The sequence below is a fragment of the Lewinella sp. IMCC34183 genome (assembly GCF_003390915.1).
Lineage (GTDB): Bacteria > Bacteroidota > Bacteroidia > Chitinophagales > Saprospiraceae > Neolewinella.
Genome location: NZ_QMEM01000010.1, coordinates 57,672 through 149,809 on the forward strand (window position 1 = coordinate 57,672; position 92,138 = coordinate 149,809).

Consider the following 92,138-nt stretch of genomic DNA (forward strand, 5'->3'; position numbering starts at 1 on the left):
TGGTAGTTGGTAAAGGGTTCCACCACCGTTTTGTCGCGGTCACCCGCAAGGTCCAGGATGGCCATTTCACGTTCGGTGACGCTTTCCAGCAGGCCCACCGAAAGGCCCGACTGGGTCTTGCCGCTAAACTTAGCCGCGCCGAGAATAGTGGTATTCACCGGCTGGTCGACGTAATAGTTGCGGCCGGCCTCCGAAGACAGTACCCGGTGGGGGCTGCCCCCGATCCGTCGCGAGTAGAACAGCTGGTCGGACGTATGCTGCCCGCCGGCCTCCGCCTGCGACAGGTTGAAGTCGAAGATATTTTGCCCCTCCACGAAGAACGGCCGCCGCTCTTGGAAGAAGATCTGGTAGCCGTCCAGGTTCAGGGCGCCGGGATCGGCCTCCACCTGCCCGAAATCTGGGTTGATGGTCAGGTCGAGCGTCATGTCGTTGGTGATGCCCACCCGGGCGTCCAGCCCCGCCGACAGCCGGTTATCGGTCCCATCGGCGAAGGGGTTGCCCTCTTCGGCCGGGTAGGTCGTGCGCTGGGCCACCACGTAGGGCTGTAGCTCCAGGGTGCGGCGGGGCTGCAGGTCCCGGAGGCCACGGAGTTCCCCGAAGCGGCTCACCCACCCGGAGGCGTTACGGTCCTGCGGCTGCCAGATGCTGCGCTCGTCCATGCGGAAGTCGCGGCGGGTAGACTGGATCCCCCACACCTGGTCGCTGCCGGAGGAAAAACGGATCTGCGAGAGGGGGATGCGCATCTCGGCCGTCCAGCCGACCGAGTCAAGCTGCGTCCGGGCCTCCCAGATGGGGTTCCAGGAATCGTCCCAGTTGTTGCCGTCGTTGGAGACAAACTCGTCGCCCTTCACCCCGGATGCCGATACGGTGAAGGAAAAGGCCGTCCGCTTATCGTGGTAGCTGTCGATGTTGATTTCCACCCAGTCGCCGGGGAATTCGTCGCGGCGGCCCATTCGCTGCTCGATCTTGCCGGGCTCCCTGTCCAGGCAGCGGAAGGCTACGTACAGGTTGCGGTCGTCGTAGAGGATCTTTATAAAGGTTTGCTGGGTCGGGGCCTCTCCCGCGTTGGGCTCAAACTGTATGTAGTCGCCGCTCCATTCGACCAGATTCCAGACCGCCTCCGTCGGACTGCCGTCGACGGCAGGGGCCTCGGCCGTCCGCTGGGTCTGGTAGCTCCGCTGGGCGTACTCCCGCACGTCAGTCTGGGCGTGGAGGCCCGCCGTAAGTCCGAGCAGAAATGCGATGAGCAGCGTAATAACAAGTTTCATATGCAAGGAGTGGGTAGCCGGATATTCGGTAGTAAGGACGAACGCCCGGTACACGGGTTGCACCCCCCCGATGTTACTTGCTCGTGCGGAGGTAGACGTGATCGTAGGGAGCGCGGCACCGCACCTGCGCTCCGCCGCCGTTGATGCGGCCAACCACGCGCTCGAGAAACTGCCCGGTTTTGCTGCGGTCGGTATCGATGTCGATCGCGAAGTCGGTAAGCAGCTCACCGTACTCTGTTTCGAGCTCCAGGTCGGCGTCGGCGCCCGCGGGCAGGGCCAGGTCCACGTCGCCGTAGTTGCTGAATAAGCGCATGTCCCGCTCCCGGTCGAAGGTGCTGTAACGGATGATGAGGTCGCCGTAGGTGGAGGAGATGTCGTCCAGCCCCGGAACGTCGGTGGCCCGCACGTCGCCGTAGCGGTTGTCTACCGACACGCGGAGTCCGGGCGGTACTTCGACCGCGATTTTGATCTTGACGTGCTGGTTATCGTTGCTGGTCACCCGCATCCCGTTTACGGTACGGCTCGACTTCGACCATACCTCCGCCATATCGCCGTCCTGCGGGGATGCCTCGGTGATGGTCAGGGCCGCGCCCTGCCGGTCCACCGTCAGCTTTCCCAGTTCGGGACGGGGGGCATCGTCAACGGTGATCAGGTGGTGGATACGGATGCTGCTCGTGTTGCCCTCCGTAATCTCAACGTTACCGTAGTAACCGATCAGCGTCAGGGAGGTGGCTCCGTCCAGGGGCACTACGAGCGGATCGGACTGGGCATGCAGAAGGCCGGCAGCCAGCAGGAGGCTGCTAAGAATAAGACGTAGCATAGGAGGGGAGTTACTTTTTGCGGAGGTAGAGGTTGTCGTAGGTAGCCGTCAGGGCCAGCAGGGGCCCGCCCCCGCCAATGGTGCCGGCGAGCGTCTGGCCGTTACTTCCCCGGCTCTCCCGTAGCTCGGCCCGGGCGGCCCGCCACTCACTCCGCCGGTCCGACGTTTCAGCGGGGGTAGCCTCCACCATATTCGGTTTCATCTGGATGTCGAAATCCGTGTACATCTCACCGTAGGCCGTGGAGAGGCGCAGGTCCGCCTTCGCGGAAGCGGGCAGCGTTACATCGACGTCGGAGTAGGTAGAATGGAGGCGTACCTCCTGGGTGGGGGCGCTGTCCCAGATAGCAATGATGTCGTCGTAGACGGTACTTACGGCTACGGCACCGGTCACGTTGTTCAGGGTGGCCTTGTGGTACATCATGCTCACGTCCAGCGAGCCGCCGAAGTCGGTCACGGTAAGGTCGCCGCCGCGGTGCGTGCTCTGCTCGACCTTGACGGTAGCGCTATTGGGTACGTTCACGGTCACTTCCCGGTCGCCGGATCCGACCTGCTCCACGAGGATACGCCCCCCGGATTCGGTGACGCTGAGGCCGAAGCCGGTATTATCCTTCAGGCCGCTGGCGCTGATCTTGCGGAGGCCGTTGGCGCGGTCGTCGCTATCGCCGCCGACACGGTCGCCTTCGACGGTCATTTGGTTGCCGGTGGCGCCCACGATCTTCAGGTTGTCGATCTCCCTGAATTCAATGGTCTTGCCGCCCGCGGCGAGGGTATAGGTCTGCTGGGCCCAGGCCGGAGCAGAGAGGCAGCACAGCAGGGTGATGAGTACGGTTTTCATATTCAGATTAGTTTAAAGGTTCCGAGCTCCGCGGCGTCGCGGAGGGGCCGGGGGATGCTGTCGTTTTGGATAAGATCTTCGAGGTAGGGCAGTACGCGGCGTTCGCCGAGGTGCACCAGGGTCTCCATCAGTTGGGCCTGCACGCCGGGCGGCGGACTACCGGCCATGGCATCGAGCATTTCCTGCCGGGCGGCGGGGTCGTCGGCGAAGCGCTGCAGGGCATCGAGGGCGGCCAGTCGCACGTTCGTATTGTCGTCGGTGCGCAGCATGCGACCGAGATTGGCGATGACCGCCGGGTCGGCCACGGCCACCTCCAGACTTATGGTAGCGGCCTGCATGCGGGTGGTGCTGTTTTCGTCCTGCATCAGTTCCAGCATCAGGGTGCGGGTCGCGGCGAGCTGCGATTCGAGCTGCGTGGTATCCGACCGCCCGGAGTACCAGCCCAGGCCGAAGACCAGCAGCAGGGATGCGGCCACGCCGATGAGGGCGGCGGCGCGCGGGTGCAGGGTCCGCCGGACGGCCGAAGGCTCCGGTTGGGTAGCCAGCAGCTCGGCGAAGCGGCGATCAGCCGCCGGGCTCGGTGCCACATCCTCCGGTTGGCAGAGGTCTTCGCGCAGCAGGCGCAGGATCTCGAGCTCTTCTTCCAGGCGCGAGTCGGTAAGCAAGGCGCTTTTCACCTGCCGGTAGCGCTCCGGAGGGAGCTCCCCGGCCAGGTAGTCGATCAGGTCGGCTTCGGTGATGGTTTTCATACGCGTTTGGTCTTGTGGTAATTGGCCCGCAGTTTCTTGCAGGCCCGGTGCATGCGCACCTTTACGTTGGCTTCGGTGGTGCCGAGCACCGTGGCGATGTCGGCGTACTTCATGTTGCGCTGCCAGGCCAGTTCCACTACCTCCCGGTAAGCGTCCGGCAGGGCGGCCAGGGCCCGGCGGCAGTCGATGGGCGACTCTTCCTCCGGTTCCGTGCTCAGCTCCGGCACCTCGACCTGGTTGCTCAGGGGCAGGCGGCCCGTGATGCGTCCGTGGTCGTGCCACACGTTGCGGGCGATCGTAAACAGCCACGTGCGGAACGACTGTCCCGGCCGCCAGCTCGCCCGGTAGCGGAGGACCCGCTCGAAGGTGCTTTGCAGCAGGTCTTCGGCCGTGGCGCGGTCGCCGCGGGTCCGGTTCATCAGGAATCCCAGTACCGGCGACTTGTACCGGGCGTACAGCTCGGCCAGCGCGGCGGTGTGCCCGCGGGCCACTTGTTCCATCAGTACTTCGTCGGTAGCAGTCAAGGACGTTTGCTGTGTCGGTTACGTGGGGGGATACTGGGAGGTACCCACGATGGTTACAACCCAAGGAAGGATTTTTTTGCCGGGGGTTGCTCGGGCTGGGTGGATGAGGTTCTTTCACCGCCAGCGGGCACTTGCGCGGTCGGAGACCGCATCCTACTGCGCTGCCGGAGGCAGCATCGTACTGCCAGAAATCCACGTGAATCTGTGATGAAGCGAAGCGTCTCCGTGACGCCACAGGCGATCTGCGTTGAACTTCCCCTGCTGTGACCTCATGCGAGTCATCAGCGCGGTCGGAGACCGCCCTGTACTGCCGCGGTCGGAGACCGCATCCTACTGCGCTGCCGCACTGCACTTCACAGCCGTTAACCGCGTTGTACGGACAGCCAGAATACCCCTCAGCCATGCCCAAAAACCCCGCACCCGCGCCCGCGCCCCCGCCCCCGAAGAAGACTTCCACCCTGAAGAAGGTGGTCTATGGAGTAATCCTGTTGATCGTGATCTCGCTGATCCTGCAGGCCCTCGGCGTCGGGGTGATGGACCGCCGGGAAGAGAACAGCTTCATTGAGCAGCCGCATAACGAATAGGCCCGCACACGACAGCGTGGCGCGACAGAAAATTCGGTAACCTTGGTGGATTGTAGGCTAGCCCCAGCCTACGCTGGAAAGCCCCGGGTAGAAGGGCCAGGGGATAACGGCCAGGATGATGAACAGGCCGATGCCGTAGAATACCGCAATGGTCTTCCAGCCCACGTTGAGCTCCGCCTGCCGCTTGGCCTTGCTGTAGCCCACCGTAATGAGGATCGTAGCCAGGATCATGAGCCACCAGTGGAAGTAGTTGTAGTAGCGGGCCACCGAAGTGCCTTCCGCATCGGGCACGTCCGCCGCCACGCCGTAGGGGCTCAGCCACAGGTATAGTACCAGGCCCAGCAGCAACTGAACGTGAACGGAGATCAGGCCGAACAGCGCGAGCTTGTCCTTGCCCGGGTATACGGTGCCACCGCCGCGCCGCGACAGGGCCCGGCCGATGGCCGCGATAAGCAGGATCAGGACCACCCAGCGAAGGCCGGAGTGCGCATGTTGGACGGCGGTGTAAAGAACTCCCATAGGTGTACGTTGCTTGAAAGGGCGCAAGATAGGCCCGCAGCGACTATTCCTGCCCCAGTAGGTAGGCGTAGTCCTTCATCCCCTCGATATGCTTGAAGAGCACGCGCATCATGGCCACGACCGGAATGGCGACCACCGCCCCCAACGCACCCCACATCACCGTGAACGCGATGACGGCTACTACCGTCGTGAGCGGATTGATGTCGACCTCGTCGCCTACGATGAGGGGGGTAAGGATATAACTCTCCAGCAGCTGGGCGAGCGCCATGGTGCCCAGTACACCGAGGATCATGGTACTGCCACCCCCGCTCGCCACGGCGATGGCTACGGCGATAAAGCCGCCGATGATGTTGCCCAGGTACGGAATGATACTGAGGACCGCCACCAATACGGCGATCACGATGGCGTAGTCCAGCCCCACCAGGGTGAAGCCGATACCGTACAAGATGGAAAGGATGATGATGAGAATGAGGCGCCCCTTCAGGTAGTGTTGTACCACGCTCATGGATTCGTTCAGCGTCTGGTGCGTCTCCCCGCGGTGCTCGTCGGGGGTCCGGCGCAGGATGAACTCGCGCAGTCGTCCCTTCTGGGTGAGGAAGAGCACCACGTACACGAACATCAGGAGAAAATCGCCCAGGATGCCCGCCGTCTGCGACAGCGCCCCCGTGATGCGGCTGACGCCGAAGGGCAGGTTACTGAGCATGCTGCCCTTCCCGCCGGAGGATACTGCGCCCGAGTCGGATCCCCCCCCGCCCCCGGTAGGTTGCTGCTGCTCCCGGGCCAGCGCAGTAGAATCGGAAGCGGTGGACGTAGACGTCTCCTGCTCGTCCTCACCGCCCGGCAGCATGGGAATCTGGTCGCGGGCCTTCTCGATCTGCTCGGTCAGCCGCTCCTCGATCTTCGGCCAGTTGCTGGCGAAGCGGGCGGCTTGCTTACCCACGGCAAAGAAGATCGCCGCGAAGAAGAGCAGCAGCAAAAAAGTAGCACCCGCGACGGCAAAGCCTGGCTTCCAGCCCCAGTCGCGCAGTTTCTCGTCCACCGGATTCAGCAGCACCGCCAGCAAACCCGCCACCGTAAGCAGCGCCAGAACCGATTGTCCAAAGTAAAGGATGACCACAACCCCGATGAGGGCTAGGAGGCGCAGGACAAAGCTGACCAGTTTCGGAGATGCTTGCATAAGGGGGCGAATGTTTCTACTTGGATAAGTCAGTGCGGGGGCCTCTGTTCGCTGTGCCGTACTTTTACCCCCCAGCCAATCCCCCGCCCCGTGGTCTCCCAAATAGCCTTTAGCCTCTCCGCCCGCCCCCGCGGATTCCACGTCGTGACCCGCGAGGTCATGGAGCAGCTGCCCCCCCTGCCCCGCTCCGGCCTGCTGCACCTGTTCATTCAGCACACCTCCGCGGCGATCACCGTCAACGAGGCGGCGGACCCCGACGTGCTTACCGACTTCGAGTCCATCTTCAATCAGCTGGTCCCCGAAAATCTTCCCTTCCTGGTGCATACGCTGGAGGGCCCCGATGATATGCCCGCCCACATCAAAGCGGCCATGATCGGCCACAGCATCACCCTGCCCATCTCCGACGGCCGACTTAATCTCGGTACCTGGCAGGGCATCTACCTCTGTGAGTTCCGCAACCGGGCCTCAGCCCGCGGCCTCGTCGCTACGGTCTACGGCTGATCGCCATTCCCGGTAGCCATATACGGCCAGAATCACGTACAGCACCATCAGCAGGGCAAACAACAAAGCTCCGGAGCGCAGGTAGATGTACACGTATACCGCGTCGATGACCACCCAGTACAACCAGTTCTCCAGCCGGCGGCCGATCAGCAGAAAGGTGGCGGCGACGCTGAAGGTGGTGGTGATCGCGTCCAGGTAGGTCTGGGTAGCCGTGGCCAGGGCACCGACCGCGTACCCCAGCAGCAGGCCCAGGGCCAGGCACCCCCCGATCATGATAGCGTGCTCGGCGGCGGTCATGGACCGGATATCGGTGGTCCCCTCCGACGGAGCCATAGCCAGGCTGTCCAGGGAATCGGTGGCCGCGGCGGCGCGGCGCGAACGGTGCCACTGGAACAGGCCCACGCCGGCCATGATGAGGTAGAAAACCTGTAGCAAAGCGTCGGAGACCAGCTCATACACCACCAGGGACTGATGGGCCCACAGTACCGCGCTCACCGCGGCGAATCCCCAGCACCACTGGCTGTCACGAGCGGCGAGGTAGACGTACGCCAGCGCGGTAAGGGTGGCGACCCACTCCACGCCGTCGGTGGCGCTGATCTGTGCGATAAGGTCCTCCATGGCGGCGGGGCGCGGGTGCGGAGTTGGCTAGAGCGCCACGTGCATCAGGCTGGCGAACCGCTGCACGCGGGCGTCGATCTGGTCCTGATCCAGCGTCTGGAGGCGGCGCGTACCGAAATCCTCCACTACGAAGCTGGCCATGGCCGAGCCGTGGATCACGGCCCGCTTCAGGTTGTCGAAGCTCAGGTCGTCGGAAGCGGCAAGGTAGCCCATGAGGCCGCCGGCGAAGGTGTCACCGGCGCCGGTGGGGTCGATCACCTGCGGCAGCAGGAGGGCGGGCGCGGAGAACAGTTCGTCGTTGTGGAACAGCAGGGCACCGTGCTCTCCCTTCTTGATGATGAGGATCTTGGGTCCCATCTCGACAATGGCGGCAGCGGCCTTCAGCAGGCTGAGCTCACCGCTGAGCTGACGGGCCTCCTCGTCGTTGATGATCAGGATGTCGATGCGCTTCAGTACGGCCTTGAGGTCGTCGAGGGCGCTATCCATCCAGAAGTTCATGGTATCCAGGGCCACCAGCTTGGGGCGGTGGTCCAGCTGGTCGAGTACGCTGGACTGTACCGCCGGGGTGAGGTTGCCGAGCATTACGTAATCGCTCGTCCGGTATTCGGCGGGCACCTTGGGCTGGAAGTCGGCCAGCACGTTCAGCTGGGTATCGAGGGTATCGCGGCCCATCATGTCGTCGTGGTAGCGACCGGCCCAGTAGAAGCTCTTGCCGTCCTCGATCACCTCCACGCCGCCGAGGTCGGCCCCCCGCCGCTTAAGGTCGGCCAGGAAATCATCGTTGTAATCGCCCCCGATCACGGACACGATCTGTACCGGCTGCACGAAGTAGGTCGCGGCCATGGCGATGTAGGTACAGCTGCCCGCTTCGATCATTTTCACCTCTCCGTAGGGGGTGTAGACGTCATCGTAGGCAAGGGTTCCGAGGGCAAGGAGACTCATAATTTTCAATTTGGGGCCACAAAGATTGCAAAATAAACGGGGACGGCGTAAATTTGCGTCCGCTTATGCGTCCCGCCTCAGTAGCTCAGTTGGTTAGAGCGGCGGACTGTTAATCCGTAGGTCAAAGGTTCGAGCCCTTTCTGAGGCGCTACCAGCAAAGATGCCCCGCTTCCGTTTTGGAGGTGGGGTTTTCTTTTTGGGTGGATTGTTGGGTTGGTGCGTTGTTGGATTGTTGCGTTGGCCCGCAGGACACTTGCCCCTCGCTGCGCCCGGGTCCGCATGGGCTGAGGGTCTCTGACCCGATCCCCACCTGTGCGGAGCAACGGGCCGAAAGCGTGGGCGAAAGATCACGGCCTATCCATGGCGGGGTTGGGGATGGTGCGTCGCTGAGTTGGTGCGGTGGAGCGCACGGCATTTACCCCTCGCTACGCTCGGGTTTTGATCGCGCCGGAGGCGCTCAACCCATTAGCCCGCTCCCCCTTCCCGCAGCTTGTCCAGGAACTGCCGCACGCCGTGGTGGCTTACGGTGCGGCCGGAAAAGAAGCTTACCGCCTCGCGGCGTTCCGGGGCGCTGGCGTCGAGACTGGAAAGGATGTTGTGCAGGTGCATCTTCATGTGGCCCCGTTGGATGCCGGTAGTGACCAGGCTGCGCAGGGCCGCGAAGTTCTGCGCCAGGCCGGTGACCGCGGCGACGCACATTAGTTCTTCGGCGTCCGGCCGGCCAAGGAGGTTGAGCGATAAGTCGGCCAGCGGGTGGAGGCGGGTGAGGCCGCCGACGGTACCCAGGGAGAGGGGCAAGGTGAGCTCGAAGCAGAAATTGTCGCCCACGACCCGACAGCGGCTGAGCGACCGGTAGCGGCCGCCCTCCGCGGCGAAGGCGTGGGCGGCGGCTTCCACCGCCCGGAAATCATTGCCGGTGGCGAGTACCACGGCGTCCACGCCGTTCATGATGCCCTTGTTGTGGGTCACGGCCCGGTAGGGATCGGCGCAGGCGATGTCCACCGCCAGGCGGAACCGGCGGACGAAGTCCGCCGCGTCCACGCCGGAGCCCGCCAGGTTCATCTTTTCTATAGGGCAGCTTACCCAGGCCCGTACGACGGCGTTAGGCGTGTGGTTACTGAGGATGGCCATGATGACCTCCAGGTCGCGCTCCGCTTCGTTGAGGGCCGGGCTGTCGGCCGACCACCGTTCGATCTCCGTAGCGTAGGCTTCCAGTACCGTATTGATGAAGTTGGCGCCCATACTGTCGCCGGTACCGAAGCTGACCAGCAGCTGGTAGCACTGGGGGTCAACCGCGGGAAGGTGCTTCCACTGCATCCCGCGTACCCCGCCGCCCCGCTGCTCCATTCGCGCGGTGAGCTCGCGCGTGGCCGCCGACAGGCGCCGCTCCAGTTCGGGAAACAGGGTCGCGCGCCGGTCGGGATGCCCGTTCCAGCGAAAGTGAAGCTGGCCCAGCTTCTCACCGGCGATCACCTCGGCGTGGAATCCACCGCGGGTCGACCAGTATTTGGCCGAGCTGCTGGCCGCGGCGACCACGCTGCTTTCCTCGATTACCATGGGTACGGCGTACGTCTTGCCGTTAATCACGAAATTGGGTGCCACGCCGAAGGGCAGGGGGAAATTGGCGACGGTGTTTTCGCTGAAATTGTCGACCACCTGCTGCAGGTCCGGGTGACCCGCCTCGAAAAAGGTGAAATCGTCTACCGCCTGCCCGGGCAGGAAGTGCTCCAGGAGCCACTGCCGGCGCTGTGCTTTATCGAATTTACTGAATCCGCTGATGCGGTGGGGATCGCGTACTTGTTCGGCCACAGGCGAGGGTGATGAGGTATTAAGGCCGCGGGCGAAGATAGGCCCTGGCTAACTCTAATCCGCGCAACTGTAACGTAACGTACCGCTGCAGGCTGCCGTAATCGGCCTGGGCGTGCCGCAGAAAGGCCGATGCCTGTCCGTAAATGGCCGGCAACCGCGAAAGCTCCGTGAGGTAATATCCGTCGAGAAACCCCTGCACGCCACCGCTCACGATGAGGTGACCGCAGCGGACCTCTTTCCCCTCGGTGTCGACCAGTCCGTTGATCGTCCGTACCATCTCCTCGGCTCCGTGCCCCGCCTGGGCCAGTCCCGCGTAGGCCGCCCGCGAGAGGGCGTCGGAGCGGAATAGCTCCAGTTTGCTGAAGTTGGTCCCGCCGTTGGCCGCCGTATCCAGGGCCAGCAGGGGGAGCCGCAGCAGCGCGCGCAGACTGGCGGGTCCCATGCCCTGCCCTACCTCCTTGACGATGACGGGCAGGTCGGGCAATTCCCTGAGGAGCTCCTGAAGCGTAACCAATGGCGCTACGGTGAACCGGTCGCCCTCCGGCTGCAGCCATTCCTGGAAGGGGTTGATGTGCACGATGAGCCCGTCCAGGGCCAGCGCGTCAATCATTTCGGTGACGAGGTGGGTCTCGCCGCGCTCCAGCAAATGCTGCACCTGGGCGACGCCAAGGTTGGCGAAGATCGGCGCGTCGGGCCCCGCCAGGGGACGGACGTTGAAGTCACCGAAGCGGTGGTCGTCGTAGAGCAGGCTCCGGCAGGAGCCCAGGCCCATGCCGATACCGAATTCCCCGGCGGCGCGTGCCAGGTTGTGATTGATAGTCAGGGCCTGCTCCGTACCTCCGGTCATGCTGCTCACCCAGAGGGGAGCGCGGAGATTCTTGCCGCCCCAGGCTACCGGGGGCAGGCTGCCGGGGGCCGGATGGGCGGCCAGCAGGGGCTCGTAATCAAACCGCTCGTCGAGGGTGCCGCGCTCCGCCTGCGACCGAAACGCCAGCTCGATGTGATCCGCCTTGCGCCCCGGAGCCGTAGGATCACTGGCGGAGGGGCCGGGCGGGGTAACGGGTAAGGTCTCAGACATAGAAGGGGCAACGTTGGGGAAAAAGAATGGTTGAGGCCAAAAAAAGGGAGCGCCGGATGGCGCTCCCTCGAAAAACGGTCTTTCCAAAAAGCAAACACTTGACAAAATTCTTTTCCCGCAGGGGAGTACGGCGTAGGCGTTTGCCTAATTCACCGGTTTTCCGAACCGACGCCGCACGTAATATCTTTAGGGTTCTAGAACGTAGCCATCCTACAGTAAAAGCCAATGAAGAACTCATCAATCGTGGTCCCCGTGATTCTGGTCCTGTGCCTCGTCGCACTGGCCTTTCTAATCTCACAGGCCCTGGAGGCTTCGAAGAATCAATCTGTGCCCGAAGATAACGGCATTTCAGTCGAACCGCCAAAATCATCTTCGATAGATTCTGCCGCGATCCTGGAAAGTCAGGCCGGAAACGCCCCGGACGCCGCTGCCGAAGATCGGCGGTTCAGCGACCTGGTACCCGCCGGAGACCGCGATTCCGCGGTTACGTCCGACGGCGCGTTCCTCATCATCGGCGGCACCTTCCGGCAGGAAAGTAACGCCCACACCCGCATCCGGAACCTGAAACAGGCCGGCTTTGCGAATACGGCACTGGAACTTTTCGACCGCGGCACCTTCGCCGTGGCGCTTGTCGACCGGACAGACACTTACGGAGCGGCTACCGACCTGGCCCGCCAAGTACGTTCCGCGGGCTTCGAAGCGGAGGTCTACCGTAAGCGCTAGCCCTGGTAGGCCAGCATGCCGCCCTCGAGGTTGCGCACGTTCTTGAAGCCGGACTGCCGGAGCAGCTCCTGGGCCATCCCCGAGCGCTTTCCACTGCGACAGTATACGATGATTTCCTGATCGCGGTAGGGCGTCAGTTTGTCCATCGACATACTCAGCTGACCGAGCGGCACGTGGATTCCGCCGACGTTGAATTCCGCCCGCTCGTAATCTTCGCGGACGTCCAGCAGGACGAAGTCGTCCTTGCCTTCCGCTTTTCTCTTCTTCAGTTCCTCTACGGTTGCTTCCATGCGCGATCTGACATTTAGTGAGGCCAAACAGGAAAAAACGGAAATAGATTACTGCCTGACAATTTTATGACGGCTTGTCCGATTGCCGATCCGGCACTCTAAGACGTACATCCCGGGGGGCAGGTCACCGAGATCGAGCCGATCGGTGCCCCGTTCCTGGCGCAGTAGACGGCCGGTGGCCGAGAAGAGACGTACAGCCAGGTCGGGTAAATGTAGCGTGGGAGCCAGCCGGATGTTCACCGCACCCCCCGTCGGATTGGGGAAAACCGCCGTAACCGCCTGTTTTTCGGGTAATTCCGTAGCCGTGGGCCGCACCTCGGCACCGGACAGCAGCGGGCGGATCATGATGGCACCCCCCGTGGCTCCGGCGAGGTCCTCCCAGCCGCTTCCCGCGTCGAAGTACTGCACGCCGGCCGCCACCGCGTTGTTGCGGTCGAACCCTACGGGCAGCGACCGGTCGGTATTCGCCTGCCGCCAGCCTACGTAAAAATCACCCACGGGCAGGTCCAGCGGCTCGGTCAGGGCGTAGCTCGTGAAGGCCTGTAGCGAGTCGTTATAAAAATCCTCGGCGTAAAGCACGGGCTCGCTGGCGGAGTAGAGCAGCTCCCCGGGGCTACCGTCCGCGCCGGGCCCGTACACGACCAAGTTCAGCGTCTGATCGCCGATGCCGGTCAGTCCGCGGGGCAGCCGCAGCCGGATACCCACCAGCTGGTCGGCGACGAAGGCCGTGTACCGCTGCACGATCACGTTACCCGATTGCCCCTCGATGGCCACCTCCGCGGTACCGTCGTCGTAGGCCATGTAGTCGCCCAGCACGGTCTCCTGCGTGGCGGTGTTGTTGGAGGCTATGTACGGAGAGAATCCCGGGTCCTCGGTAGCCACCGTCAGGCTGTAGGTTGTCGCGAGCCGGTAGTCGCCGGCCGGGTCGAGCCCGAAGAGGTAGGAACGAATGGAGTTGTAGGTAGGCAGCTCCTCCAGCGTGGCTCCCCGGATCTCCAGGCCCAGCGGCGCGATGCCGTTCTCCTGTCCGAAGTAGGCAGAGGGCAGCAGGCCGGCCACGGAGACGAAAGGAGGGGTGCCGAGATTCTCCACCCGGTAGCTGGACCCGGTCACGGGCGTCACGTCGGCCCGGTGGTTCCAGAGCTTGAGAAAAATGGAGTCGGCCAGCAGCGCCTGCCCCGCCGCCTGCAGGTGACGCACGGGCAGGCTGGTATACGGTCCCACCAACCGAAAGGGGGCCTCACTGAGGGCAAGGTCCTGGGTGACGAGGGACGTCGACTGATCGCTCAGCTTTACGTAGTCCAGGTTCCAGTTGTCGACGGCCCCGCGCTCGGAACTCAGTCCCACGAAGCGGAACTGAAAGCCGTCGTACAGATACGGCTGCGGTACCGGCACCAACTCGCCCGAGAAGGCGCTCATCTCGGTATTGGACGTCGTGCTCAGCAGGCCGGCCCGGGCAAAGACCGTTTCCCACTCCCCTTCCGGGCTCAGGAACTGGACGAGAAAGCTATCCTGTACCTCCGGACGGTTACCGTAGCCGCGCGGCTGCAGGTAGAAGCTCAGTACGCTGCCGGACCGACCGGCCAGTTGCAGCGGGACGGAGGTGAGGTAATCGCGCGGGATGCTCCGTCGGGCGTTACCGGCGGGGGCGTAGGGCTGACCGTCGTAGTCGATGGCGTCGAAGGTGGCCACCCCCACCGAAGGCGGGTTATAGCCGAAGCTCCTATTGACGAATACGTCCTCGTCCTGCCAGAGATCGATAGCCGGCCGTACCCCATCGTAGGAAAAGTCGTCGAAGAAGGGCAGTGATACCGCCGGACGGTCTATCGTAAAGCTGGCCCGGTAGGTGTCGCAGAGCCCGAATTCGTTGCAGATGGTTACGCACACGGCATCCGTGCCCCCGTAGCGACCGGCCTCGTACACGAAGTTGTCCCCCGCCCCGAATCCGTTCAAAAACCGAAACCGCTGCCCCCGCCCCGTATAGTCGTCCGCGCAGCGGCTGATGGTCCGGCACGCCGCCCCTCCCGGCAGGGCATTGGCCGTAAGATTGACGCGCACCTCCCCGTCCGGCTGTACCAGCTGGTTGCCCAGCTCAATAGTACGCCCGGCTCGCTGGACCAGGAAAACGAGCTGCGTGGTGTCCGAGCACACTCCGCTGGGCGCGCAAACCGTGACGCCGATGGTGTCCAGCCCCTGTTCTACGCCGGGCAGTGCCGTGTAGGTGACCGTGTCGAGCCGTAACTCCACCGAACCGTACACGAGATCGTCGCAGCCGATGCAGCGGTAGTCGATCAGGTCACTGCCCACCCCGGCCGTATCGAGCTCGATGCGGACCGTGCGGTTCTCCCCCGTCACGATGCGCTCGACTCCCGGCAGGTCCGGATTCCCGCAGGTGACCAACGCGGCCGGCAGCGGAGCCCGGTCACCTCGCAGCTCCGCCGTCTCCAGCAGGGGTACGAGACGCTGGGCGGCCACCGGGGCGGCTACGAGAAAGAGGAGGAGGGGCAGTAGGTTCTTCATACGTCGTCGATGGCAGTTACCCAACGCAGCGGCGGGGCAATTTGTACGTCGGCCCGGCGGCACCCGGCCGTTCGGGCGGGATTACTCGCAGTCGGCGGGCCGGGTGGCGCTGAGGTAGACGTCTACCTTCGCGCCCGTTTCCAGGCTGGTACCGGCGGCGGGCACGGTGCGGGTGATCCAGGCCTCGTTGCGGTCGGCCACGTCGCCCACTACCCGGCCGATCAGCAGCTGGCTACCGGTGATGGCGAATTCCGCGGTGCCGAATTGCTGACAGCGATAGTCCCCCAGGGTCACGTTATCGCCGCGGCGCTGGGTGATCACGAAATCCAGGGTACTGCCCATCGGCACCTTGACCCCCTCACGCAGGTCCTCGTCGGTGATCTTACGGCCGTCGTAGTAGAGGTACAGGATCGTCCCGTCTTCCTGCCGCGCGTCAAACTCCCGTTCGCGGACCCGGTAGTTCAGGTTCTTGACCTTCAGCAGGCGCACGTACTGGTTGTAGTCGTAGTTGCCGACCAGGCTGGGCAGCTGTACGTCGGGCGCTTCGTCGCTGAGGATCGTGAGGTAGACCGTCCGGTTGTTCTTGACCCGGCTGCCCACGCGGGGCTGCTGCTGCACGACGAGGCCGGCGGGCTGGTTGGGGTCGAAGGCCCCGACCGTCACGTCGATCTTGAGGTCGTTGGATTCGGCCAGGGAGCGGGCCTCGTCGATCAGCTTACCCTCGAAGGTGGGGATCGCCATGCTCTCGCCGTGGTTGGTGTACCAGCCGAGGCCGGCACGCAGGATCAGGAAAAGCAGGCCCAGGAAGAGGGCGGCGGCGATGATGTTTTTGATCAGGGGACCCAAAAAGGAAGAAGTTTGGGCGGCGGGCGCGGGTGCGGGGTCGTCGGGGGCAGCGGCGGCGCGTACGGTCCGGGGCTCGCTGCGCTCGGGGGTAACGGGCGGCACGGCACCGGCCCGGCGGCGTCGCTGGCGGGCGAAGTCGAGCAGGGCCGCGATGAACTGGTAGGGCTGGTAGCCCGCGATGGCCGCCTGGTGGAAGATGGCCGTGGCCGGCGTGATGCCGGGCAGGCTGTTGACCTCGATAACGACCGTCTCGGCGCGGCCGTCGGCGAATACCCGCACGAAGGCGTCGATGCGGCAGTAGCCGGTCACGTCGAGCAGCCGGGCGGCCTTCTCCAGGTCACGCTTCACCTGGTCGGCCACGTGGGCGTAGGAATAGTCAGGGGTAGCGAGACGGGCGGGGGTCAGGTTCTGTCCTTCGCCGGCCAGGAATTTCTCTTCCAGGCTCAGGATCTCGCCCCCGGCCAGGGCTTCGCTCGGCTCGAAGACCTCGTAGCGAAGCTCCCCGTCCGGGCCGTAGTGGGTGAGCATACCGCCCGTGATCTCGAGGAACTTGACCGCGCCGTCCGCCGTGATGGCCGCCTCGAAGAGGATCGTCGACTTGCCGAGGGGCCACTCGTCCTGCTCACCGACCCGCAGGGTGCGGCGGGCGGCGGTGGCCGACGATCCGTCGGGCCGGAAGGTGAGCTCACAGTAGGCCGCCAGCTGCTCGCGGTTGCGGATCAGCAGGACCGCCGAACTGCAGCCATCGTCGACCGGCTTGGCAATGAGGGGATAGGCGAAGCGCTCCTCCACGCGGCCGTAAAAGGCCTGGGGATTGAGGAGAAAGTCTTCCCGCGGGGCCAGCCACTGCTCCGTGACGGGCAGCCCGCCCTCCCGCAGGCGCTGGAGGGTGGCATACTTGTCGATGGTGACGGCACTGCTGTCGGGCCCCGACCCATTGTAGGGAAGTCCGAGACGGTCGAGCTTGCGCTGCACTTGGCCGTCCTCGCCCGGGCGGCCGTGGAGGGCGATGAAGACCAGGTCCGCCACCTTCCGCAGATCCCGCAGCGGGACGTGGCGGGGGGTGAAGACGACGTCAGGGTCGGCGTAACGGTCGGTGATGGCGCGGCAGTCGCGGCGGATCTCACCGATGACGGGGTGCTCCTTCGTTTTGGCGAGTTTGTCGCGGATATCGTCGGCGTTGTCCTTCAGCAGGAGATTGACGGGCAGCTGGTACAGCACGAAGTCTTCCCCCGCCTGCCGCTTTTCCAGTGGGGCCGTCAGGAACATGGGCAGGGGCCGGAAGCGCTCGCTGGAGCTTAGCTTTTCGTATACGTTGCGGCCGCTTTCGACGCTGATGTGGCGCTCGAAGCTGGTACCCCCCAGGAGTACCGCCACGCGATCCTTTGCACCCGCGCTGGCCGCCAGCGCATCGAGGTCGCGGTCCAGCTGTGCCATCAGTTCGTCGTGCCCGCGCTCCTGCAGGCTGGTACGCAGGATGTAGGTGAGGAACTGGGAGGGGCTCAGGCCGATCTCGGCCGCCTGGTGGAAGAAGAACGACGAGGGCATCATGCCGCTGGTCGTATTGGGATCGTTGAGGAAGATGGTGCCGTCCGGCGTGTAGAAGCCATCGATGCGGGCGTATACCGCGAAGCCCAGCTCGAGGAAGAGGCGCTCCGTCTCCTGCCGGATGCGGAGGATGGCCTCGGCGGGCAGGTCGATCGGGGTCACCTTGCGGCTGCGGCCGGGCAGGTACTTGCTGCGGTAGTCGAAGAGCTCGCCCTGAAACTTGACGATCTCGGTCGGCGGAAGCGCGGCCACGCCGCCGTCGGGCAGGCGAAGAACGATGGTGGAAAATTCCTTGCCGCGGATGAAGCCCTCGATGATGACGCGCTCTTCGCTCTGGTGCCCCTCCAGGACGATGAGCGGGTGGCCGTCGTCGGTCGTGGCCGATTCCAGGTAGTCGAACAGGTCGTCGGGGGTGTAGAGCGTGAGGCGGTGGTCGGCGCGCACGGCGTCCAGCGGGAACGCGATGCCGTCGCGGAGATCACTGAGCTGGCGGACGTACTCGATGCGGGCGTCGGCATCGCGGTCGGCGTAATCCTGTACGAGTATGGCCTCGCGGAAGAAAGCGGCGTTGACGGCCCGCTCAAATCCGGCCAACCCCTCTTCCTCATCGAGGATAGCCACGCCGATACTGCTGCCCTGCCGCGCGGGGCGCACGACCATGGGCCAGCCGATCTTTTCCTCGGCGGCGGCAAAGTGGCGCTCGATGTCTCCGTTCAGGTCCTCCTTTTCGATGACCAGCATGGGCGGCGAGGGGTAGCCCGCCTTGCTCATCATTTCTTTCTGTACGGCCTTGTCCATCCCGATCTCGCTGGCCTCGATCCCGCTGCCGGTGTAGGGTACGCCGGCGTACTCCAGCTCGCGCTGCAGCTGGCCGTCTTCTCCGTATTCACCGTGCAGGGCCAGGAAGGCGATATCGATCAAGTCGGGCAGCTCTTCGCGGCGGATGCGGCGGCCGACGTGGCGGCCCATGTCTTCCAGGGCCAGCTCATCGAGGGGCCCGAGGCTCTCCTGGTACACCTGGAAGGCGTGGCGGCTCTCGGGGGCCAGGGCTACGGGTGGGAAGAAGTCGCGGATGCTGCCGCGGTAGAGGTACTGCCAGTCGAGCAGGTACCAGCGGCGGAAGCTGTCGACGAAGATCGGCACCGGCTCGAAGAGGGCCTTGTCGAGGTTATCGTAAACCGTGCGTCCCCCGGCAAAGGAGATTTCGCGCTCCCGGGAGGGGCCACCGAAAAAGATGCCTACTTTAATACTCATACGCTGGTTTGAACGACCGCCACGGCCCGGTTCTTATCGGCCGCGAAGTTAATCCAAGCCAACGACTTATCTACCGGAGCCTCAGCGGCGGAAGACCGCGCTGCGGATCGAAGACAAAGCTCATTTCCCGGAAGCGCGGCATGCGGAACCAGCTCTTGAGTGGGCGGCTCAGCGCGTAGGGTTCCGCGGGCAGACCAAGGAAGTTGGTGTCCAGCTCCCCGTTGTCGTTCGTGTCCTGAAAGACGGCAATCGCGTAGCGGTGCCCGACCAGCAGGCCGTCGATCGGCACGCGCATGGTACCGCTGCCGCCAACGGGCAGGTGGACCAGCCGGGCCTTCTCACGGTCGAGGAAATCGTCCGCGGAGCGGTAAATCCCGACCCAGAGGGTGCCGGTGGACGGCTGCAGGTTTTCCACCCGCAGTACCAGGGTCGCGACCTCCGGGTCCGCCGGGGGCGCGGCGGCGGGCAGAAACAGGTAAAGCAGGAGCAGCAGGCCTTTCACGGTACCTAAACGAAGCGGGCGGCCCCTTTGTCAACCAGGGACCGCCCGCTCGCGGAAGAATGTCAGTCGTACGCCAGGCTTACTTCACGATTCCGTACTTGACGGTTTCGTTCGGCTTGTCGGGGTAGATGCCCTCCAGGGAGATGGTCTCGCTGCTGTTATCGAGCAGGCGCTTCAGGTCCTGAGCGTTGGAGACGCGGCGGCCATCGACGCGGGTGACGACGTAGCCGGGCTGTACGCGGCTCTGCTGGGAGAGCTCGCCGGAACCAAGCCGGGTCACGGTGGCGCCGCCCTCGATGCCGAGGCTGCGGGCCTGGTCGGCCGAAAGGTCCTGAAAGGTAGCCCCGAGGCTGACGACCTCCGCTCCGGCCTCCTCGGGCCGGACTACGCCGGTAGTGCCTTCGGAGTTCTTGAGGGTGACGTTGAAGTCGCGGTTGTCGCCGTCGCGCTCGACGGTGATGGTCACCTGGTCGCCGGGGCGGTGGCGGCCGAGTTGCTCGAGCAGGACGCTGCTGCGCAGGGTACGGATGCCGTCGACGGCCACGATCACGTCGCCGCTCTCGATACCGGCTTCCTGGGCCGCGCTGCCGTCCATTACTTCGGCTACGTACACGCCGTTATTGCGGTCGAGGTCGTACTCACTGGCGCTGGCGGTGTTCAGCTGCTGGATGCGGGCACCGAGCAAGCCACGCTGTACCACGCCGTACTCGCGCAGGTCTTCGGCTACCTTCTTGACAATCGCCGAGGGTACGGCGAAGCTGTAGCCGGCAAAAACGCCGGTGGGGCTGCTGATGGCGGTGTTGATGCCGATCAGGTCACCGTTCTGGTTGACGAGGGCGCCGCCGCTGTTGCCGGGGTTGACCACGGCGTCGGTTTGAATGAAGGACTCGATGGCCAGATCGCCGCCGCTGCGGCGTACGATGTCGATGCTGCGGCCCTTTGCCGAGACGATGCCCGCGGTAACGGTGCTGGTGAGGCTGAAAGGGTTACCTACGGCCACGACCCACTCGCCGACCTTCACGTCGTCGCTGTTGGCGAAACTTATGGGCGTAAGGTTGGTCTCGTCGATCTTGATGAGGGCGATGTCGGTGGTGGGGTCGGTACCGATCACTTCGGCGGTGTAGGTACGCTCGTCGTTCAGGACGACCTCCAGGGTTTCGGCCCCTTCGACCACGTGGTTGTTGGATACAATGTATCCGTCGGCACTGATGATCACGCCGGAGCCGCTGCCCTGCTGGAGGGGGGCTTCGCCGTCTTCCCCACGGCCACGGCCGGGATTACCGAACAGGTCACGGAAGGCGTCGGGGATGCGGTCGGGGTCGATATTGCCGAAGGGCGACTGGCCACCGCGGCGCTCCATATGCTTACCGGCCTTGATGTGTACCACGGCGGGCAGGGCGCGGTCGGCGGCGATAACGAAGCCGTCGGTCGGCGCCGGTACCACCCGGGTGCCGGGTGCCACGTTAGCGAAGTTGGTCAGGCTGGAAGGGGTATTGGCTACCTCAACATATTTGGTGTTGCCCCAGCCGAGAAAATTGGCGCCACCGAGGGCGATCAGCCCCCCGAGCACCGCCACGAAGACGATTAACAGAAATCTTTTCATTTGATAGTTATTTTGTTCGTTGCACGTAGAAAGGCGTGGGATAATCCACGGTAATAAGACGGTTCAGCGCTACTTACGGTTGCAGGCGCACGCCGTTCTTAACAGCTTTTAACGCCGGTTACCGGACCACCGTAACCCCACCGGAAAACAGCTTGGCGGTTCCGTTGGTAAACTGGATATTGATCAGGTAGACAAATACCCCCAGCTGTACCGTAGTGCCATCCCATTCCGGCCCCTGATAGACGAGGCTTCCCCACCGGTCGTAGATGCGCATGTCCACGGCTTCGACGGTACCGACCGGCGCAAAGGGGCGGAATACATCGTTGGTATTATCTCCGTTCGGACTGAAAGCCGTAGGAAAGAATACGTCAAAGCTGGACAGCTGCAGCAACACCAGGCTGTCGCAGCCCAGCGAAGAAGTGAATACCAGCGGGTAGTCGCCCCCCGCCCGGAACCCGTAGTCCCCGATTTCGAACAGTTCTCCCCTCAGGACGGACGCCGCCACGGTATCGTAAGTTGCCCCCACCACCTCCAGCTCGAGGGTGACGATGCTGTCGCAACCGTTGCGGTTGCTGAAGGTATCCACATATATCCCCGGTTCACGCAACTGCGCCGCGCCGAAGGGGTAGACATCATCCTCGCAGATGGCTACCCGGGCGGGCGTACGGTAAGTGGGGATCACGTAGTCGTAGGTTTCCGTGATCCGGCAGGTGGTACTGTCGATGATCCTGACCTGGTACGCCCCCACTCCGTAATTCCTGCTCAGCTCGGCGGTGACTTCCCCCACCAGGGCCACACCCCCCAGGTACCACTGGTAATCGAAAGCTACGTTGTTCGGGACGGAGAGGGTGAAGTCCGGGTCACAGGGGTGGGTGGTTTCGGAAATCTTCAGGTCGAATAACTCCTGATCCGCCAACAGCAGGTTGTCGAAGAAGTAATAGGTACTGACGGAGCTCGGCACCGGTGCGCAGCCCGGCCCGATCGCGATCGCGTGGATATTTTCCGTAGGGGTGATCTGGATGAAGGTATTTACCCAGGAGCTCCCCCAGCCTCCGGATACCCGGACTTCCCCCAGCTTCTTCCAGTCCGGACTGTTCGTCGGGCAGCCAAACGCCTCGTTGAATTCACCGAACGGCAGGTATTCGCAGCTCGACGTACCGTAGAAGGTGATGTTGATCGGTGGCGATTGTGAGGGGTCGACGAACCCTACGTCAAACTGGAAGCGGTAGGTCGAATTGGCCAGCAGCGGGCTGGTCAGGCAGGCCCCCGCGTACTCCTTCCAGTAGGGTTCGGGTTGCCCTTCGCGGATGACCCGGCCGTCCCGGAAGCCCATGATCCCCTCCCCATCCGGAAACGGTTGGGGCGGCGGAAACTCGTCCCACCCCATCCAGTTGCACTGGTGGAGGAAGTCCGTGGTCGGGGCCGAGGCCTGGATCCAGTTCGATGCGCAGTTCAGCTGGCTCCGGTCGTTCGGGCAGCAGTTCATCTCCTCGAACGAGGGATTGGGGATGAGTGATACGGGTTCGATGATCTCGCAGGCGCAGTCTTCGTCGTTCAGGTCGGTACGCCCGTCGCCGTCGTCGTCGATTGCGTTATCGCATATCTCTACCTGGGCCGCCAGACCCGGCGGCATCAGGAGTGACAGACAGAAGAGTAATATTGCTGCCGGATGCATCATCCTCTGTAAGGTAATGGAACGGGGGCTGGTCTTGCAATAGGCCTTGCGTTAACGGGATGAGGGCCTCCGGCCCGATGTGTTGGGTTGAGGGCCTCCGGTCCGATCATACCCCCCGTTAGCGGCGATCGGACCGGAGGTCCTCATCCCATAAAGAAGGTGAGGGCCTCCAGCCTGATGATGCCACCGGCTCGCGTTGACGGGATGAGGGCCTCCGGCCCGATGTGTTGAACTGAGGGCTTCCGGTCCGATCATACCCCCCGTTAGCGGCGATCGGACCGGAGGTCCTCATCCCACAAAAAAACCCTGCCCCGGTAACACCAGGGCAGGGTCAACTCATTGGTCGGCGGAAAAGGCGCGGCACTAGGCCACCTCGGCGGTTTCCTTCACGCGCTCGTTCTCGCGGGCCTGGCGGAAAACGACCACGTCGCCGAAGACGTCCAGTACGACCTGGCTGCCGGGCTTGATCTCGTTCTGCAGCATCTGCTTGGAGAGCTGGCGGAGGACCCGCTTCTTGATCACGCGCTTCAGGGGCCGGGCACCGAACTCAGGGTTGTAGCCCTCGGCGGCGAGCCAGTCCATGGCCTCGGGGGCGACGGTGAGGGTGATGTCCTGCTCGGCGAGCAGTTGCTTGACCTCGTTGAGTTGCAGCTCCACGATCTGGCGGATGTCGCCGCGACCCAGAGGCCGGAACATGACGATGTCGTCGATGCGGTTCAGGAACTCGGGGCGCAGGGTCTGCTTCAGTACGTTGAAGAGGGTGTCCTTCGTGTCCTCGATGATCGCCTCCTCGTTGCCGTCCTCGATCTGGGAGAACTTCTCCCGGATGATCTCGGAGCCGATGTTAGAGGTCATGATGATCAGCGTATTCTTGAAGTTGGCCACGCGACCTTTGTTATCGGTCAGGCGACCGTCGTCGAGCACCTGCAGCAGGATGTTGAAGACGTCCGGGTGGGCCTTCTCGATCTCGTCGAGCAGCACCACGCTGTAGGGCTTGCGGCGCACGGCCTCGGTGAGCTGTCCGCCCTCGTCGTAGCCGACGTAACCGGGAGGCGCACCCACCAGCCGGCTGACGGCGTGGCGTTCCTGGTACTCGCTCATGTCGATCCGCGTCATCATGTCGGAATCGTTGAAGAGGTAGTCGGCCAGGGCCTTGGCCAGCTCCGTCTTACCCACCCCGGTGGTACCGAGGAAGAGGAAAGAGCCGATCGGACGGTCCTGGTTGCTCAGGCCGGTGCGGTTCAGGCGGATGGAGTCGGCGACGGCCTCGACGGCCTCGTCCTGTCCGATCACCCGCTGGTGCAGTTCCTCCTCCAGGTGGAGCAGCTTCTCGCGCTCGCTCTGGAGCATGCGGGTGACGGGGATGCCGGTCCAGCGGGCGACGATCTCGGCGATGTCCTCGCTATCGACCTCCTCCTTCACGAGCATCTTGGCTTTGGTCTGCATGTCGGCCAGGCGCTCGGTGTACTCGTTCAGTTCGGCCTCGACGGCGGGGATCTGTCCGTAGCGGATCTCGGCTACCTTGGAATACTCGCCGGCGCGCTCGAGGCGCATGGCTTCGTTCTTCAGCTCCTCGATGCGCTGCTTGGCCTGCTGGAGGCCGAGCACCACTTCGCGCTCGCTCTCCCACTGGGCGCGCAGCTCGTTGCGGCGCTCCTCGAGGTTGGCGAGGTCCTGCTTGATGCGGTCGATCTTGGCCTGGTCGTTTTCGCGCTTGACGGCCTCCCGCTCGATCTCGAGCTGGCGGATGCGGCGCTCGAGCTCGTCGAGTTCCTCGGGCATGGAGTTCATTTCCAGGCGCAGGCGGGCGGCAGCTTCGTCGATCAGGTCGATGGCCTTGTCGGGCAGGAAGCGGTCGGTGATGTAGCGCTCGGAGAGCTGCACGGCGGCGACCACGGCCTCGTCGAGGATGTTTATCTTGTGGTGCGTCTCGTAGCGCTCCTTGAGTCCGCGCAGGATGGAGATGGCATCCTCCTCGCTCGGCTCGTCGACCGTCACCTGTTGGAAGCGGCGCTCGAGGGCCTTGTCTGTCTCGAAGTACTTCTGGTACTCGGCCAGGGTGGTGGCACCGATGGCGCGGAGCTCGCCGCGCGCGAGGGCGGGCTTCAGGATGTTGGCGGCGTCCATGGCCCCCTGTCCCTTACCGGCACCCACCAGGGTGTGGATCTCGTCGATGAAGAGGAAGATCGATCCCTCGGCCTGGGTGACCTCGTTGATCACGGCCTTGAGGCGCTCCTCGAACTCGCCCTGGTACTTGGCCCCGGCGATGAGGGCGCCCATGTCCAGGCTGAAGATCTCCTTGTCGCGCAGGTCCTCGGGTACATCGCCGTCAACGATGCGGTGGGCCAGGCCCTCTACGATGGCGGTCTTACCCACGCCGGGCTCGCCGATCAGGATCGGGTTGTTCTTGCTGCGGCGGGCCAGGATGTGCAGCACGCGGCGGATCTCCTCGTCGCGGCCGATCACGGGGTCGAGCTTACCGTTGCGGGCGCGCTCGTTGAGGTTGACGGCGTACTTCTCGAGGGAGTTATAGGCGTTCTCCGCGCTGTTGGACGTGACCCGCTTACCTCCACGAAGTTCTTCGATGGCGAGTTTAAGTTCCTTTTCGCGAATGCCGGCGTCCTTCAGGACCTGGCTGGCCGGGTCCTTGATCTTCAGGGCGGCGAGCAGCAGGTGCTCGATGGAGACGTACTCGTCCTTCATGTCCCGGGCCACGACGTTGGCCTGCTGGGCAAGCTCCACGCCGTTGCGGCTCAGGACCTGCTGGGCACCCGTCACCTTGGGTACGCCGGCTACGATGCTGTCGATGGCGGACTTGATCGCGCTGGTATTTACGCCCAGCTTCTTGAACAGGAAGGGCGTCACGCTCTCGTCCACCTCGAAGATCGCCTTCAGGATGTGCGCCGGGTCGATCGACTGCTGCTGGTTGCCCACCGCGATCTCACTGGCCCGCTGGAGCACCTCCTGGCTTTTGATGGTGAAATTGTTGAAGTTCATAAATTTTATAGGTTGCGGCCACCGTCGTTTTCAGGAGAAAGCTCCGGCCGGCCGGTCGTTATCGAATCAGCGCTCCAGCTGTAGAACCGGACCCGTCGCCGGGCGGGTTCACTGGCGCGCACCCATATAAAGCAAAGCACGGGCCACACGGCGCATCGGAAAATATGTCATGCGTTTTCCGGAATGAACTGACTTTTTTTCATGCGCCGGGGCGCGGGTGCGGTGCGTATACTTTCGGGACCGGCCGCTGGCCCCCGAGTCCGCGTGAGTTCCCCACCCGTTCAGCCTGCGCCCCGCCCTATCCTGCCCCGCACCTGCGGCCTCGCCAACCTCGCTAGCTTCCCGTCATGGCAAGGAGCGGATCCTCGACCAGGAAGTAATTGCCCCGGTTTTCCTGGTAGTTTTCGGGAACGACGATGTCCATCGGGATCAGCACTTTCTTGTGCTTGACGGTACCGTAGATGGAGTACTCCTGGCAGGCCTTCATGCCCAGGTAGCCCATGAGCTTGGGGTTCTGGCTGATGAGGTAGTGAATGCTCTCGTTGCGCAGGTGACCGACGTTCTCGGGCAGCACGTCGTAGCCGATGAGGATGGGTCGCGGCTCGACGCGCTCCAGGGCCCGTGCGATGACGTAGGTGCGCGAGGCGCTCACGTAGATACCTACGAGGCCGGGGTGCTCGGCGAGTACTTGCGCTACGTACCGGTCGACGGCCGCGTCGCTTTCGAAATCGGCGAAGTCGGAGACGATGACCTCGACCGACGGATTGTGCTGCTGGAAAAAGTCGTGAAACCCGTTGCGCTTCTCCACCATGTGGCGGGCATTGACGTAGGCTTTCTCGAGGGGCAACACGAGTACCTTATCGCCCGGAGAACAGTGATAGCTCATCAGTCGCGCGGCCAGTTTGCCACTCTGGTAGGAATCGGGACCGATGTAGGAAAGGTAGTTGGCGTCGATCTGCTCGGGAAAGGTGTTGATCAGCACGTACGGCATGTCGAGCTCGGCCAGCTGTTGCATCAGCTCCGGCCACTCCCGGCCGAAGAGGGGCGCGGTCAGGAGTACTTCGGCCTTCAGGCGTTTCAGCTTCTGCACCCCGCGCAGGAAATCGCGGGGATCGTGGAGGTCGAAGTAGACCGGCTCCAGCACGAACGTCTCGATGGGCCGGTCGTCGATCGCCTTCTGTATGCCCTCGAGGACGAGATCCCAGTAGCCGTCGACGCCGGCGGCGGGTAGCAGGTAGGCCAGCCGCTTCACCTTATTGTTGGAGGCAAGCAGGGAAGCGTAGATATTCTTCTTGTAGCCGAGCTCCTCGGCGATGGAAAGGATGAGTTCCTTGACGTCCGGAGCGATACGCCCGCGGTCGTGCATGGCGCGGTCGACGGTGCCGATGGAAACGTTGGCGCGGCGGGCAATGTCGGAAAGGGTAGGTTTCTTCTTGGGCATGAACTAAACTTACGGGATAAGCCGGCGATCGCCGGCGGCAGGATCGCGCGGGTGGGCACAAATAATTGGGCGGCACATTGTGCGGAAGGTAAATATGAACTATGTTTAATGTAGCATTCCCTCGTCGATCAACGCTTTTGCCTCCGGGCACCCCAAATATAACCGATATAGGTCGCCTTGCGTGTACCTTAACGCGGCTGATCCTGCTCACTTTACACTTGCGTTAACCTTCACGCATCCTTATAATCCATTAATTGCTAGTAGTATGAGACACATTTTGACCCTTTTACTGGTGCTTTGCGCCGCCGGGCTGTGTCGGGCCCAAACCATATACGGCACCGTATCCGACGAGGCGGGCAACCCCCTCATCGGCGCGAACATCCTGGAGATCGGTACCGGCAACGGTACGGTGACCGACGTCGACGGTACGTACACCCTCACCCTAGAGGGCGAGGATCCCCTCCTTCGCTTTTCCTACATCGGCTACGGCTCGCAGGAAGTCGCCGTCAACGGGCAGACGGTCATCGACCTGACCCTGGAGGAAGGCAACAACATCGACGAGGTGGTGGTAACGGCGCTGGGCATCTCCCGCGACCGCAAGGCCCTGGGCTACGCGACCGTCGAACTGGGGACCGAGGACATCACCACGACGCAGGTGACCAACTTCGCCTCGGCCCTCTACGGTAAAGCGCCCGGCGTGTCGATCCGCTCCACCCCCGGCGGGGCCACCAGCGGCATCAACATCAACATCCGCGGCCAGTCGTCCATCACCGGCAACACTCAGCCGCTGATCGTGCTGGACGGCGTACCGATCCGTAACGGGGAGTTCAACAACGCCGACTTCTGGGGCGACCAGCGCATCCGCGGCAACGGCCTGCTGGACATCAACCCCGAGGACATCGCCAACATCTCCGTGCTGAAGGGCGCCTCCGCCGCTGCCCTCTACGGATCCGACGCGGTGAACGGAGTTATCCTTATCACCACCAAAAAGGGCAAGTTCAACCAGGGGCTGGGCGTGGAATTCAACGCGGCCCTCAGTACCGACGTCATTGCCTACCTGCCCCGCTACCAGAACGTACGGGGCCCCGGCTATCCGGTGTCGCTGACCGATGCCGGACAGGGCGCCGACCGCTTCATCGAATACGATACCGACGGCGACGGCAACCCTGACGCCCGCGGCCTGATCAACACCAGCCTGAATTTCGGTCCGGAGTTCGACGGGCAGCCGGTACTGTCCTGGGACGGCGTGACGCGCCCCTATGTCGCCTCCAATAACAGCTACGCCGACCTCTTCCAGAACGCCGTGAGCTCCAACGTCAACCTGGCGGTGTCGAAGGGAACGGAGGACTTCAGCTTCCGCGTATCGCTGACCCGGCAGGACAACCAAATGATCTCCCTGGGCTCCAAGAACGAGCGCAACATCCTGACCTTTACCTCCAACTACAACATCAACAAGCGGCTCACCTCGACGCTGAACGTTCGCTACATCAACCAGTCGACCAAGAACCGCCCCTACAAGGTGGACCGCATGGTCAACAACTTCAGCGGCATGATGGACCGCTTTGAGTCGGCCGACTGGTACTTCGACAACTACAAGACCAGCGACGGCTATTACTTCCGCACCGGCACGCAGGCGAGCAGCACCCCGGACGAAAATATCGTCTACAACGGCTTCAAGAGTGCCATTGCCGACTACGTCTGGAACGTGCTGGAGAGCCAGTCGCGGGAATCCAACAACCGCATCATCGCGAACTTCACCCAGCGGTGGAACATCGTGGACGGCCTGAACCTGCAGGGTCGCCTCTCGACCGACTATACCGCCGAGGAAATCGAAGCGTGGGACCCCACCCGCTTCCCGAGCGCGCTGTACAACAACCCCGGCGGCTCGTTCTCGCTGGCCAACACCACGGAGAACCTGCTGTACGGTGACGTCATCCTCAACTACGACACCGACCTGGCCGAGTGGCTCAGTCTGGGGGCGGTCGCCGGCTACACCGCCCGGAAGTACGACTACGCGCGCACCTACATCGGCACGGTGAACGGTCTGAGCCCCGAGAACAAGTTTGACCTGTCGGCCTCGCGCGACATCCCCCAGGGCAGCGCTTCCCGCGCCACGGAGATCACCGACGGCCTGTTTGGCTCGGTAAACCTCGGCTTCAAGACCTTCTACTTCGTGGAGGGTACGATCCGCCGCGACCGGATTTCTACCATCGCGCCGGGCAACAACTCCTTTACCTACCCCTCGGTAAACACGAGCCTGATCCTCAACGAGGCCTTCGACCTGCCGAGCAGCATCAGCTACGCGAAGGTGCGCGCCTCGTACGGTATCGTAGGCAACTACCCCAACCGCTACGACGCCAACATCAACTACCAGCAGAACACGCTGGGCGTACAGCGGGAGGGCGGCTCGGCCGTGATCTACACCAACCTAGGCTCCGCCTTCGGCAACGAGGTGATCCGCCCCGAGCGCAAGAAGGAGTTTGAGGTGGGCTTCAACGTCAACTTCCTCAATCGCTTCAGCTTCGACGCCACCTACTACGACGGCAAGATCATCGACCAGATCCTGCCCGTGGATGTTCCGACCAGCTCGGGCGCGACTACGGTCCTGACCAACATCGGCGTCCTACGCAACAAGGGCATCGAACTGGGTATCAGTGCCGACCTGATCCGCAGCGAGCGGTTCAACTGGAACTCGACCCTCAACTTCTCGCGCAACATCAACACCGTAGAGCAGCTGGCCAACAACGCCACGGAGCTGGTCCACGCCGACTACGACGGCAACGCCGCGCAGGTACGCTCGGTGGTCGGACGGCCCATGGGCGACATCTACGCCCACCCCGTAGCCACCAATGCGGCCGGCGAGCAAATCGTAGGCGCCAACGGACTCTACCAACTCGACGCGGACAACTGGGAGGTGTACGGCAACGCGCTGCCCGACTTCGAGGGCGGATTCGTGAGCGGCTTGGCCCTGGACAACTTCACCCTCAACTTTGTGGCCGACTTCAGCTACGGCGGGGCCATTATGCCCACCGGCATCTACTGGATGACCAGCCGCGGCCTGACCGAGGAGAGCCTCAACTTCCGCGACGCCGAGAGCGGCGGCCTGCGCTACTACGTTAACGAGGAGGGCAAGGGCGTACAGACTACCGCGGACGCGGGCCCCAACGGGGAACTCGTTTTCAACGACGGCGTACTGCTGGAAGGCGTTCTCTCCACCGGCGAACCCAACACCAACGTGGTGTCCCAGGCGCAGTACTACAACGGCAGCTACAACTGGGGCGGGCCGCAGTATGGCAACTCGCGCTACGACCTGTACGTCAACGAGAACAACTGGGTAAAGGTCCGCGAGCTTGCGCTGGGCTTCAACTTCCCCACATCCTGGATCAGCGGGATCGGCATGCAGAATGCTAACCTCTCGATCTTCGGCCGCAACATCTTCTTCATCTACCGCTCCATCAAGGACCTGGATCCCGAGCAAACCGTGGCCAGCTCCCGCTGGTACCATAACATCAACAACGCCGGCAATAACCCGTCGTTCCGCTCCTTCGGTCTCCAGTTTAAAACCAACTTCTAATGCAAACTTACTACCCCACCCCCCGGAGCTTTGCGTACGTCCTGCTGAGCGCCTACCTGCTGGTGACGCTATCGTGCACCAAGGACGACTTCGCGGATGCCTATCCCAATCCCGCGCGCATCAGCGAAACCACGGTCGATAAGCAATTCACCGGCATACTGGTGGAGGGCCGCGACTACGTGGTCCCCGATTACTGGAACTACTTCGTCGTCCTGACGGGTACCCTCAACCCCTGGACGCAGTCGATCGGCTTCGTCAACAGCCCGGGTCAGTACGTCCCCGGCTCGTCGGGCGTCAACTCCTTCTGGGACAACTACTACGCCGTACTGACCCAGTACCGCGAACTGCAGCGCATCTACAATAACCTGGACGCCGACAGCCAGGCCGACCTGAAGATCTTCCGCATGGCCGCCGACGTGTACATGCACTTCGAGACCCAGCGGGCGGTCGACCTGTTCGGCATGATGCCCTACTTCGAAGCCGGCATGATCAGCACCAACGCCGGTGATTACACGGTCTCCTACGCCCCGTTCAACACGGGCAGCGAGATCTACACCTTCATGCTGGACGACCTGAAGTCGATCGCCGACGACATGCAGTCCGTCGAGCTCTCCGCCAACGCCACCGCTTCCTTCCGCAGCCAGGACCTGATCAACAATGGCGACGTGGAACTCTGGCAGCGGTTCACCAACTCGCTGCGCATGCGGATGCTGATGCGCGTACTGGAGGCCCCGGGTTTTACGGACCGGGCCATGACCGAGCTGGGCGAGATCGTGAACAACCCCGACCGCTACCCCGTCATCGAAAACAACGACCAGAACGCGATGATCAACGTGTTCGATCCCAACTCCGTCATCAGCTCCCGCGGGTTCCAGCAGGGGATTAACTCCGCCGGCTGGGACGGCGACGACGCCAGCCAGATCATGATCGACCTGCTTACGTCCAGCAACGATCCGCGCCTGGAGATCCTTTTCGAGCCCGGCACCGAGGCCGAGGGAGAATTTGTGGGCCTGGACCCCATGCTGGACGGAACGGCCCAGCAGGCCCTGGTCAACGACGGCGAGATCGCCTATTACAACCGCACGACCTTCAGCGAGAACGAGTACTTCCCCGGCGTCCTGTTCAACGCCTCGGAGGTCAGTTTCCTGCGGGCGGAGTACTACGCGCGCACCGACAATGGCGAGGCCGCCGTGGAGGCCTACGAGACGGGCATCCGCCAGTCGATCGACTTCTACCTCTACGTGAATTCGCTGAGCACGGCTACCAACGGCGTGACCGTCACGTCGGTATCGGACGAGGCGTACCAGCAGCTCATCGCCAGCGAACCGGTCGCAATGACGGCCGGGCTCTCCGTGGAGGAGAAAGTAAAGCGGATCGCCCAGCAGAAGTGGCTGCACTTCAACATCGTCCAGCCCTACCAGAACTGGGCCGAAGTACGCCGGCTTGATTACCCCCAGCTCACCTTCTGGAGCGACAACTCTTCGGTGCAACCGCTGCCGCCGTCCCGCTGGGGCATTTCCGGGCGGGAGATCAGCTTCAACTACAACTACGAGGAGGTCAGCAGTATGGATAATCTGTCCACCAAACTCTTCTGGGACGTCGACTAGCCAGTTCCAAGACTTACAGTATTCCTGAGGAGGTGCGCGGTCTTGCTGCGTGCCTCTTTTTTTGTGATAGATGGGTTGTAATTTGACCCGGGTATGCTTCAGCACCCTGCCCTCACCCCCAACCAGTCCCTCAACAAAGCCTACCGGAAGGAGAAATTCGCCCGCGCCGATATCGACCAACTCAAGCACGAACTGCCGCTGCTGCTGAACCGCATCGCCAACGCCGCCGAGAGCGAGGAGAACCACAAGGGGCACTTCATGACCTTCCCGAAGGAGGTGTGGTACCGCGCCGCCGACTGCCTGGTATCGACCAAGGACCGCATCGACGCCGTCATCCACGACGGGCCGAAGGCCAAGGACCCGTAGGCGTGATGATCGAAGCCAAGCGCGCGGCTAATTCCGGGGAAACGTGGCACCCGCGCCCCGCCGCCCGGCCCTCCAAAGCAACCTCATAAGTCGTGCCTTAAAGAGGCATACCCCCCTGCCCCTAGACACCATGAAACCAGAAGAACCAACCAACGAGGATCGCGCCCAAGAATTGCTCTACGACGCCTACGAGGCGGAACCGGAGCACGCCGTCAGTTTGGTAAGGCAAGTCCTGAAATTGGACCCCGACAACGCCGATGCCTACCTGTTGCTGGCCGACCTGGCCTACGCGTCCGACACGACACTAGCGCTCGACTATGCACGGAAGGGCGTGGCTGCGGGAAAACGCCGGATCGGGAAGAAATTCCGTAGCCTCCGGGGCCAATTCTGGGGCTTCCTCGAAACGCGCCCCTATATGCGGGCGAAGCTGGAGTGCGCTACGCTGCTGTACGAGCTCGACCGAATCGACGAGTGTCTTGCCGAGTACGCCGAACTTATCGAACTGAACCCCTTGGATAACCAGGGCAATCGCTATCCCTACGCCTCCGTACTCGTCGAAAGCGGCCGGTGGAAAGAATACGCTGAACTGCAGGAGCGCTACGCGGAGGAGAGCTCGGCAATGTGGCTATTCCCTTACGCACTCTACCGTTTTAAGACAGAAGGTGATACCCCGGTATCCCTCGAAGCCCTGCGGCAAGCCGACTTGGCCAACGCGCACGTGATCCCGCTGCTGCTTAGGGAGGTGGAGCCCGAGGAGGATTTGCTCAAGGATTACTACAGCCCCGGCGACGAGACAGAAGCACTCACCTACCTTCACTGGGGTGTCCACGGCTGGCTGGACGACGCGGCGGCGTTAGAGTGGCTATCCGCTTATCGATTGTCTTCCTGACGGAAGGGCTCCGGGGCAAGCGTTACCTTCCCTGCGTTAACGCACCCGCACCCCCATGCTCCGTAGTTTCTTTGTCTCCTCTGTGTTGCTGCTCGCCGCTTCCCTCTCCGCCCAGCAAGCCGTAACCCTCATCCCCTACCCCACCACCCTCACGCCAGGCCAGGGCACCTTCACCTTCGACGCCACCACCCGCCTCCGCACCGCGTCGGTCGCGCAGCGGCAGGTGGCCGACTTCTTCACCGAGCAGTATGCCCGGGCCACGGGCTGGGACCTCAACGGCCCCGGGCGCGGCGGGAAGACCATCACCGTGAAACAGGATACCAGCCTGGGCGATGAGGCCTATCGGCTGCAGGTCGCGGAAGAGGGGATCACCCTGGACGCCGGCTCCCTCCACGCGCTGGTGTACGGACTGCAAACCCTGCGGCAACTCCTCCCCCCTGAATTCGAGGACAGCACCGCCACATCCGATGTGGACTGGTCGGTGCCGCAACTGACCATCGACGACGAACCCCGCTTCGCATGGCGGGGACTGATGCTCGACGTATCCCGCCACTTCTTCCCGGTAGAATACATCAAGGAAACCATCGACCGCATGGCCTTCCTGAAGCTCAATACGCTGCACTGGCACCTCGTCGACGATCAGGGCTGGCGCATTGAGATCAAGCAGTACCCCCGGCTCACGGAGGTGGGAGCCTGGCGCGTCGACCAGGAGGACGTGGCCTGGAACGCCCGCGCCACCAACGACCCGGAAGAGGAGGCCACCTACGGCGGCTACTATACCCAGGCGGATATCGCCGACGTGGTCGACTACGCCTGGCGGCGGGGCATCACGGTAGTGCCCGAGATCGAGATGCCCGCCCACGTGATGAGTGCCATCGCTGCCTATCCCTGGCTCTCCTGCTTCGAGGACACTATTGCCGTGCCCTCCGGCGGGGTGTGGCCCATTACCCAGATCTACTGCGCGGGCAAGGAGTCGACCTTCACCTTCCTGGAGGACGTACTCACCGAGGTGATGGCCCTCTTCCCCTCCAGGTACATCCACGTGGGTGGCGACGAAGCCACCAAAACCAACTGGGAGCTCTGCCCCCACTGCCAGCGGCGCATCGAAGCCGAGGGACTGGCCGGTACCGCCGAGCTGCAGAGCTACTTTATCCGGCGGATGGAACGCTTCCTGAGCGACCACGGCCGCACGCTGCTGGGCTGGGATGAAATTCTGGAGGGCGGCCTCGCCCCCGGTGCCACGGTGATGAGCTGGCGCGGTATGCAGGGCGGCTGGGAAGCCTCCAAAGCGGGGCACGACGTGGTCATGACACCCACCAGCCACGCCTATTTCGACTACTACCAGGGTAATCCCGACTACGAGCCCACGGCCTTCGGGGCCTTCACCTACCTCGAAACCGTGTACGGCTTCGAGCCGACGCTGGACTCCATGTCACAGGCGCAGCGCGACCACGTACTCGGTGGACAGGCCAACCTCTGGTCGGAGTACGTCCCTACGCCCGAGCACTCTGAGTACATGCTCTATCCCCGCCTCTGGGCGACGGCCGAAGTGCTGTGGTCACCGCAAGCGGCGCGCGACTGGGATGACTTCTCCGCCCGTACCCGGCGTATGATGGGCCGCTTCGACCGCATGGGCGTCAACTACGCCGGCAGCGCCTACCAGGTCCGGCTCGACGCCACATCCGACCTCGCCGCGCCGAGCGTCACGCTGGAGCTGAACAGCGAGTTTCCGGACACCCGCATCCACTATACCCTCGATGGCTCACCGGTGACGGCCGACTCACCGCGCTATACCGATCCGCTGGTCCTGCGGGAAACCACCCCGGTGCAGGCCGCCGTCTTCGAAGCCGGTGAGCGGATGACCCCGCCGAGCGAGGCAACCTTCACCTTCCACGCGGCGGCGAACGCGCAACCGGCCTATACTCCCGGCTACCACGAGGCCTATTCCGGCCAGGGAGACGGCACCCTCGTCAACCTGCTGCGCGGCAGCAAGAACTTCCACGACGGGCAGTGGCTTGGCTGGCTGAATACCGATGTTGATATGGTACTGGACCTCCGCGCAAGCCGGAAGATCGAGTCGGTCGAGGTCGGCTTCCTCGAAAGCCAGGGGGCCGGCATCTACTACCCCACCGATCTGACCGTAGCGGTCTCCAACGACGGGAAGACGTTCCGCGAGGTCGGCACCTTCCACCGCGCCCCGGCGGACAATCCGGACGCGACCATCGCGGACTTCGGAGTCACCTTCCCCGCTCAGGATGCCCGCTACCTCCGCGTGAGGGTGAAGCACGGGAGGTCGTGGCTGTTTGTGGACGAGGTCACCGTGCGGTAAGACGCAGAACAGTACAATGCTGCCTCCGGCAGCGGGAGTACGGTGCGGTCTCCGACCGCGCAGGGTAGGGTTTAACCGCGGAAACGCAGAGGTCTTCGCAAATTGGCAAGTGTGAGGTCCATACATAGGAGACCACGAAGGCAGCCCAACGGCCCGTACTAATCTGTGGTACTTACCGGGCAACACGAGCTGAGCCGACAGGTGGTCCGCGAGCCGAATCCACCAGAATCCATGGTCAAATAATCCCCGGGTGACCATAGACGACGCAAAAATACACCGGCGGTACCCTCCACACGTATGTGGCCCAATATCCGGCCACGGCAGACCGACCGCTCACTTCGTTTAGAGAGATAAGCCCGAAACCACGCGTGTTAGCTGTTTTCCCACGCACACCGCACCAGCGGCCGCGCACTGACTGGGTCACGAGAAAATCGTGAACCATTTTCCCGAAAGGCAATTAGGTGTCCGGCTCCCAACCCACGGGGGCCGAAACCTACTTACCTCGATCAACACCCAGCCATGTCTAATAACCCACCCGCCCACTCCACCGCGCCCCTGGGCATCGCCATTATCGGTCTCGGCGGCGCCGTAGCGACCACCGCCGTCGCCGGATCCCTGCTGCTGCGCAAGGGCCTGCAGCGCCCCGTCGGCCTGCCGCTCGCCGAATTCGACCACCTCGACCTGGTCGACTACGCCAACCTCCGCTTTACCGGCTGGGACCTCTACCAGGACGACCTCTACCAGGCCGCCGCCCATCACAAGGTGCTCGACCGCGAGCAGCTCGAGGCCGTACGGGAGGAGCTCTCCGCCATGTACCCCCTGCCCGCCATCCGCAAGGAATCCTACTGCGAGGGCGTGGTGAACGGCGCCGACAGCACCGAGAGCCACCGCGAGCTCATCGCCACCATCCAGCAGCAGATCGCCGACTTCGGCCGGGAGATCAGCGGCAACGTGGTGGTCATCAACCTGGCCAGCACCGAGTCGGCCCTGGACCTCACGGAAGAGAAGTACCAGAGCATCGCAGCCTTCGAGGAGGCGCTCGACGGCGGCCACGCCTGCATCAGTCCGGCCATGCTCTACGCCTACGCCTGCATTACCTCCGGCACCCCCTACGGCAACTTCACGCCCAGCGTGGCCGCCGACGTACCCGCCCTGCGGATGCTGGCCGCCGAGCGCAACGTACCCATCGCCGGCAAGGACGGCAAGACCGGCCAGACCTTCCTCAAGACCGTCGTGGCCCCCGCCCTGCGCGCCCGCGCCCTGGAGGTCGACGGCTGGTTCAGCACCAACATCCTGGGGAACCGCGACGGCGAGGCCCTGCGCAAGCCCAAGAGCCTGCTCAATAAGATCAACACCAAGGGCGACGTGCTCACGAGCTGCCTCGGCTACGAGGTCGAGAACCACGTCGTGAAGATCAACTACTACAAGCCCCGCGGCGACAATAAGGAGGCCTGGGACAACATCGACGTCACGGGCTTCCTCGGGCACCCGATGCAGATCAAGGTCAACTTCCTCTGCAAGGACAGTATCCTGGCCGCCCCGCTGGCCCTGGAGATCGCCCGCTGCCTCGACCTGGCGCGGCGCAAGGGACGCGGTGGCGTGGCCGAGTCGCTCGGTGTCTTCTTCAAGGCCCCGATGACGCCCGACGGCGGCGCGCCCAACCACAACTTCACCGAGCAGCAGATCGAACTGCTGCGCTGGCTGGAGGAGCTCAACGTACTGGAGCCCGTACAGGAAACGGCGGCGGTATAGTGAAGGCCTCCGCCCATCTGTTTGCCGAGCTGCAGGACCTCAAGCGCCTGCGGCCCGCCGGGGTGCGCCACTCGCTGGCCGACGAGCTGTTCGTCGGGGCCTGGCGGGCGGTGTTGAACGGCGCCGACTGGAACGAGGCGGCCGACCGCACCGCCGCCCGCGCCCTGCTGTACGTGCTTTTTCCCGGCGTGGACGCCGCCTTCTTCCGCGCCGCCCGGCTGGATGCGGCGGCCATCCGCGAGGTCTGCACCAATGCCTTCGACCGCACGGTGGGCGACCGCCTCGATGCCGCTACGGTGGCGCGGCTCCGTGGTCCGCTGGAGCGTACGTTACGGGAACTGGCGGGGACGCAGGTGCAAGGTTTTCCGGAAACGGAGGAACTGCCGGCCTGTCTCACGCGGCTCCGCGAGCAACCCCGGGCCGGTGCCACCCACCCGGAGCACCCCCGGCTGGTGCTGCTGCCGGCCGAGAGCCACGCCGATCACTGCCTGCTGACCGGGGTATACGCTGCCCTGACCGCGGGGCGCTACGGAGCCGATCCCGGGGCGGCCTTCGTCTGCGGACTGGCCCACCACCTCCACAATGCCTACCTGCCCGACTGCGGCTGGGCCGGCGAGCTGGCGCTGGAGCCCTACCTGCAGCAGGTGATCGACAACTGCCGGGCCACGGCGCTGGAGGAGTTTACCCCCGCCCTGCGCGAGCGGCTGACCGACGTGCTGCGCCACCACGAGTCGCTCGCCACGCCGGAGGGCTACGCCATCAGCGCCGGCGACGTCATCGACCGGGTGCTCGACGTGAAATGGCGCGTGCGGGCGGCGGCCGTCACCGAGCGGCAGGTGCTGGGCGACCTGGACCTGGTGCACCCCGGCCCCCTCAAGGATTTTCAAACCGAGTTGCTCAACGAAACCGAACTGTGGAGTACCCTTTGATCAGTCCGCGCACCGGCGAGGTGCTCCGCCCGGAGGGCGATCATTTCCTCACCGACGGTACCGACCGCTGGCCGGTGGTGGACGGTATTCCCTACCTGCGGGACAAGGAAGCCGTACGCGCCGCGGCCGCAGCCGCCCTGGACGCGGGGGACATGGCCGCCGCCCGCCGCCAGCTGCTGGCCGACCAGGACCGCTTCAGTCCCACCCCGCCGCCGGGGGCGGACGCCATCGACCGGGCGGTCGACCGGCCGGAGCTCAGCCTGCGGGAGGCCATGCAACTGCTGAACTACGGAGCGGTCGGCGATTACTTCGCCTACCGCTGGTGCTCGCCAACCTTCACCGGGGGGCTGCACATGCTCGAGCGCACGCCCCACCACCTGCCGGTGATCGAGGTCGCCTGCGGCATCGGACACTTCCTGCACGCGCTGGAGGCGGCCGGCCGGCGCACCGTGGGCGTCGATATCGTCTGGTCGAAGCTGTGGCTGGCACGCCGCTACCTCGGGGTACGGGGGCCGCTGATCTGTGGCGACATCGAGCGGGGACCGGTACTCGCCACCCGCAAGCCGCACACCGTCTTCTGCCACGATGCCCTCTACTTTTTCGAGCACAAGGGACCGGCGCTGGCGCACATGCGTAAGCTGAGCGGCGGCGGCAGCGTAGCGGTGGGGCACGTACACACGCGCAGCAGCGGCCACGCGGCCGGCTTTGCCGGGGAGCGGGCCGACTACACCAAGCTGACGGGAGCCTTCGTACGCGACGATGCCGACTACCGCCTGGGCTGGTACGACCGGGAATCCGACACCGGGCACCCCGCCCCCATCGCCGTCGGCTGGATCGAGAACGAGACCGACCACCGGCCCATCGACTGGACGCGCGACGGCACCAGCCTCCAATCCAACCCCCTGCTGACCGAAAATGGCGTTTCCTGGCCCAGCGACGGCTGGCGAAAGGAGTACACCGAAGACGGAGCCGGACTCGGGGAATACACCCTGGAGAAGCTGGCTGCCACCCCGGCACCCGCCAGTTCCCGGGAAGCCTTCCGCAGCCGTCACCTCCTCAACCTCCCCGCCCGATGGTAGTGGCTCAGGTACGGTTCGGGATCGTCGGGCTGGGCTGGGTGGCCCGCGACTACATGCTGCCGGCGCTCGCCGCGGCGGGCGACCGGGTACGGCTGACGGCGGTGGTGAGCCTGCGCCCGGCCGACTTCGAAGGATTGCCCGATCATGTGTGGTGTTTCGAGGAACTCGACGACCTGTTGGCCGCCGACCGGGTCGACGCCGTCTACATCGCCACGCCCAATCACCTCCACCGGGCGCAGACCATTGCCTGCCTAGACCGCGGCATTCACGTGCTCTGCGAAAAACCCCTGGCGCTGACGGCCGAAGACGCCACCGCGATGGCCGAAGCGGCCCGGCGCAGCGGGCGCCTGCTGGTGACCGCCTACGACCAGCGCCATCACCCCGCCCACCGGGCACTGCGGGCGGCCATCCGGGAAGGGCGGATCGGAACGCCCACCCAGGCGCGGATCGACTACGCCTGCTGGCTGCCGAAGGAGTGGAGCGGCGACAACTGGCGCATCGACTACGGCCGCGCGGGCGGCGGCGCGGTGATCGATCTGGCGCCCCACGGCCTCGACCTGCTGGAGTGGCTGCTGGACGACGCCATCACCGACGTACACTGCTTCCTACAGCGGGCGGTGCAGGACTACGCGGTCGACGACGGCGGCGTGCTCAGCGTCCGCTTCCGCGGCGGCGCGCTGGCGACCCTCACCGTAGCGTACAACCGCCCGGAGACCCTGCCCCGCCGCCGCCTGGAAGTCATGGGGACTGGCGGCACCCTCCTCGCCGAAAACACCATGGGACAGGACCCCGGCGGCACCCTAACCTTCACCGACGCCAGGGATGGTAGCTCACGCGATCTCCCCTTCGCCCGTGAAGAAGGGCCCTTCGCCCACCAGCTCCTCCACTTCCTCGATCGCCTCCTACTTCCACCGGATCACACCGACCTGGATACCACTCACCGCCAGGTCCAGCTCCTCCAGCGAGCCCTGACGGCGAGCGAAGCGAAGCCACCCAGCAACCAGCAACCAGCACCCACCAACCAGCAACCAGCAACTAAAAACCTCATGCCCCTAACCCACTACGCCTGTACCCACTGCGGCGGCTGGATCCTCTGGTTCGACAGCCGGGAGCCCGTCTACTGCCCCAACTGCATGGACGTGCGCAACGCCCTGCCCGACGAGGACTTCACCTACCTCCCGGTCGCGGAGGCGGAGGGCCGGTACCGTACCGAATGGCGGGAGACGTTGCCGGGCCTGTGGGAGTTCTGGACCGTCCCCCAGCTGGGCCTGGGCAGCCACGGCTGGCTCATCATCCGCGAAGCGGGCAACGTAGCCTTCGAGGCGGCGCCGTACTACGACGCGGCCGGCAAACGGAAAATTGAGGAACTGGGCGGCATCCGTACGCTGGCGGCCAGTCACCCCCACGGCTACGGAGCCCTGTGGCAGCTGCAGGAACAGCACGCGCCGGAGGAGCTTATCATCCACCGCGACGACCTGGTACACACCAAGGCCTTCCGCGTCAACCGGCCCATCGACGACCACCACGCCCTCGGCCCTGACCTGGAATTCCAGCGGCTGGGCGGCCACTACGAGGGGCAGACCGCGCTCTACGACGGACAGTACCGACTGCTGTTCCTGGGCGATGCCCTCAAGATCGACTTTGCCGAAGACGGCGAAACGCCGGTGGCCCTCAGCTGCCACAAGGGATACCACTACAGCATCCCCCTGACGCGGGAGGAGCTGCTCCACTACCGGGAGGTCTTCGGGCGGTACGACTTCGACCACGTCTGTACCCCCTTCGAATTCGGGCGGGGCGTCGGGCGGGAGGCGGCCATCGCGCTGGTCGATTACCTACTCGCTACCGGCATCCACACCCGACCCGTATCCCTGCAAACCCTGCTCGATCATGCCTAATACCTACGATTACGCTACCCCCACGGAGATGTACCGCAGCAGCCTGCCTGCCGGCGAATTGCAGGAATTCCGGATCGACCCGGTCGACTACCTTGGCATTCCCATCATCAACGTAGACTTCCACGGGGCCGACGGCATCAATGCCAACGGCATCGGCTACGGCCGCAGCCTGCCCGCCGCCCGCCTGGGGGGCTACGGCGAGCTCTGCGAGGAGTACCATACCCTGGCCGGATTTGAGCAGTTGCTTATGCGCGAGGGCAGCTACCGCGAACTGGTCGCCGCACTGGGCGAAGACCGCGTCGTGGACCCGCTGACGCTGGTGCTCTCGGCCGGCAGCCCTTACCACGCCGACTATCCGCTGCGGTGGTCGCCGGTCGAGCGGCTGACGGACGGGGAGACCTGCTGGGTGCCCGCGGAATTCGTGGCCTGTACCAACGGACAGGTCGATTACCCCAACCGCCTCATCACGGCGATCCGCAACGGCAGCGGGGCCGGCGATACCGAGGTGCGGGCCCTGCTGCACGGGACGCTGGAGCTGCTGCAGCGTGACGGCAACGCCGACTGCTTCCGCGCGCTGGACCGCGGCCTGGTGATCGACCCGGCGACCCTGCCGGAGGACTGCCGCGCCCTCATAAGGGAACTCGCCGACCGGGGCCTGCACGTCACCTGCAAGCTGGCCCGCGTGACCTGCGGCTGCGTCAGCGTGTACGCCGTGGGGGACGACCGCACGGACGACGGCTTCCCCCTCGGCGTGACCGCTACCGGCGAGGGCGCGGACACCGACTACCGCGTCGCCCTGCTAAAGGCCATCACGGAATGCGCCAGCAGCCACACCCGCAAGCGCTTCGACAACGTACCCTGGCCGAAGAAAGAAGCGACCATACCGCCGGGCTTCCGCGAGCGGCAGCTCGGTATGCTCGACCTGGACACCGAAGAGCCCCGGGCACTCCGGGCCATGGTCGATTGGCTGAACGAGGGCCGCGCGGCCCTGCGCGACAAACTTGACGACAACGTATTCCTGCACCGGGAGACCATTGACTGCCGCGACCTGCCCGCCCACTCCTTTGCCGACCAGTCCGCCCAATGGGCCTACGTGATGGACCAGCTGGCGCAGGAAGGACTGACGCCCTACGTATTTCGCTCTCCGACCACTGGCGGCCGCTGCCACGTCACCAAGGTCATCGTACCGGGCATCGAGCAAGAACTGGGCAGCTACCACCGCCTGGGTGAGCGGGGCGTACGCCGGCTGCTGGAGCGCGACGACATTACCCTTATCGCCCGCGAAGACGGCCCGGGCCGTAAACAAGTACGGCTGACAGCAGCGGCCGAGAAACGGCTCGGCGGCCCGGTCTGGCTGGAAACCGACCGCCTCGACGCCCGCATCGAGCCCGTCTACGCCCTTTACCGCGAGCCCAGCGCCCACGCCGCCCGCTACGCCATCGACAGCGGCTACTTCGATTCCTGACCCCCCATCAGTCCATCCGTCCTTTCCTACACGACCACGATCATGCGCATCTGCTTCATTTCCCGCCGTTACTTCCCTGCCGTTTCCGGCATGAGCGTCTACGCCCGCAACCTCACCCACGCCCTGGCCGAGCGGGGCCACGAGGTGGTCATGATCAGCCAGTACCGCGAGGACCCCACCGGGGTGGAGATCTACGGCGGCGGGCCGCCCCCCAAAGAGCCCTGGATGGAGGTGCACGGCCTGCGCAGCACGGGGGAAGAACTCGGGGCGGAAGCTCCCCCGGCCGACTTCGAGTCTGACCTGCGGGCGATGGCCGACCTCGCCGAGCAACTGCACGCGAACAAGCCCTTCGACGTGGTCCACGCCCAGTACGCCTACCCCACCGGGCTGGCGGCACTGGAGGTGAGCCGCCGCCTCGGCATCCCCAATGTAGTGAGCATCCAGGGGGGCGACGGACACTGGGTCGGCAGCTGCTGCACCACCCACCAGCTGGCCATGGACGCCGTGCTGAACCACAGTATGGCCCTGGCGATCGGCTGCAACAGCTTCCGCGACGAGGTGGTGGAAAACCACGGTACCGATCCCGCGCGCTTTACCATCGTACCCGGCGCGACCAACGTCGACCAGTTCACGCCCCGCGGGGCCGCCCATCCGAACCTCATCGACAGCGTCGTGGCCCTGGGTGAACTGCGCGAACCGGCGCGCCTGCTGTACCACGGGCGGGTGGATAAGCGGAAGGGCAGCCTGGACTTCATCCGCTGCGGGGCCCGCCTGGTGGAGGAGGGGTACGACGTGAGTCTCACCGTGAGCGGCATCGGACCCGACTTCGCCGAAACCCGTCAACTTGCGCTGGAGCTGGGGCTGGGTGACCGCTGCTCCTTCCCCGGCGAGGCCGACTACGCCGACGCGCCGGCCCGCTACCACGCCGGCGACATCTTCCTGAGCCCCACCTACGCCGAGGGCTTTTCCAATACCATCCTGGAGGCGATGGCGAGCGGATTGCCCATCGTGAGCACCCGCACCGTGGGCGTGGTCGACTGCCTGCGCGACGGGGAGAACGCCCTGCTCGTCGAAGCCGGTGACCTCGAGGCGCTGACCGCCGCCACCCGTCGCCTGCTCGACGACGAGCAACTGCGCTTCGACCTGGCCCGCGTCGCCTACCGCGAGGTGCGCGACAAGTACAGCTGGCCGGTCGTGGCCGAGCAGATCGAGACGGTGTACCAGACCCTATTAGACCAACCGGTCGACCGCAGCTGGACCGACATCATCACCGCCGGGGCCAGCGTAGCGGACGCCGACCTGAGTTGTCGCTTCCGCACCCAACCCCACCTGCTGTGATCCTGGCCCTGAGCCCCCACCTCGACGACGTGGTCTTTTCCTGCGGCGGCTACCTATACGACAAAGTTCAGGCGGGGACGCGGGTGCAGTGCGTGACCATATTCACGGCAACGGTGCCGGTACTGAGCGAATTTGCTTTGGCGTGCCGCCTTGATAAGGAGCTGGACGGCACGGTGGACTACATGGCGCTGCGGCGAGCCGAGGACCGGAACGCAAGTGCCCTGCTGGGGATCGATCCCCTGCACTGGGAATTTGCCGAGGCGCCCCACCGCGGGTACGTTTCCGCCCCCGACCTCTTCGCCGGCGTGCACGATGACGACCCGCTGGAGCGCGCGCGGCTGGACCAAAAAATTCGGGAGCACCTAGCCGATGCCCCGTACACCGAGGTGTTGTATCCCTACGGGGCGGGCAATCACGCCGATCACCTGCAGCTTATCGCGGCGGTGGAGCGCGTTCGTCCGGCCTTTCCGGCGGTCCGCTTCCGGCGCTACTACGATATGCCCTACGCCGCCCGGTTCCGGGACCGCTACCCGGAACTCGGGGAGACGGTCCCGGCTTACCCGCTGGGCGACGCTACCCTGCGGCAAAAACTGGCGGCGTGTGCGGCCTACGCTAGCCAATTGGGCTTCCAGTTTGGAGACCGTGCGGGGATGGAAGCAACGTTGGGACTGGTGGAGTACCTTATCTACGTCCGCTAGGGACCGGTAACTCACTCCCCCCGCACCCGCGCACCGCCGCCCCGCGAGCTGGTGGACGGCACGGAGAGGGTTTCTCTGTCGCGTTAGTCCTGCGGGTATCCGCGCCCGGGCGGAGCGCCTCCGCGTCGACGTAGTCGCTCTGCGGTGAACCACCAAGTAGCAATTAATCCGGTACTTAGCAGTCTCAACGTGTGCCCATGCCCCGCTTTATTTCCTGTCTCCTTTTCCTGCTACCCCTCGTCCTGTGCACCTGCGCGCGGCCGACGGCCCCCGACACTACCCTGCCCCGCGAAACGGGGGAATGGACCTCCCTCATCGATCCGGAACTTTCGGACTGGGACACCTACCTGAGTTTCAAGCACCAACTGGGCTACGACGGCTCGGCGCCGGTCGACGAAGCCGGGAACCCGATCGCGCCCATCGGGATGAACCCGACGGGCTACGACGTATTCACCACCGTGCAGGAGGACGGGGCCGACGTGATCCGCGTCAGCGGCGAATACTACGGTTGCCTGATCTCGAAGGAAGAATACGCCGACTACCACCTGCAGGTGAAGTTCCGCTGGGGCGATAGGAAGTGGGTACCCCGCCGGGACCTGCTTAAGGACTCCGGCGTGCTGTACCACTCCATCGGCCCTCCCGGCGCGGAGCACTGGCGGACCTGGATGCTCTCCCAGGAATTCCAGATCATGGAGGGCCACACCGGCGACTACTGGAACCAGGCCTCCTCCGCCATGAACATCCGGGCCTATACCCCGGAGTACCTGATGAACCCCATGGCCGACGCTACCCAGGACTACCTCCACATCGGTACCGGCGGACCCTATAAGAACTACTGCCTGCGCAGCAACAACTACGAGAATCCCCACGGCGAGTGGAACACCCTGGACCTGATCTGCTACGAAGACAAGGCCCTGCACATCGTGAACGGAGAGGTGGTCATGATCCTGAAAGACTCCCGCTACGTCAACGATGCCGGGGAGGTAGTGCCCCTCACCAGGGGAAAGCTACAGCTGCAGAGCGAGGCGGCGGAGGTATTTTACAAGGACATCCGGATCACCCCGCTGGAGCGGCTGGATCCTGCCTACGCGGCTTACTTCTGACCTCGCCTGAGGCTCCGGGACTCCCCCCGCACCGCCGCCCTACGGTATATTGGACGCCATGAATAAGCTATTCCCTCTCCTGCTGCTGCTCGCGGCCTGCGGTACGCCCAAACCGGAGCCGGCTACCGCTACCGCCGCACAGGCAGACATGGCCGCTTACCTGATGACCTACTTCAAGGACAACGACCACAGCCTCCACTTCGCGCTGAGTACGGACGGCTACACCTTCACCGACGTCAACGGCGGGGAAGCGGTCATCGGCGGCGACTCGATCGCCAGCCAGCGGGGCATCCGCGACCCGCACATCACGCGGGGACCGGACGGCGCCTTCTACGTGGCCATGACCGACCTGCACCTCTTTGCCCGGCGCCTGGGCTACCGGGAAACCACCTGGGAGCGGCCGGAGGAACAGTACGGCTGGGGGAATAACCGCGGCTTCGTACTGATGAAGTCGCACGACCTGATCGACTGGACCCACCACAACTTCATCTTCGAGGAGGCCTTTCCGGAGCTGGGCCCGATCGGCTCCACCTGGGCGCCGCAGACCATCTACGACCCCGAGGAGGACAAGATGATGCTCTACTTCACCATGCGCCTCGGCAACGGGAAGACCAAGATGTACTACGCCTACACCGACGACGACTTCACGCGGGCGGTGACCCGGCCCGAACTCATTTTCGAATACCCCGACACGAATATCCAGGTGCTGGACGCCGACATTATCCGGATGCCCGACGGGCGCTACTGCATGACCTACGTGGCCCAGGAACAGCCGGGCGGCATCAAGAAAGCCGTCTCCGACCACATCAACCGCGGGTACGTCTACGAATCCGAGATGGTCGACCGCGAACCCGGCGCCTGCGAAGCACCGAATATGTGGCAGCGGATCGGGGAGGAGGAATACGTGCTGATGTACGACGTCTTCAGCGTGGACCCCCACAATTTCGGCTTCGTTGAAACGACCGACTTCGTTACCTGGGAAGGCATCGGCCACTTCAACGAGGGGGTGATGAAGACGACGAATTTTACCTCTCCGAAGCACGGGGCGGTGGTGCAGCTCACGCGGAAGGAGGCCACCACGCTGGCCACGCACTGGGGGATGCCGCTCGAATTCTAACCCCCCTCGTTTGTAACGGCCGGGGTTGGAGGTTGGTTACCGGATCGAGGTGTGGCCGTCCATGGAGTGATCCAGGTCGAGGTCCGTCGCGGGTTGCTGCTTGAAGGATTTCGCGGCCTGGTCCCCGACGGGCCCCTTGCCGATGGTAATTCCTCCGTCGACCATGTATACGGCGCCGGTCACGTAGCTGGCCTCGTCCGAAGCCAGGAAGAGGTAGACGTTGGCTACTTCCTCCGGCGTGCCCCGGCGGCCCATCAGGTTGGCCTGGTTGTTGAGCTTCTCCATCTTCTTGTCCATGGGGCCGGTCTCCTTGTGCGTCCAGGCCGTATCGATGGGTCCGGGTCCGACGATGTTGCAGCGTACCCCGTAGGCGGCCTGCTCGCCCGCGACCCCCTTGGCGAAGGCCATCACGAAGCCTTTGGTGCCGCCGTACGGCGTGTTCTGGGGGATACCTAGCACACCGGCCTCGGAGCCCGCGCATACGATGTTGCCCTTCGTCTTCTGGAGCTCGGGCAGGGCCGCCTTGGTCATCACGAAAACGGAGCGCACGTTGTTGCGGAGCATGTAGTCGAAGCCTTCCTCGGTATAGTCGGTCAGTTCGTTGGTCTCTACGAATACCCCGGCGTTGTTGATCAGGATGTCCAGCTTTCCGTACTCGTTGACGGCGGTCTTCACGCAGTCGGTGGCCGCCTGGAGGGTGGTAAGATCCCCCTTGAACGGCAGCGCGCTGCCCCCGGCGGTACGAATATCGGCGGCTACGTCGTCGACCGGGTCTTCCGGCAGGCCGGCGACGATCACCCGCGCGCCTTCGCGGGCAAATAGTTTGGCGATGGCTTCGCCGATGCCGGCTCCGCCGCCGGTCACGATTGCTACTCTATCTTTCAGTCGGGTTCCCATAATTTTCTGATTTTAGGTTTCTTATCCTACGTATCGGGCCAATATGGAGTTCGGAACCAGCAGCCTTTTGGAAACATCCTGTTACCAAGCCGCCAGCCCCCTTATCGCAGAAGGCGGACATCGAAAATCGATGCCGTAGTACTTCCCGGCGCGGCTTCGAAGCGAACCGTGATCCCGTCGGCAACCGCGCGATCGGTCACCGCGGCGGGCAGCTCGTATTCGCGGGTGTAGAAGACCGGGGCGAGATCGTCCTGCAGGTCTACCGTAGCTACCTTTTTGCCGTTCACGACCAAGTCAAAGGAACGGTCGCGTTCGCCACCGAAGAAGGTGAGCTGTAGCCGCCGGCCCACGCCCTCCGGGTCACTGAGCGTATAGGCAAAGTAATCCCGCGTATTACGGTACAGGCGCCCTTCGCGGATGCCGCTGCGGTCCTTTTCCCCGGTATAGTCGTGTTCTACCTCGGGTTGCTGCTCGCCGGGGATCACCCGGTCCACGGTGCGCTCCTCCAGTTGCTGGCTTTTGGCCGCCTGCTCCTCCTGAAAGGCCTGCCATTCGGCCAGGTCCTCCGGGGTGGTGACGCGCCAGTAGATCATGTAGCGCGCGTCGTGCAGCCGGTAGAAGGGGATCAGGGTGAGGTCGGAGGCGGTTGCCGGATAGAGCACGTCGGGCGCGGTGAGTTGCAGGGGGCCGGTATCGGATACCCGGAATGCGTCGACGACCGTAGCGGGGTCACCGAGCAGCACCGGCGCGTCGGCGAGGGGCCGCGTAGGGCCACTGGCTACGTGGCCCATCCGGGAATCGTCCGCAACCAGCCCTTCGATGTCTTCGGTGCCGGTCTTGGCCGCCATGACCAGGGGGCCGTGTACGACCGCGTAGTAGGCGCTCCCATCGGGCAGCCCCTCCAGCCGGGTGCGCATCGGCAGCGACAACACTACCCGGTCGCCGGGTGACCACGTACGGGTGAGCGACAGGTAGCCCGCGTGAGAGGTATCCGCCTGCACCGCTTCGCCGTTGACCAGCAGGTCTGGCAGCCCGTCGGTCAGCCAGTCCGGCCGCCGCAGAAGCAGCGTGAAGCGGGCGGGCTCCTCTCCGTCGATCCGCAGTTCGGTGCGGGCCTCATCGGGGAAGGTATTGGTTTGCGCCACCTGCACGCCCCGCTCCCGCCAGTCGAGGGTGGAGGGGATATACAGATTGACCAGCAGGGTGTCGGAGCCGTAGTGGGCGTAGATCATCTCCCCGTACTTGGTGTGGTTCTCCAGGCCGGAGCCGACGCAGCACCACATGGAGGTCTGCGGGGCGGAGTACACCCGGTAGTGTTCGGGCCGCATGGGCGTGAAGTACACGAAGCCGCCCCGGTCGGGGTGCTCGGAGGACAGAATGTGATTGTACAGTGCGCGCTCGTAGTAGGTCAGGTACCGTTCTCCGCCCTCGGTCTCGTAGAGTTGCTTGCTGAGCCGCAGCATATTGTAGGTATTGCAGGTTTCGGGCCCCTGCACGTCTTCGATCATCGGCGAAAAGTTGTCGGCGGGGTGGAAGTGCTCCCGGACGCTGTTGCCGCCGATGGCCACGGTACGGTTTTCCACGACTTCCGTCCAGAAGTACCGGGCCGCGGCGTGCCAGGCGGTGTCTCCGCTGAGTTCCGCGATCCGCTCGAAGCCGATCACCTTCGGGATCTGGGTGTTGGCGTGCATGCCGGTGAGCCGGTCCTCGTGCTCCAGCAGCGGATCCAGCAGCTCCCGGTCGGAGAAGCGGCGGGCCAGCTCGAGGTACTTGTCATCGCCGGAGATCTCCGCCAAATCGGCGAAGCTTTCGTTCATCCCCCCCGGCTCGGCGTAGAGTATCTCCTGCAGCTGCTCGTCGCTCAGCGGGGAGAGCAGGTCATGGGCCCACGATCCCAGGGCGAGGAGCATGTCGCGGGCGCGGGCGCTGCCGGCGTAGGTCCAGGCGTCACGCAGGCCGGCGAAGAGCTTGTGCAGGTTGTAGATGGGCACCCAGCGGTCGTTCAGGGAGAAGCGCTGCGCTTCGATCTGTCCGGCCGCCAGCTCCCGCCACACCTCCCGGGCGTCCGGCACCCCGCCGACGTAGCCGTCCCCCCCGGCCTCCTGGGCGCGCTGGATGCCGTCGAGCATGTAGTCGAGCCGCATCCGCACGGAATCCGACCCGGTAGCCGCGTACAGCATCGACAACGCCGAAATGTAGTGGCCGCCGATGTGGCCGCCGAGGCCGCCGGATTCCCAGTTGCCGTACTTCGGTTGGTCGGGGGGAAGCCCCGCCCCCTCCAGGTAGGGGGCCAGGAGCCGGTCGGGGTCCAGCGCCATGAGGTAGTCGTAATCCCGCTCCTCGGCGTTCAGAAAAGGACTCTCCGCCAGGCGTACCGCCGAAAGGGGAAAGAGATCGGGGCCGGTAGACTGGCCGGTGAGCACCGGCAGAAAACTGACCGACAAAAGGAGGCTTGCAATGATCTTCATAATTGTAAATATGACAATTTTCAGCCGCTCCCGGTTGCCACCCTGTAAAGTTTGGTCATGCGGGCGCTCTATTTTGTACCGAGGCGCGCGGTCAGGTGTTCGGCGAAGGTCTCCCCGACCGGCAGCCAGTCCGGGCCGATCCGCAGCCGATATTTCTGTTTGGCATCGATCCGGGCCAGATTGACGAGGTAGCTGCGGTGGATCCGCTGGAAACCCCGCTCCCGCAGCTGTTCGGTAAGGTGCTTCAGCCGTTCCAGGGTAATGACGGGCCGGTCCTGCCCCGCCAGGTGGATCTTTACGTAGTCGCCCATACTCTCCACGAAGCGGATATCGGCCGTGACGATCCGCACTTCCTCGTACTCCGAATAGACGTAAAAATGGTCTGGCGGGGACGCAGGTGCCGGGCCCGGTTCCCGGAGCCGGATCCACTCGGCGGCCTTTCCCAACGCCCGCTGGAAGCGCTCGGGGCGCACGGGTTTCACCAGGTAGTCCACCACGTCGAGCTCGAAACCCTCGTGGGCGTGTTCCCGGTAGGCGGTAAGGAAGATGATCAGGGGCCGCTCCTCGGGCAGCTGCCGGACGAACTCCAGCCCGCTCACGTCGGGCATGTTGATGTCGGACAGCAGCAGGTCGACCGTATTCTCACCCAAAAAAGCGGCGGCGGCCGCCGCGTCCGTAAAGGTGCGCAGCAGCTCCCAGTCCGGCGCGTCGCGCGCCAGGCGCTCCACCAGGAGCAGAGCCAGGGGCTCGTCGTCGAGGGCGATGAAGGTCATTCGGCGAGGGTTAGGGCGAGGGCTACGCGGTGACGGTCGCCGCCGTTGTCCACCTGCAGGTCGTAGCGGCGGGCGTAGGAGTGATCGAGCCGCTGCCGCGTGTTCGCCATCCCGATTCCGGAAGGGTTGCCCTGCCGCTGCTTGCTGTCCGGCAGCAGGAGATTGACCACCTCCAGGCGAAGCCGTTTGTCCTCCAGGCGGATGCGCACCTCGATCGTACACGGCTGCCGCGTGGTGAGGCCGTGCTTGAAGGCGTTTTCCACGAAGGGGACCAGGATCATCGGCTCGATCTCCAGCCCCTCGGGCACCGACGCCGGCAATTCCACCCGCAGGTCGGCGTTGGGGGGGAGCCGCAGGCGCTGGAGGTCCACGTAACTTTGGATGAACTGGAGGTCGCGGACCAGCGGCACGCGCCGGCTCGCGCATTCGTAGAGGATGTAGCTCACCATCTCCGACAGTTTCAGCAGGGCATCGGGGGTACGGTCCGGCGCGGTCAGCGACAGTACGTAAAGGTTGTTGATGGTGTTAAGCAGGAAGTGCGGATTGATCTGCGATTTCAGCAGGGCGATCTCGGCCTCCAGGCGCTGACGGTTGGCCTGTTCCTCCGCTTTCTTCTTTTCCTCGAAGGCGGTAAAGCCGCGGAAGGTCGCCGCGACCCCGAAGACCGTCATGCCGAGGAAAATGGCCGGGACGACCATCCAGCCTATCGGCCGCGCGGGTTCCCCGGCACCTGCGTCCGCGCCCCCCCTGACCGCTTCCAGGAGCAGCCAATCGGTAGCGACCGAGAAGCTCACGTATACCAGGAACGCCAGCACCGCCCACCCGTAGAAACTGCGCTTGCGGCCGGAGAAATACAGCGGCAGCACCGCGTAGTACAGGAGGTTGTAGTAGACCGCGAAGCCCGCGACGCGCAGCGTGATCAGCAGGTAGCTGTCGAAGGAGCGGGCAGCCGTATCCCCCGTGAGGACGAAGAGCAGCCACAGCCCGATCCAGACGGTCGCCTGCAGGACAATGGAGCGGGAGATGCGGGGGGTGGACATAGGCGGAAGCGGCTGATGGGATAAAGATCGGCTTTTCAAACCGGCGGCGGCGGGGCGCGGGTGCGGGGTTCGTCGGGACAATCCCCGGGTTCACCGAGACACCCGCATCCGGGCTCAAACGCGCGCTGACCTTTGTGTTGCAACCAAGGAAACCGGCACGGATGCCGGCCCGCAAACGCCCCAAATTATGAAATACACTATCCTCCTCGTCTTTGCCCTGCTGCTGGCTTCCGGCGCTTCCCTTCATGCTCAGTTTCCCGGCGGCGGCCCCGGCGGTCCGGGGGGTGCCCGGCCGGCCACGGCGGGACGCGTATACGGCAAGGTGGTCGACGAAACCGGCGCCGGCGTGTCCTACGCCACCGTGCAGGTAGAAGGCAAGGTGATGGACCCCGCCACCAAGGAACTGCGCGATACCATCTATGCCGGACAGTTCACCCAGGACAACGGCGACTTCAACTTCGAGCAGGTATCCGCCAGGGGGCCGCTGGAAGTGGTGGTATCCTTCCTGGGCTACGCCGAGATCCGCCAGCCCTTCGACTTCAGCGGCGGCCCCACGAAGGACCTCGGGAACCTCTCCCTGGCCGCTGCCGCCAGCAACCTCGCCGAAGTGACGGTAACGGCGGAGGCCTCCCTCTCCACCCTCTCGCTCGACCGCAAGTCGTACCGCGTGGACAAGGACCTGAGCACCGCCGGCGGTACGGCCGTGGACGCGCTGAAGAACGTGCCGTCCCTGTCGGTCGACCTCGACGGTAACGTCAGCCTCCGCAACGGTGCGCCCCAGGTCTTCATCGACGGGCGGCCCTCCACCCTCACGCTCGACCAGATCCCCGCCAACTCCATCGAGAGCGTGGAGGTGATCACCAACCCCTCGGCAAAGTTTGACGCCGGCGGCGGGGCGGCGGGCATCGTCAATATCGTCCTGAAGAAGGACCAGCAGGTCGGCTACAACGGCAACCTGCGGCTGGGAGGCGACACCCAGGGGGGCTACAACCTCGGCGGCGACATCAACGCCCGCGGCGGCAAGGTCAACCTCTTCGGGTCGGGCATGCTCATGAGTCGCCAGGGAACCACGGTGGGTACCACCGAGCGCGAAACCTTCTCCGACACCCCGAATACCCTCATCTCCCAGCGCAGCGAATCCGACATGAACGGCACCTTCGGGAACGTCCGGGCCGGCCTGGACTACTTCCTCGACAACCGCAACACCCTGACCCTGAGCGGCAACTATATGCGCGGCGCCTTCACCCCGACCGAGTACCTCACTAACACGACCGACTACCGCTACGGTACGGGCACCGAAACGACTTCCTACGAGCGCTTCAGCGACCAGGACCGCAACTTCCGCAACTCCGGCGCCTCCCTGCAGTTCAAGCACCTCTTCCCGAAGCAGGGGGCGGAATGGACGGCCGACGCGAACTACAACCAGGTCAGGTTCGACGGCAACAGCCTCTACCGCAACGTCTACGACAACGGCAACGTAAGCCAGCAGCGGCAGGAGTCGACGGGCAGCGGAAGCTTCCTGACCCTGCAGTCGGACTTCATCGCCGCCATCGACGACAAGACGAAGCTCGAGGGCGGCATCAAGGCAACCCTGCGCAGCAACAGTACCGACCAGTCCAACTTCGTCAACTACGGAGACGGCGAAGACTGGGAGCAGATCACCCAGTTGTCCGACCAGTTCTCCTTTCAGGACAATGTCTTCGCCGGCTACCTGCAGGCTGGCCGGGAGATCGGCGACTGGGGCTTCCAGGTGGGACTGCGGGCCGAGAGCTCCTTCTACAAAGGCACCCTCACCGGCATGGATTCCTCCTTCACCATCGACTACCCCATCAGCCTGTTCCCGAGCGCCTTCCTGACCCGCAAGCTGAACGAGACCGACCAGCTGCAGCTGGCCTATACCCGCCGCATCAACCGGCCGAACTTCTTCCAGACGATGCCCTTCACCGACTTCTCCGACTCCCTGAACCTGCGCCGCGGCAATCCCCAGCTGCTGCCCGAGTTCACCAACTCGCTGGAGCTGTCGTACCAGAACATCTTCCCCAGCGGTAATAACCTGCTGGTGTCGCTTTACTACAAACAGGCCACCGACCTGATCGCCGCCTACCAGATATCGGAGTATAACGAGCAACTGGGCGAGGACGCCATCGTGACCAGCTACGCCAATACCAACAGCGCCACCGCCTACGGTGCCGAGGTGACCCTGAAGAACAACTTCTTCGGCTGGCTCGACCTGACCTCCAACCTCAACGCCTACCAATCGGTCGTCGACGCCGGCAACCTCGAGTCCGGCCTGCAGGTCAACCGCCTCAGCGGCTTCCTGAAGGAGACCGCCCAGATCAAGTTGCCCAAGGATTTCGCCCTCCAGTTCAACGGCGAGTACCGCACCCGCGCCTCCTTCACCCCGACCACGAACAACGACCCCTTCGCCGGCGGCGGTGGCGGCCCCAGCCAGAACACGGCACAGGGCTACACCCAGTCGATATGGTTCGTCGACGCCTCCCTGCGCAAGGACTTCTGGAACAACGCCGCTTCCCTTACCCTCGGCATACAGGATATCTTCGGCAGCCGCAAGTTCGGCAGCTACACGCTCACGGACTTCTTCAGTCAGGAGACTTCCCGCCTGGCTAATCCGCAAACCGTTCGCCTCAACTTCTCCTACCGCTTCGGCAAGATGGATGCCTCGCTGTTCCAGCGGAAGAACACCAACTCCAGTTCCCAGGGATCGGACATGATCGGAGGATAGCCGATGACGGGGCGGTGAACCCAACTAGTTCAGCGGGGCCGCGCCCACGCGCAGGCTGTAGCGCCCGATGTAGGTGTCGATGGCCGAGACGAGCTTCCGGTAGTCGTCGATCCGGTAATAGGTGAGATCGACGCGCGTTTCCCGCCCCTCCGGGCCGACCAGGACCAGTACGGCCTCCGCCTGGTAGAGGCGGTACGCCAGGTAGTCGTGCCAGTAGTGCATCGTCAGTTCGGGTACCCGCAGCAGCACCCCGGCCGCACTGATCTCCAGTGCCGTGCCGCGGAAGGGCAGGTGACGGTACATCGACCAGTCGCGGTTCGGGTAGGCCGCCGCCACCAGCAACACGAGGCCCGGATAGGGACGCGGAAAACGAAGCAGCACGACCGCCGCAACGAGTGCGATCGCCACGCGGGCCACCAGCGATACCAGCAGGTAACGCCGCCGCAGGCGGAAACCGTAGCGGCGCGGGGCATCCACACCGAAGTACAGGGTTTCGAGGGCCCGCATCTCGGCGTTTCGCTCCAGCACCTCCTGCATGCGTTGGCGGGGGTCGCCGCCGCGCCCGGGGGGGTCTACCGCCGCGCCGGAAGCGGGCAGCAGCCACCAGCGGGTGGCCAGGGTTTCGAGCCGCCACCAGTCGATTTCGTCGAGCCCGCTGAAGTGGTGGATCCGCCACCGGATCAGCGCCCCGGCCCGCCAGCGCCGGGCGCCGAGGTAGCCGCCGCCGAGCGCGGCCAGCACCACGGGCACCGTCCACACCCAGCCCGCACCCCACACGGCCAGCGCGGCGGCCAAGGGCGTGCCGAGGAAGAGCAGGAGAGCGGGCACGGAGACCCAACAATGCCCCGTGATCACCCGGCGGAGCAGGTTGGAGGAGGATGCCATACGGTAAGTACGCCGCCGTGCCCCCCCGTCGTACTCCGGGGATGGCCTTTAACCCGCGGCCGCAGGTGCGGTGTGCGCCCCCAGCCGGCCGGCCGCTGCGGGCGGGAAAAGGCAGATTTGTCCTATTTTCCAGTGGGGGTACCGGGCTGCCCGATTTCCGGTAACACATTACATCGGGTGCATATAAAGGATTATGTCCATGTCCCATTCTCCGGCTTTGTCCACCGCATTCACCGCCATCCGCGACGGCATCATCGGTTCCCGTCAGCGTATCACCACCCTCCCCCACCCGGAGGGGATCCCCCTTGTCTACGCCGACTGGACGGCCAGCGGGCGGGCGTACGGTCCCATTGAGGATACGATCCGCGAACGGATCCTGCCCTTCATGGCCAATACCCATACCGATACCAACTCCACCGGTAGCGCCATGACCCACGCCTACCATACGGCCCGGCAGGTCATCCGCGACCACGTCAATGCATCGGCGGACGACGTACTGATCTGTACGGGCTCCGGAATGACCGGCGCGGTAAACAAATTACAGCGGCTGCTGGGGCTGAAACGGGATTTCGCCGACCGCCCCGAACAGCGGCCGGTGGTCTTCGTCAGTGACATGGAGCACCACAGTAACCACACGAGCTGGCTGGAAACGGGCGCGGAGGTCGTGATCGTCGCGTGCAACGCGCGCGGCCTGGTGTGTCCGCGTCGCTTCGCCGCGGCCGTAGCGGACTATCCCGCGGACCGGCCGAAGTACGCCGCCGTGACGGCCTGCTCCAACGTCACGGGCATCGAATCGCCGTACCACGCGATCGCGGAGGTCATGCACGCCGCTGGCGGCTATTGCTTCGTGGATTTTGCCTGTTCGGCGCCCTACGTGCCCATCGATCTCCACCCCCCGGGCCGGCCCGACGCCGCCCTCGACGCCGTGTACTTCAGTCCCCACAAATTTCTGGGCGGACCGGGCAGCTGCGGCGTGCTGCTGGTACACCGCCGGCACCTGCGCTCCGCCGTCCCCGATCACCCCGGTGGCGGAACCGTAAGCTGGACCAACCCCTGGGGGGAGCACCGCTTCCTGCCCGACCCCGAGCAGCGCGAGGACGGGGGCACGCCGGCGATCCTGCAGACCATCCGCGCCGCCCTGGCCATCCGTCTGAAAGAACAAATGGGAACCGATGCCATGCGGGAACGCGAGAAGTCACTGATGTCCGTCCTGTGGGAGGGCCTGGACCGCATTCCGGAGGTGGAGGTGCTCGACGGCGAACACCGGGAACGGTTGGCCATCGTTTCCTTCAACCTGCGGGGCCTGCCCTTTGCCCTGGCCGTCAAGCTGCTGAACGACCGCTACGGCGTGCAGGTCCGTGGCGGATGCTCCTGCGCGGGCACCTATGGCCATCGCTTGCTGGGCATCGACCGGGCGACGTCGGCCCGCACGCTGCGCCGCCTCGACGAGGGACTGCCCGTCCGGCGGCCGGGTTGGGTACGCCTGAGTCTACACCCCACCACTACCCACGAGGAAGTCCACTACCTGCTCCAAGCCATCCGGGGCGTGGCGCGTCATCACCGGGAGTGGGCGACGGAGTACACCGTGTGTCCTGATACGGGTACCGTAGCACCCTGTCGTCCCGCCGCCGACCGGCAGTTGCTCGGGCGTATCTCGGAGGTCTTTGCTTAGAATCTTGTCCGGAAGAACAGGAGTAGGAGGGCCAGCAGCTCGGGGTGGGAGCTGAGGTAATCCCGCAGAAAATGATTAGCGCGTGAGAGGTGCACGCGTACCGTGGCCTCGGCGATGCCCAGACGGCGGGCGATGCTGCCATTGGTCAGGCCCGAGCGGTAGTGCAGGTTAAATATTTCACGCTGCCGATCGGGCATGCGCTGGATCGCCAGCTCCGCGATCTCCAGGTAGTCGCTCAGGATCAGGTCCTCCTCCGCGCGTGCCGGCGCGGCGATCCGCTGGTCGGCTGCGTAGCGTTCTTCCTGGTGGTCGAGCCGGCGTTCCCGCTTCAGGTAGTTCCAGGCGAGGTCGCGGGTGATCTTGTGCAGGAGGGGGGAAACAGGCTGGTCCGGATCGACGATAGCCCGCTTTTTCCACAACTGGAGAAAAACGTCGGAGGTGATTTCTTCGGCCGCCGGTGCGCTACCCGTCAGCTTAAGCGAAAAGCCGTACACCCGTGGGTGGCACTGGTCATATATCCACGTGAAGCTTTGCAGATCACCCCCCCTGAGTTTTTCGAGGTGGCTCCGCCAGTTCTGGGTTTGCACGATTGTCTTTTCACTAATAAAGTTTTTCAAGATACGACTTTTCAAAAAAAATTGCCCATTCAGTAAACGATCTTTATTTGTCTTTTGGACTATTGTACGAAGCGATCACTGCAAATGTCCAAATCAGAACTGTCTATCCTGCTTGCGAAAGTTCGTTCAGGAACGTGTACGCCCACCGAGGCGGACCGCCTATACACCCTCGCCCGCCAGCTGCCCAAGTCCGAGGCGGAGCCCATTCTCTGGGCGCTCTGGGAGCGGGATGGCTTTACGGAGCGGTTGCCGCCGGCCTTCGCACAGCGGCTGCTTGATCGCGTAGGGCAGGAAGGCGGAACGACGAAGCGGGGACGCCGCCGCTGGATGCAGGTCGCCTCACTGGCGGCGGCCGTAGCCCTCGTCGTTTTCGCCGGTTTCTACGTGCTGGGTCGGGAAACTACCATCACCACTTCGACGGCCTTCGGCGAGCAACGCACGCTGGAGCTGCCGGACGGATCCCGGGTGCGGCTTAACGCGAATTCCGTCCTCCGCTATGCGGAGAGTTGGGACGATACCGAAGACCGGGAAGTCTGGCTCGACGGCGAGGCCTTCTTCGAGGTAACCAAGAAGCGGTCCACCGGTCAGAAGTTCCGCGTCATCACCCCTGACCTGTCTATCTCCGTGCTCGGTACGGTATTCAACGTGAACCGGCAGCAGGACCAGACCAGCGTGTACCTGGAGGAGGGCAGCATCGCCCTGGAGCTCACCGATTCCGGGTCTGCGGAGCAGCTGATGGAGCCCGGGGAGCTGGTCACCTATTCGGCCGTCCGGCAAGAAGTAATCGCCGACAAGAAGATTGACGAGCCGAAGGTGCATACGTCCTGGAAGGACGGCGTGCTCACCTTCGACGATACGCCCCTCGCCGACGTCCTCGGGCGGGTCGAAAACCTCTACGGCGTGCACATCGCCGTGGAGGACTCCACCCTATTCCAACGAAAAATCACCGGAGGCCTCCCCATGGCCGACCTGGAGATCGTGATCCCCCTGCTCGAGCAGGTAAGCGGTTACCAGCTCGACGCCGTGAAGCCGGGCTCCTACATCATGCATCGATAATCAACCCGTAGTCGATCGCCCCGTCGGAATTCTCCGGGGCATTCATGCCTTTAAATCACGCCACTCATGCAAAGAATATTTTACCAACTTTCGGGATTGCTCCTGCTGGCTCTATTGGCCACGGGCATGAAAGCTCCCGTGCCGGGCACGCACGCCGGCTTGTCTACCGGCCCCGCACCCGCGGCCTCCGACCGCTTAGCGCAGCGGCAGCTTATTGAAGTACTGAAGGAGATGGAGCAACGCTACCGGGTTTTCTTCACCTACGAACGGCAACTACTGGCCGACGTGGAGGTAGACTTCGACTTTCGCGCCGAAGAAGACCTGGAGGAGGCCATCGCCCGCCTGCTGTCGGAAACCGGCTTCCTCCACAAGACGTACGGAGACAAGTACCTGGTCATCTTCCGCGATACCGAAGAAAGCCGTAGCAACGCCCGTAAGCTGGGCCGTAAGCTCCGGCAGATCAAGCGACTGGAGGAAAGCTCCGGCATTTCCGTGCAGTCCAGTTCCGCAGGGCCCATCGAGCGGTTCAGCACCGTGGCCCGGGCCATCGCCGCCCAGAAGACGGCCATCACCGTCACCGGGCGCGTCACCGACATCACCGGCACGACCCTGATCGGCGTGACCGTCCTGATCAAGGGGACTTCCTCGGGTACGATCACCGACATCGACGGCGACTACAGCCTGAGCGGCGTAGAGGACAACGACACCCTGCTGTTTTCCTCCATCGGCTACCTCAGCGCGGAGCTGCCGGTCAACGGCCGCACGACCATTGACGTGCAGCTGCAGGAGAACGTGGAGGCCCTCGAGGAGGTGGTCGTGATCGGCTACGGTACCCAGAAGAAGTCGGATATCACCGGATCGGTGGCTTCCGTGCCGAGCGACCGGCTGGAGAACCTGCCGGTGACGAACGTACTCTCCGCCATCCAGGGTACGACCGCCGGGTTACAGATCTCGCAGGGGTCGTCGGTTCCCGGCAGTACCGGCAGCATCCAGGTGCGGGGCATCAACTCGATCAACGCGAACAACAGTCCCTTCATCGTGCTCGACGGCGCTCCCTTCTTCGGTGACATCAACGACATCAACAGCAACGACATCGCCTCGATCGAGATTCTCAAGGACGCCTCGGCGGTAGCCATCTACGGTACCCGCGGCGCCAACGGCGTCATCCTCATCACGACCAAGCGCGGAAAGACCGGTGCGCCCCGCATCGGCTACGCCGGCTACGTAGGCCTGGAACGGGTCAACAATACCCTGGAGTTTTTGGGGCCGGACGCCTACGTCGATAAGTACGCCGACTACGTAGAGGCGGTCGGGCTCGACCTGGATCGCGCCCTGCCCAACCAGGAGGAGATCGACAACCTGGAAGCCGGTCGTACGGTGGACTGGATCGACGAGGTCACCAGAACCGGCGTCCTGCAGGAACATAACCTCACCGTCTCCGGGGGTACGGACAACATCCAGTACTACGTGACCGGCGGCCGCCTCGACCAGCAGGGCGTAATAGCGGGCTACCAGTACGAGCGGACCAACGTGCGGACGAACCTGGACGCCACGCTCACCGACTGGTTCAAGGCCGGCACCTCCCTGGCCTTCACGCTGAATAACTACGACGGCGGCCGCGCCAACTTCCTCAACGCCACGGCCGCCAGTCCGTACGGCACGCTCTACAACGAGGAGGGGGGCTACAAGATCTTCCCGATGGAGCCGGAACTGCTCTTCGCCAACCCCTTCCTGGGTACCACTACCGACCAGGTACGGCGGCGCCACAACCTGATCGGGGGCGGCTACATCGAGCTTACGCCCGGCTTCCTGCCCGGCCTGAGCTACCGGCTCAACGGGAACTATACGTTGGAGCAGCGGCGCAACTCCGGCTACGAGGGTGCCGCCGCCAACAACCCCGCCGGCTATGCCTTCTCCGACTTCAACCAGACCGACAACTGGGTCCTGGAAAACATCCTGAACTACAACCGGGAGTTCGGCCGCCACACCATAGGGGCTACCGCGCTGTACAGCGCCCAAAAGTCACAGTACTTCTCCTTCGACGCCAACGCCAACACCTTCGTCAACGACCAGCTCTCGTACTTCAATATCGGGTCGGGGCAGAACCGCAACGCGGGCAGCTACGGCGACGGGCAGAGCCTGCTTTCGCAAATGATCCGTGTGAACTACGGCTTCGACAGCCGCTACCTGCTGACGGTGACCGCCCGCCGCGACGGCTACTCCGCCTTCGGCGATAATACCGACAAATACGGCCTGTTCCCCTCCTTTGCTCTAGGCTGGAATATCGCCAACGAATCCTTCATGGACGGCCTCGGCGCGATCGACAACCTGAAGCTGCGCTTCAGCTACGGGCAGTCGGGCAACCAGGCCATCGGCGTGAACCAGACGGCCACCATCGCCTTCCCCGTCCGCTATCCCTTTGGCGGCTCCAGCCAGATCGGCACCCTGATCGGCGACCTGGGCAACGAGAACCTGGAGTGGGAGACCACCACCTCGGCCAACCTGGGCGTCGACTTCGGCCTCTGGGACGGCCGCGTGAGTGGCAGCCTGGAGGTATACCAGTCCCGCACCACCGATATCCTGCTCCGGCGCGCCCTTCCGCTCATCACCGGATCCGGCTCGATCTGGGACAACCTCGGCGTGCTGGATAATAAAGGCATCGAGTTCTCCTTCAACAGCGTCAACCTCCGCGCCGGCAACTTCCGCTGGGAGACCAGCTTTAATATCGCCTCCAACCGCAACAAACTGGTGGAGCTCTACGGCGACGGACAGGACGACATCGGCAACGGCTGGTTCCTGGGTGAACCGCTGGGTACCGTCTACACCCAACGCTGGATCGGCGTGTGGCAGGAGGGCGAAGACCCCTCCGAGACCGATCCGGGTGCCGTTCCCGGTGACCTGAAGTTCGAAGACATCAACGGCGACGGCGTGATCAACGGCGACGACCGGGTGATCGTCGGCAACAACCTGCCCGACTACTACGGCGGCCTGACCAACACCTTCCACTACAATAATTTCCACCTCAGCGTCTTCCTGCAGTACTCGCAGGGCGGACTCAAGTACAACCCCGACGCCTTCTACGGCGACGAGGTAGGCCGCCGCAACATCCCCACCAACTACCAGTACTGGACCGAGGGCAACCCTATCGGTACGGCGCCTTCCCTCTCCTACCGCGGACGGTTGGGATCCTGGAACCTGAACGACCCGAGCTACGTCCGGCTCAAGGACGTACGGCTGAGCTACGCCGTTCCCTCCAACGTGCTGAACCGGGTCGGCATGCAGGCCCTGACGATCTACGTCACCGGCCGCAACCTGTACACCTGGACCGACTGGCAAGGCTGGGATCCGGAAAACAACCTCGACGGCCGGGGTTCGGGAAACTGGACCAATAACTACCCCTTCGTCCGCACCTTTTCCTTCGGCGTCAACCTGACCCTCTAAAAAGAATCATCATGCAATCAGTACAGAATTACCTTAAGGCCGCGGTGTGTGGGGTTTTAATCCTCACGACCGCCGCTTCCTGCCAGAAAGAGTTCCTCGACGAGGAAGTCCTGAACAATTTCGCCCCGGAAACCCTCACCGATGAGGCCGGCCTGGAGGCCTCCCTTCTGGGCCTCTACAATCACTTCAGTACCCTGTACACCTACAGCGGTCCGCAGGGCTGGCCGGCGGTGTGGCAAACGGGTACCGACATCGCCTGGTCTACGCAGCCGCAGGGGATCGAGATTCCCTTTTTCAACTACAACCTGCTTTCCTCGGACAACGAGGCGGCCGGCTACACTTGGAACTGGGCCTACGTAATGATCAAGAATACTAACTTCATCATCGCCAACCTCGAATCCGACGCCGTGGCTACGCTGCCCGAGGAGCGCGTGACTGAGCTGCTGGCCGAGGCGCGCTTCTTCCGCGGCCACGCCTACAATACCCTGGCCACCGCCTTCGGCGGCGTACCGCTCGTGACCGAGCCGATCACCGAACCACGGACCGACTTCGTACGTGCCCCGCTCGAGGAGGTCAACGCCCTCATCGAGAGTGACCTGATGTACGCGGCGGAAAACCTGCCGGACATTGAGAACGTGACCGTAGTGGACAACGTACGGGCCACCTCGCGCGCCAACCGCCACATGGCCAATCACCTGCTGAGCGAGTTCTTCCTCCGCACCGGCGACAACGCCGCCGCCGAGGCCCAGGCCGATATCGTGATCAACAGTGGCCTCTTCAGTTTGATCACCGAACGGTACGGCATCCAGGCCAGTGAACCCGGTACTCCTTTCTCCGACATGTTCCTCTACGGCAACCAACGCCGCCGGCAGGGCAACACCGAGGGCATCTGGGTACTGGAGGCCGAGAATCCGCGCGACGTGCCCGGCGGACAGACCAACGCCCCGCAGCAGCGCCGCATCTGGGGAGCGGCCTACCACCAGAAGGACGGCATGGCCATCGCCGACTCCCTCGGCGGTCGCGGTATCGCCCGGATCCGCCTGAATAATTACGTACTTTACGACCTGTACCCCGAAGGCGACATCCGCAACAGCCGTCACAGCATCCACCGGCAGTTTTACTACAATAATCCTGCGGAGCAATACAGCGACATCTACGGCGAACCGGTCCCCTACGCGGGTCCCGACACCATCTTCATCATCCCGCCCTACACCCTCAAGTGGGGTCACTTCGATCCGCTGGACCTGTTCGGCTTCGGGATGTGGAAGGACTTCATCCTGATGCGCCTGGGCGAAACCTACCTGTTCCGCGCGGAAGCGGAGTTCAAACAGGGTAAGCTCGAGGAAGCCGCCGAGACGATCAATATCCTGCGCGAACGCGCCGAAGCCCCGCTGGTGGAGGCCGGCGACATCGACCTCGACTTTATCCTGGACGAACGCATCCGCGAACTGCTCGCCGAGGAGAACCGGCGCTTTACGCTCATGCGGACCGGCACCCTCGTCGACCGAGCTTACCGCTACTTCGGAGACAACCCGGTAGAGAACTACCAATTGCAGGGGCTCACCGAAACCCACCTGCTGCTACCGATCCCCCAGCGGGAAATCGACCTCAACAAGGACGCCGAACTGAAACAGAACCCCGGCTACTAAGCTAATGTGTTAACTGTGTCCGACCGGGTAACGGGCCACGTGGCGTGTTACCCGGTCTTTTTTTAGCCCCGCCGGCAGCGGACTTAGAAACGGACGCAGCGGTTAATTGTCGTAAAGACAATTTATAATTATCTTGGCCTATTCCCCGATCTGCGCTTCGGATCCCTTCCGGGGCAGGTCGATCATCTCCTACCTTATCATCATGCGCTTCCTTCCTTTCGTATTACTTGTTGGCCTGAGCCAGCTTTTGTCCGGCTGTGCGGGCACCCCGTCCGGTACCGGAGAACCCTCCGGCAGTGAATATTCCGCTTACCTGTTTACCTATTTCACGGGCAATGCCCAGGCGGACGAGCAGGTTCATTACGCCGTGAGCCTCGACGGCTACAACTACCACGCCCTGAACGGCGACGCGCCGGTGCTGGACTCCCGCGCGATCAGCTCTACCGGCGGCGTACGCGACCCCCACATCCTGCGCGGCCCCGACGGCAATTTCTACATGGTCGTCACCGACATGGTCTCCGCCAACGGCTGGTCGTCGAACCGGGCCATGGTCCTGCTGAAGTCTTCCAACCTCATCAACTGGACCTCCAGCGTGGTCAACATCCAGGAACGGTTCGACAATCAGGACAGCCTCCTGCGGGTGTGGGCACCCCAGACCATTTATGACCCCGCGGAGGACAAGTTCATGGTCTACTATTCCATGAAGCACGGCAACGAGCCCGACAAGATCTACTACGCCTACACCAACGACGACTTCACCGACCTGGCCACCGAGCCCAAGCAACTGCTCTACACCCCCGACGGCGGGGCGGCCATCGACGGCGACATCATCCCCTTCGACGGCAAGTACTATATGTTCTTCAAGACCGAGGACCGCGGCAAGGGCATTAAGGTCGCGGTTTCCGACAGCCTCACGGGCGAGTACGCGGTCGGCGACGACTTCGTGCAGCAGACCACCTTCCAGGTGGAAGGCAGCAGCGTCTTCAAGCTGATCGACAGCGACGACTATATCCTGATGTACGACATGTACACGAAGGGCGAGTACCAGTTTACGCGCACCTCCGACCTGCAAAATTTCGAAGTGATCGACGAGGACGTGAGTATGGACTTCCACCCCCGCCACGGCACCGTCATCCCCATCACTTCCCGCGAACTGGAGCGTTTGCTGTCGGCCTACGGCCGCCCCGATGACCTGATCGTCCAGGCCACCGCCCCCGAGATCCGGAAGATCAACATCCGGCTCGACAGCACCGCCAACGAACTGGAGCTCCCCCTGCTGCCCGACACCGACCTGAGCGCCTTCGACCCCCAATTTCCGGAAATGGCCGGCTTGCGCATCACCCCCGCCGGCCCGCAAGACTTCACCGACGGCCCCGTCACCTACACTCTCCAGCTGGAGGGGCACGAACCGGAGACCTACGACGTGTCGGCCACCGTGCGCAACAACCCCGTCCTGACCGGCTACTACGCCGACCCCGACGTGCTGTACTCCGAAAAGACCGGCAAGTTCTATCTCTACCCTACCTCCGACGGCTTCAACGGCTGGTCGGGCACCTACTTCAAGACCTTCTCCTCCCCCGACCTCGTGCACTGGACCGATGAGGGCATCATCCTTGACCTCGAGAAAGACGTCGAATGGGCCGACCGCAACGCCTGGGCACCCTGCATCCTGGAAGCCGAGATCGACGGCGAATACAAGTACTTCTACTACTTTACGGCCGCCCAGAAAATTGGCGTGGCGACGAGCGATTCCCCCACCGGCCCATTCACCGACAGCGGCAAGGCGCTCATCGACTATAAACCCGAAGGCGCCCGGGGCGGCCAGGAGATCGATCCCGAGGTCTTCGCCGATCCGCAGTCCGGCAAGACCTACCTCTACTGGGGCAACGGCTATATGGCCGTGGCCGAACTGAACGATGACCTGGTAAGCCTCAAGCCGGGTACCACCAAGCTACTGAACCCCGGCAGCACCTACCGGGAGGGCACCACCATATTCTTCCGCAACGGTACGTACTACTTCCTCTGGAGCGAGAACGACACCCGCGATCCTTCCTACCGCGTCCGCTACGCCACGGCCCTGTCACCGTTGGGCCCGCTGACCATTCCCGAGAATAATCTGGTCATCCAGACCAACGAGGAGGCCGAGATCTACGGCACCGGCCATAACTCCGTGATCCAGGTACCGGGCACCGACGACTGGTACATCGTTTACCACCGCTTCAACTACCCCAACGGCATCAGTATGGGCCGCGCGGCCGGCTTCCACCGCGAGACGGCCATCGACAAACTCGCGTTCAACCCCGACGGCAGCATCCGCCCGGCAACGCCCACCCACGCAGGCATCCGGCCGGTCACCCCACGCTAAGCTCTCATTAGGCTTATCTTCATATCCTCGATCATGCACTTCAGATTCCCGTTACTCCCTCTCCTGCTTACCACGCTGGCCGCTTCCCTGTCGGCGCAGGTGACGCTCAACGTAGCCGTCGACAAGCCCGGGGGCGACATTGCCCCGACGATGTACGGCATCTTCTTCGAGGACATCAATTTCGCGGCCGACGGCGGGGTCTACGCCGAGCTCGTCAAGAACCGCTCCTTTGAATTCGACCGCCCCCTTATGGGCTGGGCGCTTGCGCCGGAGGGCGGGGCCGCGGGTGCCGTGCTCGTCGAAAACCAGCAGGCCGACAACCCCAACAACCCGCGTTACCTGAAGGTCAGGGTCGAGGCGCCGCGGGGTACGTACACGATGCGCAACGAAGGTTTCCGGGGGATGGGCGTGCGCGCGGGGGAGCACTACGACTTCAGCCTGCTCGTTCGCCGGCCCACCGGCAACCTCCAGCTCGAGGTGGCCCTCGTCGACACCTCCGGATCGGTCCTGGGCCGTGCGCCCGTCGAGTTGTCGGCCGCCAGCGATGCATTCAGTAAGGCGACCGCCACCCTGACCTCTTCCGTCACCGACGTCCGGGCCGCCCTGGAGCTCCGCTTCGGCGGCACGGGGACCGTAGAACTGGATATAGTTTCCCTCTTCCCCCGGGATACGTGGCGGGGCCGCCAGGGCGGTATGCGCAAGGACATCGTCAGCCTCTTGGACAGCCTGCAGCCCGGCTTCGTGCGGTTTCCGGGCGGCTGCATCGTCGAGGGGCGCGACCTGAACAACCGCTACCAGTGGAAGAAGACCGTCGGCGACGTCGCGGACCGCAAACTCATCGTCAACCGCTGGAATACGGAGTTCTCCGCACCGCGCAACGCGCCGGACTACTATCAGTCCTACGGCCTCGGCTTCTACGAGTACTTCCTCCTGGCCGACGACCTGGGGGCCGAGCCGCTGCCCATCCTCAACTGCGGTATGGCCTGCCAATTCAACACCGCCGAGGTGGTGCCCCTCGACGATCTCGATCCCTATATTCAGGATGCCCTCGACCTCATCGAGTTCGCTAATGGCGACACCACCTCGGAGTGGGGCGGACTGCGCGCCGAAATGGGCCACCCCGAACCCTTTGGCATGAAGTACCTGGGCGTGGGCAACGAGCAGTGGGGCCCGCAGTACGTCGAGCGCTACGAGATATTTGTGGAGGCCCTCAAGGCCGCCCACCCGGAGATCGAACTGGTCACTACCGTCGGCCCCTTCGCCGGGGGAGAGATGTTTGATTACCTGTGGAACGAGCTGCGGCCGCTGAACCCGGATATCGTGGACGAGCACTACTACATGCCGCCCGGGTGGTTCTTTTCCCACGCCGACCGCTACGACGACTACGACCGCGACGGGCCGGCCATCTTCGCGGGGGAGTACGCCGGCCACGGACCGGCCGACGACACCCCCGAGTCGCGGAACAACTGGCTCAGCGCCCTGTCCGAAGCCGCCTACATGACCGGTCTCGAGCGCAATGCCGACGTGGTACGGCTGACTTCCTACGCTCCCCTCATGGCCCACGTAGAGGCCTGGCAGTGGCGCCCCGACCTGATCTGGTTCGACAACCTGGAGGTGGGTCCCACGCCTAACTACTACGTTCAGCGGCTCTTCTCGACCCACGCCGGCACGCACACGCTGCCCGCCCTGGCGGACGGGCGCGCGCTGACCGGGCAGGACAGCCTCTACGCCAGCGCGGTGACCGATACCGTCAGCCAGGAGGTCTACGTCAAGGTGGTAAACGCCAACGACACCCCCCGGGAACTGATCATCGAACTGGACGGCCTCCGCGGCCGGCGCGAGGCCAGCCTGACCGTGCTCGCCGACCCTGACCTGAAAACCTTTAACCGGGTTCGCGAGGAAGCCATCCGGCCGTACACCCGCAACCTCGGCTCCGTGAAACGTTCCGTTACCCTCACCCTGGAACCGCGGTCCGTAAACCTGCTCTCGTTGCCGGTCGGGGATCGCGCCCGCAAGTAAACCGGGTGAGCCCCCGCCCCGCTTCCGCGACGTGATTTTGCCACGGCGCGGCTGTTTCGCCGCCAACACTAATCCTTACACAATCTGAATCACTATGCACATTCTCCGCAAAACCTACTTAGCCGCCCTGTTGCTGGTCGCGCTGGTCGCCGTTTCCTGCTCCTCGACCCGCAGCCAGGAGGAGCCGGCGCACACCGAAGCGGGGCTGCTCGATACGATCGACCGCAACCTGGAGCTGGCCGTCGCCCAGTATAAGGTGCTGCGCGACAACCTCCCCGCCGATCGGTTTCCCAAGACTTACTACCCCGACCGTAACGAATACGAATTCAGCGGCTCCGAATGGTGGGTGAGTGGCTTCTACCCCGGCACCCTACTCATGCTGTACCAGGAAACCGGCGACACTGCCATGCTGGCCGAGGCCAAGCGGATCATGAAGGTCCTGGAAAAAGAAAAAAACAACACCCGCACCCACGACCTGGGCTTCATGATGTACGACAGCTTCGGCGAACTCTACGAGATGGAGCCGGACGAGCAAACCAAGCAAATCCTGTTGCAGAGCGCCGAGTCGCTCGCCTCCCGCTACGAGCCTACCGTGGGCGCCATCAAGTCGTGGGACTCCAAGGAAGGCGACTACCTGGTCATCATTGACAACATGATGAACCTCGAACTCCTGTACTGGGCCAGCCGCGTGACGGGCGACCCGAAGTACGCCGACATCGCCACCACCCACGCCAACACCACGATGGCCAACCACTTTCGGCCGGACTACAGCACCTTCCACGTGCTGAACTACAACAAGACCACCGGCGACGTACAGGAAAAGAAGACCGCCCAGGGCTACGCCGACGACTCCGCCTGGTCGCGCGGGCAGGCCTGGGGGCTGTACGGCTACACTGCCACCTACCGGGACACCGACGATAAAAAGTACCTGGAGCAGGCCCGCAGGATCGCGGACTACATCCTTTCCCAGCCCAATCTGCCGGCGGATAAGATTCCCTACTGGGACTACGATGCCCCCGACATCCCCGACGCACCGCGCGATGCCTCCGCCGCCGCCATCATGGCCTCCGCCCTGCTCGAACTGAGTGCGTACGTGGACGGCGACGAGGCCAAGCGCTACGTATCCACCGCGGAGACTATTCTCCGTACGCTCTCCGGCGACGAATACCTGGCCAAGCCCGGCACCAACGGGGGATTTTTGCTGGAGCACAGCGTCGGCCACCTGCCCGCCGGTACCGAAGTGGACGTACCCCTTACCTACGCCGACTTCTACTTCGTGGAGGCCATGCAGCGGTACAAGGAGCTCAAGAAATAACCGTAGGAACGACCCCGCCTTTCCATCACTAAGCCAGTAGATCATGTTCAGATATTTCGCCTGTACCGTATTCTTCACCCTGATATCCGCCGTCGGTATCGCCCAGCAGACGCCAGACTGGGAGAACCCCGAGGTCTTCCAGATCAACCGGGAAGCACCGCACGCCGCGTTCTACCGCTACCCCACCGCGGCGGCTGCCCGGGCGGGCGGCGGGCGGGCGGCCTCCCCACTGTACCACGACCTGAACGGAAGCTGGAAATTCAACTGGGTCATTAAGCCGTCGGACCGGCCGGAATTCTTCTACCGCCCGGATTACGACGTGAGCCACTGGGACGAGATCACCGTCCCCGCCAACTGGGAACTGGAGGGCTACGGTACGCCGATCTACACCAACATCGTCTACCCCTTCCCGAAGAACCCGCCCTACATCGACCACGACTATAACCCCGTGGGCAGCTACCGCCGCGACTTCGAAGTGCCGGCCGACTGGGACGACAAGCAGGTCTACATTCACTTTGGCGGCGTCAGCTCGGCCTATTACCTCTGGGTGAACGGCGAGCGCGTCGGGTACAACGAGGGCAGCAAGACCCCCGCCGAGTTCAACCTTACCGACTACCTGCAAGCCGGTACCAACACGCTGGCCGTCGAGGTGTACCGCTGGTCGGACGCCAGCTATATGGAAGACCAGGACTTCTGGCGCCTCAGCGGCATCGACCGCGACGTCTACCTCTACGCCACCGCGCCGGTGAGCATCCACGACTTCCGGGTGATCTCCGAACTGGACGACGACTACGCGGACGGCGAGTTGGAAGTGCGGGTAGACCTGCGCAACGCCACAACCGCCGAAGCCCGCCGCTACCGGGTGGAGGCTACGCTCCTCGATGGCGACCGCACCCTGGCCGGTATGGACGAGCGCGTGAACGTGAGCGTAGGCGACGATAGCCGCGTGACGTTCTCCGAGGAGATCAAGGCCATACGCCCCTGGACCGCGGAAACGCCCAACCTCTACACCCTCCTTCTGGAACTCAAGGACGCCGATGGCGCTACGGTGGAGGCGACCACCGTGGACGTGGGTTTCCGGACGATCGAAATCGAGAATAACCAGTTCCTGGTTAACGGCGTGCCCGTTTACATCAAGGGCGTGAACCTCCACGATCACGACGCCAGGACCGGCCACGTCGTCGGGGAAGAGATCACTAGGCTCGACATGCAGCGCATGAAGGAATTCAACGTGAACGCGATCCGGGCCAGCCACTACCCGAAGAACGAGTTCTTCTACCGCATGGCCGACTCCCTGGGCTTCTACGTGGTCGACGAGGCCAACATAGAAACCCACGGCATGGGCACCACCAACCAGGGGCTGGACAACAACGAGGAAGCCAAGAAGATCCACCCCGCCTACCGCCCGGAGTGGAAGGCGATGCACTTGGACCGCACCATTCGCATGTACGAGCGCGACAAGAACTTCCCCAGCATCGTCACCTGGTCGCTCGGCAACGAGGCCGGCAACGGCGAGAACTTCTTTGCCACTTACGACTGGCTCAAGGAGCACGACGACACCCGCCCCGTACAGTATGAGGGCGCCACTAACTACGCTAATACCGACATCCAGGCCCCCATGTACTGGCAACCGTGGGGCCTGAAGCGGTACGCGGAGAACGACCCGCAACGCCCGCTGATCCTCTGCGAGTACGCCCACGCGATGGGCAACAGCGTCGGCAACCTGCAGGACTACTGGGACGTGATCGAGGAATACCCCGTACTCCAGGGCGGCTTCATCTGGGACTGGGTAGACCAGGGCCTGGAAGCGAAAACGCCGGACGGCACGACCTACTACGCATACGGTGGCGACCTCGGCGGCTCGCGGCTGCAGAACGACCAGAACTTCAACCTGAACGGACTGGTCAACCCCGACCGCTCACCCCACCCCTCCCTGTACGAGGTGAAGAAGGTGTACCAGTATATCCACTTCCCGAGCTTCGATGCCGCCAGCGGCGCCCTTGAAGTCTACAACGGCTACGACTTCATCGATCTGAGCGGTTTCGACTTCACGTGGACCCTGCTGGCCGATGGGGAGGAAACGGCTACCGGCACTTTCACCACATCCGATGTGGCGGCCCGGGAAAGCACCATGGTGACCCTCGACCTGCCGGCCACGGAAGCGGGCAAGGAGTACTACCTGCAGGTATCCGCCAAACTCAAGGAGGCGCAGCCCCTGCTGAAGAAGGGCCACGAAGTCGCCGCTGAGGAGTTCCAGCTCAGCGAGGCTTCCCTGGCCGACCTGGAAGCCGCCGCGGGCGGATCCCTGACCACGGAGGAAGCCGATGGGCAGTTGACCCTCACCGGGCAGGGCTTCACGGCCGTATTCGACCAGGCCTCGGGCTGGCTCTACCGCCTCGACTACGGCAACGGCAACGTGCTCCTGGAGCCCATCAAGCCGAATTTCTGGCGGGCACCCACCGACAACGACTTTGGCTACGGCATGACCAACAACGCCCACGCCTGGAAGACGGCCAGCGAGGAGCAACAGCTCAGGGACTTCTCCGTCGCCGACGCCGGCAAGGGAATGAAACGCGTGACCGCCGACTACGGACTACAGGGCATCGCGGGCAGCCTCACCATGACCTACACCTTCAACGCCGCCGGTGAGCTGCGGGTGGACAACCGCCTTAGCGGCATCAGCAAGGAACTGCCCACCATACCCCGCCTCGGCAACACCTTCATTCTCCGGCCGGAGTACGACGCGGTGAGCTACTATGGCCGCGGACCCGTCGAAAACTACCAGGACCGCAACACCGGCACCTTCGTCGCCCGCTACACCGCCGACGTGGCCGACCTGATGTACGACTATATCCGGCCCCAGGAGAACGGCTACCGCACCGACGTGCGCGAGGTCGAGTTCCGCAACGAAGCCGGAAGCGGCATTGCCCTGCGGGCCGACGACGAGCTATTGGGCTTCAGTGCCCACCACCAGCTGAACTCCGACTTCGACGAGGGCAACGCCAAGGTGCAGCGTCACAACTACGACGTACCCAAACGCCAGCTGGTCAACGTCAACGTCGACTACAAGCAGTCTGGCGTGGGCGGTGACAACAGCTGGGGCGCACGTCCGCACGATCAGTACATGATCCCGGCCGGCGACTACGAATACAGCTTCCTGATCTCCCCCATCCGCTAAACTTCGACCCCATGAATCGCAGAAACTGGATTTCCACTACCCTAACTGGCCTGGCGGCCACCGGCCTGTCCGCTTCGGCCCTTCCCAACGGCATGGCACCCGCGTCCGCGCCTACGGACGGAAGCGCGGACCGGACCTACTGGGTGGCGAACCTTACCAAGATCGCCCGCCCGTTCCTGGAAAATATGGCGGCCGGCACCCTGCGCGAGAATATGCCCGTAGCGTTCGGTGAGGGAGCTACCCTCAAGGACCGGCAGAATTTCACGTACCTGGAGGGATTCGGGCGCCTGATGGCCGGTATGGCCCCGTGGCTGGGCGCGAGCGGCGGCCCGGCGGAAGAGCAGCAACTGCGCGAGGAGTTTCTGGGGCTGTACCGGCAAAGCATGGCCAACGGCGTCAACCCGGACTCCCCCGATTACTTCAATTTCTACCGTCACGGCCGCCAGCCCCTGGTGGATGCGGCCTTCCTGGCCCACGCTTTCCTGCGCGCGCCCGAGGTCCTCTGGGAACCGCTGGATGACGAGACCAAGGCCCGGACCATCGAAGAAATGAAGAATAGCCGCGTCATCCTGCCCTACTACAGCAACTGGCTGCTCTTCTCCGCTATGGTCGAAGCCTGGTTGTTGTCGATCGGCGAGCAGTGGGACGAGATGCGCACCGCGCTCGCCGTCCGCAAGAACATCGAGTGGTACCTCGGTGACGGCATGTACGGCGACGGCAAGGACTTCCACTGGGACTACTACAATAGCTACGTTATCCAGCCGATGCTGCTCGACATCCTGAAGGTGCTCAAGGACAACAGAAAGGAGGACGGCCGCAGCTTCGATACCACCCTTAAGCGGGCCCGCCGCTACGCCGAGATCCAGGAACGACTGATCAGCCCCGAGGGCACCTTCCCCATCATCGGCCGGTCCATCGTCTACCGCTTCGGGGCCTTCCAGCACCTGGCCCAGATCGCGCTGTGGGAGCAACTCCCCGACGAGATCACCCCCGGGCAGGTACGCGCCGCGCTGACCGCCGTGCAGCGGCGGATGCTCGAGGCGCCGGGTACCTTCGACGAGAACGGATGGCTGCGACTGGGCGTGGCCGGCCACCAACCCGGTCTGGCGGAGAGTTACATTTCCACCGGCAGCCTCTACCTCACCTCCGAGGGCTTCCTGCCGCTGGGCCTGGAACCCGACGCGCCCTTCTGGGCAAATGCCGAGGAGCCCTGGACCTCCAAAAAGGTTTTCAGCGGTACCGACCTGGAACGAGATGGCGCGCTGTACGACTAAGCGCCCGCCCTAATTTAGCGATCGGCCATTTAAGCGACAATTTGGTTTTGCGCCCATATTTTTCTTTTCTTTGTGTGAACATCAAAGGAAAAACCTTCACCCAGAGCCAATGAGTGGTGAAGTTTTACCGTTAAACCATCCGTCGGGGAACTTCCTCGCGTGACTTGGCGCCTCCGAGCGCGTATTCGGTCTTACGTACACCTAGTCTTAGCTTTCAACAACTACCATGGAATTTACTGCAACGCGTAGCGGCGTACTCACCACCGCTATGTCCCTGGCTAACGTCCTGGCGTTAGTACTATGCCTGAGCGGCTCCCTTGCCGCCCGCCCCGCCACTTCTCCGGCGGAATTCAGTACCCCCACCGCCGCCGCTATTCCGGCCCTGACCGTATCCGCCGGCACCCCGCACGCCCTCGTCGTGAACGGAAGTTTTTCCGGCAGCGACCTGACGTATTCGGCCCGGCTGTACGGGGGGGGTAGCCTTCCCACCTGGATGAAGTTTGCTTCCGCCACCGGCACTTTCACCATTACCGCCCCCAGTAGCGCGATAGGTGAGGTTTACCGTATACGGCTTACCGGCAGCGACCCGCAGGGTAGATCGACAACCACCGACTTCCACCTGCTCATAGACGGGGCTCAAACTACCTGCCTGGTAGACGCCAACACCGACCGCCTGGGCAAGATCATCCAGTGCCCCGGCGACACCGTGGCGCTGCGGGGCGCCCTCGATATTGAAACCTACCGCTGGTCCGGTCCGGGCGGCTTCACCTCCAGCGAGGCGGAACCGCGGGTTACGGAACCGGGACTGTACGTGCTTTCGGGAAACCCGGCCACCTGCGCCCGCCGCTCCATCGTGGAGGTGACTATGGCCGGCACCTGCCCTCCCGCCACCGACGATAACCTCATCCCTAATCCGGTCATTCAGCCCAGCACGACCTCCGGTACCGCGCCGCTGACGGTAAACTTTGACGCCGCGACTTCCACCGACGCTGACGGGCGCATCATCGCCTACGAGTGGTATTGGGACGAGGGCACCGCCACCGGCGCCCACCCCAAAATCACCTTTCCCGAGGGCGAGCACGAGGTGGTCCTGCTGGTGACCGACGATACCGGCGCGAAATCCACTTCACGCGTATTGATCTCCGCCCAGTCGAAAGACGCGACCGCCGGCTACTGGCTGGAGGCCGAGTGCGCGGAGGTAGGTGTGAACTGGGAACTGCGTTCTGACGCCAACGTATCCGGCGGTGCGTACGTGACCGCCTTGCTGACCAATACCTCCACTGTACCCGCCGATATTCCGGCGAATCAACTCAGGTTCAGCTTCACCGCCGCCGCCGGCACCTACCGCCTGTTCGGGCGCGTACGGGCCTCCGACGCGGGCAGTGACTCCTACTACGTACGCCTGAACGGCGGTGCCTGGTACGCCTGGAACCGCGGACTACTCAATAATGGCGCGTTCAACTGGAACGAAATGGCCGAAACGGTCGAGCTGGTCACCGGCACCAATACGCTGGAGATCGCCTACCGCGAATCCATGACCGAGATCGACAAGTTCTACCTCACTTCGGGCGCAACCGCCCCCGCCGGTCTCGGCGGAATTGACCCCCGGTGCGCGGGCGCGGGAGAGAACATCCCCCCCGTGGCGGTCGCCGATGCCAACCACCTGTCTGGTACCGCGCCCCTGTCCGTAACCCTCGACGGTAGCGGGTCCAGTGATCTGGACGGCACGATCGACAGCTACGAATGGTCGTGGGCGGGAGGAACGGCCACCGGCGCGCGTCCTTCCGTAAACCTGCCCGCCGGCTCGCACAAGATCTTCCTCACCGTTTACGATGACCGGGGCGCCAGCGACACCGACGTACTGACGATCGACGTGGCGGAAGCTACCGACACCGACCTCTGGCTCGAAGCCGAGTGCGCCGAAGTCGGGGTGGCCTGGACGAAAGCCTCCGGCACCGACGCTTCGGGGGGCAAGTACGTGGTCGTCGAAGGCGCCAACTCCATGACCACCGCCCCCGATGACCTGTCGCGCAACCGCATTCGCTTCAATGTCTCGGTCGGTACGCCCGGCACCTATCGCCTGTTCGCCCGGGTGAACGTACCCTCGCCAAACGACGATTCCTTCTGGGTCCGGTACAACGGCGCGTCCTACATCCGCTGGACCGGGGGGATGCCGATTGGGCAGGGGTTCCAGTGGGTGGAGTTGCCCGTCGACTTCAACCTGGCGGCCGGCGGCAATACCATCGATTTTGCCTTCCGTGAAGACGGTAGCCAGCTGGACAAGCTGTACCTCACCCTTACCGGATCCCAGCCTTCGGGTATGGGAGCCCCCGCCACAAATTGCGGCGGCACGGGTACCGACCCCGCCCCCCTGGCCGCTACGGAAGCCGAATGCGCCACCCTGATCAGTAACGGATGGGTAGAAGAAAGCGCGGCGGCTGCCTCCGGAGGTAGCTATATGGTCTACGGCGGCGAGCGGCACATCGATGAGCCCGTAGCAAACGCAGCCGGCACGGCCATTGCCATCAGCGTAGACGTGGCCGAAAGCGGCGCCCACCACCTGTTCATGCGCATCGGCGCTCCCGACCCCGGCAGCAACAGCCTCTGGGTGAAGGTCGACGATGGTGATTGGATGATCTTCTGGAAAGACCTTACCGGTTCCCAGCTTTTGACCAAAGGCTTCGGGTGGTTCGAGGTGAACGACGACGCGTCGGCCCGTACGTTCGACCTCAGCGCCGGTTCCCACACGGTCTACGTCGTCAGCCGCGAAACCGGCACCAAAGTGGATAAGGTGGTCTTCTCGCAGGAGCGCACCGTACCCACAGGCACCGGTCCGGCGGCCGCGTCCTGTGGCAGCATGGATACCATGGAACCCATGATGATGATGGCTACGCAAACGGCCGCCAGCACGGACGGCGGAGTAGCGTCCGCCTCCCCGGCGGACGAACTGCAAGTGGAGGTATACCCCAACCCCACCGACGACCGCCTGACGGTACAGTTGACCAGCGGATACACCGGACCGGTCGACCTGATCGTATACGATCTCCACGGCCGGGTCATCCAGCAGTACCTGCTGCCGAAGGAAGCCCAGCAAACGTCACGGGAACTTTCCGTGGGGGGCCTGCCGGCCGGCATGTACCGCGTCCGCGTGATCGAGGGCGACCGCCAGCAGACGGTATCCTTCGTGCGCCGCTAAGCGCGAAGCCGCACCCCTACCGGGCCGCCCCCGTCGAAATACTTCGACGGGGGCGGTTTGCGTAGGTGGGTCATCTATAACTCAGCCCGTAGGCTACCACGTCATCCACTTCCGGTAATCGGTCTCGGGGAAGGGGTGGATTGTCACGTCCGTATCCGCATCCGTATCCCCCAGGAGAAATTTGTCGATAAACGCCCCCACCTCCGGCCACTGCGACTCCGGCAACTGGCAGTGGGGGTGGCCGCCGTTGATCGAAAACCCGAAGCGGTCACCGATGCCGAACGTTTTCCACACTTCGTGTGCCGCGCGGGCCGACACGTACAGGGACTCATCCGCCAGCCATTCGTAATCCGTGTTGCCCAGTACCAGCAGGGCACGGGGGGCCACGAGGGCCATCAGTTCGTGGTGATCGAAGGGTAACTTGTCCACCTCATCGGCGTACTGCCGCATGCTCTCCTTGAACCAGTGATAGTCGGTGCGCCCCAGCGTTTCCACCTCGCCCAGCGTTTCCGATACCCGCCAGGCAGCCCCACCCCCGCCACCGGGTTCCTGGGCGATGGTGAGGGCGATGCGCTCGTCCATGGCTCCGGAAAACAGGGCCATTTTCCCGGCAAAGGAACAGCCGGTAACGGCGAGGCGACTGAGGTCGACCGGCAGTTCGTCCTGAAGCAGTTCCAGCGCATCAATGATGCGGCTCACCCCCCACGGCCAGGCGGCGTAGGCCCCCATTTCGGTTTGCTCGGGGTACAGCGCGTTGATGGGTTCTTCGCCCCGCGTCTGCTGGTGGGCCATCACCTGCCGGAAGTTGAAGGCGATCATCGCTACGCCCCGCTCCGCGAACAGCTCCGGGGGCAGGCTCCCACTGCCCCGGCCAATCCCGATGACGGCCGGGAACGGGCTCGCACCCTCCGGGAGGTCCACCGCCGCGCTGAGCCGCAGGCTGCCCCCGTTGCGTACGATAGTGACGTATAGGCTATCCCCGTCGTACGTGGCGGTCAGGCTGTCGGGTCGCGGAGGCTTTTGTCCAACCTCGTAGTGCTGGATTTCGGCCAGTATCTCGTTGCGCCGGCACGCCCAGGCGGCAAATGCCGTATCGCGCCCGCTGCCGTCGGCCGCGGCGAAGGGATCGGGCAGGGTGGTTACGGACGGCAATTCGTCCCGGGGCGGCAGGATAGGCGACGTGCAGTCGGTACCGCTGTTTTCGGCGGCATAGACCAGAGGAAGTTGCTGGGCGGAAACGGCCGTAGCCGTCAGAAAGGCCAATAACAGCCAGGAGAAAGGGGTAGTGTTCATAGCATGATCGAATTAGCCCCGGAACCGCAATCGATTTCGCGAGTGGACAAGCAAGTTACCGCTTTAGCCGTATCCGGCGGGGGCATTCCCGCAACCCGGACCCTTCCACGGGTGTACCCTAGTTGACTGTCCGAACCGTACTACCCTACCAACACGATACCATGCGCGATATCCATTCCCCCGCCTGTAAGTCGCGGCAACAGGCCATGCGCGACACCTTCGATGTGATCAGCGGCAAGTGGAAACTGCAGATCATTTCGGCACTGAGCGAACGCACCATGCGCTTCAATGAGCTGAGCCGCGAACTGGGCGTTTCCCCGCGCATCCTCTCCCGCGAACTGAAAGAATTGGAGATCAACAAATTGGTGAAGCGCACCGTCCGCGATACCCGCCCGGTGACGGTAGAGTACGCGCCAACGCCCCACAGCGCTACCCTCGCGCCGCTTATTGAGGCCGCTTGCGATTGGGGCTACCTGCACTACGAGAAAATCGCCGGGACCCGGCGCCCACACGACCCGGCGGAGGCCATTTCCGCGCAGCGTCAGGATCGCTAACCCGGCCGTTCCGCGGGGTAACCACTTACACGCGTGTAAGTGGTTACCCGAATGTAAGCCAGGGGGGCATGCGGGTCGTTCATGGGTTCTTTTGCCACCCGCCCAGTTTGGCGGGTCGCAAAAAACCATTCCATGAAAATTCTGCACATCAAATCCAGCCCCCGCGGCGCGGCTTCCTTCAGCATCCGCCTCGGCGATGCCCTCGTAGAGAAGCTGACGGCAGCCCACCCCGGCAGCACCGTCCGCGTACGGGACCTGACCGCGCCCCCCTTCCCCCACCTGGAGGAAGTGCACCTGCAGTCCTTTTACACTCCGGAGAAAGACCACACGCCCGAGCAGCGCGCCGCCGTTCGCCACTCCAATGAGGCCATTGGGGAAGTCATGGACGCCGACGTGATCGTGATCGGCGCTCCCCTGTACAACTTCGGTATTTCCTCCACGCTGAAGGCATGGATTGATCACCTGGCCCGCGCCGGCGTCACCTTCCGTTACACCGCGTCCGGTCCCGAAGGCCTCATCAAGGGGAAGCAAGTCCACCTCGCCATTTCTTCCGGCGGCGTTTACTCCGAAGGCCCGATGGCTGCCTATGACTTCGTCGCTCCCTACCTCAGGGCCGTCCTGGGTTTCCTGGGCATGACCGACATCACCGTCCACCGCGTGGAAGGCACGGCCGCTCCCGACAAGCAAGACGCTGCCCTGCAGGAGGCGGTAGCTGCCATTCAGGTACAGTAGGTATCCACCGCCGCCCGAAGTTCCCCGACGAGTTCCGCGTCCATATAGCGGTATTCGTCGGGGATTTCGAGCACCACGATCCGGTCGGCCCACGCCCTCCGTTCAAAGCGGCTAAGGAGGATGTCCCGGTGCTTTTCCTCCATGACGAGGATCGTATCGGCCCATTCCAGCATCGCCGCGTTCACCCGTGTCCGGGCACTTTTGGCGGTCCCGGCGGAGCGTACGGCAAAGCGATCGTCGTTGCGGTACAGGGTCTCCGCCGTACGGCTGCGCCATTCGTTGCGGCTGCAGATGAAGAGGAGGCGGGGTACGGAGAGGGACATGGGCGGGTACGCGGGTGCGGGGGATTAACGCGCAAGTCGGAGTCATAGGTTTCTTACCGGGAGGATGTAACGCGCATTCGTATTCGTTCCTGACCGGTTTACTTCCCCGCCGCCCCGATCGGTCCCTCCTGACCGGAGGATACAAGTGGCTCGACCGGGTACCGGACAGTCGCATCAACTTTTGCTGTTCCTGGATTCGGGCGGAGCTAACTTTACTGGGTACAAGCCCTATCCATGTTGCTACGTTTGACCCTCTTGCTGTTGTGGTCCCTACCCTTTCTCGGTCTGCGCGCCCAGGAGTACCACCGGATCCCCACGACCAATCTCTACTTCCCCGAGCGCGAGAACCTGAGCGTGGACCGTACGCACGCCATGCTCTCCCACCCGGATTACGGGGTGGCCATCATAGAAATGTCCGGGATAAGCTTTACCGAACAACTTCCGAACTTCAGAATCCTGCCGCAGCAATACGCGGATGCGGGTATCCAGGTCAAAACCATTAACCAGGCGGCGCTGGGCGAGTACGAAAGCCTGCGCATCTTCGTGGAAGAGCCCAAGCAGATGTACCAGGTCTTCTTCGGGGACGACCGATTCACGGCTATGGCTACCGTCACCCCGACCGCGCCCACAACTCCGGTCGACTCCATGCAGATCCTGGAATTGCTCGCCGACATCCGGTACGAGATCTCCGATACCGACCCATTCAAGGACACTCCCTTTACCGTTGATACGGTTGGGCTGGCCTACCCATTCAAGCAGCAAATGGGAATGATATACGTCTTCGGTAATTTGGCCTCCCAGGGAGGTTTCATGCTGATGCAACTGCCCATTGCCGGTTCCGATGCCGACCTTACCGAACAGTTCCTCGTCAAGATGCGGGAAGACACCCCGGATCTCCAGCTTGAATCGCAGCAAACCGCCACCTTCGGGTTCTTTACCGGCTACCACACCGTACTGACGGGCCAAAATCGCCAGACCGAGCAGCCGCTCACCGTCGCGCTGTTCGTAACGACGATCGAGCAGGCCCAACTCGTTTTCCAGTTTATGTTACCCGGGGTACCCGGGGAGAGGGTGGGTCTCATCGAGGAAGTGGTCGGACACTTCGGCGTGCGCTGAGGAACCTGACCTCGCCTCCGACACCCGGGCAGCCGGTCGAGCCCCAACCGTGCGCATCGCGTCGGCCCGCCGGTTGGCGGCTAGTACCCTACCGTACCTAGGGAACCGGCATCTCGCGCCCGGGCGCGGACCGGCTGGGGAGGTCCCGGCCGGCTTTCCCGTCACCCGCCACGTAGGGGAATCGGCTCTTCATCCGGTTGATCGGCCGCTCGATCAGGTACCAGGACAGCGTGGCCAGGGCTACGGTGAGCAAAAACAGCAGCAGCAGGCGAACGGGTCCCACGCCGAGGCTTCTGGGAAGCCCCAGGTAGATCAGTATCGTGACCCAGACGTGCATCAGCAATAAGTGGTAGACGTACAACCCGTACGAGATCGTCCCCAGGTAGACCACCGGCCTCCAGGTAAGCAGGCGGCCGACCGATCCGGGCAACCCGCGGGCGGCAGCCCAAACCAGCCAGGTGAACACCGCCACCATTCCCAGTTGCTGTAGCGACTAGGCGATCCGTTCAACCACGTATACTTTTCCCGCAAACAGCCCGAGAGCGAGCACGGTGGCAATGATCACCCCGCCCCCCCAGCGGAGTGCGGCGCGACTCGCCGTCTTACCCACTTCCGAATGCACGCCGAGTACAGCCAGCAGGGCACCCAGGCACAGCCCGTCGGTATTTTCAAAGAGAAGCAGCGTATTGAATTGATTCGTCCAGAAAGTATGGTGGAGGATACGCAGTACCGGGGCGGCGACGATAAGGCCTGCCCCCACGGCGATGAGCCCCCGCCGCGGCAGGAACAGGACCAGCCAGGGCCAAATCAGGTAAAACTGCTCCTCCACCGCCAGGGACCAGAGGTGAGAGATACCCGCGACCCACTTTCCCGACAGGGCAAGCTCAATATTGAAGGTGTAGGTAAGCAACGAAAGCAAGTGATACCGTACCGGACCGTACCCCAGTGCCCAGAGCACCCCGATCGTCGTATAGTACAGGGGGAAAATGCGCAGGGCGCGGCGGGCGTAAAAGGCACATAGTATGCCGCCCCGCCCCGCCGCCTGGGCGCTCGCGCGTTCGCGGGCCCGCAGCAGGATACCCGTAATGATATCCTGAAATCACGAAGAACAGCTGAACGCCGGCGTTTCCTAGCGCCAGGGGCAGTGATTTGGTGATGCTCGGTGCCCAGTGGCGCTGCATGACCGAGAGGACGGCCAGCGCGCGCAGACCATCGAGCTGGGGTAAGTACGTAGACGCGTGTGCGTCCTGACGGATAAGGGACATTCGAAAGGGAAGCGGTAAGTGTATCGGCGGGTACAGGCGCGATCGAAGATAGGGGTTTCGAAGGGCCGGAAGGGTGAATAGTATTCAAGACCGGGCGGGTACCAGGAAAGGTGAATTCCGCCCCCGCCCGCCGCCGCCGCGCCTGGTTTTAGCCCGCACATCGGTTTTAACCAACTGACTTTCAGGGGCAAGCCAACAATTTTTTGGAACATTTTTCCCGAAACCACGGTTGTCAATTTAAACCACAACCAACCCGTAATGAAATACTTAACCGCTTTCCTCTTTATCTTCCTGCTCGTTTCGTGTGCCGACCGCACCAACAATACCAACGACATGGACACCCCCACGGCCGACGAGATGGAAACTACCATGCCCGACCGCCAGAACCCGGTGAACAGCCCCCAGACCGCCAGCCCCCAGCTGCAATCCACCATCCAGGCCGTAGAGTCGGCCGGTGGTGACATTACCGCACTGGCTCCCGGTACCGCCGTTTCCAACATCGACTCCTGGATCTCCCAGCTCGACGGTATGGACGGCACCAATGCTATCGTCGATAACCTCAAATCCCTGAAAATGGAACTGAACGCCGACAACATCGACGGTTCCAAGGTATCCAACCTGCTGTCTACGCTGGCGCGCGAAACCCGCTCGGCCGGTAACGGTAACAGCGGCCTTGACGCCCTGGCCAATGCCCTTGACGCCGGTGCCCAGAAACTGAGCGGCAAGTAATCTTAGACAACTGATCCTCCGGTCAGGAAGAGCCAGGCAGCTACGCTGACCTGGCTCTTTTGTATTTGGGAGAGGGCCTGACGGTTCGCCCTAGCCCGCCCCGCGAAAATTTCGCCCCGATCCCCGCACCCGCGCCCCGGCGCCGGTAAATGACACAACCCCACCCTGCTCCACCTGTTTCCTACCTATGTCCACCAACCGCCAGGAGCAGACCGCCGCCGACCTACGTACCGCCATCTTCATCAAGGGGGCGAACGCCAACAACCTCAAGAACGTCGATATCACCATCCCCAAGAACCAGCTGGTGGTGGTGACCGGCGTGAGTGGCAGCGGTAAATCTAGTCTCACCATGGATACCCTCTTTGCCGAGGGGCAGCGCCGCTACGTGGAGAGCCTGAGCAGCTACGCGCGGCAGTTCCTGATGCGCATGAAGAAGCCGGAGGTGGACTATATCCGGGGCATCTGCCCGGCCATCGCCATCGAGCAGAAGACCACCACGGCCAACGCCCGCTCCACGGTGGGTACGCTGACGGAGATCTACGACTACCTGCGCCTTCTTTACGCCCGGGTCGGCCGCACCTACAGCCCCAAGAGCGGCGAGGAGGTGAAGCGTCATACCGTTACCGACGTCGTGGACTTCATCCTCGGCCGCGAGGAGAACAGTCGCGTGTACCTCTACGCACCCATCGCGCGGGACTACGGCGACCGTACCCTGCGCCGTGAGCTCGAGTTGCTGCAGCAGAAGGGATACACCCGCGTGCTGGTCGACGACGAGCCCCAGCAGATCGACGACGTACTGGCCACTGACCGCAAGAGCCTGGATAAAGTGCTCAACGCCCTCACCACCGAGGAAGAAATGATGGTACTCATCGACCGCTTCGTGGTGAAGCCGGACGACGAGGAGAACGACAAACGTATCGCCGACTCCGTGCAGACGGCCTTCTCGGAGGGTAACGGGGAAGTGATCGTCAGCCTGGAAGGGGGTGAGTGGGAGGCCTTCAACAACCGCTTCGAGCTGGACGGCATGACCTTCCTCGAGCCCTCGCCCGCGCTCTTCAACTACAACAACCCCTACGGTGCCTGCCCCACCTGTGAGGGCTTCAGCAAGACGATGGGTATCGACGAGGACAAGGTGATCCCCAATCCCGGATTGTCGGTCTACGACGGCGCCGTGGCCCCCTGGACCGGACAGACCTACGGGCAGTGGCAAACCGACTTCCTGCGCGTAGCCAACCGCTTTGAATTTCCGGTCCATACCCCCTACGGTGACCTGACCCGCGAGGAGAAGGACGTGCTGTGGGACGGTAACCGCCACGTCTCGGGTATTCACGCCTTCTTTGAAGAGCTCCAGAAGAAGCTGTACAAGATCCAGAACCGGGTCATGCTGGCCCGCTACCGCGGCCGTACCCTCTGCCCCACCTGCAAGGGGGGGCGCCTGCGCAAGGAGGCCACCTACGTGAAGATCGACGGCAAGGCCATCACCGAACTGGTCGACCTGCCTATCGACCTGCTGCAGCACCACTTCCAGGAACTGCGCCTCAACGAGCACGACACGACCATCGCCCGTCGCCTGCTGCTCGAGATCAACAACCGGCTGCAGAGCATGATGGACCTGGGGCTTGGCTACCTCACCATTAACCGCCTCAGCAACACCCTCTCCGGGGGGGAAAGCCAGCGCATCAACCTGACGCGTACCCTGGGCAGCAACCTGACGGCCAGCCTCTACATCCTCGACGAGCCGAGCGTAGGGCTGCACCCCCGCGATACCGAGCGGCTGGTCCGGGTCCTGCGGCGACTGCGGGACCTTGGCAATACCGTGCTGGTGGTAGAGCACGAGGAAGGCATCATTGCCGCGGCCGACTACCTGATCGACATCGGGCCGCGCGCCGGGGTGCACGGGGGAGAGGTCATCTTCGCGGGCCCCTACGAAGCCATCTACGACGAGGCCTCGGAGAGCCTGACCACCAAGTACATGAACGGTACGCTGGCCATCGAGCCGCCGGCCTCGCCGCGCCGCCTCACCAACTGGCTTACGGTAGAGGGCGCGCGCATGCACAACCTAAAGAACATCGACGTCCGAATCCCGCTGAATGCCACGACCGTGATCTCCGGCGTATCGGGGAGCGGCAAGACCAGCCTGGTGAAGGGCATCCTCTACCCCGCCCTGCTGCGCGAACTGGGCGAGGGCAGCTCGCAGGCGCCCGGCTCCTTCAAGGCCCTGGGTGGTGACCTCAAGTTGCTGACCGGCGTGGAGATGGTGAACCAGAGCCCGATCGGCAAGAGCAGCCGGTCCAACCCCGTAACCTACGTGGGGGCCTACGACGCTATCCGTAACCTGATGGTCGATCAGCAACTGGCCAAGATCCGGGGGTACAAGCCGAGCTTCTTCAGCTTCAACGTAGACGGTGGCCGCTGTCCTACCTGCAAAGGCGAGGGCGAGCAGGTGGTGGAGATGCAGTTCCTGGCCGACGTGCGGCTGGAGTGCGAGGAATGCCACGGCGCCCGCTTCAAGCGGGAGATCCTCGACGTGCAGTACAACGGCAAGAACATCGCCGAGATCCTGGACCTGAGCATCGACGAAGCCGTAGACTTCTTTACCGACGAGCCGACGATCACCAAGAAATTGCAGCCGCTGCAGGACGTCGGTCTGGGGTACGTGACCCTGGGACAGTCAAGCTCCACCCTCTCCGGCGGGGAGGCGCAGCGGGTCAAACTGGCCAGCTTCCTGACCAAGGATAAGGCCGGCGAGCACCTGCTGTTCATCTTCGACGAGCCGACCACGGGACTTCACTTCGACGACGTACGCATCCTGCTTACCGCCTTCAACGCCCTGGTCGAGAACGGACATACCGTCTTGATCGTGGAGCATAACATCGACGTCATCCGCTCGGCCGACTACGTCGTGGACCTGGGCCCCGAAGGGGGACGTGACGGGGGCTATCTCGTGTTTCAGGGCCGACCGGAGGAGCTGAAGGACGTGAAGGAGAGCTATACGGGTCGGTACCTGTAGCTTACGCGGAATGTCTTTGCTATTAGGCGGGCGACAGGTTGACCACAGAGGTTTCACGGAGGATGGCCAAAGAGATGCCACGGAGCGCAGGACGCCTTGCCCTGCACCATGACCTTGCGGTGGTTAACTTGCCTGCACACCGGTCAAACGCTTTGACCGGTGTAAGCTGTTAACCCACCTATAACCGGATCATGCAGGACCTTGCCATTACCCGCGTAGAAACCTTCCGCGTAGCCCCCCGCTGGCTTTTTTTGAAACTCACCACCGCCGAGGGCATCGTAGGTTGGGGCGAACCCGTGGTGGAGGGCCGCGCGGCCACCGTGGAGGCCTGCATCCGGGAGATCGAGGAGCATCTCATTGGGCACTCCGCCCACCGGATCGACGATTTTTGGCAGATGATCTACCGCGGGGGCTTCTATCGGGGGGGGCCGGTGCTGATGAGTGCGCTGGCGGGCATCGACCAGGCGCTGTGGGACATCAAGGGGAAGGCGCTGGGCGTACCCGTATACCAGCTGCTCGGCGGGGCGGTACGGGACAAGATGCGGATCTACGGGTGGATCGGGGGCGACACGCCGGACGAGCTGGCGGCGGCGGCCCGAAAGCGGGTAGATAATGGCTTCACCGCGGTCAAGATGACGATCTGCGACCAGATGACCTGGATCGACAGCCCGCGCAAGGTAGCAGAGGTGGGGGACAAGATGGCCGCCATGCGGGAAGCCGTGGGCGACGAGATACTCATCGGCGTAGACCTGCACGGACGCGTACACAAGGGACAGGCCAAAGCCATTGCCCGGGTGCTGGAGCCCTACCACCCCTTCTTCCTGGAGGAACTGGTGCTGACCGAAAACAACGACGCCCTGAAGAGTCTCCGCGATTTCACGTCCATACCCATGGCGACCGGGGAGCGGATGTACACCCGCTGGGACTTCAAGCGCATCCTCGAGCAGGACGCCGTCGACATCATTCAGCCCGACCTAAGTCACGCCGGCGGCATTACCGAGGTGAAGAAGATCGCGGCCATGGCCGAAGCCTACGACGTGGCGCTGGCCCCCCATTGTCCACTGGGGCCGATCAGTTTTGCCGCGGCGCTGCAGGTTGACTTCAACTGCATCAACGCACTGATTCAGGAGTCGAGTCTCGGCATCCACTACAACGTGGGGGCCGACCTGACCGATTACCTGACGGATCCGGACGGGTTCCAGCTGCGGGATGGTCACGTACCGCTGCCTACGGCCACGGGGCTGGGTATCGAGATTGACGAAGACAAGGTGCGCCGAGCCGCCGAAACCGGCCACAACTGGAAGAACCCGATCTGGCGGAATCCCGACGGGTCCGTCACCGAATGGTAAGCCGGACCGCCATGACCCGCAAGCGCTACAATATCCTCGCCCTGATCTTCGTGACGGTGGTCATCAACTACATGGACCGCAGCAACATCAGCGTAGCTGCCCCCGCTCTGAGCGAGGACCTTTCCCTGACCAAGGTGCAGCTCGGCTACATTTTCTCGGCTTTCGGGCTCACCTATTCCCTGCTGCAGATTCCGGGCGGCATCCTGGCCGACCACGTAAGACCGCGCCTGCTGTATCCCGTGATCCTGCTGCTTTGGTCGCTGGCCACCCTGCTGCAGGGGCTGGTAAGTTCCCTGGCCGCGCTGATCGGGCTGCGCGCCTCCATCGGAGTATTTGAGGCCCCCTCCTACCCGACCAACAACCGTATCGTAACCAGCTGGTTTCCGGACCGCGAGCGGGCATCGGCCATTGCGGTATACACCTCCGGGCAGTTTATCGGATTGGCCTTTTTGACGCCGCTGCTGGTGACCATTCAGGCGTGGTTTGGCTGGCGGGGCCTGTTTATTTTCTCCGGCAGCGTGGGCATTGTGTGGGCCATAGTCTGGTGGTTCTTTTACCGGGATCCGCAACGCCACGAAACCGTGAGCGCCTCGGAGTTGGAGATGATCGCCGCCGGCGGCGGATTGATCGAGGCGGACACCCCGGCCGGCCCGGCGGACGAAGTACGCTTTAGCCTTAGCGACTTGCGGGAAGTTTTCTCCCACTCCAAACTGTGGGGCATCTACCTCGGGCAGTTCTGCCTGGTGTCGCTATTCACTTTTTTCCTGACCTGGTTCCCTACCTACCTGGTGGAGTACCGGGGGCTGGACTTCATCAAATCGGGCTTCCTGGCTTCCATCCCCTTTCTGGCGGCCTTCGTGGGTGTGCTGCTTTCGGGTTTTCTCTCCGATTTCCTTGTCCGGCGGGGCGTTTCCAACGAAGCCTCCCGCAAGGGGCCGATCATTTTGGGCATGCTGCTGTCGATCCTGATCGTCGGGGCCAACTACACGGACAGTACCGCCCTCATCATCTTCTTCCTGGCCGTCGCGTTTTTCGGCAACGGGCTGGCCTCGATCACCTGGGTATTCGTATCCCTGCTGGCCCCGCGACGGCTCATCGGGCTGGCCGGTGGCGTATTCAACTTCATCGGCGGATTGGGGGCGGTGATCTCTCCCATCGTTATCGGCTACTTGGCTGAAAATGGCGATTTCGCGCCCGCCCTGCTATTCGTCGCCGTGGTAGCCTTTCTGGGCCTGTGCTCTTACCTGTTCCTGGTGGGTAAAATCCAGCGGGTGGAGAAACGGACGGCGGCGGGGCCGCGGGTGCGGGGGGATCGGTAAGCGGAGTAGAGAGTTGGTTTGGGTCAGATTCGTTCCGGGGTGAAGCTAACGCGGTCGCTGGCCCGCGAGATCGCGGCCGGTCGACTAGTGGCCGGTCGACTAGTCGACCGGCCACTAGTCGTACGTACCAGTTCGCGATAATTAACCTACAGTTAACATTAGCCCCCCGTCCTGATGCTCCTTCGCTTTTGTTATTCTGCAGCCCAGCACGCAACCCGGCCTGCCGTCGCCGCCGCAAAGCAGATGGACAGCCGCCTATCTAAACAAGCTTAGGCGCGTAGGGCTAGTGTTGCGCTATAGGAGATCTTCAATGCGGGAGCGGACATCAGCGAAGTGTTGCCGCAGGGCCCGGTAGTCCTCATCCTTGATCATCTCCTTATCGAGCAGGCCGCTTCCCATACCTACCCCGTAGGCACCCGCCTCGAAGTAAGAACGGATGTTATCTCGGTCCACGCCACCGGTGGGCAGCAACCTGACCTCTCCGAGGGGTCCGGCAACGTCCCGGAGGTAGCCAGGGCCCAGCTGGCCGGCGGGAAAAACCTTCACCGCCGATCCTCCCAGTGACCAGGCCCGGTAAATTTCCGTGGGGGTATAAGCCCCGGGGAATACCGGAATATCTTCCGCTACGGCGCCCAAAATAACCTCCTCGTCCAGCACCGGCGTAACAATAAATTGGGCACCGGCTGCAAGGGCACGCTCGTAATCCTCCAGATTACAGACGGTGCCGGCCCCGACGTTGAGTTGAGGAAAGCGATTCCGGAGGGTAGCAATGATGCCTTCCGCCCCCCGCGTATTCATGGTGACTTCCAGCGTATAGTAGCCGGTATCGGCACACACTCCAGCGATACGTGTGCACACGGAAGGCGCAAGCCCCCTGAGTATTCCGATAATGGGAGTCTCTCTGAATCGGGTCCACGAAAAGCGTTGATCATCGGGCATACTGAAGGAGTAATTTTAATTGGCCGAAAAGTAGCGCACGCTCCAGCACTTCAGCGCCAAAAACCCGGATCCGATCTACATTGATCAGTGTTTCAAGTGCTATCTGGTAGAGGGTGCGCACCGGTTCGGTAGCCACCAGGTAAACGGAGCCATCGCTGTCCCGCAATCCCCCTACTTCGTTTCCGACCAGCAGGCCACTGAGGTAGTAGTAGTTTGCGATCCTGGATTTATGCTGCAGGACATCCCGTACCCGAACCCCGAACAGCGCCGCACTGATCTTACCGGCGCTTCCATCCCGAACTCCCTTTCGGAAGGCATCAGATGCCTCGTCACCAAATTCTCCGGCGGCTACAGACGCCGCTAGTACGCTCCTGGTCGATAGCAGTTCAAACAGCTCACCCGTCATGTATGTAGTGAAAGAGGTGTAACGGCTCCCGTCGAAATAGAGGTGCTTGCTATGGGTGCCTGGCAGCAGCAGCGTACCGGCACCAGACGGCGCTAACAAATCACTCATGCCTACCGCTTGTATTTCCTCACCACGCATAATGCTATCGCTACCCTTTACACCCGAGAGGAGCAATACGCTATGGCCCTGCTCCGTGGACAACCATTCACCGTGCAGTCCCCGGCCATCGGACTCGATGGGAAGATCGGCGTAGGCCAGCTCACGCATCCCGATCGAGCTGGACGCCATTCCCGAAGCCACCACGGGCAGATTGCCATAGGCAGGCGGCAGTTCGGACAAACGGTCGGCCAGGTACCGCAGGTAATAGGACTGTCGGTCCTTTTCCCCGCTCGCGAGAAATTCGGCGCTTACCGTACGGATACCTTGTGCATTATTCCACCCTGCCAGGGTCCGCAGAGAACCCGTTTCCACTACGCGGAGACGGAAATTGGTGGTTCCCCAGTCGCAACTGATGAAGTGAGTAGGAGCGGTGGGCGATCGATCGGACATGGTAGCCCAATGTAAACCCTAGATAGCGAATTGGTATTGGAATGACGCGGGCAGCGACCGCACGGTACTAAGCCCAGTTAGTAGTAGCCAGAGAACAGCATACCATGAATAAGCGAATGATCTATGACTTCCTCCGCGACCTGTCGGACAATAACAGCAAGCGCTGGATGGACGCCAACCGCGATCGCTACGAAGAAGCGAAGGACATCTGGATCGAGACCTGCGGAAACCTCCTGGAGCGGCTCGCCGCCCACGACAACTTCTATAAGGACATTGAGGCCCGCGACACTGTAGAGCGCATTAATAACAATCTGATGTACCACCCGGACCGGGAAACCTACAAACACCACTTCGGCTTCGCCCCGGGAGATTACAAGGGTACCGGGCTCTACGTCGCCGTATCTCCTGCGTATTCGTTCATCGGGGGTGGCGTACACAACCCGGACAACGGGATGCTTAGGAACATCCGCTCGGCCATCGACGGCAGGGGCGACGAGTTGCAGTCTATACTGGAAGACGCCTCATTCAAGGAGTTTTTTGAAGGTGGCCTTGAGGAGGATCCGAAGATGCTAAAGACGAGTCCCAAAGGCTACTCTTCCGATCATCCACGCATCGATTTGCTCCGGCGGAAAAACTTTACTGTTTCCAAGCGAATCACACAGGAAGAAGTGATCGGGGATGCTTTTCCGGACGTAGTCCTTGAAGCATACAAGAAGATGGAGCCGCTGCTGAAGTTCATGCGGGCCGCGCTGGAATAACCAGCGTGATCTTCTTGGGTAAGGGTATCGTATGCTCCTACCGCTTTGGGAGTGGAGCCGCACGGGGTTTCCATAAACGGAGAAAGCCCCACCGCCGGGTAGGCGATGAGGCTTTCATAAAATTGGCGGCGACCTACTCTCCCGGGGTCAAGCCCAAGTACCATCGGCGCTGGGCAGCTTAACTTCTCTGTTCGGAATGGTAAGAGGTGATCCTGCCCGCAGTAGCCACCAAAGTCTTTGTGTA

The 92,138-nt window shown here is 63.4% G+C and carries 67 protein-coding genes, 1 tRNA gene and 1 rRNA gene (1 of these 69 only partly in view); 37 read left to right on the plus strand and 32 right to left on the minus strand.

The window, feature by feature from the left end:
- From DQG19_RS18135 to DQG19_RS18155, 5 genes are all read right to left on the minus strand, one after another.
- Positions 1–1,268, minus strand: the start of a protein-coding gene (locus tag DQG19_RS18135; RefSeq protein WP_116127782.1) for a DUF5916 domain-containing protein. It extends 1,381 nt beyond the left edge of the window; 1,268 of the gene's 2,649 nt are visible here — the first part of the coding sequence; its start codon is at positions 1,266–1,268; the stop codon falls past the left edge of the window.
- A 73-nt stretch (positions 1,269–1,341) separates the two neighbouring features.
- Entirely contained in the window at positions 1,342–2,088 is a 747-nt protein-coding gene (locus DQG19_RS18140) for a hypothetical protein (RefSeq protein ID WP_116127719.1), read from the minus strand.
- A 10-nt stretch (positions 2,089–2,098) separates the two neighbouring features.
- A complete protein-coding gene (locus tag DQG19_RS18145) occupies positions 2,099–2,923 on the minus strand; it encodes a hypothetical protein (protein ID WP_116127720.1) in 825 nt (274 codons plus the stop codon).
- A 2-nt stretch (positions 2,924–2,925) separates the two neighbouring features.
- Entirely contained in the window at positions 2,926–3,672 is a 747-nt protein-coding gene (locus DQG19_RS18150) for a HEAT repeat domain-containing protein (RefSeq protein WP_116127721.1), read from the minus strand.
- A complete protein-coding gene (locus DQG19_RS18155) occupies positions 3,669–4,196 on the minus strand; it encodes an RNA polymerase sigma factor (protein ID WP_116127722.1) in 528 nt (175 codons plus the stop codon). The genes DQG19_RS18150 and DQG19_RS18155 overlap by 4 nt, the downstream gene beginning before the upstream one ends.
- A 401-nt stretch (positions 4,197–4,597) precedes the next feature.
- Here DQG19_RS18155 and DQG19_RS18160 point away from each other — a divergent pair, with 401 nt between their 5' ends.
- The gene (locus DQG19_RS18160; RefSeq protein WP_116127723.1) at positions 4,598–4,780 is read left to right on the plus strand and encodes a hypothetical protein; all 183 of its coding nucleotides are present in this window, start codon (positions 4,598–4,600) and stop codon (positions 4,778–4,780) included.
- A gap of 57 nt (positions 4,781–4,837) precedes the next feature.
- Here the strand turns inward: DQG19_RS18160 and DQG19_RS18165 are convergent, their stop codons facing one another.
- Positions 4,838–5,299, minus strand: a complete 462-nt coding sequence (locus DQG19_RS18165) for a cytochrome B (protein ID WP_116127724.1) — start codon at positions 5,297–5,299, stop codon at positions 4,838–4,840.
- 43 nt (positions 5,300–5,342) lie between these two features.
- Positions 5,343–6,476 carry an AI-2E family transporter gene (locus DQG19_RS18170; protein WP_116127725.1) on the minus strand — a complete coding sequence of 378 codons (1,134 nt, stop codon included), beginning with the start codon at positions 6,474–6,476 and terminating at the stop codon, positions 5,343–5,345.
- Between the two features lie 90 nt (positions 6,477–6,566).
- Between DQG19_RS18170 and DQG19_RS18175 the strand changes: the two genes are divergently transcribed.
- Entirely contained in the window at positions 6,567–6,977 is a 411-nt protein-coding gene (locus DQG19_RS18175) for a secondary thiamine-phosphate synthase enzyme YjbQ (protein ID WP_116127726.1), read from the plus strand.
- Here the strand turns inward: DQG19_RS18175 and pnuC are convergent.
- Together pnuC and DQG19_RS18185 are read right to left on the minus strand one after the other, a co-directional pair.
- Positions 6,942–7,595, minus strand: coding sequence for a nicotinamide riboside transporter PnuC (gene pnuC, locus DQG19_RS18180; RefSeq protein WP_116127727.1), 654 nt, complete (start codon positions 7,593–7,595; stop codon positions 6,942–6,944). The two genes, DQG19_RS18175 and pnuC, sit on opposite strands and share 36 nt — an antisense overlap.
- 27 nt (positions 7,596–7,622) lie before the next feature.
- Complete coding sequence (locus DQG19_RS18185; protein WP_116127728.1) at positions 7,623–8,537, minus strand: PfkB family carbohydrate kinase; 915 nt, start codon at positions 8,535–8,537, stop codon at positions 7,623–7,625.
- A gap of 74 nt (positions 8,538–8,611) precedes the next feature.
- Between DQG19_RS18185 and DQG19_RS18190 the strand changes: the two genes are divergently transcribed.
- Positions 8,612–8,685 (plus strand) — tRNA-Asn (locus tag DQG19_RS18190).
- A 317-nt stretch (positions 8,686–9,002) separates the two neighbouring features.
- Here DQG19_RS18190 and DQG19_RS18195 read toward each other — a convergent pair.
- Together DQG19_RS18195 and DQG19_RS18200 are read right to left on the minus strand one after the other, a co-directional pair.
- On the minus strand, positions 9,003–10,346 hold the full coding sequence (locus DQG19_RS18195; protein WP_116127729.1) for a hydroxymethylglutaryl-CoA reductase, degradative: 1,344 nt from the start codon (positions 10,344–10,346) through the stop codon (positions 9,003–9,005).
- A gap of 19 nt (positions 10,347–10,365) precedes the next feature.
- Complete coding sequence (locus DQG19_RS18200) at positions 10,366–11,424, minus strand: isopentenyl-diphosphate delta-isomerase (protein WP_116127730.1); 1,059 nt, start codon at positions 11,422–11,424, stop codon at positions 10,366–10,368.
- Positions 11,425–11,649: 225 nt separating this feature from the next.
- Between DQG19_RS18200 and DQG19_RS18205 the strand changes: the two genes are divergently transcribed.
- The gene (locus DQG19_RS18205; RefSeq protein ID WP_116127731.1) at positions 11,650–12,147 is read left to right on the plus strand and encodes an SPOR domain-containing protein; all 498 of its coding nucleotides are present in this window, start codon (positions 11,650–11,652) and stop codon (positions 12,145–12,147) included.
- Here DQG19_RS18205 and DQG19_RS18210 read toward each other — a convergent pair.
- From DQG19_RS18210 to DQG19_RS18245, 8 genes are all read right to left on the minus strand, one after another.
- Positions 12,144–12,437 (minus strand): rhodanese-like domain-containing protein, encoded by a 294-nt coding sequence (locus DQG19_RS18210; protein ID WP_116127732.1) that lies wholly within the window; start codon positions 12,435–12,437, stop codon positions 12,144–12,146. The two genes, DQG19_RS18205 and DQG19_RS18210, sit on opposite strands and share 4 nt — an antisense overlap.
- Positions 12,438–12,485: 48 nt before the next feature.
- On the minus strand, positions 12,486–14,957 hold the full coding sequence (locus DQG19_RS18215; RefSeq protein ID WP_116127733.1) for a T9SS type A sorting domain-containing protein: 2,472 nt from the start codon (positions 14,955–14,957) through the stop codon (positions 12,486–12,488).
- Positions 14,958–15,038: 81 nt separating this feature from the next.
- Positions 15,039–18,605 carry a PASTA domain-containing protein gene (locus DQG19_RS18220; RefSeq protein WP_116127734.1) on the minus strand — a complete coding sequence of 1,189 codons (3,567 nt, stop codon included), beginning with the start codon at positions 18,603–18,605 and terminating at the stop codon, positions 15,039–15,041.
- Between the two features lie 70 nt (positions 18,606–18,675).
- Complete coding sequence (locus tag DQG19_RS18225) at positions 18,676–19,107, minus strand: DUF2141 domain-containing protein (RefSeq protein ID WP_116127735.1); 432 nt, start codon at positions 19,105–19,107, stop codon at positions 18,676–18,678.
- Positions 19,108–19,186: 79 nt separating this feature from the next.
- Entirely contained in the window at positions 19,187–20,710 is a 1,524-nt protein-coding gene (locus DQG19_RS18230; protein WP_116127736.1) for a trypsin-like peptidase domain-containing protein, read from the minus strand.
- 118 nt (positions 20,711–20,828) lie between these two features.
- A complete protein-coding gene (locus DQG19_RS18235) occupies positions 20,829–22,388 on the minus strand; it encodes a gliding motility-associated C-terminal domain-containing protein (protein WP_116127737.1) in 1,560 nt (519 codons plus the stop codon).
- A gap of 360 nt (positions 22,389–22,748) precedes the next feature.
- Positions 22,749–25,382 carry an ATP-dependent chaperone ClpB gene (clpB, locus tag DQG19_RS18240; RefSeq protein ID WP_116127738.1) on the minus strand — a complete coding sequence of 878 codons (2,634 nt, stop codon included), beginning with the start codon at positions 25,380–25,382 and terminating at the stop codon, positions 22,749–22,751.
- A gap of 334 nt (positions 25,383–25,716) precedes the next feature.
- A complete protein-coding gene (locus tag DQG19_RS18245; protein WP_116127739.1) occupies positions 25,717–26,823 on the minus strand; it encodes a LacI family DNA-binding transcriptional regulator in 1,107 nt (368 codons plus the stop codon).
- A gap of 265 nt (positions 26,824–27,088) precedes the next feature.
- Here DQG19_RS18245 and DQG19_RS18250 point away from each other — a divergent pair, with 265 nt between their 5' ends.
- From DQG19_RS18250 to DQG19_RS18320, 14 genes are all read left to right on the plus strand, one after another.
- Positions 27,089–30,397: a SusC/RagA family TonB-linked outer membrane protein gene (locus DQG19_RS18250; RefSeq protein WP_116127740.1), complete on the plus strand. Its 3,309-nt coding sequence runs from the start codon at positions 27,089–27,091 to the stop codon at positions 30,395–30,397.
- On the plus strand, positions 30,397–32,004 hold the full coding sequence (locus DQG19_RS18255) for a SusD/RagB family nutrient-binding outer membrane lipoprotein (RefSeq protein ID WP_116127741.1): 1,608 nt from the start codon (positions 30,397–30,399) through the stop codon (positions 32,002–32,004). Before DQG19_RS18250 ends, DQG19_RS18255 begins: the two co-directional genes overlap by 1 nt.
- A gap of 93 nt (positions 32,005–32,097) precedes the next feature.
- The gene (locus tag DQG19_RS18260) at positions 32,098–32,370 is read left to right on the plus strand and encodes a hypothetical protein (protein ID WP_116127742.1); all 273 of its coding nucleotides are present in this window, start codon (positions 32,098–32,100) and stop codon (positions 32,368–32,370) included.
- Positions 32,371–32,500: 130 nt separating this feature from the next.
- On the plus strand, positions 32,501–33,259 hold the full coding sequence (locus tag DQG19_RS18265; RefSeq protein WP_116127743.1) for a tetratricopeptide repeat protein: 759 nt from the start codon (positions 32,501–32,503) through the stop codon (positions 33,257–33,259).
- A 55-nt stretch (positions 33,260–33,314) separates the two neighbouring features.
- Complete coding sequence (locus DQG19_RS18270; RefSeq protein WP_116127744.1) at positions 33,315–35,588, plus strand: glycoside hydrolase family 20 protein; 2,274 nt, start codon at positions 33,315–33,317, stop codon at positions 35,586–35,588.
- A gap of 519 nt (positions 35,589–36,107) precedes the next feature.
- Positions 36,108–37,340: an inositol-3-phosphate synthase gene (locus DQG19_RS18275; RefSeq protein ID WP_116127745.1), complete on the plus strand. Its 1,233-nt coding sequence runs from the start codon at positions 36,108–36,110 to the stop codon at positions 37,338–37,340.
- Positions 37,340–38,269 carry a hypothetical protein gene (locus DQG19_RS18280; RefSeq protein ID WP_116127746.1) on the plus strand — a complete coding sequence of 310 codons (930 nt, stop codon included), beginning with the start codon at positions 37,340–37,342 and terminating at the stop codon, positions 38,267–38,269. The genes DQG19_RS18275 and DQG19_RS18280 overlap by 1 nt, the downstream gene beginning before the upstream one ends.
- A complete protein-coding gene (locus tag DQG19_RS18285) occupies positions 38,254–39,348 on the plus strand; it encodes a class I SAM-dependent methyltransferase (protein WP_157974592.1) in 1,095 nt (364 codons plus the stop codon). The genes DQG19_RS18280 and DQG19_RS18285 overlap by 16 nt, the downstream gene beginning before the upstream one ends.
- Complete coding sequence (locus DQG19_RS21240) at positions 39,342–41,243, plus strand: Gfo/Idh/MocA family oxidoreductase (protein ID WP_198661801.1); 1,902 nt, start codon at positions 39,342–39,344, stop codon at positions 41,241–41,243. Before DQG19_RS18285 ends, DQG19_RS21240 begins: the two co-directional genes overlap by 7 nt.
- Positions 41,236–42,708, plus strand: coding sequence for a YcaO-like family protein (locus tag DQG19_RS18300; RefSeq protein WP_116127748.1), 1,473 nt, complete (start codon positions 41,236–41,238; stop codon positions 42,706–42,708). Before DQG19_RS21240 ends, DQG19_RS18300 begins: the two co-directional genes overlap by 8 nt.
- Before the next feature lie 42 nt (positions 42,709–42,750).
- Positions 42,751–44,046 carry a glycosyltransferase family 4 protein gene (locus tag DQG19_RS18305; protein ID WP_116127749.1) on the plus strand — a complete coding sequence of 432 codons (1,296 nt, stop codon included), beginning with the start codon at positions 42,751–42,753 and terminating at the stop codon, positions 44,044–44,046.
- A complete protein-coding gene (locus DQG19_RS18310; RefSeq protein ID WP_116127750.1) occupies positions 44,043–44,744 on the plus strand; it encodes a PIG-L deacetylase family protein in 702 nt (233 codons plus the stop codon). The genes DQG19_RS18305 and DQG19_RS18310 overlap by 4 nt, the downstream gene beginning before the upstream one ends.
- Positions 44,745–44,941: 197 nt before the next feature.
- The gene (locus tag DQG19_RS18315; RefSeq protein ID WP_116127751.1) at positions 44,942–45,847 is read left to right on the plus strand and encodes a DUF1080 domain-containing protein; all 906 of its coding nucleotides are present in this window, start codon (positions 44,942–44,944) and stop codon (positions 45,845–45,847) included.
- A 58-nt stretch (positions 45,848–45,905) separates the two neighbouring features.
- Positions 45,906–46,964 (plus strand): glycoside hydrolase family 43 protein, encoded by a 1,059-nt coding sequence (locus DQG19_RS18320; protein WP_116127752.1) that lies wholly within the window; start codon positions 45,906–45,908, stop codon positions 46,962–46,964.
- A gap of 36 nt (positions 46,965–47,000) precedes the next feature.
- Here DQG19_RS18320 and DQG19_RS18325 read toward each other — a convergent pair whose 3' ends face one another.
- The 4 genes from DQG19_RS18325 to DQG19_RS18345 all read right to left on the minus strand — a co-directional run bounded on the left by DQG19_RS18325 (position 47,001) and on the right by DQG19_RS18345 (position 52,142).
- Positions 47,001–47,861 carry an SDR family NAD(P)-dependent oxidoreductase gene (locus DQG19_RS18325; protein ID WP_116127753.1) on the minus strand — a complete coding sequence of 287 codons (861 nt, stop codon included), beginning with the start codon at positions 47,859–47,861 and terminating at the stop codon, positions 47,001–47,003.
- A gap of 101 nt (positions 47,862–47,962) precedes the next feature.
- A complete protein-coding gene (locus tag DQG19_RS18330) occupies positions 47,963–50,329 on the minus strand; it encodes a glycoside hydrolase family 127 protein (RefSeq protein ID WP_116127754.1) in 2,367 nt (788 codons plus the stop codon).
- 68 nt (positions 50,330–50,397) lie between these two features.
- Positions 50,398–51,102 carry a LytR/AlgR family response regulator transcription factor gene (locus DQG19_RS21245; protein WP_198661802.1) on the minus strand — a complete coding sequence of 235 codons (705 nt, stop codon included), beginning with the start codon at positions 51,100–51,102 and terminating at the stop codon, positions 50,398–50,400.
- Positions 51,099–52,142, minus strand: coding sequence for a sensor histidine kinase (locus tag DQG19_RS18345; protein ID WP_116127755.1), 1,044 nt, complete (start codon positions 52,140–52,142; stop codon positions 51,099–51,101). The genes DQG19_RS21245 and DQG19_RS18345 overlap by 4 nt, the downstream gene beginning before the upstream one ends.
- Positions 52,143–52,329: 187 nt before the next feature.
- Between DQG19_RS18345 and DQG19_RS18350 the strand changes: the two genes are divergently transcribed.
- Positions 52,330–54,885 carry a TonB-dependent receptor gene (locus DQG19_RS18350; RefSeq protein WP_116127756.1) on the plus strand — a complete coding sequence of 852 codons (2,556 nt, stop codon included), beginning with the start codon at positions 52,330–52,332 and terminating at the stop codon, positions 54,883–54,885.
- 24 nt (positions 54,886–54,909) lie between these two features.
- Here the strand turns inward: DQG19_RS18350 and DQG19_RS18355 are convergent, their stop codons facing one another.
- Complete coding sequence (locus tag DQG19_RS18355; protein ID WP_116127757.1) at positions 54,910–55,770, minus strand: hypothetical protein; 861 nt, start codon at positions 55,768–55,770, stop codon at positions 54,910–54,912.
- 217 nt (positions 55,771–55,987) lie between these two features.
- Between DQG19_RS18355 and DQG19_RS18360 the strand changes: the two genes are divergently transcribed.
- Positions 55,988–57,442, plus strand: a complete 1,455-nt coding sequence (locus tag DQG19_RS18360; protein WP_157974593.1) for an aminotransferase class V-fold PLP-dependent enzyme — start codon at positions 55,988–55,990, stop codon at positions 57,440–57,442.
- On the opposite strand, the gene DQG19_RS18365 is transcribed toward DQG19_RS18360, so the two are convergent.
- Entirely contained in the window at positions 57,439–58,059 is a 621-nt protein-coding gene (locus DQG19_RS18365; protein WP_157974594.1) for an RNA polymerase sigma factor, read from the minus strand. The genes DQG19_RS18360 and DQG19_RS18365 overlap by 4 nt on opposite strands.
- 84 nt (positions 58,060–58,143) lie before the next feature.
- On the opposite strand from DQG19_RS18365, the gene DQG19_RS18370 reads away from it, so the two are divergent.
- From DQG19_RS18370 to DQG19_RS18410, 9 genes are all read left to right on the plus strand, one after another.
- Positions 58,144–59,115 carry a FecR family protein gene (locus DQG19_RS18370; RefSeq protein ID WP_116127760.1) on the plus strand — a complete coding sequence of 324 codons (972 nt, stop codon included), beginning with the start codon at positions 58,144–58,146 and terminating at the stop codon, positions 59,113–59,115.
- A 66-nt stretch (positions 59,116–59,181) separates the two neighbouring features.
- A complete protein-coding gene (locus tag DQG19_RS18375) occupies positions 59,182–62,556 on the plus strand; it encodes a SusC/RagA family TonB-linked outer membrane protein (RefSeq protein WP_198661803.1) in 3,375 nt (1,124 codons plus the stop codon).
- Positions 62,557–62,567: 11 nt separating this feature from the next.
- Complete coding sequence (locus DQG19_RS18380; protein WP_116127761.1) at positions 62,568–64,205, plus strand: RagB/SusD family nutrient uptake outer membrane protein; 1,638 nt, start codon at positions 62,568–62,570, stop codon at positions 64,203–64,205.
- 202 nt (positions 64,206–64,407) lie between these two features.
- The gene (locus tag DQG19_RS18385) at positions 64,408–66,570 is read left to right on the plus strand and encodes a family 43 glycosylhydrolase (protein WP_116127762.1); all 2,163 of its coding nucleotides are present in this window, start codon (positions 64,408–64,410) and stop codon (positions 66,568–66,570) included.
- A gap of 33 nt (positions 66,571–66,603) precedes the next feature.
- Positions 66,604–68,589, plus strand: coding sequence for an alpha-L-arabinofuranosidase C-terminal domain-containing protein (locus DQG19_RS18390; protein ID WP_116127763.1), 1,986 nt, complete (start codon positions 66,604–66,606; stop codon positions 68,587–68,589).
- Positions 68,590–68,683: 94 nt separating this feature from the next.
- Positions 68,684–69,904 (plus strand): glycoside hydrolase family 88 protein, encoded by a 1,221-nt coding sequence (locus DQG19_RS18395; RefSeq protein ID WP_116127764.1) that lies wholly within the window; start codon positions 68,684–68,686, stop codon positions 69,902–69,904.
- Positions 69,905–69,947: 43 nt separating this feature from the next.
- Positions 69,948–73,082: a glycoside hydrolase family 2 TIM barrel-domain containing protein gene (locus DQG19_RS18400; protein WP_116127765.1), complete on the plus strand. Its 3,135-nt coding sequence runs from the start codon at positions 69,948–69,950 to the stop codon at positions 73,080–73,082.
- 11 nt (positions 73,083–73,093) lie between these two features.
- Positions 73,094–74,356 carry a DUF2264 domain-containing protein gene (locus tag DQG19_RS18405; RefSeq protein ID WP_116127766.1) on the plus strand — a complete coding sequence of 421 codons (1,263 nt, stop codon included), beginning with the start codon at positions 73,094–73,096 and terminating at the stop codon, positions 74,354–74,356.
- Positions 74,357–74,582: 226 nt separating this feature from the next.
- A complete protein-coding gene (locus tag DQG19_RS18410) occupies positions 74,583–77,552 on the plus strand; it encodes a PKD domain-containing protein (RefSeq protein WP_116127767.1) in 2,970 nt (989 codons plus the stop codon).
- A 93-nt stretch (positions 77,553–77,645) separates the two neighbouring features.
- Here DQG19_RS18410 and DQG19_RS18415 read toward each other — a convergent pair whose 3' ends face one another.
- On the minus strand, positions 77,646–78,845 hold the full coding sequence (locus tag DQG19_RS18415) for an alpha/beta hydrolase family protein (protein WP_116127768.1): 1,200 nt from the start codon (positions 78,843–78,845) through the stop codon (positions 77,646–77,648).
- A 161-nt stretch (positions 78,846–79,006) separates the two neighbouring features.
- On the opposite strand from DQG19_RS18415, the gene DQG19_RS18420 reads away from it, so the two are divergent.
- Complete coding sequence (locus DQG19_RS18420) at positions 79,007–79,399, plus strand: winged helix-turn-helix transcriptional regulator (RefSeq protein WP_116127769.1); 393 nt, start codon at positions 79,007–79,009, stop codon at positions 79,397–79,399.
- A 132-nt stretch (positions 79,400–79,531) separates the two neighbouring features.
- Positions 79,532–80,131, plus strand: a complete 600-nt coding sequence (locus DQG19_RS18425; RefSeq protein ID WP_116127770.1) for an FMN-dependent NADH-azoreductase — start codon at positions 79,532–79,534, stop codon at positions 80,129–80,131.
- On the opposite strand, the gene DQG19_RS18430 is transcribed toward DQG19_RS18425, so the two are convergent.
- Positions 80,119–80,454, minus strand: a complete 336-nt coding sequence (locus DQG19_RS18430) for a low molecular weight protein tyrosine phosphatase family protein (RefSeq protein WP_116127771.1) — start codon at positions 80,452–80,454, stop codon at positions 80,119–80,121. The two genes, DQG19_RS18425 and DQG19_RS18430, sit on opposite strands and share 13 nt — an antisense overlap.
- Before the next feature lie 234 nt (positions 80,455–80,688).
- On the opposite strand from DQG19_RS18430, the gene DQG19_RS18435 reads away from it, so the two are divergent.
- Positions 80,689–81,570 (plus strand): hypothetical protein, encoded by an 882-nt coding sequence (locus DQG19_RS18435; protein ID WP_157974595.1) that lies wholly within the window; start codon positions 80,689–80,691, stop codon positions 81,568–81,570.
- A gap of 97 nt (positions 81,571–81,667) precedes the next feature.
- Here the strand turns inward: DQG19_RS18435 and DQG19_RS18440 are convergent, their stop codons facing one another.
- Together DQG19_RS18440 and DQG19_RS18445 are read right to left on the minus strand one after the other, a co-directional pair.
- On the minus strand, positions 81,668–82,045 hold the full coding sequence (locus DQG19_RS18440) for an acyltransferase family protein (RefSeq protein ID WP_116127773.1): 378 nt from the start codon (positions 82,043–82,045) through the stop codon (positions 81,668–81,670).
- Between the two features lie 18 nt (positions 82,046–82,063).
- Complete coding sequence (locus DQG19_RS18445; RefSeq protein ID WP_410503636.1) at positions 82,064–82,660, minus strand: acyltransferase family protein; 597 nt, start codon at positions 82,658–82,660, stop codon at positions 82,064–82,066.
- A gap of 433 nt (positions 82,661–83,093) precedes the next feature.
- Here DQG19_RS18445 and DQG19_RS18450 point away from each other — a divergent pair, with 433 nt between their 5' ends.
- From DQG19_RS18450 to DQG19_RS18465, 4 genes are all read left to right on the plus strand, one after another.
- Positions 83,094–83,564 carry a hypothetical protein gene (locus tag DQG19_RS18450; RefSeq protein WP_116127775.1) on the plus strand — a complete coding sequence of 157 codons (471 nt, stop codon included), beginning with the start codon at positions 83,094–83,096 and terminating at the stop codon, positions 83,562–83,564.
- Positions 83,565–83,751: 187 nt separating this feature from the next.
- A complete protein-coding gene (gene uvrA, locus DQG19_RS18455; protein ID WP_116127776.1) occupies positions 83,752–86,574 on the plus strand; it encodes an excinuclease ABC subunit UvrA in 2,823 nt (940 codons plus the stop codon).
- A gap of 191 nt (positions 86,575–86,765) precedes the next feature.
- On the plus strand, positions 86,766–87,923 hold the full coding sequence (dgoD, locus tag DQG19_RS18460) for a galactonate dehydratase (protein ID WP_116127777.1): 1,158 nt from the start codon (positions 86,766–86,768) through the stop codon (positions 87,921–87,923).
- Between the two features lie 11 nt (positions 87,924–87,934).
- Positions 87,935–89,242 (plus strand): MFS transporter, encoded by a 1,308-nt coding sequence (locus DQG19_RS18465; RefSeq protein WP_116127786.1) that lies wholly within the window; start codon positions 87,935–87,937, stop codon positions 89,240–89,242.
- 294 nt (positions 89,243–89,536) lie between these two features.
- On the opposite strand, the gene DQG19_RS18470 is transcribed toward DQG19_RS18465, so the two are convergent.
- Together DQG19_RS18470 and DQG19_RS18475 are read right to left on the minus strand one after the other, a co-directional pair.
- Entirely contained in the window at positions 89,537–90,181 is a 645-nt protein-coding gene (locus DQG19_RS18470) for a bifunctional 4-hydroxy-2-oxoglutarate aldolase/2-dehydro-3-deoxy-phosphogluconate aldolase (RefSeq protein WP_116127778.1), read from the minus strand.
- A complete protein-coding gene (locus tag DQG19_RS18475) occupies positions 90,171–91,136 on the minus strand; it encodes a 2-dehydro-3-deoxygalactonokinase (RefSeq protein ID WP_116127779.1) in 966 nt (321 codons plus the stop codon). The genes DQG19_RS18470 and DQG19_RS18475 overlap by 11 nt, the downstream gene beginning before the upstream one ends.
- Before the next feature lie 104 nt (positions 91,137–91,240).
- On the opposite strand from DQG19_RS18475, the gene DQG19_RS18480 reads away from it, so the two are divergent.
- Positions 91,241–91,894 (plus strand): DUF2461 domain-containing protein, encoded by a 654-nt coding sequence (locus DQG19_RS18480; protein ID WP_116127780.1) that lies wholly within the window; start codon positions 91,241–91,243, stop codon positions 91,892–91,894.
- Between the two features lie 120 nt (positions 91,895–92,014).
- Here DQG19_RS18480 and rrf read toward each other — a convergent pair.
- Positions 92,015–92,127: ribosomal RNA gene (gene rrf, locus DQG19_RS18485) — 5S ribosomal RNA — on the minus strand.
- Positions 92,128–92,138 lie beyond the last annotated feature (11 nt).

Coding starts and splice junctions, on each gene's coding strand:
- DQG19_RS18425 (WP_116127770.1), top strand. CDS start 79,532: ATGAAAATTCTGCACATCAAATCCAGCCCCCGCGGCGCGGCTTCCTTC.
- DQG19_RS18150 (WP_116127721.1), bottom strand. CDS start 3,672: ATGAAAACCATCACCGAAGCCGACCTGATCGACTACCTGGCCGGGGAG.
- DQG19_RS18475 (WP_116127779.1), bottom strand. CDS start 91,136: ATGTCCGATCGATCGCCCACCGCTCCTACTCACTTCATCAGTTGCGAC.
- DQG19_RS18300 (WP_116127748.1), top strand. CDS start 41,236: ATGCCTAATACCTACGATTACGCTACCCCCACGGAGATGTACCGCAGC.
- DQG19_RS18370 (WP_116127760.1), top strand. CDS start 58,144: ATGTCCAAATCAGAACTGTCTATCCTGCTTGCGAAAGTTCGTTCAGGA.
- DQG19_RS18420 (WP_116127769.1), top strand. CDS start 79,007: ATGCGCGATATCCATTCCCCCGCCTGTAAGTCGCGGCAACAGGCCATG.
- DQG19_RS18330 (WP_116127754.1), bottom strand. CDS start 50,329: ATGAAGATCATTGCAAGCCTCCTTTTGTCGGTCAGTTTTCTGCCGGTG.
- clpB (WP_116127738.1), bottom strand. CDS start 25,382: ATGAACTTCAACAATTTCACCATCAAAAGCCAGGAGGTGCTCCAGCGG.
- DQG19_RS18255 (WP_116127741.1), top strand. CDS start 30,397: ATGCAAACTTACTACCCCACCCCCCGGAGCTTTGCGTACGTCCTGCTG.
- DQG19_RS18200 (WP_116127730.1), bottom strand. CDS start 11,424: ATGTCTGAGACCTTACCCGTTACCCCGCCCGGCCCCTCCGCCAGTGAT.
- uvrA (WP_116127776.1), top strand. CDS start 83,752: ATGTCCACCAACCGCCAGGAGCAGACCGCCGCCGACCTACGTACCGCC.
- DQG19_RS18215 (WP_116127733.1), bottom strand. CDS start 14,957: ATGAAGAACCTACTGCCCCTCCTCCTCTTTCTCGTAGCCGCCCCGGTG.
- DQG19_RS18275 (WP_116127745.1), top strand. CDS start 36,108: ATGTCTAATAACCCACCCGCCCACTCCACCGCGCCCCTGGGCATCGCC.
- DQG19_RS18395 (WP_116127764.1), top strand. CDS start 68,684: ATGCACATTCTCCGCAAAACCTACTTAGCCGCCCTGTTGCTGGTCGCG.
- DQG19_RS18345 (WP_116127755.1), bottom strand. CDS start 52,142: ATGTCCACCCCCCGCATCTCCCGCTCCATTGTCCTGCAGGCGACCGTC.
- DQG19_RS18465 (WP_116127786.1), top strand. CDS start 87,935: ATGACCCGCAAGCGCTACAATATCCTCGCCCTGATCTTCGTGACGGTG.
- DQG19_RS18160 (WP_116127723.1), top strand. CDS start 4,598: ATGCCCAAAAACCCCGCACCCGCGCCCGCGCCCCCGCCCCCGAAGAAG.
- DQG19_RS18165 (WP_116127724.1), bottom strand. CDS start 5,299: ATGGGAGTTCTTTACACCGCCGTCCAACATGCGCACTCCGGCCTTCGC.
- DQG19_RS18470 (WP_116127778.1), bottom strand. CDS start 90,181: ATGCCCGATGATCAACGCTTTTCGTGGACCCGATTCAGAGAGACTCCC.
- DQG19_RS18145 (WP_116127720.1), bottom strand. CDS start 2,923: ATGAAAACCGTACTCATCACCCTGCTGTGCTGCCTCTCTGCTCCGGCC.
- DQG19_RS18480 (WP_116127780.1), top strand. CDS start 91,241: ATGAATAAGCGAATGATCTATGACTTCCTCCGCGACCTGTCGGACAAT.
- DQG19_RS18140 (WP_116127719.1), bottom strand. CDS start 2,088: ATGCTACGTCTTATTCTTAGCAGCCTCCTGCTGGCTGCCGGCCTTCTG.
- DQG19_RS18210 (WP_116127732.1), bottom strand. CDS start 12,437: ATGGAAGCAACCGTAGAGGAACTGAAGAAGAGAAAAGCGGAAGGCAAG.
- DQG19_RS18320 (WP_116127752.1), top strand. CDS start 45,906: ATGAATAAGCTATTCCCTCTCCTGCTGCTGCTCGCGGCCTGCGGTACG.
- DQG19_RS18390 (WP_116127763.1), top strand. CDS start 66,604: ATGCACTTCAGATTCCCGTTACTCCCTCTCCTGCTTACCACGCTGGCC.
- DQG19_RS18325 (WP_116127753.1), bottom strand. CDS start 47,861: ATGGGAACCCGACTGAAAGATAGAGTAGCAATCGTGACCGGCGGCGGA.
- DQG19_RS18245 (WP_116127739.1), bottom strand. CDS start 26,823: ATGCCCAAGAAGAAACCTACCCTTTCCGACATTGCCCGCCGCGCCAAC.
- DQG19_RS18355 (WP_116127757.1), bottom strand. CDS start 55,770: ATGGCATCCTCCTCCAACCTGCTCCGCCGGGTGATCACGGGGCATTGT.
- DQG19_RS18440 (WP_116127773.1), bottom strand. CDS start 82,045: ATGGTGGCGGTGTTCACCTGGCTGGTTTGGGCTGCCGCCCGCGGGTTG.
- DQG19_RS18350 (WP_116127756.1), top strand. CDS start 52,330: ATGAAATACACTATCCTCCTCGTCTTTGCCCTGCTGCTGGCTTCCGGC.
- DQG19_RS18430 (WP_116127771.1), bottom strand. CDS start 80,454: ATGTCCCTCTCCGTACCCCGCCTCCTCTTCATCTGCAGCCGCAACGAA.
- DQG19_RS18400 (WP_116127765.1), top strand. CDS start 69,948: ATGTTCAGATATTTCGCCTGTACCGTATTCTTCACCCTGATATCCGCC.
- DQG19_RS21240 (WP_198661801.1), top strand. CDS start 39,342: ATGGTAGTGGCTCAGGTACGGTTCGGGATCGTCGGGCTGGGCTGGGTG.
- dgoD (WP_116127777.1), top strand. CDS start 86,766: ATGCAGGACCTTGCCATTACCCGCGTAGAAACCTTCCGCGTAGCCCCC.
- DQG19_RS18305 (WP_116127749.1), top strand. CDS start 42,751: ATGCGCATCTGCTTCATTTCCCGCCGTTACTTCCCTGCCGTTTCCGGC.
- pnuC (WP_116127727.1), bottom strand. CDS start 7,595: ATGGAGGACCTTATCGCACAGATCAGCGCCACCGACGGCGTGGAGTGG.
- DQG19_RS18265 (WP_116127743.1), top strand. CDS start 32,501: ATGAAACCAGAAGAACCAACCAACGAGGATCGCGCCCAAGAATTGCTC.
- DQG19_RS18405 (WP_116127766.1), top strand. CDS start 73,094: ATGAATCGCAGAAACTGGATTTCCACTACCCTAACTGGCCTGGCGGCC.
- DQG19_RS18385 (WP_116127762.1), top strand. CDS start 64,408: ATGCGCTTCCTTCCTTTCGTATTACTTGTTGGCCTGAGCCAGCTTTTG.
- DQG19_RS18435 (WP_157974595.1), top strand. CDS start 80,689: ATGTTGCTACGTTTGACCCTCTTGCTGTTGTGGTCCCTACCCTTTCTC.
- DQG19_RS18250 (WP_116127740.1), top strand. CDS start 27,089: ATGAGACACATTTTGACCCTTTTACTGGTGCTTTGCGCCGCCGGGCTG.
- DQG19_RS18270 (WP_116127744.1), top strand. CDS start 33,315: ATGCTCCGTAGTTTCTTTGTCTCCTCTGTGTTGCTGCTCGCCGCTTCC.
- DQG19_RS18260 (WP_116127742.1), top strand. CDS start 32,098: ATGCTTCAGCACCCTGCCCTCACCCCCAACCAGTCCCTCAACAAAGCC.
- DQG19_RS18380 (WP_116127761.1), top strand. CDS start 62,568: ATGCAATCAGTACAGAATTACCTTAAGGCCGCGGTGTGTGGGGTTTTA.
- DQG19_RS21245 (WP_198661802.1), bottom strand. CDS start 51,102: ATGACCTTCATCGCCCTCGACGACGAGCCCCTGGCTCTGCTCCTGGTG.
- DQG19_RS18235 (WP_116127737.1), bottom strand. CDS start 22,388: ATGATGCATCCGGCAGCAATATTACTCTTCTGTCTGTCACTCCTGATG.
- DQG19_RS18410 (WP_116127767.1), top strand. CDS start 74,583: ATGGAATTTACTGCAACGCGTAGCGGCGTACTCACCACCGCTATGTCC.
- DQG19_RS18450 (WP_116127775.1), top strand. CDS start 83,094: ATGAAATACTTAACCGCTTTCCTCTTTATCTTCCTGCTCGTTTCGTGT.
- DQG19_RS18315 (WP_116127751.1), top strand. CDS start 44,942: ATGCCCCGCTTTATTTCCTGTCTCCTTTTCCTGCTACCCCTCGTCCTG.
- DQG19_RS18185 (WP_116127728.1), bottom strand. CDS start 8,537: ATGAGTCTCCTTGCCCTCGGAACCCTTGCCTACGATGACGTCTACACC.
- DQG19_RS18220 (WP_116127734.1), bottom strand. CDS start 18,605: ATGAGTATTAAAGTAGGCATCTTTTTCGGTGGCCCCTCCCGGGAGCGC.
- DQG19_RS18415 (WP_116127768.1), bottom strand. CDS start 78,845: ATGAACACTACCCCTTTCTCCTGGCTGTTATTGGCCTTTCTGACGGCT.
- DQG19_RS18375 (WP_198661803.1), top strand. CDS start 59,182: ATGCAAAGAATATTTTACCAACTTTCGGGATTGCTCCTGCTGGCTCTA.
- DQG19_RS18230 (WP_116127736.1), bottom strand. CDS start 20,710: ATGAAAAGATTTCTGTTAATCGTCTTCGTGGCGGTGCTCGGGGGGCTG.
- DQG19_RS18170 (WP_116127725.1), bottom strand. CDS start 6,476: ATGCAAGCATCTCCGAAACTGGTCAGCTTTGTCCTGCGCCTCCTAGCC.
- DQG19_RS18205 (WP_116127731.1), top strand. CDS start 11,650: ATGAAGAACTCATCAATCGTGGTCCCCGTGATTCTGGTCCTGTGCCTC.